Here is a 92,526-nt window from a genome sequence, read left to right as displayed (position 1 = left end):
CGAAAACCCGCGTATATCAGGCTGATCAACCGTCGTTTCGCCGCCCGTTCTGCTGTAAGCGCATTGGATAATGCACCGGCACTCAAACATGTAAGACGTCTACAGGCGCGGCTCATCGGACCGATTGAGCATGACCGGGCAGCCGCGCCGGACGCTAACTTGGAGTCCACGGATACTGCGGTTTAGCATGGGCCTTGCAGCCCATACCCCGCCAATTTGCGGTGCCTTTGGGCTGCCGCCTGACGGGTCACGTCCCAAACGAGCGAAAAGCAGGAAAAAGAACGAAACGCTTGACGGGTCAATACATATCAGGGTACCAGCACCAGCACCGGCGCGGTAATCTTCGGCAGGCCGGGGCGCAGGTCGGCCGCCAGCAGTTCGGCCATGTAGCTGCCCACGGCGTTGCGGTCGCTGCGCAGGGCCAGCGCGGCCAGGTCGTCGGCCTTGGCCATGTCGACCAGGCCCTGGCTGCGCATGTACTGGCGTTGCTGGTCGGCGTAGGCATCGGGCGGCGCGGCGTCCATGCGGCGGCGCATGCCGGCCGCCATCATGGGACGCTGTTCGGGCGCCAGCGCTTCGGTGCCGGGGAACACCGGCAGGCCGTCGAGCGAGATGACGCCGCCCACCAGCGCCGGCACGTCCTGCGCCACGGCGAAGGCCAGTGCCCCGCCCAGGCTGTGGCCGATCAGCACCGGTTTGTCGAGCCGGCGCGCGGTGATGAGTTCCTTCAGGGCGCTGCGCGCCGCGTCGAGCGCCGGCCCGGTGGGGGCGGGGCGGCCGTCGAAGCCCGGCAGCGTCACCACGTAGACCGCGCGCTCGCTGCTCAAGCGCCGCACCAGGTCCTGCCAGACCCACGGGCCGCTGGACAGGCCGGGAACCAGCACCAGCGGGCGGCCGCCCTGGCCATGGCGCTCGACCAGCATGCCCTGGATGTCGAAGCTTTCGGCCGGCGCGATGCGCATGGCGAAGCGGTTGGCCGCGGGCGCCGGGTCGGCTGCCTGTAGCGGGGTGGCGACGCCGAGCGCCAGGGCAAAGAGGACTGCTGCTTTCATGGTGTCTCCGGTTCAGGGTTGAAAATCGATTCGATGGGCTGGCCGAACAGCCGGGCAATGGCGAAGGCGAGCGGCAGGCTGGGATCGTAGCGGCCGGTCTCGATCGCGTTCACGCTTTGGCGCGAGACCTGAAGCATGTCGGCCAGCTCGGCCTGGCTCCAGCCGCGCTCGGCCCGCAGGGCACGTATGTGGTTGTTCATCGGCGCGCCAGCTTGCGCAGCGCGCAGCCGATCATGGTGGCCCCGCACATCACCATCCAGACCGAGAACATCGACAGGCGCGGAAAGCCGGCGTTCTCGAGGAAGCCGTAGGTGAAGGTCAGGCCGGCCGTGATGCCGGCGCCGATGCCGACCGATTCCAGCAGCAGCTGGCGGATGTATTCGTCGACGCGCCCGATGTGGCGCGCAATCGCCCACAGCATCAGCCCGAAGCCGATCATGGGCGAGACCAGCACCAGGGTGCGCAGCACGCCTTCTTGCATCGGGCGGCCGAACAGGATGGCGCACACCAGCAGTGCGCAATACAGGGCCAGCGCGCCGAGCATCTCGCGCAGATAGGTGTTATTGATGCGCTTCTGGTACATGGCGTCCTCAAGTAGATGAAAGTAAAGTATGCTTTACATCGTAGGCGCGAAATGCCGTGATGTCAAGCTTGCTTTACATTTTTACGCAGGCTGCATTTCGACTACAATTCCGCTCCTCCCAACCGAAGCCGCGCCATGACCCAGCCCCCCTCGCATCCGCCACGCGTCGCCATCATCGGTGGCGGCCCCGCCGGCCTGATGGCGGCCGAAGTGCTGGCTTCAAGCGGTGTGCAGGTCGACGTGTATGACGCCATGGCGTCCGTAGGCCGCAAGTTCCTGCTGGCCGGGAAGGGCGGCATGAACATCACGCATTCCGAGCCCTTGCCCGATTTTCGCCGCCGCTACGGCGCGCGCGCGCCGGACGTGGCGCGTTGGCTCGAGAGCTTCGACCCGCAGGCCGTGCGCGAGTGGATCCATGCTTTGGGGATCGACACCTTTGTCGGTAGCTCCGGGCGCGTGTTCCCAACCGATATGAAGGCCGCGCCGCTGCTGCGCGCCTGGCTGCACCGCCTGCGCGAGGCGGGCGTGCGCTTCCACATGCGGCATCGCTGGCTGGGCTGGCAGGACGGCCGCCTGCGCTTCGACACGCCCGAGGGCGAAACCTTGCTGGACGCCGACGCCACCGTGCTGGCCCTGGGCGGCGGCAGCTGGGCGCGGCTCGGCTCCGATGGCGCCTGGGTGCCGTGGCTGGTCGAGCGCGGGGTGGACGTCGCACCTCTGGAGCCCTCGAACTGCGGTTTCGACGTCGACTGGAGCGCGCATATCAAGGAGAAGTACGCGGGCGCGCCCTTGACCACGGTCGCCATCGCGTGGCACGGCCGCGACGGCGCGCTGGAGTGCCGCCAGGGCCAGTTCGTGGTGACCGAAAACGGCGTCGAGGGTAGCCTGGTCTACGCGATCTCGGCGCCCCTGCGCGACCAGATTACGGAGCACGGCAGCACCACGATCTGGCTCGACCTCCTGCCCGACCTCGACGCCGCGCGCGTGGCGCAGGAAGTGGCGCATCCGCGCGGCTCGCGCTCGATGGCCAGCCACCTGCAGGGCAGGCTCGGCATCAAGGGCGTGAAAGCGGGCCTGCTGCACGAATGCCTGTCGAAGCAGGACTATGCCGACCCTGCGACACTGGCTGCCGCGTTAAAAGCGCTGCCGGTGGTATTGCGCCGTCCACGCCCGATTGACGAAGCCATCAGCAGCGCCGGTGGGGTATGTTTCGAGGCCCTGGAGGGCGGCAGCGCGATGCTGCGCGCGCTGCCCGGGGTGTTCGTGGCGGGGGAGATGATGGACTGGGAAGCGCCGACCGGCGGCTACCTGCTGACCGCCTGCTTCGGCAGCGGCCGCGCCGCCGGGCGCGACGTTCTAGCCTGGCTCGGGCCTATTCCGAAAACGTGACGCTGCCGGTGCCGGTGCGGCTGATGCTGCGCTCGGCCGGGTTGCCGAATACCTCGATGTCGCCGCTGCCGGAAATCGAGGCGGCCACGTTCTCGCGGGCTTGCACGGTGCTGCGTCCCGAGCCGGTCTGGCCCACCTTGACGGTGGCGGCGCGCAGATGGCGCGCATCGAGTTCGCCGGAGCCGCTGGCGGTGGCTTCGAGTTCGCGGGTGGCGCCGACGATCGTCATTTCGCCCGAACCGCTCAGGGCCGCCTCGAAGCGCTCGATGCCGGCGCCGCCGTTCAGGTCCAGTTCGCCGCTGCCGCTGAGCGACGCTTCGACCTGGCGGAAGCGGCCATTGAAGCGCAGGCTGCCGGGACCTTCCATGCGCACCTCGATGCGCTCGCCGGAGAAGCCGTTGACGGTGCTCTCGCCGCTGCCGTCCACGGTCACGCTGGACAGGCTGGGCAGGACCAGCTCGACCTGCAGCGGGCGGCGGTGGCGCAGCACCATGCCACGGATGCCGATGTGCAGGATATCGCCTTCCTTGGTGACGTCCACATTGCCCAGCAGGCGCGATTCGCCGCGCACCTTGAGCGAAGGCGAGGAGCCATAGCGCAGGGTCAAGTCGATCGGGCCGTTCAGGTCGATCGCGGTGACGCCGGCCGGCACTTCGCGCGTTTCGCTGGCCACCTGGCGGCCTTCCGCAGCGGCGGCGACGCCGTTGGCGCGCAGCATGCCGTAGCTCAGGCCGATGAGGACCAGCGCCAGCAGCAGCAGGCTGAAACCGACTTTGAACAGGCCGCGCATCTCAGGCCCCCTTCAGCAGCGACAGGTTCATCTTGAGGTAGCGCTTCACGCCGATGACCGTGTACTTGGTGATGACGAGCGAGAGCAGGAACAGCAGGATCCCGCCGAACACCATCCCTAGTCCGAACAGGGTCTGCGTGGTGCGCGACTCGCCGTCCATGTCGGTGGTGATCTGGATGCCGGTGTCGGCGACTTTTTCGGCGCGGCGGATCACCACCGAGGAACTGGCGACATCGTCCGGGTTGTCCAGCGTGGCGTCCTGCGGCCCCTTTTCCTCGGTCACATGGATACCCTGTTCGCCGATCGAGACGCGGGTGCGCCCGGGTTCGGTGGTTTCGGTGCGCACGCCCGAATCGGAAATCTCGACCCGGTGCAGCGGGTTGTTGAGCACCAGTTCATTGGCGCCGGCCAGGCCGCTGGCCGTAATGGCGATGCCGGACACGTAGAAGCCGAGCGCGCAGGCGTAGACCACGACCAGCAGCGCCGCATACACCGCGGCCGGTATGGCCATGAAGAGGTTGAACACCAGCAGGCCGGCGCCGGCGACGATCATGCGCGCCGCATTGGCCGGGCTTTTCTTTTCGTTGAAGGCGTTCATGTGGGCGCTGGCGCGCAGGGTCACCGCCACCTTGCGCGGATCGTCGAGTTCCTCGGCGATGCTCGCTTCGCTGCGGCCGGCGGCGACGCCGTCGACAAAGCGCTGCTCGTACCACGCCAGGGTCTTGGCCTGGGTTTCCGGCGGCAGGCCCGTCATGGCGCGCTTGAGCGCGTCGAGATATTCCAGTTTGCCCATGCTGCTGCCCTGATTCAGTGGTGGCCGACGACGGGAATCGACCCGATCGCCAGTGCGGTCGACCCGGTCGAGCCGCCGATGAGTTCCGGATTGACCAGCACGGCGGTGCTGAAGACCACCAGGGCGATCAGGCCCAGGGTACGCAAACCGAGTTGGATGTTGTTCATGTTGTGCAATCCGCAAGACCTGTTTCGATGCTGCTACCTTACGGAAGTCGGGCCCGCCGTGCCAGCTGCGTGCGACAGGCTGCGCTTTTCGCGGGGCAGGGTGCCATAGGCGCGGATAATCGTCGCCGCGCACACGCCGCTGCGCACCGCGGTTTCCAGCGTGGCCGGGTAGTCGCTGGCCGTATAGTCGCCCGCCAGCACCAGGCCGGGCAGGGCGGTGTCGTTGCCGGGGCGGTCCAGTCCAGGGGTGCAGGAGAAGGTCGCGCGCTTCTCGGTAATCACCCGGGTCCACTGGGGCGTGGCCAGCGCGGGCAGCCGCAGGTCCTGCGCCAGCTGGACGGCAATGCCGGCCGCCAGCGCGTGCTGGTCCAGTTCGGCGGCGGCGCCGGCGGCGCTGACCACGACCGCCAGCAGCCCTGCCTGGGCTGCGTCGAGCTGGCCGCGGTCGAAGGCGAACTGGCCCCACCGCCCGCTGGCCGGGTCGTCCAGCAAGGCGTAGAACGGCAGGTCCAGGCGCACCGAAGGGTCGTATTGCAGGTAGCAGGTGGCGATCGGCTCGTGCTCGAAGGCGTGCAGCCGGCTGGCCAGGGCGGGGTCGTGCGGGGCCAGCAGCGCCGCCGTCTGCGGGGCGGGCGTGGCCAGCACCACCGCATCGAACAGCGCGTCCTGGCCGGACAGCGTCAACTGCCACCCTTCATCCACGCGTGCCAGGGCGTCGAGCCGCACGCCGGTGCGCACCGCGCCGCCGTGTCGTTCGACAAGGCGCGCGGCGGCCTGCGGGAACAGGGCGCCCATGTCCAGGCGCGGCAGCAGCATGTCCGAGGCGGCGCGGCGCTTGGCGCCCAGGCTGTCGCGCAGCACGGCCAGGAACACCTTGGCCGACGCGCGCGACGGCGGGGTATTGAGCGCGGCGATGCACAGCGGATGCCACAGCAGGCGGTTCAGGCGCGGGGTCTGGTCGAAGCGCGCCAGCAGTTCGTCCACCGTGCAGTCCTGGTAGAGCACCCAGCCCATCCAGCGCGCGGCGCTGTTGAAGCGGGCCAGGGCGAGCTTGTCGGCGCGTCCCAATCCCTTCGCGCGCAGCAGCGCGCCCAACAGGTGCAGCGGCGCCGGCCAGCGCGGCGCGACGAACTCCATGCCGCCGCTGCCCTCGGGGTAGCGCATCTGCACGGGCAGGCGCAGGAGGGCCGCGTCCGGGTCGATGCCGACGTCGACCAGCAGGCGCAGGGTGGCGGCGTAGGCGCCCAGCAGGATGTGCTGGCCGTTGTCGACCTGCGCGCCGTGCACCTCGACGCCGCGCGCCCGCCCGCCCAGCGTGCGCGCGCTCTCGACCAGCGTGACCTGGGCGCCCGCGCGCGCCAGCTCGACGGCCGCGGCGCAGCCGGCCCAGCCGCCGCCGGCGACGGCGACCCGCAAGCCGCCCTCAGGTGCGGACATAGGTCTTCCAGGCCAGCCACAGCTTGCGCAGCGGCGTGAGCGAGATGCGCTGGTTCAGCACGTGGAAACCGTCGCGCTGGATCTCGCCCAGCAGGGTGCGATAAATGGCCGACATCATCAGGCCGGGACGCTGGGCGCGCCGGTCTTCCTTCGGCAGCAGCGCCATGGCCTCGTCGTACACGCCCTGGGCGCGCTCGGCCTGGAACTGCATCAGCGCTTCGAATTTCTCGCTGTGGCGGAAATTCAGGATGTCGGCGGCGGTGACGCCGAACTGCTGCAATTCGTTGACCGGCAGGTAGATGCGGCCCTTGCGCGCGTCGTCGCCGACGTCGCGGATGATGTTGGTGAGCTGGAAGGCCAGGCCGAGCTTCTCGGCATAGGCCAGGGTCTGCGGGTTGGAATGGCCGAAGATGCTGGCCGACAGGATGCCGACCACGCCCGCGACCCGCCAGCAATAGCGTTGCAGGCCGGGGTAGTCGAGGTAGCGGCTCTGGTCGAGGTCCATCTCCATGCCGTCGATGATCGCCTGCAGGTGCTGCTCTTCGAGCCCATAGGGTGCGATGTGCGGCGCCAGCGCCTTGGTCACCGGGTGCGTGGGCGCGCCCTTATACATGTTCGCGATCTCGGTGCGCCACCAGGCCAGCTTGATGCGCGCCACCGAGCTGTCGGAGGTCTCGTCGACGGTGTCGTCGACTTCGCGGCAGAAGGCGTACAGCGCGGTGATCGCGCGGCGGCGCTCCGCGGGCAGGAACAGGAAGCTGTAGTAGAAGCTGGAGCCGCTCTGGACGGTCTTTTGCTGGCAGTATTCGTCGGGAGACATGGGTCTGATTGCTGTTGGTGTGATGGAGCGAACCCGCTATCTTAGCCGATCCGGGGCAGGGGGCGCGAGGGCAGGCGCCGCTACATGCGCAGCGCGCGCCAGCCGACCACGATCCAGTCGGCCGGCGCCAGCGTCGGGCGGCGTCCGAACACGTCGAAATCGGCGCGCTCGATGGCTTCCAGGATGCGCAGGCCTCCCTGCACCATCAGCCGCAATTCCCAGCCGATGCGTCCTGGCAGCCGGCGCACCAGCGGCGCGCCGCCCAACATCAGGGCGCGGGCGCGCTCGACCTCGAAGCGCATCAGCGAACGCCAGGCCGGGCTGGACGGCGTGGCGGCCAGCTCCGCTTCGGTCACGCCATGGCGCTCCAGGTCTTCCTGCGGCAGGTAGATGCGGCCCTTGGCCAGGTCGATCGCCACGTCCTGCCAGAAGTTAATCAGCTGCAGGGCGGTGCAGATCGCGTCGGAATCCTGCAGGTTGCGCTCGTCCACGGCCTGGTACAGTTCCAGCATCAGGCGCCCGACCGGGTTGGCCGAGCGGCGGCAGTAGTCGAGCAGGGCGGTGTAGTCGGCGTAGCGGGTGGTGAGCACGTCCTGGCGGAAGGCGGACAGCAGGTCGTGCATCGGCGCGAGCGGCAGGCCGTATGCGGTGACGACGGCGGCCAGGCGGGAAAACAGCGGGTCGGCCGGGACCTGGCCGCGTTCGATGGCCTGGAGTTCATTGCCGTAGCGTTCCAGCTCGGCCAGGCGTTCGGGCGGCGTGGCGCCGCCCTCGTCGGCGATGTCGTCGGCGCTGCGGGCGAAGGCGTAGATCGCTTCGACGGCCGGCACCAGGCGGCGCGGCAGCAGGAAGGAGGCGACGGGAAAATTCTCGTAGTGCTCGACGGGCATGGTGGGGATGACGCTGGCGCCAGGTTCTTCTATGTTTGGAGAATTATAATTGCTCAATAACAAATACCCTAACTCGACAGGTGGCGCTTCCGAATTCGCCTTCCTTATCCGCCACCCCACCCTCACCAACGTCGTCCCGGCGCAGGCCGGGACCCAATTTCATATAATGTGCCGCGACCGCTTGCGTGCACCGGCTAACGTGACGCGACGAAATTGGGTTCCGGCCTGCGCCGGAACGACGATGCTAGGGGTAACAATTGAGGCATATGCATGTAGTCATGCAAGCATTGCGTCTATATAGATGAGCTCCCTGCACCCGCACACCCAGCAAAAAACCGCCCAATAGTGACAGAAAATCCAGTAAAATAATCGATTGAAGTTGTAGCCCCTAAACAGAGGAGTGCAGGGCGGCCGGTTTCACTGTCGGGCGCCCTTTGTTTTTGTGGCAGAAAATGCAATCCTGCGCGAGGATGGCGAAATTGGTAGACGCACCAGGTTTAGGTCCTGACGCCAGCAATGGTGTGGGGGTTCGAGTCCCCCTCCTCGCACCACGAATAATTATTTTTTTGGACGATTTTTATAATGGCAACTGCAGTCGAAACCCTGGGTAAACTCGAACGTCGCCTGACGATCTCTTTTCCGGTAGCTGACGTCCGTAACGAGGTCGAGAAGCGCCTCAAGAAGCAGGCCAAGACGGCTAAGGCTCCGGGCTTCCGCCCAGGCAAAGTGCCGCTCAAAATGGTCGCGGCGCAATATGGCTACCAGATCGAATCGGACGTGCTGAACGACAAAGTCGGCCGCGCGTTCAACGAAGCCGCCAACGAGAACCAGCTGCGCGTTGCCGGCTTCCCGAAAATCGAACCGAAGCAGGACGCCCCTGAAGGCGTGCTCGAATTCGACGCGACCTTCGAAGTCTATCCGGACGTCGTGATCGGCGACCTGGCCACCGTCGAAGTCGAAACCGTCGCTGCCGACGTCACCGACGCCGAAATCGACAAGACCATCGACATCCTGCGCAAGCAGCGCGTGCACTACCACACCAAGGGTGAGGCAGGCGAGCACGGCGACGGCGGCGAGCCGGTCGCAGCCGAAGGCGACCGCGTCACTGTCGACTTCGTCGGCAAGATCGACGGCGAAGAATTCCCGGGCGGCAAAGCCGAAGCCTATACCTTCGTGCTGGGCGAAGGCCGCATGCTGCCGGAATTCGAAGCAGCGACCGTCGGCCTGAAAGTCGGCGAGAGCAAGACCTTCCCGCTGGCCTTCCCAGAGGATTACCACGGTAAAGACGTCGCCGGCAAAACCGCCGACTTCACCATCACCCTGCAAAAGCTCGAGTGGGCCCACATGCCGGAAGTCGACGCCGAGTTCGCGCGTTCGCTGGGCATCGAAGATGGCGCCATCGACAAGATGCGCGAAGACATCAAGACCAACCTCGAGCGTGAAGTCACCGCCCGCGTCAAGGCCCGCAACAAGGAAGCCGTGATGGACGCGCTGGTCAAGTCGACCGAGCTGGAAGTGCCGAAAGCCATGATCCAGCAGGATTCGGAGCGCCTGGCCGACATGACCCGCCAGGACATGATGCAGCGTGGCATGGATGTCAAGTCGATGCCGTTCCCGGCCGAGATGTTCGCCGACAAGGCCGAGCGCCGCGTGCGCCTGGGCCTGATCCTGTCGCAGCTGGTTGAGGACAACAAACTGCAAGCAACCCAGGAACAGGTCAAAGCCCAGATCGAAGACTTCTCGCAAAGCTACGAAGACCCGAAAGAAGTCCTGAAGTACTATTACAGCGACCGCCGCCGTCTGGCCGAAGTCGAAGCACTTGTTTTGGAAGAAAACGTCGTCAACTATGTCCTCGGCAAGGCGAAGGTCGGTTCCAAGACCATCGCTTTCGATGAACTGATGGGTAGCAACCCACAGGGCTAAGACCAAAACACCGGCCCGCAAGGGCCGGCTTTTTCTCTAGCCTCTTTTTACAAGGAACGAGACAGGTATGATTCATAATCCGGCATTGGATACCCAAGCCCTCGGCCTCGTGCCGATGGTCGTCGAGCAAAGCGGTCGCGGCGAGCGCGCCTATGACATCTATTCGCGCCTCCTCAAGGAACGCGTGATCTTCCTGGTCGGCCCTGTCAACGACCAGATGGCCAACCTGATCGTGGCCCAGATGCTGTTCCTGGAAAGCGAAAATCCGGACAAGGATATTTCGCTCTACATCAACTCGCCTGGTGGTTCGGTTTCGGCCGGCCTGGCGATCTTCGACACGATGAACTTCATCAAGCCGGACGTCTCCACGCTGTGCACCGGCCTGGCGGCCTCGATGGGCGCCTTCCTGCTGGCCGCCGGCGCCAAGGGCAAGCGCTTCTCGCTGCCGAACTCGCGCGTCATGATCCACCAGCCTTCCGGTGGTTCGCAGGGCATGGCTTCGGACATCGAAATCCAGGCCAAGGAAATCCTGTACCTGCGCGAGCGCCTGGCCCGCATCATGGCCGACAACACCGGCCAGACGATCGAACAGATCCACAAAGACACTGACCGCGACCGTTTCATGTCGGCCGAAGAGTCGGTGGAATATGGCCTGATCGACAGGGTCCTCACCAACCGCGCTTGAAGCAACCCACAAGATGTTGCCAAAAAACGCCCGGGCGAAACGACGTTCGGGCGTTTCGTTTTTATTTCGGGTAGCATGTTCGTGTGCGCACTTGTTGCGCCTTCGTATTAGCGTTATATTCAAGCAACTTTATAGATAACCTGCCCCATGTCTGACAAAAAATCCTCCAGCGGCGAAAAACTTCTGTACTGCTCGTTCTGCGGAAAGAGCCAGCACGAAGTCAAGAAGCTGATCGCGGGACCGTCGGTGTTCATCTGCGATGAATGCATCGACCTGTGCAACGACATCATCCGCGACGAGACATCCAACGTCGAATCGGTGGCGGGCGCCAAGTCCGACCTGCCGACTCCGCACGAAATCACCGAACTGCTCGACCAGTACGTGATCGGCCAGCAAACGGCCAAGCGCATCCTGTCGGTGGCGGTGTACAACCACTACAAGCGCCTCAAGCACCTGGGCAAGAAGGACGACATCGAACTGGCCAAGAGCAACATCCTGCTCGTCGGCCCGACCGGTTCCGGCAAGACCCTGCTGGCCCAGACCCTGGCGCGCATGCTCAACGTCCCGTTCGTGATCGCCGATGCGACCACGCTGACCGAAGCCGGCTATGTCGGCGAAGACGTCGAGAACATCATCCAGAAGCTGCTGCAGAGCTGCAACTACGAAGTGGAAAAGGCCCAGCGCGGCATCGTCTACATCGACGAGATCGACAAGATTTCGCGCAAGTCCGACAATCCGTCGATCACGCGCGACGTCTCGGGCGAGGGCGTGCAGCAGGCGCTGCTCAAGCTCATCGAGGGCACCATGGCCTCGGTGCCGCCGCAGGGCGGGCGCAAGCACCCCAACCAGGACTTCGTCCAGATCGACACGACCAACATCATGTTCATCTGCGGCGGCGCCTTCGACGGCCTGGCCAAGATCATCCAGAACCGCTCCGAAAAGAGCGGCATCGGTTTCGCGGCCACGGTCAAGAGCCAGACCGAGCGCGCGGCCAGCGAAATCATGATGGACGCCGAGCCGGAAGACCTGATCAAGTTCGGCCTCATCCCCGAACTGGTCGGCCGCCTGCCGGTGGTCGCCACGCTGAACGAGCTGACTGAAGAAGCCTTGATCCAGATCCTGATCGAGCCAAAGAACGCGCTGATCAAACAGTACTCGAAGCTGCTTGAAATGGAAGGCGCCGAGCTCGAAATACGTCCTGCGGCCCTGCACGCGATCGCCCGCAAGGCGCTGGCGCGCAAGACCGGCGCACGTGGCCTGCGTTCGATCCTGGAACACGCACTGCTCGACGTCATGTACGAATTGCCGAGCCAGCAAAACGTGGTGAAAGTCGTTATCGATGAAAATTCGATCACGAATGCCGCCAAACCTTTGCTGATTTACAGTGAAACTCCAAAGGCATCTGGGGAAAATTAAAAAAACCCCTGCACGCTTGCAACAAAAGTCTTGCCGTACGGATTCTTGAAGGTACACTACTTCATATAAAAGAACGGCTTCAATCGAAAAGCCACTCGCGGGTGCTCCCGTGATGTGGCTTTTTCATTTGAAAAGCAGTCTTTTATTGGAACGGCTATATTTTCAATAAATTGATATTCATTTACTTGTAGAAAATATTTTCGCAAGCGGCCTTGAGATTGCGCTGCGAGAGCCCAAGTTCAGCAACACGCTTTTATAAGGTATGCCATGACAACTTCGAAATTAACCGAACAAACAACGCTGCCACTGTTGCCGCTGCGCGACGTGGTCGTGTTCCCTCATATGGTGATACCTCTGTTCGTCGGCCGTCCAAAGTCCATCAAGGCGCTCGAAGCCGCGATGGAGCAGGGCAAGAGCATCATGCTGGCCGCCCAAAAGGCTGCCGCCAAGGACGAACCATCGGCCTCGGATATCTACGAGATCGGCTGCGTGGCCAATATCCTGCAGATGCTGAAGCTGCCTGACGGTACCGTGAAGGTCCTGGTCGAAGGCGCCCAGCGCGCGCGCATCGATCAGATCACCGATGGCGCCACCCATTTCACCGCCGAACTGACCCCGGTCGAATCGGAAATCGGCGACGATTCCGAAGTCGAGGCCATGCGCCGCGCCATCGTCCAGCAGTTCGACCAGTACGTCAAACTGAACAAGAAAATCCCGCCCGAGATCCTCGCTTCGCTGGCCGGCATCGACGACGCCGGCCGCCTGGCCGACACCGTCGCCGCCCACCTGCCGCTCAAGCTCGAGCAGAAGCAGGTCATCCTGGAGATCTTCAACGTCACCAAGCGCCTTGAGCACCTGCTCGGCCAGCTGGAAGGCGAACTGGACATCCTGCAGGTCGAGAAGCGCATCCGTGGCCGCGTCAAGCGCCAGATGGAAAAGTCGCAGCGCGAGTACTACCTGAACGAGCAGGTCAAGGCCATCCAGAAGGAACTCGGTGAAGGTGAAGATGGCGCCGACATCGAAGAGCTCGAGAAGAAGGTGATCGCCGCCAAGATGCCGAAAGAGGCGATGGAAAAGGCGCAGGCCGAGATCAAGAAACTCAAGATGATGTCGCCGATGTCGGCCGAAGCCACCGTGGTGCGCAACTACATCGACACCCTGGTGTCGCTGCCATGGAAGAAGAAGTCGAAAGTCACCATCGACCTCGAGAAGGCCCAGCAAGTGCTCGAGTCCGACCACTATGGCCTGGACAAGATTAAAGAGCGCATCCTGGAATATCTCGCGGTGCAACAGCGCGTCGACAAGCTCAAGGCCCCGATCCTGTGCTTCGTCGGCCCTCCGGGCGTGGGTAAAACGTCCCTGGGCGAGTCGATCGCCCGCGCCACCAACCGCAAGTACGTGCGCATGGCGCTCGGCGGCGTGCGCGACGAGGCCGAGATCCGCGGCCACCGCCGCACCTACATCGGCTCGATGCCGGGCAAGGTGCTGCAGTCGCTGGCGAAAGTTGGCGTGCGCAACCCGCTGTTCCTGCTGGACGAGATCGACAAGATGGGCGCGGACTTCCGCGGCGATCCGTCGTCGGCCCTGCTGGAAGTGCTGGACCCGGCGCAGAACCACACCTTCAGCGACCACTACGTGGAAGTGGACTTCGACTTGTCGGACGTGATGTTCGTGGCGACCTCGAACTCGTACAACATCCCGCCGGCGCTGCTGGACCGCATGGAAGTGATCCGCCTGTCGGGTTACACCGAGGACGAAAAGACCAGCATCGCGCAGCGCTACCTGCTGCCGAAGCAGATCAAGAACAACGGCCTGCGCGAGGAAGAGATCAAGATCGAGGAATCCGCGATCCGCGACATCATCCGCTACTTCACCCGTGAAGCCGGTGTGCGTTCGCTCGAGCGTGAAATCTCGAAGATCTGCCGCAAGGTCGTCAAGATGCTGCTGCTGAAGAAATCCGAGAAGCGCGTGATCGTCAACGGCAAGAACCTGGACAAGTTCCTGGGCGTGCGCCGCTACGATTTCGGCGTGGCCGAGAAGGAAAACCAGGTTGGCCAGGTGGTGGGTCTTGCCTGGACCGAAGTGGGCGGCGACCTGCTGACCATCGAAGCGGTCAACGTGCCGGGCAAGGGCGCGATCATCCGCACCGGCACCCTGGGCGACGTGATGAAGGAATCGATCGAAGCGGCGCGCACGGTGGTTCGTTCGCGTGCCCAGCGCTTCGGCATCAAGGCCGAGGCCTTCGAGAAGACCGACATCCACATCCACGTGCCGGAAGGCGCGACGCCAAAGGATGGTCCGTCGGCAGGTATTGGCATGACCACCGCGCTGGTGTCGGCATTCACCGGCATCCCGGTGCGCGCGGACGTGGCGATGACGGGCGAGATCACCTTGCGCGGCGAAGTACTGCCGATTGGCGGCCTGAAGGAAAAGCTGCTGGCGGCGCACCGCGGCGGCATCAAGACGGTCCTGATCCCCGAGCAGAACGTGAAGGACCTGGCCGAGATCCCGGACAACGTCAAGAACAAGCTCGAGATCGTGCCGGTGCGCTGGATCGAGAAGGTGCTGGAAGTGGCGCTTGAACGCCAGCCGGAACCGATCGTCGACGTCCCGGCGCCGGCGGTGGCGGTGACGCCGGCGGTGGCGGAAGGGCAGCAGGAAGTGGTGAAGCACTGATCGTTGCTTGATCGATGGAACAGGCGCCCTCGTGGCGCCTGTTTTTTTGGGCTGGTGGTTTGCGTGCAAAATTGGGTCCCGGCCTTCGCCGGGACGACGGTTTTCAGTGCGACGGCAGGGTCGAAGCCGGTAACGTGCGGACCATCGAGGCACATAAGCGACGTCGTTCCGGTGAAGGCCGGAACCCAATTCCGTCGCATCCCGATAACGCATCCCAAAAAAACCCGTGCGATATGCATACAAACCTCCACCCATACCGCATGTTGCTTGACAGACCAATGTTGCCCTTGTTTAATACGCGCTTGCACTTTTGCATGCAGGCGCGCGAAGCGCCCGATGAATAAACGAGGGTTAGAGTGAACAAGACAGAACTGATCGAAGAAATCGCGAAGTCCGCGGACATTACCAAGGCCTCGGCGACGCGTGCACTCGACGCGATGATCATCGCCGTGACCGAGAGCCTGAAGAAGAACGACAGCGTCACGCTGGTCGGCTTCGGCACCTTCACCGTGGGCGATCGCGCCGCACGCACCGGCCGCGATCCGCGCACCAAGGAACCCATCAAGATCAAGGCTGCGAAGGTTCCGAAATTTAAGGCTGGTAAAGCTCTGAAAGATGCTGTAAACTAATGCCTTCTCTGCAGTGACATGCAGATGAAGTGAAGTAAGTCTTGTTGGAGCGGTAGTTCAGTTGGTTAGAATACCGGCCTGTCACGCCGGGGGTCGCGGGTTCGAGCCCCGTCCGCTCCGCCAACATTTGCAACATTATTCTGGAGCGGTAGTTCAGTTGGTTAGAATACCGGCCTGTCACGCCGGGGGTCGCGGGTTCGAGTCCCGTCCGCTCCGCCAGAATTCAAGTCGTACCCGGCAGTTTGAAAAAAGCTGGATGGGAAACAAGAAGGGGCGAACGCGAGTTCGCCTTTTTTTTTAACATGTGCTGTTAAAGCATTATCAACCTTGAATGGCTGACCATGTTTGAATTTGTTCGTAACAACAAACGCGTGATGCAGGGCCTGCTGCTCGTGATCATCGTGCCGTCGTTCGTGTTGGTCGGGCTCGAAAGCTACCAGGACCGCGGCGATGCCGCATCAAGCGTCGCCACCGTCGCCGGCCAGAAGGTCACCCAGCAGGAATGGGAAGAGGCCCAGCGCCGCCAGATCGACCAGGCGCGCCAGATGATGGGTCCGCAGTTCGACCAGAAGATGTTCGAGACGCCGGAAGCCAAGCAGGCCATCCTGAACAACCTGGTGGCCGAACGCGCCATCAACGCCGAGATCGCCGCCAGCCACATGAGCGTGAGCGATGCGACCCTGGCCAAGACGATCGCCGACATCCAGGCCTTCCGTAAACCAGACGGCAGCTTCGACATGGAGCAGTACAAGTCGGCCTTGGCCGCCCAGGGCATGACCCCGGCCATGTTCGACCAGCGCCTGCGCCGCGACCTCACCACGCAGCAGCTCTCCGGCTCGATCCAGTCGACCGCCTTCGCACCACGCTCGGTGACCGCGCGCCTGTCGGACATCAACGACCAGGAGCGCGAAGTCCAGGAACTGGTGTTCCCGGTCGCCACCTACCTGCCGCAAGTGAAAGTCACCGATGCGATGGTCAAGGCCTTCTACGACAAGAACGCCCAGCTGTTCACGGTGCCCGAGCAGGTCAAGGCCGAATACGTCGTGTTCGACGCCGAGGCCGTGGCCAGCGCGGTCGCGGTGACCGACGCCGAAGTCGCCGACTTCTACAACAAGAACGTCAAGAACTACACGACGCCGGAACAGCGCACCGCCAGCCACATCCTGATCACGGTGGCGCGCGACGCCAAGCCGGCCGACCAAGCAGCGGCCAAGGCCAAGGCGGAAAGCGTGCTGGCCGAGGTGCGCAAGAACCCGGCGAACTTCGCCGAGATCGCCAAGGCGCAATCGCAGGACCCGGGCTCGGCCCCGGCTGGCGGCGACCTCGGTGCGATCGAGAAGGGCGCCCTGGTCAAGCCGGTGGAAGATGCGATCTTCGCGCTGAAGGAAGGCGACACGAGTGGCCTGGTGCAGTCGGAATTCGGCTACCACATCATCAAGCTCACCAAGCTCACGCCAGCCGCGCAAAAGCCGCTGGACGCGGCCAGGGAAGACATCGCTGCCGACCTGAAGAAGCAGAAGATGTCGAAGAAGTATTCGGAAATGGCCGAGGTCTTCACCAATATGGTGTACGAGCAGTCGGAGAGCCTCAAGCCCGTCGCCGACAAGCTGGGCCTGAAGATCCAGACCGTCGACGCGCTGACCCGCACCCCGAACCCGCAGCTGGCGCAGGCGCCGTTCAATAACCCGAAATTCCTCAGCGCGATCTTCGCCACGGATTCGGTCAAGAACAAGCGCAACACCGAAGCGGTCGAAGTGTCGCCGAGCGTGCTGATCTCGGGCCGCGTGCTCGAGTTCAAGCCCGCCAGCAAGCGTCCGCTGGCTGAAGTCGACGCCCTGATCCGCCAGCGCGTGACGCTGGAAGAAGCGGCCCGCCTGGCGCGTGTCGCGGGCGAGCAGAAGCTGGCTGCCGCGAAGGGCGGCGACGTCGCCGGCTTCGGCGAAGCGAAAGCCATCTCGCGCACCAGGGAACCGGGCATCAACACCACCGCCGCCATCGCGGTGCTGAAGGCTGATGTGAGCAAGCTGCCGGCGTATGTTGGCGTGGAACTGCCGGGCCAGGGCTATGGCGTGTACCGCATTGGCAAGGTATCGCAGCCCGCCCAGCCAGACGCCGCCCGCCGCAAGCAGGAAGCGCAGCAGATCTCGAGCCTGGTGGGCCAGGCGGAGATGTACAACTACGTCGAAGCGCTCAAGACCAAGGCCAAGGCCAAGGTGACGGTGCAGGCATCGCAGCTCGGGGCCAAGACCGAGTAAGCGGGAAGTGGATGAAAAAAGCCCGGCTGCGTGAGTAGCCGGGCTTTTTGCTTTTTTGGTATTCGGACGATGAGTCGCCATCGTTCCCACCAGTATCGTTACTCCAACCCCGTCGTCCCGGCGAAGGCCGGGACCCAAGTTGCGCGCGTAGCGCTAAAAGGTGATATTGGTGGCGTGCGGGGGAAATTGGGTCCCGGCCTGCGCCGGGAGTCGTAGGCGCCAGTGGCGCGTACGACGGTGCGGAGGGGAGTGGAAGGAAGCGCGTTACTGCTCTTCATGCAGCGTGCAGCCGCCGAGCCGCATCCACGAAATCGCCTTCCGCGATGTCGTTCAACTCCACCACCTCCGCCTTCGGAAACTGCACGAAATTCCGGTCGATCGACCGCAGATACGCCGGATCGTAATGCTCCTGCAGCAGCTGGTCGACCAGCTTCGGCATGGCCCCGCTATTGGCCAGGTCGCGCCAGGCGTCGATCTTCTCGCGTCCGTGCAGCTGCACCAGGTGGGCCAGCTGGGCGGTGAGGGCGTCGGGATTGGCGCAGAAGTGTTCGTAGTCCTCCATCAGCAGGCGCACGCGGTTCTCGCGCGACAGCGACAGCGAAATGCAGGTGGAGGCGCGCATGCGTTCCATCACGGCTTCGGGCACCCGCAGGTTGCCGACCTTCTTGCTTTCCGATTCCACGAACACCGGTTTGGACGGATCGAAATGGCGCAGGGTGTTCCAGACCTGGGTCTCGAACATTTTCTGGGTCGGCTGCGGCTCGTCGGGCAGGTGGCCCAGCACCGAGCCGCGGTGGGCGGCCAGGCGTTCCAGGTCCAGGACCTGGGCGCCGATGCCGTGCAGCGTCTCGAGCAGGCGGCTCTTGCCGCTGCCGGTGGTGCCGCACACCACGCGGAAGTCCAGTGCGGGAGGGTTTTCCAGCGACGCGGCCACGTGCGCGCGGTAGGCCTTGTAGCCGCCATCGAGCTGTACCACCGGCCAGCCGATCTTGGCCAGGATCAGCGCCATCGAGCCGCTGCGGTTGCCGCCGCGCCAGCAGTACACCAGCGGCTTCCAGTCCTTCGGCTTGTCCGCCCACAGGGTTTCGATATGGCGGGCGATGTTGGCGGCCACCAGCGGCGCGCCCAGCTTCTTGGCCTCGAACGCGCCTACCTGCTTGTACAGGGTGCCCACCTGGACGCGCTGCGCGTCGTCCAGCACCGGCGCGTTGATCGCACCGGGAATCCGGTCGAGTGCGAATTCGGACTCGCTGCGGGCGTCGATGATGGTGTCGAAGCTGTCGAGCTCGGGAAGGATGTCGGCGAAACTCAGGACGGCAGGGTATTTCATTGTTTTTTCACGAGGGGCGCGAACTGCGGCCAGATATTGTTCAGGATAATCGGATGGGCGGCGGCGGTCGGATGCAGGCGGTCTTGCTGGAACAGGGCCGGCTTGTCGGCCACGCCTTCCAGCATGAAGGGCACCAGCGCCGAACGGGTATCGCTGGAAAGCTTCTTGAACATGTTGAAGAAACTGTCGGTATAGGCGCGGCCGTAGTTGGGCGGCATGCGCATCCCTACCAGCATCACCTTGGCGTTCTTCTGCTGGGCCATGGCGACCATGGCGCGCAGGTTGCCTTCGGCCGAGGCCACCGGCAGGCCGCGCAGGCCGTCGTTGGCGCCCAGCTCGATCACCACGATGTCGGGACGGTGCTGGGCGAGCAGGGCGGGCAGGCGGGTGCGCCCGCCGATGGTGGTCTCGCCGCTGATGCTGGCGTTGACGACCGAGGCCGCGATCTTCTCGGCCTTGAGTTTTTGCTCGAGCAGCGAGACCCAGCCGGCGCCGCGCGTGATGCCGTATTCGGCCGACAGGCTGTCCCCCACCACGAGCACGGTTTTTGGTGCAGAATAGGCGCTCGCCGACGCGGCCAGCGTCAACACCGCGGCGACCGACAACTTTTTAAGAATAGCTAGCATGCGTGATAACCCCGAGGCTTCCAAAATTAGTGCGTCCGATACAGCAGCGCGCCCGCCGGCCATTGAGGTCAGCGGCCTGACAAAGCGGGTGGCGGACGCCAGCGGCGAACTCACCATCCTGCAAAACATCGATTTTACCGTGCAACCGGCCGAGACGCTCGCGCTGGTCGGCGCGTCCGGCTCGGGCAAGTCGACCCTGCTTGGCCTGCTGGCGGGCCTGGACACGCCTTCCGGCGGCAAGGTCCTGCTCGACGGTACCGACATCTTCGCACTCGACGAAGACGGCCGCGCCGCTTTCCGCAAGGCCAAGCTGGGCTTCGTGTTCCAGTCCTTCCAGCTGCTGGCCCACCTGAGCGCGGTGGAGAACGTGATGTTGCCGCTCGAACTGCGCGGCGACGGCGATGCGCGCGCCAAGGCCGAGGCGATGCTGGGCCGCGTGGGGCTGGCAAGCCGCCTGCGCCACTACCCGAAGTACCTGTCGGGCGGCGAGCAGCAGCGCGTGGCCCTGGCGCGTGCCTTCGTCACCGAACCGCCGCTGCTGTTCGCCGACGAGCCGACCGGCAGCCTGGACGCCGCCACCGGCGAATCGATTATCCAGCTGATGTTCGAACTGAACCGCGAACGCGGCTCGACCCTGGTGCTGGTGACGCACGACCCGGCGATGGCGGCGCGCTGCGGGCGCACCATCACCATCGCCGCCGGGCGCCTGGTTTAAACGCCGGTTTCGTTCACCAGCATGTTGAGCACTGCCCGCGCCGCCGCGGGCAGTTCGCCCGCCGTCATGCCGATCGGGCCGATCCCGTGCGCGACCAGCAGGTCGGCCGCGGCGCCATGGATCCAGGCCGCACCCAGCGCCGCTTCCCACGCCGGCCAGCCCTGCGCCAGCAGGGCGCCGCACATCCCCGCCAGCACGTCGCCGCTGCCTGCCGTGGCCAGTCCCGCATTGCCGGTCGGGTTGATGACCATGCTCCCATCCGGGTGTGCGATCACTGAGCCCGAACCCTTGAGGATCACGGTCGCACGGGTGCGCAGCGCCATCTCGCGCGCCGCTGCCAGGCGGTCGGCCTGGACCGCGGCCGCCGTGGTGCCCAGCAGGCGCGCGCCTTCCAGCGGGTGGGGCGTGAGCACCGCTGGGGCGCTGCGCTGCGCCAGGCGAGACAACAGGTCCGGGCTGGCGCCGACCAGGGTGATCGCATCGGCATCGAGCAGCAGCGGGCTGTCGCTGTCCAGCGCAGTGGCCAGCAGGCGCATGGCGGCGGCCGAGCCGCCCATGCCGGGGCCGACGACCAGCGTGCGCTTGCCGAATTCGAAGCCGTCGGCCGGGCGGAACATGATCTCCGGCTGCACGCTGTCGTAGCCGGGGCCCGGGTCGAGCAGCGCCGCGAATGTGCGCCCGGCGCCGAGGTACATGGCCCCGCGCGCCGCCAGCACCGGCGCGCCGGCCATGCCGTGGGCGCCGCCGATCACCACCACGTCGCCGAAGATGCCCTTGTGGGTGTTGTGGCGCCGTGGCCTTAGGCGCTGCGCGAACAGCTCGGCCGACCCGAGCCGCGCGGCCGGGGAGGGCAGCTGCGCCGGGTCGACCCCAAGCCAGTCCACCCGCACCTGGCCCGCATGGTCGCGTCCATCGGCGGTATGCAGGCCCGGCTTGTTGCCAAGGAAGCTGATGGTGTGGGTGGCGCGCACCGCGATGCCGTCCGGGCCAATGACGGCGCCGGTGTCGGCATCGAGCCCACTGGGCACGTCCAGCGCCAGGATCGGGCAGCGCAGCGCATCGAGCGCGGCGACCAGGTCGCGGTATTGGCCATCGAGTGCGCGCGTGAGGCCGATGCCGAACAGGCCATCCACCACCAGGCCCCAGTCGCCGCCCGGCGGCAGCATGTCGATGAAACCGACCGTGCCGTCGCGCGCGCGTTCGTGGGCGCTGGCGGTTTCGTCGGAGGCCTCGCGCTGGCCCGGCAGGTGCAGCACCAGGGCGTCGATGCCGGCATCGGCCAGGTTCGAGGCCAGCTCCAGCGCGTCGCCGCCATTGTTGCCGGGGCCGGCCAGCACCAGCACCGGCCGGTCGCGCCGGCCGCCCAGCAGTTCGAGTGCGAACCTGGCCGCCGCCTCGCCCGCGCGGCGCATCAGGGTCCCGGGTGGCAGCGCGGCATAGGCCGACTGCTCGATCGCGCGCAGCTGCGCGACGGTGTAGAGGTCATTGTCCATCGGTGCATTGTCATGCATTTTCGCCAAAACAGTCGCGCGGCCGGACTACAATAGGACTTCTCAAGCGCAGCAGGAGCACATGCATGGACTGGCAGTTCTGGATCGATCGCGGCGGGACCTTCACCGACATCGTGGCGCGCAGGCCGGACGGGCAGCTCGTCACGCACAAGCTCCTGTCCGAACATCCCGAACAGTACCGCGACGCGGCGGTGGCCGGCATCCGCCACCTGCTGGGGCTCGCACCCGGCCAGCCGGTGCCGGTAGACCAGGTCGAAGCGGTCAAGATGGGCACCACGGTCGCCACCAACGCCCTGCTCGAACGCAAGGGCGAGGCGACCCTGCTTGCGATCACCAAGGGCTTCGGCGACGCGCTGCGCATCGCCTACCAGAACCGGCCGCGCCTGTTCGACCGCCACATCGTGCTGCCGGAACTGCTGTACGCCAGCGTGATCGAAGTCGACGAACGCATGGGCGCGCATGGCGACGTGGTGCGGCCGCTGGACGAAACCGCCACCCGCGCCGCGCTGCAGGCGGCCTTCGATCGCGGCCTGCGCTCGCTCGCCATCGTCTTCATGCACGGCTACCGCTACACCGGCCACGAAGCCGCCACCGCCCGCATCGCGCGCGCGATCGGCTTTACCCAGGTGTCGGTGTCGCACGAGGTCAGTCCCCTGATGAAACTGGTGGCGCGGGGCGACACCACCGTGGTGGACGCCTACCTGTCGCCGATCCTGCGCCGCTACGTCGACCAGGTGGCCGCCGAGCTGCCCGGCGTACACCTGCAGTTCATGCAGTCCAACGGCGGCCTGACCGATGCGCGCGCCTTCCAGGGCAAGGACAGCATCCTGTCGGGACCTGCCGGCGGCATCGTCGGCATGGTGCGCGCCAGCCAGCTCGCCGGTTTCGAGCGCGTGATCGGTTTCGACATGGGCGGTACGTCCACCGACGTGTCGCACTTCTCGGGCGAGTTCGAACGCGTGTTCGAGACCCAGGTCGCCGGCGTGCGCATGCGCGCGCCGATGATGAGCATCCACACGGTGGCGGCGGGCGGCGGCTCGATCCTGCACTTCGACGGCGCCCGCTACCGCGTCGGCCCGGACAGCGCCGGCGCCAACCCTGGCCCGGCCAGCTACCGGCGCGGCGGGCCGCTGGCGGTCACCGACTGCAACGTCATGCTGGGCAAGATCCAGCCGCATCACTTCCCGCGCCTGTTTGGCGCAGGCGGCAACGATCCGCTCGATCTCGAGGCCGTGCGCGCCGGCTTCGCGGCCATGGCAGGCCGGATCGGGGAGGGCGCCGACAGCACGCCCGCCCCAGAAGAAGTGGCCGAAGGCTTCATCCGTATCGCGGTCGGCAACATGGCCAATGCGATCAAGCAGATCTCGGTGCAGCGCGGCCACGACGTGACCGAGTACGCGCTGACCAGCTTTGGCGGCGCCGGCGGGCAGCATGCCTGCCTGGTGGCCGACGCACTGGGCATGAAGACGGTATTCATCCATTCGCTGGCCGGGGTGCTGTCGGCCTACGGCATGGGCCTGGCCGACCAGGCGGCGATGCGCGAGCAGGCCGTGGAGCAGCGCCTGAACGATGCGGGCCTCGACGCCCTGGCCGCGCGCCTGGATGCGCTGGGCGAACAGGTGCGCGGGCAATTGCTGGCGCAAGGGGTGGCCAGCGAGCGCATCGCACTGGTGCGGCGCGTCCACCTGCGCTACGAAGGCACCGATTCGGCCATCGTCGTGCCGTTTGCCGGCATCGAGGCGATGCAGGCCGCCTTCGAGGGGGCCTACAAGCGCCGCTATTCCTTCCTGATGCCCTCGCGCGCGCTGGTGGTCGAAGCGGTGTCGGTGGAGGCCATCGGCCGGTCGGACGCGCCGCCGGAAGCCGCGGCGCAGGCCGTTTCCGCCGGCGCCCAGCCGGCGCCAGGGGAAACCGTGCGCATGTTCAGCGGCGGCGCCTGGCGCGACACCGGGCTGTTCCTGCGCGACGCCATCGGGCCCGGCGACATCGTGCGCGGCCCGGCGATCATCGCCGAAGCCAATGCCACCACGGTGGTCGAGCCAGGGTGGCAAGCCGAGGTGACACCACACAATCACCTGGTCCTGCAGCGCGTGGAGGCCCTGCCGGAGCGGCGCGCCATCGGCACCAGCGCCGACCCGGTGATGCTGGAGATCTTCAACAGCCTGTTCATGTCCATCGCCGAGCAGATGGGCCTGCGCCTGCAGAACACCGCCTACTCGGTCAACATCAAGGAACGGCTCGACTTCAGCTGCGCGATCTTCGACGCCGACGGCAAGCTGGTGGCCAACGCGCCGCACATGCCGGTGCACCTGGGTTCCATGGGCGAGAGCATCAAGACCGTCATGCGCGAGAACGCCGGCCGCATGCGTGCGGGCGACGTCTACATGCTCAACGACCCGTATAACGGCGGCACCCACCTGCCCGATGTCACGGTGATCTCACCGGTATTCGACGAAGCGGGAAGCGAGATCCTGTTCTACGTGGGTTCGCGCGGCCATCACGCCGACATCGGCGGCACCACGCCAGGCTCGATGCCGCCCGATTCGCAGCACATCGAGCAGGAGGGCGTCCTGATCGACAATTTCAAGCTGGTCGATGGCCTCGATGGCGTGCTGCGCGAGCGCGAAGCCCGGGCGCTGCTGACCGGCGCGCGCTACCCGGCCCGCAACCCCGACCAGAATATGGCCGACCTGCGTGCGCAAGTGGCCGCCAACCAGAAGGGCGTGGAAGAGCTGCACAAGATGGTGGCCTACTATGGACTGGACGTGGTGCGCGCCTACATGGGCCACGTGCAGGACAACGCCGAGGAAGCCGTGCGCCGCGTGATCTCGGCGCTCAAGGATGGCCAGTACAGCTACGATCTCGACAACGGCGCCCGCATCGAGGTGGCGATCCGCGTCGACCGCGACGGCCGCAGCGCCGAAGTCGATTTCACTGGCACCTCTCGCCAGCTGGCGAACAACTTCAACGCGCCGTCGGCCGTGTGCATGGCCGCGGTGCTGTACGTGTTTCGCACGCTGGTCGACGACGAGATCCCGCTCAACGCCGGCTGCCTCAAGCCCATCAAGGTGATCATCCCGCCCGGCTCGATGCTCAACCCGCATTACCCGGCCTCGGTGGTGTCCGGAAACGTCGAGACCTCGACCTGCATCACCAACGCCTTGTACGGGGCGCTGGGTGCGATGGCGGCCAGCCAGGGCACGATGAACAACTTCACCTTCGGGAACGCGCGCTACCAGTACTACGAAACCATCTCCGGCGGCGCCGGCGCGGGCGAGGGCTTCGACGGCACCGACGTGGTCCAGACCAACATGACCAACTCGCGCCTGACCGACCCCGAGATCCTCGAATTCCGCTTCCCGGTGCGGCTGGAAAGCTACGCCATCCGCCATGGCTCCGGCGGCGCGGGCCGCTGGCACGGCGGCAGCGGCGGCACGCGCCAGGTGCGCTTCCTCGAACCGATGACCGCCGCCATCCTGTCGAACAACCGCATCCACGCGCCCTTCGGCATGGCCGGCGGCGAACCGGGCGAGCGTGGCCGCAACACCGTGCTGCGCGCCGACGGCAGCGTCGAGGCACTCGGCCACATCGGCAAGGTGGAGATGGGGGCCGGCGACGTGTTTGTCATCGACACCCCCGGCGGCGGCGGCTACGGCCCGCCCTAAACCAACTTCGCAACTTCGGGGTCAGGTCTGACATTTGGACACGAGCCCATCCGTACCGGCCAACGACGGACGAGGCCGTGTCCGATTGTCAGACCTGACCCCGAAGTGGGTTGTTGCGGGGTTATCGTTGCAGGAAAAAGCGGAGCATTTCCTTGCTGGCGTCGGGGCCACGGGTGTCGGTGTAGCTGCCGTGGTGGTTGCCGCCGGACCAGGCGTGGCCGGTGCCGTGGATGGTCCAGTGTTCCGCCACGACGTCGCCGCTTTCTCCGCGATGGGTGTGGCGTGTGAAGCTGCGCCCGCTGGTCTCGCCGGTCTGTTCGCACATGGCCGTTTCGCGCGATTCGCCCGGGACCTGGGAGGTGTAGCAGGCCAGCGCCTGCTGCACCACGTCGGCGCTGTTTTGTTGATGCACCGTCTGGTCCACATCGCCGTGGAAGACGATGGTGGGCGTCGGCAGCGGCGTGGCCTGCGATAGCGAGGCGAAGTCGGCGCCGGTGCGCATCGCCAGCATGGCGCTCACGCCATCCCTGGCGCTGCCGTGGGGCAGGCCCGAATGGCAGCCGACCGCCTTGAACACGTCCGGATAGGTGCGCCCGAGGATGACGGCCATGGCGCCGCCCGCCGAGAGGCCGGCCACGGAAACGCGCGCGCGGTCGATCGGGTACTCAAGCATCAGGTGCTCGGTCAGCGCCGCGATCAGGCCGGGCTCGCCCTCGCCGCGGGCGTGGTGGGCTTCGTCGTACCAGTTCCAGCAGCGGTTCCAGTTCGCTCCTTGCGATTGTTCCGGATACAGGACCATGCACGGGGCTTGCTCGGCCAGTGCGTTCATGCCGGTGCCGAGGGCGAAATCGTCGGCGCTTTGGCCGCAGCCGTGCAGCATGACGATCAGCGGGATGGACTCGCCGCGGTGGCTGCCGGGGATATACAGCTTGTACTGCAGGCAGTCGGGGCCGTGCTGGAAGCTCCCGGCGAGGAATGTACCCTGGTCGGGCCGGGGAGCGCAGGATCCGCTCCCGCTGTCTTCGACGAAGGACCACGGGTTCCAGCCATAGAACGGCCAGCCGGTTGTTGCGAAATGACTCATGTCGACCTCTCTGAAGATGGAAGTCTCCGCTGTTTTTTCGCTAGTGTACGCAAATGCTGCAACGCAGCATGTCAGTAGATGGCGTGGTCGTGCGTAGGATCACGCCCCGCAGCCCGCCGTTCGTTGCGCGTCTGTCACCGACCCCGACAAGGGTAGGGAAGGCCCGCGCTAGCTAGAAATACCGAACTTGCGCTTGGCCTGCTGGAACTCCTCGCCCAGTGCCGCCAGGCGCGGATGGCCCGGGTCGAGCGCGCGCAGCCGCTCGATCTGCCCGGCGGCCACCACACTCAAGCTATGGTCCCAGCCGAGCTCGGACACCTGGCGCAGGATGCCGCCGGCGACCGCCACCATCACGGCCTGGTTCCCCGGCGCCATGTGCAGCGCTTCCATCAGGGTTTGCACGGCGCCGCGCACGTCGCCCATGTTGCGCTTCTCGTCGGCCACGCCGAGCAGGATCTGCGCCTGCGCACGCAACTGCTGGCCCATGCCGTCGGCCAGGTCGGGCCGGCCGGCGCGCACGAACACGCCCATCGCCTCGTCCACCGTCACCGGGCTGGAGGCGTCGTGCATCACGGTCATCATGACGCTCGAGGCCTGCTCGTCCATCTGGTGTTCCAGGCAGGCCTGGGCCAGGCCGATCTTCAGGTGCGAGGACAGGCCGCTGCTGGTGCGGGTGGCGCTCACCGCCATCTGCAGCTCGGCCACGGCGGCGCTCACGTTGCCCATCTTTTCGTGCAGCAGGGCGTTGGAGAAGGACTTGCAGGCGTCCGCATTGGCGCTGCCGCGCATCGAGCGCTCCAGGTCGCGGATCACGCCGCTGGCCCCCTGCACGTCGCCGCGCGTGACCAGCGCCTTGACCAGGTTGACGTGGTCTTCGGGGTTGCGGAATTCGGAATAGCGCGCCTTGTTCACCACCTGCTTGAACGATTTCTCGGCCGCTTCGGCGTCGCCGTTTTCCATCGCGACTTCACCCAGCTTGCGCAGACGGCGCACCATGTGCGGCGAGATCGAGACGGCTTCTTCGAGCACCTTCTGCGCGTCGTTGCTGGCGCCCAGCTGTTCGTGGCAGCGCGCCAGCAAGTCGTAGGCTGCCATCAGGCGCGGGTTTGCCTGCACCAGCTGCGCCAGGGTGTCGCGGGCTTCTTCCACCTGTCCCTGCGCGACCATGGTGCGCGCCAGCCCGAGGCCGGCCCAGCCCAGCGGGCGCTCGGCCAGCACGTCGCGGTACAGCGCGCCGGCTTCGCGCTGTTCGCCCACCGAGACGTGCAGCTCGGCGCGCAGGCGCAGGAAGTCGAGCGCGTAGCGCGGGCTGGTAAGGGCGGCGGTGGCGCAGGCGCGGATGGCGTCGAGCGGCTTGCCTTGCGCGGCCAGTTGCCAGACCGGGAGCAGGGCGGTGCGGCGCTCGAGCGCGCGCTTGATGCGGGTGCTGAGCATGTCGACCGTGAAGGGTTTGAGCACGTAGTCGGTCGGCGTGAGTTCGGCCGCGCTGACCACCTTGTCGTACACGCCTTCGGAGGTGAGCATGATGAAGATGGTCGACGCAGTGATGAGGCGGTGCTGGCGCAGGTCTTCCAGCAGCTGCTGGCCGTCCTGGCCGTCGCCCTGCGGGCCGCCCAGGTCGTATTCGCACAGGATGATGTCGTAGGCGCGCTTGGCCAGCTGCTTGATGGCGGTGCTGGCATTGACCGCCGATTCGACCTTGTTGATGCCGGCCTGGTTCAGCATGTTCTGCAGGCTGGCGCGCATGCCCGGGTTCGGGTCCACCACCAGCACCGACAGGTTTGCATTGTCTTGCATCATCGTTCCCGTTCCAATCCCCGTTTGCGTACGTGCCGGCAGGCTGGCCGCGCGCGCCTCTTGTAATGATGTAGCCCTTACAATACCGATAAGTTCCTCCCGGATCAAGAAATGTCCGTTCTACAAGTACCGCGTAGCCGGGAATGCAACGCTGCATTGCAACACTGTATAATGGCGGGCTATCTTCCACCCAAGCAGCGACGCTGCATCAACCGACTTCTCAGCCATGTTGATTCTGCCGGGTTCCAATGCCCTGTCCGCCTTCCGTAGCCAACGCCTCCTGTCGCAACTCCAAGCAGTCGCCCCATCGATTGTGGCAGTCCAGGCCCGCTTCCATCACTTCATCGACACGAGCGCAGCACTCACTCCTGACGATACCGAGCGCCTGACCGCCATGCTCACTTACGGCGAGCCTGCGGCGCAGGCGCTGTACGAGGGCGTGACGGAGGAGTTCTTTGTCATCCCGCGCCTGGGCACCATCTCGCCGTGGGCCTCGAAGGCCACCGACATCGCGCACAACTGCGGCATGGGTCACGTGCACCGCATCGAGCGCGGCGTCGGCTACACGGTGGTGCTCAAGGGCGGCATCCTCGGCACCGGCATCGGCGCGCCGAAGAAGCTGCAGGACGCCGAACTGCAGGCCGTGGCGGCGCTGCTGCACGACCGCATGACCGAGACCGTGCTGCGCAGCGCCGACCAGGCCGCGCGCCTGTTCGACGAACTCGAAGGCCGGCCCCTGGAAACGGTGGATGTCCTCCAGGAGGGCCGTGAAGCCCTGCTGCGCGCCAACACCGAGCTGGGCCTGGCGATGTCGATCGACGAGATCGACTACCTGCACGAGGCCTTCACGAAGGCCGGACGCAACCCGACCGACGTCGAGCTGATGATGTTCGCGCAGGCTAACAGCGAGCATTGCCGCCACAAGATCTTCAACGCCGACTGGGTCATCGACGGCGTGCAGCAGGACAAGTCGCTGTTCGGCATGATCAAGAACACGCACCAGCTGAACCCGCGCGGCACCGTGGTCGCCTACAGCGACAACTCGTCGATCATCGAAGGCGCCACCGTCACCCGCTTCTACCCGCGCGGCAGCAGCCAGGAATACGCGCCATCGACCGAGCTGACGCACATCCTCATGAAGGTCGAGACCCACAACCACCCGACCGCGATCTCCCCGTTCCCGGGCGCCTCCACCGGCGCCGGCGGCGAGATCCGCGACGAAGGTGCGACCGGCCGCGGCGCCAAGCCGAAGGCTGGCCTGACCGGCTTCACGGTGTCGAACCTGAACCTGCCGGACGCCCAGCGTCCGTGGGAAAACGCGTCGGACGTCACGGGCGGCGACGCCGGCCGCAGCGAGGCCGTGTACGGCAAGCCGGAACGCATCGCCTCGCCCCTGCAGATCATGATCGACGGCCCGATCGGCGGCGCCGCCTTCAGCAACGAATTCGGCCGCCCGGTCCTGGGCGGCTACTTCCGCAGCTATGAGCAGCACGTCGGCGCGGCCGGCAGCCAGGGTACCGTCTATGGTTACCACAAGCCGATCATGATCGCCGGCGGCATCGGCAGCATCTCGGCCCGCCACACGCACAAGGACGAGATCCCGGTCGGCAGCCTCTTGATCCAGCTGGGCGGCCCGGGCATGCGCATCGGCATGGGCGGCTCGGCCGCCTCCTCGATGGCCACCGGCACCAACACCGCCGACCTCGATTTCGACTCGGTCCAGCGCGGCAACCCGGAGATGGAACGCCGGGCCCAGGAAGTCATCAACGGATGCTGGCAGATGGGCGAGGACAATCCGATCATCTCGATCCACGACGTGGGCGCGGGCGGCCTGTCGAATGCATTCCCCGAGATCGTCAACGACGCCAAGCGCGGCGCGCTGTTCGACCTGCGCAAGGTGCCGCTCGAAGAGAGTGGCATGGCGCCGAAGGAAATTTGGTCAAATGAGTCTCAAGAGAGATATGTGTTGGCGATATCGCCAATGGACCTTGATGAATTTGCATCGCTGTGCCAGCGCGAGCGCTGCCCCTACGCGGTCGTCGGCACCGCCACCGAAGAGCGCCAGCTGCGCGTGATCGACCCGCAAGCCGGCCTTGATGCGACTCCGGTCGACATGCCGATGGACGTCCTGCTCGGCAAGCCGCCGAAGATGCTGCGCGACGTCGAACACGTCAAGAACAGCTTCCCGCCAATCGACCTGACCGGCATCGAGCTGGGCGAAGCGGCGCGCCGCGTGCTGCTCCTGCCGACCGTGGCCGACAAGTCCTTCCTGATCACGATCGGCGACCGCACCGTTGGCGGATTGACCGTGCGCGACCAGATGGTCGGCCCATGGCAGGTGCCGGTGGGCGACTGCGCCGTCACCGCCATGTCCTTCGAAGGCTATGCCGGCGAAGCGATGGCGATGGGCGAGCGCACCCCGCTGGCCGTGATCGACGCCGCCGCTTCCGGCCGCATGGCCGTGGGCGAGGCGATCACCAATATCGCCGCCGCACCGATCGACGACATCGGCGACATCAAGCTGTCGGCCAACTGGATGGCGGCCTGCGGCCAGCCGGGCCAGGACGCCGCGCTGTTCGATACCGTGAAAGCGGTGGGCATGGAGCTGTGCCCGGCGCTGGGGATCTCGATCCCGGTCGGCAAGGATTCGCTGTCGATGCGCACCACCTGGAACGACGACGGCGCCAATAAAGCCGTGATCTCGCCGGTGTCGCTGATCGTCTCCGGATTCGCCTCGGTGCCGGACGTGCGCCGCTCGCTCACCCCGCAACTGCGCACCGACCTGGGCGACACCGCCCTGATCCTGGTCGACCTGGGACGCGGCAAGAACCGCATGGGTGCATCAAGCCTTGCCCAGGTCATGCAGCAACTGGGCGACAGCGTGCCGGACGTCGATTCGGCCGAGGACCTGAAAGCCTTCTTCAACGCCATCCAGCGCCTGAACAAGGCAGGCAAGCTGCTGGCCTACCACGACCGTTCGGATGGCGGCCTGTTCGCCACCCTGTGCGAGATGGCCTTCGCCGGCCGCGCCGGCGTGACCGTCAACCTCGACATCCTGGCGATGGAAGGCGAGCACGCGGCCGACTGGGGCGACGCCAAGAACTGGACCGGCCAGGTGGGCGAGCGCCGCAACGAACTGACCCTGCGCGCGCTGTTCAACGAAGAGCTGGGCGCCGTGGTGCAGGTGCGCGCGGAGGACAAGCAGGCTGTCATGGCTACCCTGCGCGAGCTGGGCCTGGGCGCCTGCAGCCACATCATCGGCAAGCCCAACGACCGCGGCGCGATCGAATTCACGCGCGACGCCAAGGTGATCTACAACGAGAAGCGCAGCAGCCTGCACCGCCTGTGGAGCGACACCAGCTGGCGCATCGCGCGCCTGCGCGACAACCCGGACTGCGCCGACCAGGAGTATGCGCGCCTGCAGGACGAGACCGATCCTGGCATGTCGCCGATCCTCACGTTCGACCCGAGCGTGAACGTCGCCGCACCCTTCGTCGCGACCGGCGTGCGTCCGCGCGTGGCGATCCTGCGCGAGCAGGGCGTCAACTCGCATATCGAAACCGCCTGGTCGATGCACCAGGCCGGCTTTACGGCCATCGACGTGCACATGAGCGACCTGATCGCCGGCCGCGCCAAGCTGGCTGACTTCCACGGCATCATTGCCGTGGGCGGCTTCTCGTACGGCGACGTGCTGGGGGCGGGCGAGGGCTGGGCCAAGACCATCCTGTTCAACCCGCAGCTGGCCGACCAGTTCGCGCAATTCTTCGCGCGTCCCGACACCTTCGGCCTGGGCGTGTGCAACGGCTGCCAGATGCTGAGCAACCTGAAGTCGATCATCCCGGGCGCGCAGGCCTGGCCCAAGTTCACCCGCAACAAGTCGGAGCAGTTCGAAGCGCGCTTCGGCATGGTGGAAGTGCTGGACTCGCCATCGATCTTCTTCGGCGGCATGGCCGGCACGCAGGCGCCGATCGCCATCGCCCACGGCGAAGGCTTTGCCGACTTCTCGCTTACCGGCGACGTCGATGCCGCGATCAAGACCCTGCGTTACGTCGACAACCGTGGCCAGGCGACCGAGAGCTACCCGTTCAACCCGAACGGCTCGCCCGGCGGCCTGACGGCGGTGACGACTGAAGACGGCCGCTTCACCGCCATGATGCCGCACGCCGAACGCGTGTTCCGCACCGTCGTGCACTCGTGGGCGCCGGATGCGTGGGGCGACGAGGCGCCGTGGATCCGCATGTTCCAGAACGCGCGCAAGTGGGTTGGCTGAGCGTTTGTTCGTTGAATTGACAAGCGCCTCCGAGGAGGCGCTTTTTTTCGCTTCGCACTTCGGGGTCAGGTCTGACATTTGGACACGGCCTGAGCCGTACCGATGCCGGGCCACTGCTTGTTGCCGGTATTTCTCCAGTCGCAAGGCATCGATTGACGTCCTACCGCAGAGTTCGTGTCCGAATGTCAGACCTGACCCCGAAGTTGCGAAGTTGGGGTGCTGATGCTCCGGACATAAAAAAAGCGCCCCCTCGGGAGCGCTTCTCGATCGGCAAGAACCGACTTACTGCACTTTGGCCTTCTTGACCAGGCTCTCGCGGAACTGCGCCAGCTGGCGCTGCTGCAGTTGTTCCGCGACCTGCTGCTTGACTTCGTCCAGCGCAGGGATCTTGGCCGCGCGGGTGTCTTCCAGCTTGATCACGTGGAAGCCGTACTGGGTCTTGACCGGGGTCTCGGTGATGGCGCCTTTTTGCAGGGCGATCATGGCTTTCGAGAACTCAGGCACGTAGTTGGCCGGGCTTGCCCAGTCCAGGTCGCCGCCGTTGGCCGCCGAACCGTCTTTCGACTGCTTGGCCAGCTCTTCGAACTTGGAACCGGCCTTCAGCTTGGCGATGATGGCCTTGGCTTCGTCTTCGGTACCCACCAGGATGTGGCGTGCGTGGTACTCCTTGTCCCCCATCGTGGACTTGTACTTGTCGTACTCGGCCTTGATGTCGGCATCCTTGATCGGATTTTTCTTGACGTAGTCGGCGAGCATCGCGTTGATGATGATGCTCTGGCGGGCGTTGTCGATCGCTGCCTTGACGTCGGCACGGCCGCCGACGCCTTGCTTGTCGGCTTCCTGGATCAGCACTTCACGGCCGATCAGGTCTTTCTTGATCGCTTCGCGCAGCTGCGGCGAATCGGTACCGCGGCCCTGGGCGACGACTTGCTTGACCAGCTGGTCAACCTTGGCCGCCGGGATGGGCTTGCCATTGACGGTCGCAATGTTCTGCGCGAATGCTGGCGCGGCAACGAGGGCGATCATGGCTAACAACAGGCGGGCTGGCTTCAAAATCATTGTTGAGGTCCTATCTAAACACGAGAAAGTTCGCCGCGGGCGGCAATAACCGGCTGCCGTAAGGAAGGGCAGCACCGGCGGTGAGACATATTACTGCACCTTTGCCTTTTTGACCATTTGCTCTTTGAACTGCTCCAGCTTCTGCTGGGTAAGGGCTTCGGCGATCTGCGGCTTGACTTCTTCCAGGGTCGGCAGCTTGGCGGCACGGGTGTCGTCGAGCTTGATGACGTGGAAGCCATTGGCGGTCTTGACTGGATTTTCGGTCACGGCGCCTTTTTGCAGGCCGGTGAAGCCGGCCGCGAATTCAGGCGGGAAGGACGATGGGCTTGCCCAGTCCAGGTCGCCGCCATTGTTGGCGGTGCCGGTGTCCTTCGATTGCTTGGCGAGTTCTTCGAACTTGCTGCCGGCCTTGATCTTGGCGATCACGGCTTTGGCGTCGGCTTCGTTTTCCAGCAGGATGTGGCGCACGTGGTATTCCTTGTCGCCGGTCTGCTTGGTGAAGCGGTCGTATTCCGCCTTGATCTCGGCGTCCGAGACCGGGTTCTTGCCCATGTAGTCGCGCGCCAGCTGGTTGACGACGATGGCCTGGCGGGCCTGGTCGAGGGCTGCCTTGACTTCCGGCTTCTTGTCGTAGCCCTGCTTGACGGCTTCCTGCATCAGCACTTCACGCGCGATCATTTCTTCCTTGATCGCCATGCGCATCTGCGGCGAATCCTGGCCACGGCCTGCGGCCACCAGCTGCTTGACGGCTTCTTCCACGCGCGAAGTCGGGATCGGCTTGCCGTTGACCACGGCGAGGTTTTGCGCGAAGGCAGGTGCCGCGGCAACGGCGATCAGGGCGAACAGCAGGCGTGCTGGCTTAAAAGTCATTTCTGGAATTCCTGTGGGGAGATGTGCTTGGACGAGATTGGATATGTTCTTGTACTTCTGGTTCAACGATTCGCGATAAAGATTGTCGGCCACTATTCTTAAAGCTGACTGAAGGCGGCCACAGGGTGGCCAGTCTTCAGGCTGCTTCGGACGGTGCGATGGCCGTGATGGCCAGCGCGTGAATTTCCGCCTTGTTAATCATTTCGTGCACGGCATCATACACAAGACGATGTCGCATGACCAGCGTGAGGCCCTGGAACTTCTCGGAGACCACTTTGACGCTGTAATGGCTGCCGCCGGAAGCGGCGCCGGCATGGCCGGCGTGCAGGTGGGAATCATCGCTGATCTCGAGCAGGCTCGGGGCCAGCTCGGCCTGCAGGCGCTCGCGCAGGCGTTCGGTACGGCTCTGGTCGTTACTCATGCATCCTCCTGAATATGTTTGGAAAGGAACAGCGACTGGATCACGATGAAGGCAAACAGGATGCCCGTGATGCCAAACAATTTAAAGCTGACCCAGGCGCCGGTATCGTTACTGAAGACCACGAAGGCCATCAGCAAGTTCAGCAGGCCCAGCGCCACGAAGAAGGCGATCCACGCGTACAGCACGCGGGTCCACACCGCCTCGGGCAGGTTCATGGCGGCCCCCAGGGCCGAGCGCATCAGGTTCTTGCGGTAGATCAGGTGGGCCAGCAGCAGGGCGGCGCCGAAGGCCCAGTACAGGATCGTCGGTTTCCACTTGATGAAGGTGTCGTCATGGAAGTAGATGGTGGCGCCGCCGGCGACCACCACCACGCCCAGCGACAGCCACAGCATCCCGTCCACCTTGCGCCGGCGCGCGAGCAGGTAAGCGATCTGCAGCACGGTCGCCAGGATCGTGACCACGGTCGCCAGCAGGATCGGCGACTGCGAGGCCGGCACGGCGCCCGAGATCAGGAAGCCAAGCTGGTTGGTGACGATGCCGTGGGCCCATTCCTGGTTGCTTTCGCCATACTTGTACATGCCGAAGAACAGGATCACCGGCAGCATGTCGAATAAAAACTTGATCATGTAGGGTTTCCTCAGACCGGTTCGAAGCGCATCGACGCCGAATTGATGCAGTAGCGCAGGCCGGTCGGCGGCGGGCCATCCGGGAACACGTGGCCCAGGTGGGCGTCGCACACGGCGCAGATGATCTCGGTGCGCAACATGCCGTGGGTGCGGTCGGTCTTCTCGATCACGTTGGCCGGGTCGAGCGCGCGGAAATAGCTGGGCCAGCCGCAGCCGGAATCGAACTTGGCGTCCGACTCGAACAGCGGGGTATCGCAGCACACGCAGTGGTAGATGCCGTGTTCATGGTGGTCCCAGAACTTGCCGGTGAAGGCGCGCTCGGTGGCGGCGTGGCGGGTTACCTGGTATTCCATCGGGTCGAGCTGGGCGCGCCATTCGGCGTCGGTCTTGGTCACTTTGTCGTTCATGGTGGTCTCGTAGGGGGTTCAGGAAGAGCAGCTCACTTCGAGGTGGGCTGCCCAGTCGGGCGGCAGGGCCGCGTAGGCATCGTTTTCCGGCTGCTCGTCGAACGGGCGCTCGAGGATGGCCAGCAGCTTGTGCACGCCGCTGTAGTCGCCATTCTGGGCCTGCTCGATGGCGGCCTGGGCCAGGTAGTTGCGCAGCACGTATTTCGGGTTGGTGCGATGCATGGCGGCGCGCCGCTGCTCATCGACACTGTGTTCGGCGCGCAGGCGGGCGCGGTATTGCAGGGCCCAGGCGTCGAAGGCTGCGCGGTCGAGGAACAGGTCGCGCAGGGGCGCGTCCGCTTCAAGGCTGCCGCCAAGCTCCAGCTCGCCGAGGCGGCGGAAGAACAGGGTGAAGTCGGCGTGATTGTCCTGCAGCAGCTGGAACATGCTGTCGAACAGGGCTTCGTCGCCGCCGCGCGCGTCCAGCAGGCCGAGCTTGGCGTGCAGCAGCTCGTCCAGTTTCGCGCCAAAGACCGGGCGGTACTGGTCAAGCGCTTCCTCGGCATCTTCCGGCGTGCCGATCAGCGGCAGCAGCGCATTGCCCAGCGCGTAGCAGTTCCAGTGGCCCACCGGCACCTGGTTGGCGTACGAATAGCGGCCGCCCTGGTCGGTGTGGTTGCAGATGTGGTTGGCGTCGAAGGCTTCCATGAAGCCGAAGGGTCCGTAGTCCAGCGTCAGGCCCAGGATCGACATATTGTCGGTGTTCATGACGCCGTGCATGAAGCCGACCGACTGCCAGAGCGCGATCATGCGCGCGGTACGGCGCGTGACTTCGGCCAGCAGTTCCTTGTAGGGGTTGGCGGCGCCCGCGCATTCCGGGTACCAGTGCTTGATGACGTAGTCGGCCAGGATGCGCAACTCATCCTGCTTGTTCTTGTAGTGCCAGTGCTCGAAGGAGCCGAAGCGGATAAAAGTCGGCGCCATGCGCGTGACCACGGCCGCCGTTTCGACCGATTCGCGCATCACGCGCTGGTGCGAACCGGTGAGCGCCAGGGCGCGCGTGGTCGGGATGCCGAGCGCCGCCATCGCTTCCGAGCACAGGAATTCGCGGATCGACGAGCGCAGCACGGCGCGGCCGTCGCCCATGCGCGAATAGGGCGTCAGGCCCGCGCCCTTGAGCTGGATTTCCATCTGGCCCTGCGCCCCGGGCAAGTCGCCCAGCACGATCGCGCGGCCGTCGCCCAGCTGGCCGGCCCAGACCCCGAACTGGTGGCCGGAATACACCGCGGACAAGGGCTGCGAGCGCACCGCCACCTTGTTGCCCGTAAACACCTCGACGAAATCCTCCTGCGCCAAGGCCTGCGGGTCGAGCCCGACCAGCGCCGCCGCGGGTGCGCTGGCAGCGATGAAATAGGGCGCCGGCAAGGGCGTCGGCATCAGCCGGGTATACAAGGCCGGCGGCAACTCGGCGAACGAGTTGGTGAAGGGAAGTTCGTCAGCAGTAATGGCAGCTCCAGGCAAGTCGGGAATCGATAGCAACAAGACATGCGATCGGCATGATTCTACCGTACCGTGCACATTCGCATCACGCACGAGTGCGTCCCGCCGCATGCTGCGCCGCATCATCGAATTGCGTTGACGCAGCACAACGAGCAGGTTGACACTCTTGCCAATCTGTTCATGGAGCATCGATGACCGCGTATCCGACCAGCCCCCTGATGGGCCAGATGATGGACCAGCCGCTGCTGGTATCGAGCGTGATCGCATTCGCCGCGCGCCACTACGGCGGCAACGAGATCGTGTCGCGCCGGGTGGAAGGGGATATCCACCGCTATACCTACCGCGACTGCGAGCTGCGCGCGCGCCGCATGGCGCAGGCGCTTACCGGCCTGGGGGTGCAGATGGGCGACCGGGTGGCCACCCTGGCCTGGAACGGCTACCGCCACATGGAGCTGTATTACGCCGTCTCCGGCTCCGGCGCCGTGCTGCACACGATTAACCCGCGCCTGCATCCGGAGCAGATCGCCTACATCATCAACCATGCCGAAGGCCAGTACCTGTTCTTCGACATGACGTTCCTGCCGGCGATCGAAGCGATGGCGCGCCACTGCAAGACCATCAAGGGCTACGTGGCGATGTGCGAGCGCGCCCACATGCCGCTCGAAACGTCGATCCCGACCTTGCTGTGCTACGAGGACCTGATTGCCACTTCTTCCGGCCAGTACGCCTGGCCGCAGTTCGACGAACGATCGGCAGCGAGCCTGTGCTACACCTCGGGCACGACCGGGAATCCCAAGGGCGCGCTGTATTCGCACCGTTCCACCGTGCTGCACGCGTATGCCTCGGCGATGCCGAACGCGCTGAATGTGTCGGCGGCCGACACCGTGCTGCCGGTGGTGCCGATGTTCCATGTGAACGCCTGGGGCCTGCCGTATTCGGTGCCGCTGTCGGGCGCCAAGATGGTGTTCCCCGGCCCGGCGCTCGATGGCAAGTCGCTCTACGAACTGTTCGAAAGCGAAGGCGTGACCTTCTCGGCCGGGGTGCCTACCGTGTGGCTTGGCCTGGTCAACCATGTGCTGCAGAACGACCTGCGCTTCTCGAGCTTCCGCCGCACCGTCATCGGCGGCTCGGCCTGTCCACCGGCGATGATGGACACGCTGATCGACCAGCTGGGCGTGGAGGTGGTGCACGCCTGGGGCATGACCGAGATGTCGCCGCTGGGCACCGCCTGCACCCTGATGGGCCGCCACAAGACGCTGCCGGCAGCCGAGCAGCGCGCCGTGCTGCGCAAGCAGGGCCACGCCATCTATGGCGTCGACATGAAGATCGTCGACGACGACGGCAGCGAGCTGCCGTGGGACGGCAGCACCTATGGCCACCTGCTGGTGAAGGGGCCGTGGGTGGTGTCGGGCTACTTCCGCGGCGAGGGTGGGGACGTGCTGCAGGATGGCTGGTTCCCGACCGGCGACGTGGCCACCATCGATGCCGACGGCTACCTGCAGATCACGGACCGCAGCAAGGACGTGATCAAGTCGGGCGGCGAGTGGATCGGTTCGATCGATTTGGAGAACGTCGCCATGTCGCACCCGGCCGTGCTGCAGGCGGCCTGCATCGGCGTGCAGCATCCGAAATGGTCCGAGCGCCCGCTGCTGGTGGTGGTCAAGCGTCCCGGCGCGGACGTCACGCGCGAAGAACTGCTGGCCTGGTTCGACGACAAGGTCGCCAAGTGGTGGATCCCGGACGACGTGGTGTTTACCGAGGCGCTGCCGATGGGCGGCACCGGCAAGATCCAGAAGAACAAGCTGCGCGACATCTATCACGAGCACCGCCTGCCAACCGCCTAGGACCCACCCTTGAAAAAACTCCTTCCCTTGCTGGTGGCCGCCGCGCTCCTGCCCTGCGCCGCCGCCGCCGCCGACCGTCCCGCCAGCGCGCTGTCCGGGGCCGTCGCGCGCGACTACGACGCCCACCTGGCGCCGCTGCTCGACTACTTCCACCGCAACCCCGAACTGTCTTTCCTCGAGGTGAAGACCGCCGCGCGCATGGCGCAGGAATTGCGCGCCGCCGGTTTCGAGGTGACCGAGAAGGTGGGCGGCACCGGCGTGGTCGGCATCCTCAAGAACGGCCCCGGCCCGCTGGTCATGATGCGGGCCGACATGGACGGCTTGCCGATGCTGGAGAAATCCGGCCTGCCGAATGCCTCGACGGTGACGCAGAAGGATACGGAAGGCAACCTGGTGCCGGTGGCCCACGCCTGCGGCCACGACATCCACATGACCAGCCTGGTGGGCACGGCGCGGCGCATGGCGCTCGACCGCGCCAGCTGGTCCGGCACCCTGATGCTGGTCGGCCAGCCGGCCGAGGAGCGCATCGGTGGCGCCATCGCCATGATGAAGGACGGCTTGTACAAGCGCTTCGGCAAGCCGGACTTCGCGCTGGGCTTCCACGTAAAGGCCGATATGCCGGTCGGGAAGGTACACGCGTCGGAAGTGTCGCCATACTCCGGCGCCGACACGGTGGAGATCGCGATCAAGGGCGTCGGCGCCCACGGCGCCCAGCCGCACCGCGGCAAGGACCCGATCGTGCTGGGTGCGATGATCGTCATGGGCCTGCAGACGGTGGTCAGCCGCGAACTGGGCCCGCGCGAACCGGGCCTGATCACGGTCGGCTCCTTCCATGGCGGCACCAAGGCAAACATCATCGGCGACAACGCCAGGCTGCAGCTTACCGTGCGCTACGAAAACCCGAAGACCCGCGAGCTGCTGCTGAACGGGATCAGGCGCATGGCCGAGAACACCGCGCGCGCGGTCGGCATGGCGGACAATGAGCTGCCCGAAGTGAAACTGGTTGACACGCCGGCGCCGCCGGTGATGAACACCGTGGAATTGGTGCGCCGCCTGCGCGCGGCCTGGACCGGCAAGCTGGGGGCTCACGCGATCGGCGAAGAGGAGTTCCGCGAGGGGATGGGGTCGGAGGATTTTCCGCAATTCGTGACCGACCCGTATATCCCGAGCGTGTACTTCACGGTCGGCGGCACGGCGGTGGCGGATATCGCCGCGGCCAAGGCCGGCAAGCTGCGCCTGCCGAGCCATCACAGCCCGCTGTTCAAGGTGGAGCATGGGCCGGCGGTGCGGATGGGGGTGGAGTCGACGGTGGTGGCCTTGCAGGAGTTGATGCCGAAGCGGTGAAGAGCATCGGCGCACACCCTGCATTCGATCCCACCCTACCTCAAAGACCGTCGTACGCGCCACTGGCGCCTACGACTTCCGGCGAAGGCCGGAACCCAATTTTGCGTGCGTACCCACTGTTCAACAAAATTGGGCACCGGCCTTCGCCGGTGCGACGGTTCTGGGGTGTGTGGTGCAAATGTGTGAGCGTGCATGCGTACTGAATAATTTCACGCCAGGCTCGCCTAAGCCGCAAGCCCTTGTTAAAGTACTCCGATCACCCACCCACGCACCCCGGGAGAACCCTCTTTGAAATCGACGCCCCTCAGCCTTGCCGCCCTCGCGCTGTTCCTGTCCAACCCCATCGCCGGCCTGGCGCAGGATTATTCGAAGTACAGCCAGGAAGCCCTGGACAAGGAGCTGGCGCGCATCGCCACCGCGCGCGCCTCCGTGATGGTGCGCATGCGCGATGGCGTGGCGCTGTCCACCGACATCTACATGCCCAAGACTGGCGCCGGGCCGCATCCGACCATCCTGTGGAAGACGCCCTACAACGAGGGCAAGCTGAAAGGCTCCACCCAGCGCTACCTGCTCGAATCGGTCAAGCGCGGCTACACCTTCATCGTCCAGAACGAGCGTGGCCGCTACTTCTCGCAGGGGAACTGGGAACTGCTGGGCAAACCGCAAACCGATGGCTACGACACCCTGTCCTGGATCGCGCAGCAGCAGTGGTCCAACGGGAAGGTGGGCACGCTCGGGTGTTCGTCGTCGGCCGAATGGCAGCTGGCGCTGGCAGGCCTGAACCACCCGGCCCATGCGGCGATGGTGCCGATGGCCTCGGGCGCGGGCATCGGCAAGGTCGGGCGTTTCCAGGAGCAGGGCAACTGGTACACCGGCGGCGTGCCGCGCAACCTGTTCTTCGTGTGGCTCTACGGCGTCGACAATCCGCTGCGCGCCCAGCTGCCGGCTTCCATCACCGACGACAAGCTGCGCGCGCGCATCGAAGCCTACAACGACCTCGATCCGGCCAAGCCGAAGGTCGACTGGAACAAGCAGATCAAGCACCTGCCGGTCGACCAGCTGCTGTCGTCCTTGGGCGAACCGGCCGGCACCTTCGAGCAGCTGATCAAGCGCAGCCCGGCCGATCCGGCCTGGCGCCAGGGTGGCCTGTACCACGAAGGCATGGGCTGGGGCGTGCCGGCGCTGTGGTTCAACAGCTGGTATGACGTGTCGACCGGGCCGAACCTGGAGCTGTTCAACCATGCGCGCGCGGCCAATACCGACAAGGAGGCCAGCGCCAACCAGTACGCCGTGGTGGCGCCGGTGCCGCACTGCCAGTATGCCCGCCTGGGGCCCGACACGACGGTGGGCGAGCGCTCGATGGGCGACACCAGCTTCGACGTCGACGGCGCCATCTACGGCTGGTTCGACCGCTGGCTCAAGGGCGACACCAAGGCCTTCCCATCGACCACGCCGCATGTGCGCTACTTCGAAATGGGCGCCAACCGCTGGCAGAGTGCCGCCCAGTGGCCGCCCGAGACCGCGAAGCCGATGCGCCTGTACTTACGCTCTGGCGGCAAGGCCAATTCGCTGTATGGCGACGGCCGCCTGTCGGCGGAAGCACCGAAATCCGAAGCCGCCGACCGCTACCGCTACGACCCCATGAATCCGGTGCAGACCATCGGTGGGGGCGACTGCTGCAATGGCGGCATCGTGGTGCCGGGCGCGTTCGACCAGCGCCCGATCGAGGCCAGGAGCGACGTGCTGGTGTACACCAGCGATCCGCTGCCCAAGCCGGTGAGCGTGGCCGGCTTCGTCGACGCGGTCCTGAAAGTCTCGTCCAGCGCCAAGGACACGGATTTCTCGGTCAAGCTGGTCGACGTCGCGCCGGACGGCACCGCCTGGATCATCGGCGACACCATCTTCCGGGCCCGCTACCGCAACGGCTTCGACAAGCCGGCCATGCTCAATCCCGGCGAAGTCGTGACGATCCGCCCGACACCGATCGCCACCGCGATCCAGTTCGGCGCGGGGCACCGGATCCGGGTCGAGGTGAGTTCGTCGAACTTCCCGAAATTCGTCCGCAACCTCAATACCGGCGGGCAGAACGAAAGCGAGAAGCTGGGCGTGGTCGCGGACAACGCAGTGCACCATGACGCCGACAACCAGAGCTACATCGAGCTGCCGGTCGTGCGGTAGCGCTTATCCGACAATCAGAGGAGGGAAAACATGTTCAAGAGACTGGCAGCGGAAGCACTGGGCATCAGCGATATCGGCGTCATTATCGGGCCGGCCGACTATGCCAAGGTCGATGCCGACGACTACCTGTTCAGCGAGGACGGCGAGCAGATCTTCTTCCTCATCAAGAGCAAGAAGGATGAATACTGCTTTACCAACCTGGCGCTGATCCACGTGGACGGCGACTCGGCCGTCTCGTCCAAGCGCAGCATCAAGCGCTACGACTATGCGTCGCACGCCGTCACGGGCGTGAGCATCGAAACCGCCGGCACGCTGGACATGGATATCGAGCTCAAGTTCAGGCTGGACGACACCGTGTTCTCGATCGACATCAAGAAGACCTTCATCGAACAGCTCAAGGACATCTACAAGGCCTTGATCTCGATCGGCAAGCAGCAGCGCCGCGACGCCGTCTGCCGCGACAACGCACTGCGCACCCTGGATGCAACGGCGTCGGTACATAAACTCAATATCGCGCCAGGTGCGGGCGGGCTCGTGAGTACCTACGGCGAGCTGCTGGAAGCGGTCAACACCGCGATGCTCGATACCTACACCAAGCGCGACTTCAGCGACGTCTTCACGAAATACATCCACAACTAACCATCACCCGCACCATTTTTTTTCAGCCCAACTTCGGGGTCAGGTCTGACAATTAGACACGGGCTCAGCCCTAGGGCCGCTCTAGTGCCGAGGCCGTGTCCGAATGTCAGACCTGACCCCGAAGTGCTGGGTTAGCGGGCGGCGGGCAGCAGGTGGCGGAAGGTCGGCTCGATGTTGATGGCGTGCAGGTGGCGCACGATGTCTTCGAGCGTGGCGTCTTGCAACAGGAGCCCTGCATTGGACGGCGGCTCGACGGCGGGGGGCGCTTGGATTGGCACGTCGCTCTGCTTCATCGCCACCAGCGCGTCGAAGAACTCGGCCTTGCCGATGCTTTCCAGGCCCTCCAGGAAGGCCACCTGTGCCGCGACCGGTGGCGCCATTTCCAGCCCGGCTTCCTCGGCGAAGGACGCCCCCATGCCGGGGTGGATGAAGGCGGCCCATTTGCCTGAAGCGGGATTCAGGCTGGGCGGCAGGTCGACCCTGTCCTGCGCCTGCAGGTCCAGTTCCGGAAAGTGCGCTTCGCGCAGCATGGCCAGGAAGCGGCGCGCGTCGCCGACCGGGACCGGCTCGGCCAGCGACATCCAGAGCTGGAAGCTGCTGGCGCCCGTGATGCTGACGGCCGGCGCCGGGAAGCCGTAGGCTTCCTGCAGGGTGTTGGCGACCTCGCACAAGTTGGTCCAGTGCTGGTCCGGGGCGCCGCCGCGCGTCTTGGGAAAGTCGATGACGATGGCGCGCGTCAGGTCCTCGCTCGAAGCCAGCGGTACCGACAGGGCCTGGATGCCCTGGAAATGCTGGGCCAGGTCTTCGGACGAAGCGAGGGCCGGCATCAGGTACAGGCGAAGCAGTTGCGCGATCAGTTTTTCCATTTTTCCGTAGGGCGGGTGTCGTCGTGAGGCGCTATTCTGGCACAGGCCGGGGGCGCCAGAAAATAATACGAACGTACTTTTATTTGATGTATAGTGAAGCGGATATCGAGCACCAACAACAAAGGAGAAGGAAGAGACATGAGCGCCGACTACACCGTCCAAGGCAGCGTTGCCGTAGTGACCCTGAACAATCCGCCGGTGAACGGCCTTGGCCTGGAGACGCGCAGCGCCGCAGTCGCCGCGATCCGCCAGGCCGAGAGTGACGACGCCGTAAAAGCCATCGTCATCACGGGCGCCGGCAAGGCCTTTTCGGGCGGCGCCGATATCCGCGAATTCAACTCGCCCAAGGCGCTCACCGAGCCCACCCTGCACACCCTGATCCGCGCGGTGGAGAACAGCAGCAAGCCGGTGGTGGCGGCGATCCACGCGGTCGCCATGGGCGGCGGCCTGGAACTGGCGCTGGGCTGCAACTACCGCGTCGCGCTGCCGGGCGCCCAGATCGCGCTGCCGGAAGTCAAACTCGGCCTGCTGCCGGGCGCCGGCGGCACCCAGCGCATGCCGCGCCTGGTGGGCCTGGAGATGGCGCTGAACATGGTCGTCTCCGGGACCCCGGTGCCCTCCGAAAAACTGGCCGCGACGGCGCTGTTCGACGAGGTGTTCCCGGCCGGGACCGAGCTGCTGCCCGCCGCGATCGCCTTCGCCAACAAGGTGGCGGACGTTCGGCCCCTGCCCAAGGTGCGCGACCGCAAGGTCGACTACCCGAACCACGAAGCCTTCGTGCAGTTTTCGCGCAATACCGTCAAGGCCATGTCCGGCCCGTTCCCGGCGCCGCTGGAGTGCATCGAGACGGTCGCCGCCTCCATCACCATGCCCTTCGAGGATGGCTTGAAATTCGAGCGCGAGCGCTTCCTGCACCTGATGCAGACGGCCGAATCGAAAGCGCTGCGCCACGCCTTCATGGCCGAGCGCGCGGCCAGCAAGGTGCCGGACGTGCCGTCGGATACGCCTACCCGCAAGATCGAGAGCGCCGCCGTGATCGGCGCCGGCACCATGGGCGGCGGCATCGCCATGAACTTCGCCAACGCCGGCATCCCGGTGACCATCCTGGAAACGAAGCAGGAAGCGCTGGACAAAGGCTTGGCCACGATCCGCAAGAACTACGCGAACACCCTCAAGAAGGGCAAGCTGACGCAGGAGAAGTTCGAGCAGCGCGTCGCCCTCATCACCGGCACGCTGGCCTACGAAGACATCGCGCAGGCCGACATCGTCATCGAAGCGGTGTTCGAGGACATGGGCGTGAAGGAGGCCGTGTTCAAGCAGCTCGACGCCGTCATGAAGCCGGGCGCGATCCTGGCCTCGAATACCTCCACGCTCGACCTGGACCGGATCGCCGCCTTTACCGGCCGCCCGCAGGACGTGATCGGCCTGCATTTCTTCAGCCCGGCCAACGTGATGAAGCTGCTGGAAATCGTGCGCGGCAAGCAGACCGGCAAGGACGTGCTGGCCACCGCCCTGGCGCTGTCGAAGAAGATCAAGAAGACCGGCGTGGTGTCCGGCGTGTGCGATGGCTTCATCGGCAACCGCATGCTGGAGCAGTACCTGCGCCAGGCCTTCTTCCTGCTCGACGAAGGCGCGCTGCCGGAACAGGTGGATGCGGCGATCGAAAAATTCGGCTTCGCCATGGGCCCGTTCCGCATGAGCGACCTGGCCGGCAACGACATCGGCTGGTACATCCGCAAGCGCCGCGCCATCGAGACGCCGGATATCGCCTACTCGAAGACCGCCGACCTGCTGTGCGAGCAGGGCCGCTTCGGCCAGAAGACCGGCGCCGGATGGTATGACTACAAGGCGGGCGACCGTAAGGCGTATCCGTCGCAGCTGGTCAACGACATGATCGTCCAGTACTCGCAGGACATCGGCGTGGAGCGCCGTGCGATTGCCGACGCCGAAATCGTCGAGCGCCTGGTGTACGCGCTGGCCAACGAAGGAGCGAAGATCCTCGAAGAGGGCATCGCCCTGCGCGCCTCGGACATCGACATGGTCTACCTCACCGGCTACGGCTTCCCGCTGCACCGCGGCGGCCCGATGTTCTACGCCGATTCGGTCGGCCTGCCGAACGTGCTGGACGCGGTGCGCAAGTATGCGCGCGGCCGCCATGGCGAGGCGTGGACGCCGGCGCCGCTGCTGGAAAGCCGCGCGGCCGAAGGCAAGGGCTTCAACGCCTGACCCGTCCCCCACGAGGGTACGAACGCCGCCCCCGGGCGGCGTTTTCGCATGGCGCGTGCGTGCGGCCCGCGGCATGCCTATACTGGCGCCTGAGCCAACTACGCCAGCACCACCATGAAGAACAAGAAGGCAGTCATCGCCGCCGCCGTCGCCGCCACCGTGTTCGCCGCGGCCACCTGGGCCAGTCCGCACATCCAGTTGTACCGCATGCGCGCCGCCGTCGAAGCGCGCGATACGCGGGCGCTGGTGCCCTACATCGACTTTTCCGCCTTGCAGGGCAGCGTCACGACCCTGGTGATGCACCGCCTCGGCGTCGACCGCATGCAGGACGAGGCGTCGTCGAATCCGCTGGCCAGGTTCGGCCAGTCGATGGCGCTGGCCGTGATCGAACCGGTGGTGGAGGCGGTCGTGTCGCCGGAGGGAGTGAGGGCGATGCTGGAAACGGGCGACATCAGCCTGCAGCCTGGCCAGGCGCCGGCCGCCCCGGCGCCGGGCGCGCGGCCGCGCGAGAAAGTCCGTTACGCGCTGGCCTACCGCAGCTTGAACCAGGTCGTGGTGCAGAAGGAAGAGGAAGGCGGCATCGCGTTCGTGCTGGACCGCGACGGGCTGTGGAGCTGGAAACTGGTGGGGATCGAACAGCGGGAGGAATAAGACGCGTGGGCGGGCTGGGCCGCCCACGCGGTACTAGCTTAAGGGCTTAGTCGTTGGCGTAGATCTGGTTGTCCTTCGTCTCGCGCACGAACAGGCCACCGATGACCACCGTCGCCAGCGCGATGATGATCGGGTACCACAGGCCGTAGTAGATATCGCCCTTGAAGGCCACCAGGGCGAAGGTGACGGTCGGCAGCATGCCGCCGAACCAGCCGTTGCCGATGTGGTAGGGCAGGGACATCGAGGTGTAGCGGATCCGGGTCGGGAACATCTCCACCAGCATGGCCGCGATCGGGCCGTACACCATGGTCACGTAGAGCACCAGGATGAACAGGAACAGCACCACCATCGGCTTGTTCACCGCCGACATATCTGCCTTGTCCGGGTAGCCCGCGGCCTTCAGTGCGCCCGTCACTTCGCCCTTGAACGCGGTTTCCTGGGCCTTGGACGCGGCGTCGAAGTTCAGGTTATCCGGCGTCATGACGGCATTGAAGGACTGGAAGGTCGTTTCGCCTACCTTCACCGATGCCAGCGTACCGGCCGGCGCATCCTGGATCGTGTAGCTCACCGAGGCGCCGGTCAGCAGGCGGGTCGCGATATCGCAGGACGACGGGAATTTCTTGGTGCCGGTCGGGTCGACCTGGAAGTGGCAGGTGTTCGGATCGGCCACCACCACCACGGGCGAGGTCTGGATCGCGCGTTCCAGGGCCGGGTTGCCGTAGTGGGTGATCGCCTTGAAGATGGGGAAGTAGGTCGCCGCGGCGATGAGGCAGCCACCGAGGATGATCCACTTGCGGCCGATCTTGTCCGACAGCGCGCCGAAGAAGATGAAGAACGGGGTGGCCAGGGCCAGCGCGATCGCGACCAGGATGTTCGAGGTCGGCTCGTCCATCTTGAGGGTCTTGGTCAGGAAGAACAGCGCGTAGAACTGGCCGGTGTACCACACCACCGCCTGGCCCATGGTCAGGCCGGCCAGCGCCAGGAAGGCGATCTTGGCGTTCTTTGGCTTCAGGAAGGCTTCCGACAGCGGCGCCTTCGAGGTTTTGCCTTCGGCTTTCATCTTGGCGAAGGCCGGCGATTCGGCCATCGACATCCGGATCCATACCGAGATACCCAGCAGGATCACCGAGACCAGGAAGGGGATGCGCCAGCCCCAGGCCTGGAACGCGTCTTCGCCCATGGCGGTACGGGTGCCCAGGATCACCATCAGCGACAGGAACAGGCCGATGGTGGCGGTGGTCTGGATGTAGGAGGTGAACAGCCCGCGCTTGCCTTCCGGCGCGTGCTCGGCCACGTAGGTGGCTGCGCCGCCGTATTCGCCGCCCAGGGCCAGGCCCTGAAGGATGCGCAGCGTCACCAGGATGATCGGCGCCGCGACGCCGATCGACGCGTGGCTTGGCAGCAGGCCCACCAGGAAGGTCGAGGCGCCCATGATCAGGATGGTGATCAGGAAGGTGTATTTGCGGCCGATCATGTCTCCCAGGCGGCCGAACACCAGCGCGCCGAAGGGGCGCACGATGAAGCCGGCCGCGAAGGCCATCAGGGCGAAGATGAAGGTGGTGGTCGGGTCGCCGATGAAGAACTGCTTGGCGATGATGGATGCGAGCGAGCCGTACAGGTAGAAGTCGTACCACTCGAATACGGTGCCGAGCGAGGAAGCGAAAATGACTTTCCGTTCTTCCTTGGTGATGCCGGTGGAGGAAGGTGCCGCTTTCCCTCCAGCGGTCATGCCGGGTGTGATTGCCATGTGTGTCTCCGTCTTAGGTTTTTGTATCGCCGGAATTGCTGATTGTTCGTCAGCTGTCGCGGAGTGTGTTCCGGTTTCCTTACACGGTGCTTTCTCCAGGCTTACGCGAAACTTACAGATGAGCTGTGCAAAAGAGGCAACAATCCGCGTCAATACGCGTTCCCGCTCTGGGACGAGGTATGGTGCAAAGCACAATATGTCGCCCCGATTATTTTGCGAACGACCGTACTTTATTATGCTATTCTCGATTGGCAAATATCCCCCATCACCGGAGACAAACACATGATCGACGCCGTCATCGTATCGACCGCCCGCACCGCCCTTGCCAAGTCCTGGAAAGGCGCCTTCAACATGACCCACGGCGCGACCCTTGGCGGCCACGCGCTGCAGGCGGCGATCGCCCGCGCGGGGATCGAGGCGGGCGAGATCGAGGACGTGCTGATGGGCTGCGCCAACCCCGAGGGCGCCACCGGCGTCAACATCGCGCGCCAGGTCGCGCTGCGCGCCGGCTGCCCGGTGACGGTGCCGGGCATGACCATCAACCGCTTCTGCTCGTCCGGCCTGCAGACCATTGCCACCGCCGCCCAACGCATCATCGCGGGCGAGGGCGAGGTGTTCGCGGCCGGCGGCGTCGAATCGATTTCGTGCGTGCAGCAGGAAATGAACCGCCACATGCTGGTTGACACCTGGCTCAAGCAGCACAAGCCGGAAATCTACTGGCCGATGCTGCAGACCGCCGAGACGGTGGCGCGCCGCTATTCGATCAGCCGCGAGCGCCAGGACGCCTACGGCGTGCAGAGCCAGCAGCGCGCTGCCGCGGCCCAGGCCGCCGGCCTGTTCGATGCCGAGATCGCGCCGATGACGGTGGTGATGGGCGTGGCCGACAAGGCGTCCGGCATGCTGGCCACGCGCGAAGTGACTATTCAAGCAGACGAAGGCATCCGCGCCGACACGACCATCGAGGCCGTCTCGAAGATCCGCAGCGCGGTGCCGGGCGGCGTCATCACCGCCGGCAACGCCAGCCAGTTCTCGGACGGCGCGGCGGCGACCATCGTGATGAGCAGCCGCATGGCCGAGGCCAGGGGCCTGCAGCCGCTGGGCATCTTCCGCGGCTACGCCGTGGCCGGCTGCGAGCCGGACGAGATGGGCATCGGCCCGGTGTTCGCGATCCCCAAACTGCTGCAGCGCGCCGGATTGACGGTCGACGATATCGGCCTGTGGGAGCTCAACGAAGCCTTCGCCGTGCAGGTGCTGTATTGCGCCGACAAGCTCGGCATCCCGATGGAACGCCTGAACGTGAACGGCGGGGCGATCGCGGTCGGCCACCCGTATGGCGTGTCCGGCGCGCGCCTGGTCGGGCACGCGCTCATCGAAGGCAAACGCCGTGGGGTAAAGTATGTGCTTGCCACCATGTGCGTCGGCGGAGGCCAGGGCGCCGCGGGGCTGTTCGAAGTCATTTAACGGGGATAAGCATGATCAAGCACATCGTGATGTGGAAACTGAAGGACGAAGCCGAAGGCGCCGACCGCGCCACCAACGCACGCGAAATGAAGCGCCGGCTGGACGAGTGCGCGAATATCGTGCCGGGACAGCTGAAGTTCGAAGTGGTGCTGGCGCAGCCGGGGCTGGAAGCGACGTATGACGTCGTGCTGTATTCCGAGTTTGCGGACAAGGCCGCGCTGGAGGCGTATGCGGTGCACCCGACGCACAAGGCGGTGGTGCCGTTTATTGGGGCGATTCGGGAGGGGAGGCAGTGTATGGATTATGAGGTGTAATAGGGGCTAGCGCGATGCATGCAAACTTGGCGGTACGACGTGCTTGCTTACGTGGCCTAAAGACCGTCGTACCGGCGCAGGCCGGTACCCAATCTCGTCACCGAAGTACGCGACAATAACTTCACCACAAAAAAATAACGGAGACAACACCAATGCGCACCACCCAACAACTCTTCTCCCTGCAAGGCAAAACCGCCATCGTCACCGGCGGCTCGCGCGGCCTGGGCCTGCAGATGGCCGAAGCCCTTGGCGAGCAGGGCGCGCGGGTCGTCATCTCGTCGCGCAAGCAGGAAGAGCTCGACGAAGCCGTCGCCCACCTGGCCGCGCGCGGCATCGACGCCTCCAGCATCGCCGCCGACCTCGCCGACGAAACGCAGGTACAAGCCTTCGTCCAGGAAGCGATGCAGCGCCTCGGCCACATCGACATCCTCGTCAACAACGCCGGCGCCAGCTGGGGCGCCCCGGCCGAGGATTACCCGCTGGACGCCTGGGACAAGGTGATGGACCTGAACGTGCGCAGCATTTTCCTGGTCACGCAGGCGGTCGGCAAACTGTCCATGATCCCGCGCGGCTACGGGCGTATCATCAGTATCTCGTCGATCGCCGGCCTGGCCGGCAACCCGCCGGGCACGATGCAGACCATCGCTTACAACACCTCCAAGGGCGCGGTGGTCAACTTCACGCGCGCGCTGGCCGGCGAATGGGGCCGCTTTGGCATCACGGTCAATTCGATCGCCCCCGGCTTCTTCCCGTCGAAGATGACCAAGGGCGTGCTGGCCGCGTTCGGCGCCGAGAACCTGGCCAAGGATGCGCCGCTGAACCGGCTGGGCGACGACGAGGACCTGAAGGGGGCGGTGGTGCTGTTCGCCTCCGACGCCGGCAAGCACATCACCGGGCAGACCCTGGCCGTCGATGGCGGCGTGTCTGCCGTTTGATTCGACGTTGTTGTCATCGAGGGAGAAGAGCATGAAGGATTTTCGCGGCAAGGTCGCCGTCATCACGGGCGCCGCCAGCGGCCTGGGACGTGAATTCGCCAACACGGCCGCCGCCCTGGGCATGAAGCTGGTGCTGGCCGACGTCCAGGCCAAGGCACTCGAGCACGCCGCCGAGGAACTGCTGGCCCAGGGGGCCGAGGTGCTGGCCATGGTGTGCGACGTCAGCAAGGGCTCGCACGTGCAGGAACTGGCCGATTCGGCCGTCGCCCGCTTCGGCGGCGTGCACCTGGTCTTCAATAACGCCGGCGTCGGCTCCGGTGGCCTGATCTGGGAGAACTCGGAACAGGACTGGGAATGGGTGCTCGGCGTGAACCTGTGGGGCGTGATTCACGGGGTGCGCGTGTTCACGCGGGTGATGCTGGAATGCGCCGAACGCGATGCCGATTTCGAAGGCCACATCGTCAACACGGCGTCGATGGCGGGCCTGCTCACGCCGCCGGCGATGGGCGTGTACAACGTGTCGAAGCACGCCGTGGTCGCGCTGTCCGAGACGCTATACCACGACCTGAAGCTGGTCGACGCGCCGATCCGGGCATCGGTGCTGTGCCCGTATTTCGTGCCGACCGGGATCGCCCATTCCGAGCGCAACCGGCCGGACGATTTATCGAGCCACGAACGCACCACGCCCAGCCAGGTGGCGTCGCAGATGCTGACCGAAAAGGCGGTCGAGTCGGGCAAGGTGACGGCCGCGGACGTGGCGCGGATCACGTTCGACGCGATCCGCGAAGGACGCTTCTTCGTGTACTCGCACCCGCAGGCGCTGGGCGCGGCGCAGGAGCGCTTCGACGCGATCGTGCAGGGCAAGCCACCGGCGGATCCGTATGGCGCGACGCCGCAGGTGACGGAGATGCTCAAGGCGGGGATCAAGCGCAAGCCCAAGCATTGAGCCGGCGCCTGTTCCAGGCGTGACCCCCACCCTGTCGGTCCCGCCGTTCGTGGGTCAAGCAGTGATGGCGAAGAATTCCGCACCGGGAAACGCCGCCCGGGCCTTGGCGCCGATGACTTTCTGCACCGCGGAATAGGTCGAGCCGCACACCACCAGCGGTGCTGCGCCATTGGCGTGCGCTGCGGCGCCAGGCTCGCGCGCCACCGGGATGCCCAGGAATTCGGGGTGCGGGTAGCGGGTGTCGAAAATGCCGGCAACCTGCTGGCGTTCGTCCCCGAGTTCGTCGAGGGCCTGGGCCATGAAGGCCGACAGTCCCCATACCCACACCCGGGTCCTGGGGCCGGCCTGGGCGATCTTGTCTTTCAGGCGCGAGACGACCTCGGAAAAGTGCCCCTGGTAGTCAAGCACGGCATTGTGGTGGCGCCGGGCCGGCACGCACAGGGCGCGGATGGCCGGCATGCTCGGGGCCGATTGCGTTTCGAAGGCGACGATGTCGAATCCAGCCTTGTCCAGCAAGGCCAGGAGCGAGCGCGCCGTAAAGTAGTGCAGGTGCTCGAGGCAGTTGAGCGAAAACTTCAGGGTCGACAGCGCATGCCGGCTGCCGAAGTCCGGCACCTCGATATACACGACGCTGTCCGGGAATGTGGCCAGCTCGCCCAGCAGGATCGCCGGGTCGTACAGGTGCTCGACCACGTGCGAGAGCAGGAACAGGTTCCTGGCGCCGGCCGAGTCCGCGAAGATGCGCGGGATCTGCGCGGCCTCGGAATTGAAGTCCAGCGGGATGAAATCGAGGGTGTCGGCGGCCACGCGGTTGACGAAATCGACTACCGCCGCACGCGGGTGGCCGGTCGCTTTCCTCGCCTGCTCGGCCAGCTCGCCGGGGCCGCCGCCGAATTCCACCACTTTGCCGCTGATCGTCGACAAGTCCACGTGCGCCTCGATGAACGCAAAGCGCCGGTCGCCATTGACATAGTCGGTGGGCAGCGCAACATTCGAGTTGTACAGCAAGTCGAGCGGGACCCCGTGCTGCAGCCAGCCATGGCTGCAACCGGTACAGACATACTGGCGGACTTCGGCATCCGGATAGAGCAGCTGGCCCTGGACCTCGCAGAAGGGATTGGCGGTGCGTTCCATGGAGGAACCGCAGATGAGGCAAGTCGCGTGTGTAGATGACATGGTCTGGGGCTCAGGACGTTGCCTTGGTATCGGACGCGGCCCGTTCCTTTTCGTATTTAATTAACTTCAAGATCCGGGAGTTCGTGAACAGGCGGATGTGATTCTGGGTGGAATAGAAGATGTCGGTCTGCCATTCACCGCAGACCAGCTCCTTTCCGGTCGGATCGTCGGCCGGCTGGAAGATGGTATCGGCCAGGATGCGGTGCACACCCGATGTGTTCGGGCCCGACTCGTGCCATAGCGAACTGTTCATGATGACCAGGTCACCAGGGTTGAGCTCCGGCGTGATTTTCGGCCAGCTGAAGTCGAAGGCAGCCGGATTGATCTCACCGGCGTCGCCCAGCACGCCCAGCTTGTGCGAACCGACATGGAAGCTCATCGCGCCATTGGCGGCATCGACGACGCTCAGCGGGGTGAAGATGCTGCATTTGTTCAGGTTGCCCAAGTGGTAGCAGCTGTCCTGGTGCAGGAACACCTTGCCCGGACTAAACTGATCCTTGATGACGAAGCGGTGGTTGTACACGGCCACGTGGGGGCCGAACACTTGCGTGAGGATGCGGGCGAAAGCAGGCTCGTGGACCATGGCGGCCAGCTTCTCCGGCAGCGACTCGGTCAGCGACACCGGATTGGCCCGGTTGACGTCGCGGCCTTCGCGCAGCGACGATGCGTAAAACGCCGCCCACTCGTCCTGCCACGCGCGCATCACCTCAAGGCTGACAGCATTGCGCACGACGAAAACGCCGGCTGCCCGGAATACGTCCGGATCGAAGGTGTCGGAATCGAGTCGGTCGACAAGTTCCTGGTGCATGATGGTCATGGCGTTAGGCGTAAAGTGCGGCGCAGGGCGCTGCGGGTGCTGGTTGGCGATCGTCGCTACGCGCGCCGCCAGGCGGCGCGCCCATCACTTTAACATTGCCACAGGACAATTTATAGTCGTTGCGCACAAACGTTGCGCCGACACTGCACCTTAGCCAAGCGGCTGCACGAAACGCTCATGCAGCTCCGGCTCGCCTTCGCGGTAGAGCTTGACCACGGTCGAGGTGCGGGTGCCGTAGCCTTCCATCTCGATGCACACCGGAGACAGTTGGCGTTCGAGTTCGATCGGCACGCCGGTTTCCGGCAGGCGCAGGTCGGGCGCGCGGGTGGTGTCGGCCAGCATCTCGAAATAGGCGTCTTCCGGCGCGCCCTGGCACAGCAGGCTGGCAAATTGCGCCTTGGTGCGCAGCACCTTGGGCCAGGGAGCGTCCAGCAGGCCGTTCGAAATGCCGTAGATGCGGCCCGGTTCCAGCGGCAGGCCGTTGCGCGGGTCGTCGCCGCCGCGGTTCGAGTACCAGTACAGCTGGTCGCGGTCGCCCAGCACCAGGTTGAAGCCGTTGTACACGTCGCCGCGGGCGACGACCTGTTGCAGGTAGTCGGCGGCCGGCAGCGTGCCTTTCAGGAAGTCGGCCACCAGGTCGCCGCGCGAGGGCGCGTTCTCGCGCCGCTCGGCCGGGCCACGGATATTGGTCAGGGCCGCGAACTTCGGGCCGTTGGTTCCCGTCGTCGTGATCCCCATCCAGCTGCCGCCGTGCAGCAAATCGCGGCCGGCGATAATGTGCGGGTGTTCCGGCCACGGGCGGGCGGGCGTCGCGGGGCGGTCGTAGAATTCGTCGCGGTTGGCCGCGGCGATGACGGGTACGCCGGGCAGCACCTGCCATGCGAAGACGATCAGGCACATGGCGTCAGGTCCGTAAAGATTTCGAGCCGGCGCGGCCCCTGGATGAAAGCGGCCAGGCCGGCATTGAGCGCGGCCTGTTCGAGGCGGGCATCGAAACCGCCGGGGACGGATGGATAGACTTCCATCCAGGTGAGCAGGCCGTCGCGCGCCTCCGGACGCTGCTTGAGCTGGCACGCCGCGCCCAGCTGCGCCTGCATCGCACGCACCCGCGGGGCGAGGGCGGCCGCATCGCCGCTGCGCAGCTTGTAATAGACGTACAGGTCGGTCATCTCAGACGTCGATCGCGTCGAGGTGGTAGGGCATGTGCTGGAACACCAGCGCCGGCCCGCCGGCCGCGCCATGGCGCACGTCTTCGCCGAGGGCGCCCAGCTTCATCTCCACCAGCAGGTCGGCGCCGCCCAGGCCATTGGCCGCCGCATTGACGACCATGCCGCAGGGCTGGCCAGGGTCGGCCATGGAAAACACTTCGTCGCCGGCGCGGGCATCGGCCTGGTCGACCGTCGCCAGCGCGGTGCGGCGCTTGAGCTTGCCGAGATACTGGCTGCGCGCGACGATTTCCTGGCCCGGGTAGCAGCCTTTCTTGAAATTGACGCCGCCCAGCAGTTCGAGGTTGATCATTTGCGGGACGAACTGCTCTTGCGTCGCGCTGGTTACCTGCGGTACGCCGGCGTGGATGGCGGCCAGGTTCCAGGCCTGGTTGCCGCCCAGCGCCAGTTCGGCGGCCAGTGCCGGCAGGGCGGCGCTGGCCGCCTCGATGGAGGCCAGCCACAGGTAGCGCGGCGCGCCGAACACGTCGGACAGGCGCAGCACGGTGCCGAAGTCGCCCTCGGCCTTGCCGTAGGGCACGTCCGGCAGCATAGCGACATGGCGGGCGAGCATGGCCTGGGCCCTGGCGCCGCCCAGCCCGAGCATGGCCGCGAACGGCGCTTCCTGGGTGGCGTCGCGCAGCTTGGCTTTGTCGCGCAGCACGAACATCGACAGGCGCTTTTGCAGCGGCGCCTGGATCGCGCGCGGCAGCTGCAAATAGACCGTATCGGCACCACGCCAGTACAGGAAAGTTGCCTGCAGCCGGCCCTTGGGCGTGCAGAAGCCGGCCAGCCGGGCCTCCTGCAGGCCGAGGTGCTCGACGTCGTTGGTCAGCTGCTTGTGGAGGAAACTGGCGGCGTCGTCGCCCTGGACGGCGATCAGCCCCAGGTCGGTGACGGCGGCGACGAAACCGTCGGCCAGCTCGGCGGCGGCGAGGGGACGGCCGAAATCTTCCACCTGCGACGCGTCAGCGGGGTGGAATCGGGCGCCGAGCGCGGAAAGCGTATCTGTCCAGTTAGGCATAAATCCAGTTAGTATTAGCAATTAGGCTTTATCATTACGGGCTCATTATAAAGATGTCGGCAAATTCGCGCCCGAAGGGGCGAAAACCAAGGCGCAACCCCAAGAAAAAACCAATGGCATTTATCAAAAAACTCCTGGTCACCGGCGCCATCGTGTCGGTGGCCGCGATCGCCGGATTCTCGTACTGGGCCAAAAGCCCGCTGACCACCGGCGCACCAGTCATCGAGTTCTCCATCAACCCGGGCAGCGGCGTCGGCGCGGCGGCGCAGCAGATGGCCGCGGCCGGGGTGCCGGTCAACAAGCACTTGTTCAACATCCTGGCGCGCGTCACCGGCCAGGCCGGCAAGATCAAGGCCGGCAGTTACGAGCTCAAGCCGAATACCTCACCCCGGCGCCTGTTGACCCAGCTGGTGCGCGGCGAGTTCGCGCAGGAAACCGTCACCATCATCGAAGGCTGGACTTTCCGCCAGATGCGTGCCGCGCTGGCCGGCCACGACCGCCTGCGCCACGACACCGTCAAGCTCACCGACCAGGAGCTGATGGCGAAGATCTCCAAGGAATACACGTCGCCGGAAGGCCTGTTCTTCCCGGATACGTATTTGTTCGCCAAGGGCTCATCCGAACTGGACATCTACCGCAAGGCCCACCAGGCCATGCTGGCCCACCTGAAGGCGGCCTGGGACGGGCGCGACACCAGCCTGCCGTACAAGAATCCGTACGAGGCGCTGATCATGGCCTCGATCATCGAGAAGGAAACCGGGCAGAAGAGCGAGCGCACCATGATCGCCGGCGTGTTCGTGAACCGCCTGCGCACCGGCATGCTGCTGCAGACCGACCCGACCGTCATCTACGGCATGGGCGAGCGCTTCGTGGGCCAGATCCGCAAGAAGGATCTGGAGACCGACACGCCGTACAATACCTATACCCGCGCCGGCCTGCCGCCGACGCCGATTTCGCTGCCGGGCGTGCAGTCGCTGGCCGCCGCGCTGGCGCCGGCCACCACCCAGGCGCTGTATTTCGTCTCGCGCGGCGACGGCACCAGCCAGTTTTCGGACAACCTGAACGACCACAACCGGGCAGTGAACCAGTACCAGCGACGGATCAATCAATGACACATAGCAGTACCGTAACAGGCAAGTTCATGACGTTCGAGGGGATCGACGGCGCCGGCAAGTCGACCCACATTGGTTTTGTCACCGATTTCCTCGCCGCGCGCGGCAAGGACGTCGTGTCGTCGCGCGAGCCGGGCGGCACGCCGCTGGGCGAGAAGCTGCGCGAGTTGCTGCTGCACGAGAAGATGCACCTGGAAACCGAGGCCTTGCTGATGTTCGCCAGCCGCCGCGAGCATATCGCCCAAGTCATCGCGCCCAACCTCGCCGCCGGCAAGTGGGTGCTGTCGGACCGGTTTACCGACGCCAGCTTCGCCTACCAGAGCGGCGGGCGGGGCCTGGACCGTGCAAAGATGGAAGCGCTGGAACAGTGGGTGCATCCGGCGCTGCAGCCGGACCTGACCCTCCTGTTCGACGTGCCCCTGGAAGTGGCCAGGCAGCGGTTGGACGCCACCCGCACGCTCGACAAGTTCGAGCGCGAGCAGGCGGATTTCTTTGAAAAATGCCGCCATGAATACCTGCGCCGCGCCGCGCAATTCCCCGAGCGCATCGTGGTGATCGATTCGACCCAGAGCATCGAGGCGATCCGGGTGCGGCTGGCACAAGTGTTGGAGAAATTGTTGTGACGATGTACCCCTGGCAGCAGGCCGCCTGGTCCCAGCTGCAGTTGATGCGCGAGCGCATGCCGCACGCGATCCTGTTCCACGGTCCGCAAGGCGTGGGCAAGGCCGATTTCATCGAGGCCTTTGCGCAGGCGCTGCTGTGCGAAAACGTGCGGCCGGACGGCCACGCCTGCGAAGCCTGCGCGTCCTGCGGCTGGTTCGCCCAGCACAACCATCCGGACTACCGCCGCGTGCGCCCGGAAGCGCTCGAGGACGAACCCGCGGGCGACGGCGAAGAAGGCGCCGACACCGGCGGCAAATCGAAATCGACCAAGGCGCCGTCGAAAGAGATCAAGATCGAGCAGATCCGCGCGCTGTCCGACTTCATGAATATTTCCACCCATCGGCAAGGGCTGCGGGTGGTGGTGCTGTATCCGGCCGAGGCGCTCAATATGCCGGCCTCGAACGCGCTGCTGAAAACCCTGGAGGAACCGCCGCCGGGCACCGTGTTCCTGCTGTCCTCCAACAGCCTGGACCGCCTGCTGCCGACCATCCTGTCGCGCTGCCGCAAGTTCGCGCTGCCGATGCCATCGCACGCGGAAGCGCTGGCGTGGCTGCAGGCCCAGGGCGTGCTTGACGCCGACAGCTGGCTGCGCGAGCAGGGCGGGGCGCCGCTGGCGGCACTCAGGGAAGCGGAAAGCGGCAGCCGCGACGACCTGGACGCGCTGCTGCATTTCCTCGCCAACCCGGCCGTCGACAGCGCGCTGCGCACCGCCGACAAGCTGTCCAAGTCGGCGTTGCCGGCGCTGGTGTCCTGGCAGCAGCGCTGGCTGTACGACCTGTTTTCGGTGAAATTGTCGGGCAAGATACGCTACTATCCGCGCTACCAGAAGGAGCTTGCGGCGCTGGCTGCGCGGGTCCACACTGCCAGCTTGAACCGGGCGATCAAGGGCGCCAGCGATCGGCGCGCCGTGGCGGACCACCCGTTGTCGGCAAAATTGTTTGTCGAAGACATGTTGCTTGAGTACACTTCGTGCTGCACATAAAAGGAGCCCGATGAACGCCACCCCGCTAGAGCCGAACGCACCGCAAGCCCCGCGGCCGTCCGTGCTGTCGCTGGCGATCAAGGAAAAGGCTGCGCTGTACGCGGCCTACATGCCTTTCCTGAAAAATGGCGGCATGTTCGTGCCGACCAACAAGCCCTACAAGATCGGCGACGAGATCTACCTGATCCTCTCGCTGATGGACGACCCGAATAAATTCCCGATCGCCGGCAAGGTGGCCTGGATCACTCCCGCGGGCGCACAAAACAACAAGGCGCAGGGCATCGGCGTGCACTTCCCGGCCGACGAAGCCGGGCAGCGCGCCAAGCTGCGCATCGAAGAGATCCTCGGCGCCGCGCTGCGTTCGGCGCGCGCGACCCATACCCTGTAATCTTAATTTCGCTAATCTATTGCTGAGTTAGATTAGCTGCGCTTAACTATTTCCCTCCCTATGCCGTCCTACGTCCACCGCCTTGCCACCCGCGCCGACCTGCCGGTCATCGTCGACATCTACAACTCCACCGTCGCTTCGCGCGAAGTCACTGCCGATACGGCGCCGATCACGGTCGCATCGCGCGAACAGTGGTTTGCCGACCATACGCCGGAGCGGCGCCCGCTGTGGGTGATCCATGCGGCGGACGATGCGAGTGCGCAGCCGGAAGTGCTGGGGTGGCTGTCGTATTCGAATTTCTACGGGCGTCCGGCGTATTCGGGGACGGCCGAGGTGTCGATCTATATCGCTGAAAGCGCGCGCGGCAAGGGGCTGGGGCGCTACTGCCTGGAACTGGCGATGGCGTATGCGCCGAATGTGCAGGTGCATACCCTGCTGGGCTTCATCTTCGGCCACAACGCAGCGAGCCTGGCGCTGTTCGGGAAGTATGGGTTCGAGAAGTGGGCGCATTTTCCGAAAGTGGCGAACCTGGATGGGATCGAGCGGGATTTGATTATTCTCGGCAAGCGGGTGGCTTAAACTTTCGGCCCGCTGCCCCAGAGTCGTCGTACCGGCGCAGGCGGGGACAATGCCACTGGCATTGTCCCCCCCAAGTTCGTAGCGCATCAACTGCGGTTGCGCTAGTGGAGCGCCAAAAAAACTGGGTACCGGCCTTCGCCGGTACGACGGTTTTTGATCTGGTGGTGCAAGGACGCGCCGCTGTAAGGCGTGCATCCCAAGTCCACAAGATCCCTCGGTTACAATACCGCCATGTTTATCGACTCCCATTGCCACATCAATTTCCCGGAGCTGGCTGTCCGGATGCCCGAGATCCTGGCCAAGATGGCCGAGAACGGGGTGACCCACGCCCTGTGCGTCTCGGTCGACCTGCCGGACTTCCCGCAGGTGCTGGCCCTGGCCGAGCAGTACCCGCACATTTTCGCCTCGGTCGGCGTGCACCCCGACTATGAAGACACTCCCGAACCGACCGTGCAGCAGCTGGTCGAGCTGTCGAAGCACCCGAAGATCGTCGCCATCGGCGAAACGGGCCTGGACTACTACCGCCTCGAGGGCGACCTGGAGTGGCAGCGCGAGCGCTTCCGTACCCATATCCGGGCTTCGCGCGAAACCCGCAAGCCCCTGATCATCCACACCCGCGCCGCCAGCGACGACACCATCCGCATCATGAAGGAAGAGGGCGCCGGGACCGAGGCGGGCGGGGTTGCCGGAGTGATGCACTGCTTCACCGAATCCCTGGCGGTGGCCCAGGCCGCGATGGAGCAGGGCTTTTATATTTCCTTTTCCGGCATCGTGACCTTCAAGAGCGCCAAGGAACTGCAGGAAGTGGCCAGGGCAGTGCCGCTCGAGCGCATGCTGATCGAGACCGATTCGCCCTACCTGGCGCCGGTGCCCTTCCGCGGCCGCATGAACGAGCCGGGCTACGTGGCCCACGTGGGCGAATACATCGCCACCCTCAAGGGCGTGTCGCTGCGCGAGGTCGCGGCCCGGACCAGCGAGAATTTCTTCAACCTGTTCCAGAGCGCCAGGGCCTAGCCGATGCCAGTGTCCCGCCGCGCCATTGTCCGCAGCTGCCTGCTGGCAGCCGCCCTGCATGCTGGCTTCGCCGCGGCGGCCACGCCCGCCCAGCTGGCGGAATTCTTCCGGGCCGTGCAGCTCGATAATGCCGGCGCGGTACAGGAGCTGGTCGGCAAGACGGTCAATGCCAACGAAGTCAACCCGATCGGCGGCGAGCCGGCCCTGGTGATCGCCGTGCGCGAGGGGTCGATGCGGGTGTTCGACGCACTGCTGGCCCATCCCGGCACCGACCTCGAGGCCAGCGCCATGAACGGCAACACGGCGCTGATGATGGCCGCCTATAAGCGCAACAAGCGCGCCGCCGTCGCGCTGCTGGACAAGGGCGCGAAGGTAAACCGCGCCGGCTGGACGCCGCTGCACTACGCCGCCGCCAGTGGCGACGCGGACATCGCCGCGCTGCTGATCGCGCGCCAGGCCCGGCTGGACGCGGCGTCGCCGCGCGAGAGCGGCGCCTATACGCCCTTGATGATGGCGGCGCGCGAAGGCCAGCTGGCCGTCGTGCGGCTGCTGCTGGAGAAGGGCGCCAGGGCGGGGCTGACGAATACCGAAGGCCTCACGGCCGCCCGGATCGCCGAAAGGGGCGGCCACACCGCGATCGCTGAGGCAATTTCCGCAGTCAGCCAGTGAACGATGTGACATTGCCGCCCGGAACTGGACGGTAAACACCCCGCAGCTCGGCGCATGGGCAGCATGTGTCCTTGGCCATAATGTCCTCACGGTACACATGTACGACGAGGATAACCATGCTGAACGAACGCGAAATCGAAAGCTGCTACCTGGGGCAGTTCATTCCAGTCCACTACCATCACAATATGCTGATGGACCAGAACCGGATGCACAGCTTCAAGTCTGCCATCCACTATGCTGTCCGCCCCGGCGCCAAGGTGCTGGAACTGGGCGGCGGCACCGGCGTGCTGTCTTTCTTTGCCGCGCAGGCGGCCGACAAGGTCTACTGCGTCGAGTTCAATCCCGACATGGTGCGCGAGGCGCGCAAGTTCCTCGCCATTAATCCGAACGGCCACAAGGTCGAGGTGATCCACGCCGACGCCTTCGACTACCTGCCGCCGGAGCCGGTGGACGTCGTCATCTGCGAGATGATCCACGTGGCCATGCTGCGTGAAAAGCAGGTCGAAGTGATCGAATCGTTCAAGCGCCGCTACCTGGCCAAGTTCGGCGGCCCGCTGCCGGTCTTCCTCCCGGAAGCCGTGATCATGGCGGCCCAGCCGGTGTCGCAGGAATACGATTTCGAAGGCTTCCACGCCCCGATCGTGCAGTTCCAGGAAACCAATGTGATCTACCCGGGCACGGTCGAGCTGGCCCAACCGGCCGTGTACAGCCTGATCGACTTCAGCCAGCCGGTGGACAGCGTGTTCGCCTGGGAAGGCGGGATCGCGGTCGAGAAGAGCGGCACCATGAACGCGATGCGCTTCATCACCAAGAACGTGCTGGCCATCGTGCAGGAAGAAGCGAACACGATCGACTGGCTGAACCACTACATGACCTTGCCGCTGGCCCAGCCGGTGAAGGTCGAAGCCGGTGACTTGCTGCATGTCGCGTTCCAGTACCGCGCGGGCGGCTCGATTCCGTCGCTGCAGGCGTCGATTCGGGCGCAGGTGGTGAATCAACGGGTGACGGAGCAGGTGGCGGCGTTCGCGTAAGCTGCGGGGTTGCTTGCTAAATTGGGTCCCGGCCTTCGCCGGGACGACGTGCCAGGGTAGGTGGCCGAGTGGGATTGCAGCGTTTTTCCCCTACCCTCAAACCGTCGCTCCCGCGCAGGCGGGAGCCTAATTTATGTTGCGCACCCGCTAACGGCTCACCCGCCAATATCCCCCATCCACCCCGCCTTTCCCCCCGTCTGTCGCACACCGTTTGCCCCCATCCACCCCGCGCCTTAACCTGCTCTTGCCCCAACAATTCAAAGGAGCGAGAACAATGTTAGGTTTCCTGCTATGGTTGCTGCTGCTGTTCCTGTGCTGGCCCATTGCCCTGGTGGCACTGGTGCTGTATCCGCTGGTCTGGCTGCTCCTGCTGCCGTTCCGGCTGCTCGGCATCGGTGTCGAGGCGGTCTTCGAGCTGCTGCGCGCGATCGTGATGTTGCCGGCCCGGATACTCGGGGCGTCGCCGAATCGCTGAGCTCGACTGAGTGTGGGTCAATTAACAGACGACAGCGCTTGAATCTTCTACTGTGGAACTGCCCGCTTTCATTGTGAAAGTGGGCTTTGACTTTGAGGAAACGACTATGCGCCTGGATATTTACCGCCGATCAGAGAGCGACGGCAAGCTGTCCTACCTGGCAGTGCCTGAAGCACGCAACATCCCTGAAGAAGCTACCAACACCGACTGGGAAATCGAAGTCCGTGCCATCGAGGTAGAGGACGACGCCCAACAGTTGCCCGATTACGACATCAGCAACGTCACCGGGCAGATCGACGAAAAGGGGTATGCGATCACCTCGGTCCAGCACTGAGTTTCCGACCGCCCGGCGCCATGCCGGGCACGCGCGCCGGTGGCGCCATCACCGCGTTTCCGGCGCAACATAGTTACTTGGAATAACGACCCGGCCTCCGACGGCTGTCCGGTCGATGTGGTATCCTGCGTCCCTTATCAGGCAAGCCAGCCATGCTGGGATGGAGGACGCGATGAAATGGATTGTGGTCGGTTTTTACTTCTTGTCGATCCTGCACATCCACTTCCGCGGCCGCGTGCGCCTGCCTTTCCGGCGCCAGCTGTTCGACCACTCGTCGTTCATGGCTCCAATCAATATCTTCATGCACAAGTTGTCGCGGGTCCCGAGCACGCCTTTCATCCCGGTGAGCGAGTTCCCGGAGCTGGCGCGCCTGCAGGAAAACTGGCCGATCATCCGCGCCGAAGCCGAGAGCATGCTCGCGCTCAAGAAAATCAAGGCTGCCGAGCAAAATGACGACGCCGGTTTCAATTCCTTCTTCAAGAATGGCTGGAAGCGTTTCTACCTGAAGTGGTACGACGCCAGCCACCCCTCGGCCGAGCGCCTGTGCCCGCAAACCTATGCGCTGCTGCAGTCGATTCCCTCGGTGAAGGCGGCGATGTTCGCCGAGCTGCCGCCGGGCGGCAAGCTCAATCCGCACCGCGACCCGTTCGCCGGCTCGATGCGCTACCACCTGGGCCTGGCCACGCCGAACGACGACCGCTGCTTCATCGACGTCGACGGCGAGCGCCACAGCTGGCGCGACGGCCAGGGCGTCGTGTTTGACGAAACCTATATTCACTGGGCGATCAATGGCAGCGAGAGCGACCGCATCATCCTGTTCTGCGATGTCGAGCGCCCGATGCGCTACCGCTGGGCCGGCGCCTTCAACCGCTGGTTCGGCCGCACCGTGATGACGGCCGCCGCCTCGCCCAACGAAACCGGCGACCAGGTCGGCCTGGTCAGCAAGCTGTTCCGCATCTCCTTCTACATGGGCCAGTACCGCCGCCGCCTCAAGGCCTGGAACAAGACCGCCTATAACGTCGTGCGCGTGTTGCTGGTGGTGGCCCTGGGCGCCTTCATCTACTGGATCTGAGCTCCTTGCACCAACCCTGACTTCTGGCGAGTGCCGCAAAAATCCCGATTGCAGCATACTGGGATTTTTGACAATCACGACAGGAGGAAGGCATGGCGAAAGTCCTGGTGCTGTACTACTCGACGTACGGCCACATCGAAACCATGGCCAAGGCGGTAGCCGAAGGCGCACGCGCCGCCGGCGCTACCGTGGACCTGAAGCGGGTACCGGAAACGGTGCCTGAAGAGGTTGCCAAGGGCGCCCACTTCAAGCGGCAGCAGGATGCGCCCGTCGCCACCCCAAATGAGCTGGCCGACTACGACGCCATCATCATCGGCGCGCCCACGCGCTACGGCCGCATGCCGGGCCAGATGGCTGCTTTCCTCGACCAGACCGGCGGCCTGTGGGCGCGCGGCGCCCTCAACGGCAAGGTGGGCGGCGCATTCACGTCCACCGCGACCCAGCACGGCGGCCAGGAAACCACGCAGTTCTCGATCATCACCAACCTGCTGCACTTTGGCATGATCGTGGTCGGCCTGCCGTACAGCTATGCGCCGCAGATGTCGCTCGACGAGATCGTGGGCGGTAGTCCCTACGGCGCCTCGACCATCGCGGGCGGGCAAGGGCAGCGCCAGCCGAGCGAGATCGAACTGGGCGGCGCCCGCCACCAGGGCGAATTGATCGCCCGCACGGCGAACAAGCTGTTCGGCTAGGCAAGCGGGGCGGGCCGCCGCCGGCAGGATGCGTGGAAGTTTGCTATCGTTGCTGGTCCTTCAACCGAACAGTTGACCAACAGGACCATCATGACCGATCTCTCCGCTTTCGACATCACCGCCAAGTGGCCCGCCCGGCATCCCGATCGCCTCCAGCTGTATTCGCTGCCCACGCCCAATGGCGTCAAGGCCTCGATCATGCTGGAGGAAACCGGGCTGCCCTACGAAGTGCACAAGGTCAGTTTCGAGACCAATGACCAGCTGTCGCCGGCCTTCCTGTCGCTCAACCCGAACAACAAGATCCCGGCCATCATCGATCCCGACGGCCCGGGCGGCAAGCCGCTGGCCCTGTTCGAATCGGGCGCCATCCTGCTCTATTTGGCCGAGAAAACCGGCAAGTTCCTGCCCGCCGATCCGGCCCAGCGCTACCAGGTGATCCAGTGGGTGATGTTCCAGATGGGCGGCATCGGCCCGATGTTCGGCCAGCTCGGCTTCTTCCACAAGTTCGCCGGCAAGGACTACGAGGACAAGCGCCCGCGCGACCGCTACGTGAGCGAAGCGAAGCGCCTGCTCGGCGTGCTCGAGCACCAGCTGTCGCAACATGCGTGGATCGCGGGCGAGGACTACTCGATCGCCGACATCGCCACCTTCCCCTGGGTGAACGGCCTGCTCGGTTTCTACGACGCGGGGGAGCTGGTCGGGATCGACGGGTTTCCCCACGTGACGGCCGCGCTGGAACGCTTCCGCCAGCGTCCGGCCGTTGCGGCAGGCCTGAAGATCCCGGCCTGAGCGCTGTGACTAGCGGCGGCGGCGCGCCAGGATGGCGAGCAGGCCGGCGCCGGCCAGCCACAGCGAGCCCGGTTCCGGGATCGGCGTCGGCGCGGTCGGGTCGTCGGCCGGCGTAGCCGGTAGTTCGGGTGGCTTCACCACTGGATCGGGAATTGGCAGCTCGCCTGGTGCGCCGTCCTTGGACGGGGTAGTCCCGCCCGCCGGCGGCTGCGTCGCGGGCGGCTGTGTTGCCGGCGGCTGCGTGACAGGGAAATGCTCCGAATTTCCGCCGCCGCCAGCCTGGTTGCCCGGAAGCGACACAGGATCGCGGCCCGGCAGTGGCAGCGGCAGCGGAAGCGGCAGCGGCAGCTGCACGGGTGTCGGCAGCGGCGCCGATGACGGCGGGATGCCCGGCATCGGGGCGGCTGGCGTTGCTACCGGCGGCGATCCTGGCGATGGGGCGTCCGGCGTCGTTCCCGGCGACGGCAAACCCGGGCTGGTATCCGGCAAGCCGGCGCCAGGCGCAGGCGGAGTAGCGCTGGCCGGAGGCTGGCTTGTGGATGGCAGGCCGTTGCCAGGCTGCGCTACAGGGACGGTAGCGCCTGGCGCCGCGGGAGCAGGGCCGGCGGGCGTCCCGGGCAAGGCGGGGTCGCCGCTACTGCTGTTGCCGGAGTTGCCGGCCTGGTTCGGCAGCGGGGCCGGGGTGGCGCCAACCGGTGCGGTCGCGCCGGGAACGGGACGGGTGCCGGTCGTACTCGACGACTTGCCCGACACCGAGCCGCCGTTCGCGACACGACCCATGCCTGCTGCCGTGCCGGACGCGGATCCAAACGCGTGTCCGCCGCCGCCACTGCCGACTGCCGCGCTGCCGCCGGAGGCGCCACCGGCGCCGCCGCTGCCTGCGGCGTGCAGGAAGCCACCGGCGCGCCCACCGTCGGCGTCGCCAGGCATGCCAAGGGAGACATTTTCCATGCCGCCGTCCGCATCCGCACCGGCCACTTCCTGCAGCTCCGATGAATCGAGTTCCTCGGTACTGGGGGCGTGCGCTTCCACCGGCAGCTGCGGGGTGTCCGAAATCCGGTTGGCGCAGCGCGCCCGCACTTCGTGGCTGCCGTCGCTCAGCAGGGTCTCGCCCTGGGCCAGCATGACTTTCTTGGCGGTCCAGTAGACCTTGTCGCCCTTGCGGTAGGACACGTGGACGGCGCGCGGCGTGGTGACGGTCGCTTCACGCGCCTTGTCGACATTGAATTCGGCATAGTGCGCAGCGACAACCTTGTCGGTGCGGATCACGCGGGCCAGCTCGGATGCGCCGGACACGCCGCCCGGCACGATCGAATACGGATAGACGCGGCGCAGGGACGATGCTTGCGCGGGCGCGGCGGGCGTAGCGGACGCCGGCGTGGCCGGGAGGGCGCTGAGCAAGGAATCGGCGTCCGGCGAGAGCGTGATGCTGCCATACAGGACCACGCAAGCCGCCACCGACGCGGCGAGTGCAAGGGCCACCCGCCGTTGCAGGCGTGTGCGCTGGTTGAGGCGCCGCGTATAGGGGTAAGTGCGGTCCATGGTGAGGGCCCAAGTAGGAGAGTTCCTACAGGTTAGGCCATTTCCAGTGGTAAATCTACATTTCTTTGCGAAAATTGACGATTCTGTTGTGAATACCCCAATATTTTGTGCACCCCAAGTATTGTCGCGCTGTCCATTACTGTCCAACCGGCGCTGTGACGCGCTGCACAGAGTGTGTTGATGCGCGCCGAATAGGATAAACTGTCGGCTCAATGCCAATTCATCAACAGAAGGATGGGGACTATGCGATTACTTTTCGGAACCGGTAAAAACCTTGCGTGCGCAGTCGCGGCATCGGTGATTTCGTTCAGCGCGTTTGCGCAAGCCTGGCCGAGTTCCACGGTGACAGTGGTCGTGCCGTGGCCACCGGGCGGACCCTCGGACATCGCGGCGCGCCCGATGGCCAAGGGCCTGACCCAGGCCCTCGGCCAGACGTTCGTGATCGACAACCGCGCCGGCGGCGGCGGCAACATCGGTTCGGCCGCGGTCACGCGCGCCAAGCCGGACGGCAACACGCTCCTGATCACGTCCAGCGCACCGATCGTGATCAACCCGAGCCTGTACAAGAACATGAACTTCGACCCGCTCACCGATCTCGCGCCGGTCACCAACCTGCTGCGCGTGCCGCTGGTGCTGGTGGCTCACCCGTCGGTGCCGGCCAAGAACCTCAAGGAGCTGATGGCCTATATCCAGACCAAGAAGGGCTCGTTCTCCTACGGCTCCTCGGGCAACGGCACCCCGCAGCATCTGACCAGCGAACTGTTCGCCAGCGTCACCAAGCTCGAGATGACCCACGTGCCATATAAAGGGTCGGCGCCGGCGATTTCCGATCTGCTGGGCGGCCACATCCCGATCATGTTCGACAGCACCATCGCGATCATGCCGCATATTAAGAGCGGCAAGGTCAAGCCTATCGCCATCTCCAGCGCCAAGCGCTCGCCGCTGCTGCCGGACGTGCCGACCTTCGCCGAAGCGGGCCTGCCGGCGATCGAATCCTACGCCTGGTACGGTTTCTTCGCCCCCGCCAAGACCCCGAAAGACGTGCTGGCCAAGATCAACGCGGAAGCGATCAAGGTCATGAAGGGTCCGGAGTTCCAGAAGGTGCTGCACGACACCGGCTCGGATTTCGTGGGCGACACGCCTGAGAACTTCGGCAAGTTCGTGAAGTCGGAATCGGAGCGCTGGTCCAAGGTCGTCAAGCAAAGCGGCGCGACGGTCGACTGAGTGCGCTGCCTGCTCCAATGAAAAACGCTGCCGGGAGACGATCCCGGCAGCGTTTTTTTATGGTGGTGACGAAGGTTCAGGCCCGCGGACGCTGGCGATGGAACACCAGCGGGCTGTAGGGCACGGCCGAGGGCGGCGGCGCATTCAGGATATTGGTCTTCATCGCGCCCACCACGTGCATCTCGCAGGGCTTGCAATCGAAGCGCAGGGTATAGGTTTCCTTGCCGCTGACCAGGGTCATCGGCTCGGCCTTGACCTGGCCCTGCACACCCTGCACGCCCTTGGCCTGTTTCGGGCACAGGTTGAACGAGAAGCGCAGGCAGTGCTTGGTGATCATCAGCGACACTTCGCCCGCTTCTTCGTGCGACTCGTAGGCCGCGTCGATCAGCTGCACGCCATGCTTGTGGTAGAACGCGCGCGCCTTCTCGTTGTAGACATTGGCCAGGTAGCTCAGCTGCGGGTCGGGGTAGATGGCGGGCGGCTCGGCCTTTGGCTTGCGCGTCGGACGGTCGTAGCTCGCCAGGCGCGCGGCCTCGTGCGCGGCAATAGCATCGCGGCGCAGCGCGTTGATGGCGGCGGACGGGACGAACCACGGCTGCGACAAGTTCAGTTCAGTCGAGCCGGCTTCGAACATCGTGTTGCCGAGCTTGGCGATGCTGGTGCGCAGGGCCGCGTCGGCCTGGGCGGCCTGCTGGGCAGGCTGCAGGGTAATGGCGGCGTCGGTCACGCTCTCGACGCCGTCTTCGTCGCGCAGCGCCAGGCGCAGGCCGCCGGGCTGTTCGCTCAGCAGCAGGTCGACGCGCACGCGGCGCTCGGCTGACTTCTTGTTCAGCGCCGATTCCCACTGGTGGTCGCGGTTGCGGTGCATGATGGTGCCCACGCGCAGGCCAGGCAGGGCGCCGAGGATCTCGTTCGGGTACACGCGCCAGCGCTGGCCATCCTCGTTCTCGCCCAGCTTCTCGGCCTTGTTGGCCTGCACGCCGACGGTCTCGCGCTTGTTCATGTAGTTCAGGCCGTCGCCATTGGCCATGGCGGCGTTGGTGGCCAGGTCGATGAAATCCGGGCCGATGCGGGTGACCGTGCCCAGCTCCACGCCGATGTACTTGGGCGAATCGAAGGCGCCGATATCGTCCTGGCGGCCGAGCGCGAAGTAATCGGTATGGCCGCGGTGGAAGTTCTTGTCCACATCCGGCGTGAACAGCACGCGGGTGCTGCCGCTGGCGGCGCGCGCAAATTCCGGGCGGCGCTCCAGCAGCTCGTCGAGCAGCAGGCGGTAGTGGCCCGTGATGTTCTTCACGTAGCCCATGTCCTTGTAGCGGCCCTCGATCTTGAACGAGCGGATACCGGCGTCGACCAGCGCTTCCAGGTTGCGGCTCTGGTCGTTGTCCTTCATCGACAGCAGGTGCTTTTCGTAGGCGACCACGCGCCCCTGGCCGTCGCTCAGGGTATAGGGCAGGCGGCAGGCCTGCGAGCAGTCGCCGCGGTTGGCGCTGCGGCCGGTGTCGGCGTGCGAAATGTAGCACTGGCCCGAGAAGGCCACGCACAGCGCGCCGTGCACGAAGTATTCGAGCGGCGTATCGACTTCGGCGCGGATCTTGCGGATCTGCTCGACGGTGAGCTCGCGCGCCAGCACCAGCTGCGAAAAGCCGACGTCGCCCAGGAACTTCGCCTTGTCCACGCCGCGGATGTCGCACTGGGTGCTGGCGTGCAGCTGGATCGGCGGCAGGTCCAGTTCGAGCAAGCCCATGTCCTGGATGATCAGCGCGTCGACCCCGGCTTCATACAGCTGCCAGATCTGCTTGCGCGCCAGGTCCAGTTCGCTGTCGTGCATGATCGTGTTCATGGTCACGAAGATGCGCGAGCGGTAGCGATGGGCGAACTCGACCAGGGACGCGATGTCTTCCAGCGGATTGCTGGCATTGTGGCGCGCACCGAAGGCCGGGCCGCCGATGTAGACGGCGTCGGCCCCGTGAAGGATCGCCTCGCGGCCGATCTCGGCAGTTTTGGCAGGCGACAACAGTTCAAGCTGGTGATCGAGCAGAGACATGGCGGAATCCTTGGTGCGAAGGCCGGAATTATAGCCACATCGCGCCCCCAAGTCACTTCGGAGCCAACCAAGCCACTTCACACTTCGGGGTCAGGTCTGACATTTGGACACGACCTGAACTGTAGCGAAGCAGCTCAGGCAATCAACGCGCAAATTAACACGAGATTGCCATGAAATAATAAATCGCTCAGAGGAATGGTTTACGGCTGAGATCGTGTCCAAATGTCAGACCTGACCCCGAAGTTGGTTTTAGTCCAGGTTTTCGTGGTGGTCGGCGACGCCTTGCTTCCAGTAGGCGGAGACGCGCATGGCGTCTTTGCCGAGGCCTTTTTCGTCGCCGAGCAGGGCGCGGAGCTGTTTCGCCGTCGCGGCTTCGCCGCCGAACCAGGCGAAGCCGTCGCCGGCGGGCAGGGGGAGCGCGCGCAGGGCGGCGACCAGGGCGGCGTCGGTATCGACCCAGGTGATGTCGAGCTGGGCGATTGATTCCAGCGGGAGGCGGTCGGCGCCGGTGGCGGCCACGATGGCGGTGACCTTTGCCGTGGCGGGCAGTTCGGCCAGGCGGCGGCGGATGGCGGGGAGGGCGCTGCGGTCGCCGGCCAGCAAGTACCAGTCGTAGTCGCCGGCGATGATCATCGAACCGCGCGGACCTGCGATAATGGCGGATTGCCCGACCACGGCGGTTTTCGCCCAGTCGGAGGCGGCGCCGCTGTCGTGCAGGGCGAACTCGAGCGTGAGCTCGCGCGTGGCGGCGTCGTACCACAGCGGCGTATAGTCGCGCCGTACCTGCTGGCCGTCGGCGTCGATGATGAACTTGACGTGGTCGTCGAACGAGGCCGAGACAAAGCCCTCCAGCGCGTCGCCCTGGAAGGTGATGCCGACGAAGCGGTCGCCGAGCGGCGTGATGCGCGACACGGTAACGTCACGAATGCGCAGTTCATGGCGGACGCGCTGGATGCCTTTGCGATGTTGCCGTTCCATATAGAATCCAATTAGTTGATAATGTCACCCATTATGGAAAAAGAAGTTGATGATGTCAACCAGTTTTCGGCGCGTGAACCGGATGTGTTCGAAGCGATCCACGAAATCATGCACCTGTTCCGCGCACAGCATTACCGCTCGCTGCGCGCCACCACGCATGAGCTCACCCACATGGAAAACAAGGCGCTGGGCTACATCGCCCGACACCCCGGCGCTACCCAGCGCGACCTGGTGCAGCGCTCGGGGCGCGACAAGGCGCAGGTGACGCGCCTGGTGCAGGGTTTGCGCGAAAAGGGCCTGGTCGACGCCAGGGCCGATCAGGCCGACCGCCGCAGCACGCGCCTGTTCCTGACCGAGGCCGGCGCCGCGGTGCATGCCGAGCTGCACCAGGCCGGCCAGCAGCTCGCCACCCAGGCCCTGGCCGGCCTGGACGAGAACGAACGCCGCCAGCTCGGCGCATTGCTCGTGCGCGTCGGCGAGCAACTACGTGGCGCCGGCTAGGTCCAGGCGCGTAAACAGGCCGGGGTAGTGCAGCACCAGGGCGTCCGCATCGAGCGTGAGCTCGGCCTGGAATTCGCCGATCGGCCCTTCGTACCGCATGCGGCCATCGGGCAATGGCGTGTAGGCCTGGTCGGCGCGCCGCGCCTGCAGCGAGGGCACGGGGATGTAGACCACGGCAATCTCCGTGCGCCCACGCAGGGCAGCGCCGAGGCGCCGGACGGGCAGGGTGTTGGTGAAGGGCGTGGCGGCAATGTCGACGTCGGTGCAATCCGCCAGCTGCGGCTGGGCCACGCCGTCGCCGTCGCGCCAGTGGCCCTTGCCGTCGCTGGTGAGCACCAGCGAGGCGCCGCCAGCCGCATGCACCTCGACCGAGCGCACCTGCCAGCCATGGTCGCAGCAGATGCGGTAATGGCAGCCGAAGGGCCCGTCGCCGCAATCGCCGATGACCATGCCCTCGGCGACGATCACGTCGTCGCGGTAGTCCAGGCTCAGGTGTTCCAGCCCGGCAGCCTCCAGCGACTGCCAGCGGTAGATGCGCGCCATCGACCTCCCTCCATCGAACGGCTACGCTAGCACGCCGCGCAGGCGGGCGCAACGCGATTCAACGGAAGGAAAATTCAGTCGTTGCGCGGATAGCTGCGCCGCTCGTGGCGGCGGCGCTTCTCTGGCGCATCGACTGCGCGCAGGAGGATGTCGCGCGGGATGTGGCAATTGTCGAGGTAATCGAGGGCGAAGCGCAGGCCCCGGGTTTCCGCCAGGAAGAAGGCGTACTCGGCTGTTACTGCGGTGTCGTCGTCTCGTCGTCGTTGCGGCATGGTCAGCTTTGTGCCTGGTGCGCGGCGCGCACCATCGTGTCCGGGTCGGCAGAGGTCGCGCCTCCGCCTGGCCGGCACCCCCGATCTTGTACCGGCTTGTTGCCAATGTTACATGCATCGATGCTCCGCACAATGAAGATTGTGTGAGCGTTTGTTACAGCACAACGGCCGGCAAAGGCCGGCCGTTGACACACTTCGACCGCAATCTGCGGCTTTACTGGCGCAGGACGCGGCGCAGCGTGGTGGCCAGGTCTTCGGCCGAGAACTTGGCGACGTAGGCGTCGGCCTGGACGTTCTTGACGTGCTCTTCGTTGGTGGTGCCCGACAGCGACGAATGGATGATCACCGGCATGCTCGAGAAGCGGCCGGTCTTCTTGATGTTGCGGGTCAGGGTGAAGCCATCCATTTCCGGCATCTCGAGGTCGGTCAGCACCAGCGCAACCTTGTCGTGGACGGTCTTGCCCTCGGCTTCGGCGGTGTTGGCGATGCTGTTGAGCTGGTCCCAGCATTCCTTGCCGCTCTTGGTCATGATGAACGGCAGGCCCATCGCGTCGAGGCCTTGCTCGATCAGCGCGCGCGCGACCACCGAATCGTCGGCCGCGAGGATGACCGAACCGGGCTTGATGTGGATCTTCGCACCCACCGTCTGCTGGTTGATCTCCGGCGCCGAATCCGGGTTCATGTCGCGCAGGATGGTCTCGACGTCGAGCACCTGCGCCAGGCGGCCTTCCTCGCCATTCTCCACCGGCAAGCGGGCGATGCTGGTGACCATGCCGCCGCTGCCCGCGGCGCGCTCGGCCGACATCACCTGGCTCCAGTCGAGGCGCACGATTTCTTCCACGCTCTCCACGGCGAACGCCTGCGTGGTGCGGGCGAATTCGGTCACCAGCATGATGTTCAGGCCGGTCTTTGGCTTGACGCCGGCGATTGCCGGCAGGTCCAGCACCTGGATGATCTGGCCACGCAGGTTGACCACGCCGAGCACGTGCGGCATCGAGCCGGCCACGGCGGTGATCGTCGGCATGGCGACGATCTCGCGGATCTTGAAGACATTGATCCCGAACAGCTCGCTGCGCTCGCCGTTTTCATCGCCGCCAAGGCGGAACAGGAGCAGTTCGAACTTGTTGGTGCCCGTGAGGTTGCTGCGCTCGTCGACTTCTTGTTGAACCGATTTCATATTCCGCCGTTATAAAAAGTAATGCCGATAGGAAAGCATTTTACGTGCGAAAGACCGGCCAGCGTCAAGACAGCCGCACGTTCCGCGTAATTTTCCACGCCGGTACGGCGGGAAAACAACAAATCCGGCAATTCGATGCCTTATTGAACAGGCGCGGCGGCCGATACGCCGGGCTTGGCCGGGGCGCCGCGGTCCGGCGCGACGAAGGCCAGGCCTTCCTCGAACGAGCGCAGGATCATGTCCACGTAGGCCTCGACCATGGCGCGCTTGGGCAGCAGCTCGTCATAGGGCAGCAGCACGGTCACCATCAGCGCTTCCGGCAGGTCGGCGCGCAGCTGGGCCACGGCGGCGCGCCATTGCTCGAAGTTGTCCTGGCGCGGGTAGGTGATGAAGATGGTCGATACCAGTTCCGGGGCGCCGGACTCGGGGCGTTCCTGCTCGCCATCGATGACGATGCTGCGGGCGTCGACATCGCCCTCGCGCAGGGCGCGCACCAGCAGCTCGGTCAGGAATTCGTCGCGCTCCGAGGCCAGGCCCGCGCACAGCACGATCGAGCCCATCGGTACGTCGAGCGAACCCTGCCAGCGGCCGAAGCGCGACTCGCGCATCTGGCGCAGGTGGGCGCCGATGTTCGCGTCCAGCAGCGGCACCGGTTTGCGCCGGTTGCGCGGGCTGTTGCCGGAGGCGGAAGCCACGGTCTCCGCGATATTCGCGATCACGGTGCGCATGCGCACCTCCTGCGCCTTGTCGATGGTGCCGGCGCCCAGGTCCGACACCGCCATGCGCAGCCCCGGCAGCAGCACGTGGTCGCAGTAGCGCGCGAAGCTGTAACGGCGCACATAGGCGCGCGCATCCTTGGTCAGCTCGTCGGCCTCGCCGGCCAGCACGCGCTGGTGGAAGCGCTCGGCGTCCGACATGTTCGGTGCGTCGCCCAGCAGGATGGTGATCGGCGCCAGGCCGCGCACGTGGCGGCCGGCCACCACCAGGCACAGGGTCAGCGGGGTCGACAGCAGCAGGCCGACCGGGCCCCACAGCGCGCCCCAGAACAGCGCCGAGACGATCACCGCCAGCGGCGACAGCCCGGAACTGTGGCCATACACCTTGGGTTCGATGAAATTGGCCAGCACCAGCTCGAAGGCCAGGAAGATCGCCATGCAGGTCACCGCCAGCGACCAGCCTGGGTCGATCGCGGCCACGAACACGGCGATGATCGCGCCGGCCAGCAGCACGCCCAGGTAGGGCACGAAGCGCAGCACGCCGCTCAGCACGCCCCACAGCACCGCGTGCGGCACGCCCGCCAGCCACAGCGACAGGCCCACCACCACGCCGAAGGTGGCGTTGACGATGAACTGGGAAAAGAAGAAGCGCGAGACGCCCTGTGCGGCGTCGCCCAGGGTGCGGATGGTGCGGCTCACTTCGGCCTGGCCCGCCAGGCGCACCAGGCGGTCGCGCAGCGAGCCCTGTTCCAGCAGGATGAACACCAGCAGGATCAGCACCACGCCGGCTTCGCCGATCGGTCCCCACACCAGCGCGATCGCGCGTCCCAGCGTGTCCTTCATGGTGCGCGGGGTGCGCACCTCGACCGGCAGCGGCTGGTTCGGCGTCGCCACCAGGGCGCTGCCGCGCCGTGGCCGGACCGGCTCGACGGCGCTGCTCGGGGCGACGGCGCTCAGTTCGGCTTCGATGCGGGTGATCGGACGCTCCACCACTTCGCGCACCTTGGCCACCTTGGTGCGGATCGCGGCGCGGTACTGCGGCAGGTCGCGCGTGATCGTCACCAGCTGGTCGAAAAGCACGGCGCCGACCCCGCCCACGCAGGTGGCGACCAGGGTGACCGACAGCAGCACGGCCGGCATGCGCGCCAGCCCGACCCGGGTCATGCTGCGCACCAGCGGCGCCAGTACCAGGCTGAGGATCAGCGCCAGCGCCAGCGGCTCGAGCACTTCACGGCCAAAATACAGCAGGGCGACGACACAGGTGGCGCTGACGACGGTGCCCGCAGTCAGGCGCAGGGAGGGGGGCAGGGCATTCATGCAGGTGGTCGGCCGCTCGTGAAAAGATAACCGGATATGTATAAAGGAAAATGGCGCTTTCGCCAAGTGATCCGGGCTTGACCCGCCATATAAAGGCGCTCGCCGCGCGAATACGGGCAAATTCGCGCCATGGGCAAGGCATCCTGTCTTATGATGTTCGCAACATCAGCCCAGGGAGTGCCCGATGATCGATGGCGCCACGCATGATCGCAGTTGACGGTTTCGACTATGAAGCGGCGCTGGCCGCCTGCGCACGCGGCGAGCATGCGGCGCTGCGCCGCATCTACGACCAGGACAGCCGCCGCCTGCTTGGCGTTGCCTTGCGCATCGTGCGCCGGCGCCAGGTTGCCGAAGAAGTCTTGCATGACGCCTTCCTGAACATCTGGACCAAGGCCGGCAGCTTCGATCCGGCGCGCGGGGCCGGGCGTGGATGGATCTACAGCGTGGTGCGCAACCAGGCGCTGAGCCTGGTGCGCAGCAGCGAGCGCGAACTGCCGGCCGATGAGGCGATGCTCGACGAGTTCGAGGCGCACGCCTCGGGCGGCGCCGGGCTGGACGACGCCATCGCGCTGCGCCAGGACATGGGGCGCCTGCACGACTGCCTGGTCGGCCTCGATGCGGGCAAGCGCGACAGCATCCTGTTCGCCTACGTGGACGGCTGCTCGCACAGCGAAATCGCCGAGCGCCTGCAGTCGCCGCTGGGCACCGTGAAGGCCTGGATCCGGCGCGGCCTGAGCGCCTTGCGGGAGTGCATGGGATGACGGTGGACGAACTGGCAGGCGAATATGTACTCGGCACCCTGGCGGCGTCCGGGCGCCGCGAGGTCGAAGCGGCCATGGCGCAGGACCCGGAGCTGTGCGCCGCGGTGGCGTCGTGGGAAGCGCGGCTGCTGCCGCTGACCCAGGTCGCCGAGCCGGTGGACCCGACGCCGCAACTGTGGCAGCGCATCGCGCGCTCGATCGGGGCCGAACGGCCGCTCGCTGCGCCCTCGAGCTCCCGCTGGTGGAACCGGCTGGACCTGTGGCGGGGACTGGCCGGGGCCGGCTTCGCGGCGGCGGCCATCATGGCGGCGGTACTGGTGCAGGCGCCCTCGGCGCCGGCCGCGCGCTACATGGTGGTACTGGCCCAGCCCGACAACCTGTCGCCCGGCTGGGTGCTGCAATCCGCTCCTGGCGACCGGCTGCGCCTGCAGCCGCTGCGCGCCACTGCGGTACCGGCGACCCGCGCACTGCAGCTGTGGACCAAGGCCGATGGCTGGAGCAAACCCGTGTCGCTCGGCCTGGTGCAGCCCGGCCAGGCGGTCGAGGTGCCGCTGGCTGGGCTGCCGCCACTGCAGCCGAACCAGCTGTTCGAGATCACGCTCGAGCCGCCGGCCGGTTCCCCGACCGGCCGCCCGACCGGCCCGATCCTGTTCATCGGACGGGCCGTCAGGCTGGGCTGACCGGCCCACTGCTGCTTACCGCAGCGAGATCGCGATGTCGCGCAGGCCAAGGTTGCTGCCTGCCACCGACAGCGCCGGGGTGGCGGCGCCACCGGCCAGCGTGGCCGCGCCGGTGGCCAGGTCGACCCGGTACAGCGACGACGGGCCGCCGGCCGTGGTGCGCAGCGCCGCCAGCGCGATCCCGTTGGCGCCGCCGGCGATGTCGAAGCCGGCGTCGCCCACCACCGCCACGCCCAGCAGGCCGATGTTGACCAGCGTGCCGTCGTTCGGCGGATTCTGCAGCGCCAGGTTGTCGCTCTCGGTATCGATGTCGAACAGCTGGGTCGTGGTCGCGCCCGGGACGCTGTTGGTATACGCGGCGGCCGTGACCATCGGCGCGGCGCCAGCGCGGTTGATGGCGCCGTCGGTGGTGGTGGCGCCCGTATCGACATTGATGCGCAGGCTCTGGCCACGGTCGCTGATCACGCGCAGGCGGTCCGCCACCGGGTTGAAGTCGACGGCGAACATCGTGCCCACCATGCCGGTATAGGGGAGCGTGGTGTCGGCCGCGTCGGCGGCCAGGCTTGCCTTGACGGTCGTCATGCCGGTGGCGGCGTCGATGGTGACGATGCGCGCGGCCGAGGTGATCCCGTACAGCAGCCCGTCTTTCGGGCGGAAGTCGATCCCGACCACGGTTTCATTGGCGTTCAGGCCGGCCAGCGCGACGTCGGCGGTGAGCACGTTCGGCGTGGCCGGGCGGAAGGCCACGATGCGGCCGGCGTCGGTCAGCCCGAGCACCACCGGCGCAGGGGTGGCGCGCACCGCCAGGCCACGGATGTCTTCGCTCACGCCCAGGGCGCCGATCGCGGTGGCGGCTGCGGCGGTGGCGGACAGGTTGATCGAATACAGGGTGCGGGCGCCGCCCACGGTCAGCACGGCGTAGCCCATGTTGGTGCGGCCGTCGATGTCGAAGCCGTTCGCCGCGCCGCCATCCACGCCCAGCGCCACCGGCGTGGCCAGGGTGCCGTTGTTGGGCGGGTTCTGGACGTACAGGGTGTCGGTCGCGCTGTCGAGCGCGTACAGGGTGGTGGCCGAGGTGCCGGCGAAGGAATTGGTGTAGGCCGACGCTGTGACGGCGGTGTTGGCGGCGCCGCCGTTGATGGCGCCGTCGGTCGTGGTGGCGCCGGTATCGACGTTGATGCGCAGGCTCTGGCCGGTATTGCTCACCACCCGCAGGCGGTCTGCGGCCGGGTTGAAGTCGACCCCGAAGTCGGTGCCGGACAGGGCGGTGTACGGCGCCGTGGTGTCGGTCGCGTCGACGCTAAGGGTCGACTTCACGGTGGCGGCGCCGGTTTCCGGGTTGATCGTATAGATGCGGCCACTGCTGCCGACGCCATACAGCAGGCCGTCCGCCGGGCGGTAGTCGATCCCGAGCAGGTTCTCGCCCGCCTGCAGGCCGCTCACCGCCATCGTGCTGCGGATGGTGGCGGGGGTGGCGCGGTCGAAGGAAACGATCCGGTTGCTGGCAGTCAGGGCCAGCATGTCGCCGATGGACACCGCGGGCGGGGTGGGCGTCGGGGCCGGCGCGGGCGTTGCATTGTCGTTGTCGCTGCTGCCGCAGCCGGCGAGCGCCGCCGCGACGGCGGAAACAAGAAAGAGCCTGCTGAAAGTATGGTCGTTCATGGTCGGTGTCCTGTCGTAGGGTGGGTGGGTAATACCTGCTCTACGATCGGCGCGGCGTTTTGGATGCACTCCTGACAAAATTAATTGTTATGGAACGAAAAAAAGCCAGCCCCGCGGGACTGGCTTTTCATTATTCGGCGCCCGGCTGGCGGGCTGGCCGGGATTACTGCAGGAGCGACATGACCATCGACGACATGCTGTTCGACTGCTTCAGCATGGCGGTGCCGGCTTGCAGCAGCATCTGGTTCGAGGTCATGTTGGCGCTTTCGCTGGCGAAGTCCACGTCCATGATCAGGCCGGTTGCTGCCTTGCTGTTGGTGCTGATGTTCGACAGGTTGTTGTACACGTGCTCGAGGCGGTTGGCGGCAGCGCCCAGGCCCGAACGGACCTTGTTGACCGATGCCAGCGCGGTGTCGAGCTTGCCGATGGTGGCGTTGGCGGATGCGGTCAGTTCGGTACCGGTCGTGGTGGTCGTGTAGTTGGCGGTCGCGTTGCTCACGTCGGTCGCCATCGAGGTCATGTCGGTGCCCAGGTTGACGGCCATGGTTTCGCTCGACGATGCGCCGATCTGGAAGGTCATCGACGAAGCGACGGTACCGCCGACCAGCAGCTTGGTGCCGCCGAAGGTGGTGTTCTGCAGCACGTTTTTCAGTTCCAGGCCCAGTGCGTCGAATTCCGACTGCATGGCTTTCTTGTCATCGGTGGTCGACGACGCATCGGCCGACTGGGTGGCCAGGTCTTTCATGCGGACCAGCATGTTGCCGACTTCGTCCAGCGCGCCTTCGGCGGTCTGCAGCATCGAGGTCGAGTTCTGGGTGTTGCGCATGGCGACGCTCATACCCGAGGTCTGGGCTTTCAGGCGCGATGCGATCTGCAGGCCGGCAGCGTCGTCCATTGCCGAATTGATGCGGTAGCCGGTCGACAGGCGGGTCATCGAGGTCGACAGCGAGCTCTGGGTGCGGCTGATCGAGTTTTGTGCGGACAGTGCGGCGTTGTTGGTGTGAAGGCTCAGCATGATTTTGAATTCCTGTCAGTGTTCTGTTCGGTGGTGCGAGGCTTTCCCCGCTCTCACAGGTACAAGGCGACAGGTTTCATCATGTCATTAAGTGCCATACGGAAATTTTTTAAAAAAAGTTTTTCGATAACTAAAAGACAAGCATGTCAGATTGGTGTGGAGGCACCCTTTGCCTTGCCCAGCCACACCTGCAGCTGCGCCAGCAGCTGGCCGGTATCGACCGGCTTGGTCGCGTAGTCCGAGGCGCCGGCGGCCAGGCATCTGGAGCGGTCTTCCAGCATTGCCTTGGCGGTCAGGGCAATCACCGGGAGGTCGGCAAAGCGCGGGTCGGCGCGGATCCGGCGCGTGGCTTCATAGCCGTCGATGTCCGGCATCATGATGTCCATCAGCACCAGGTCGACATCCGGGTGGGCGTCCAGGTGCTGCAGCGCCGCTTCGCCCGACTCGACCGCGTCGACCTGCATGCCATTGTTTTCCAGCAGGCCGGTCAGCGCGAACAGGTTGCGGGCGTCGTCGTCGACGATCATTACGCGCTTGCCCGCCAGAAGGCCGGCGCGCCGGAAGCGCCGTTGCCGGGCGCCGGCGCCGCTTCGCCCGCGCTTGTGGCCGCCACCCGGGGCTGCGGCAGGTAGAAGGTAAAGGTGCTGCCGCGCCGCTCTTCGCTTTGCACCGTCAGTTCGCCGTCGAGCAGGCGCGCGATCTCGCGGCTGGTCGCCAGGCCCAGGCCGGTGCCGCCATAGCGGCGCGAGGTGCTGGCGTCGGCCTGCTGGAAGGCTTCGAAGATCAGCTTGCGCTTGTCCGGCGCGATGCCGATGCCGGTGTCGTGCACGCTGAAGGCCACCACGACGGCGGCCCCGGCCAGGCCGTGGTGGCCCGGGGACCAGCCCGAGCGGGCGACCCGGGCCGACAGCGAAATGCTGCCCTTGCTGGTGAATTTCAGCGGGTTCGACAACAGGTTGGTGAGCAGCTGCTTGACGCGCTGGGCGTCGGTATGCAGCACCGGCGGCAGGCCGGGGTCGAAGTCCATCGACCAGGCCAAGCCCTTGGCCTCGACCTGGTAGCGGAAGCTCTTGTCCAGCTCGTCGCCCAGGGTGGCGGTGGCCACCTCGCCGATTTCGACGGTGGCGCTGCCGGCCTCGATCTTGGACAAGTCGAGGATGTCGTTGATCAGGTGCAGCAGGTCGCGCCCGGAGGCGTCCATGACCTTGACCATTTCCAGCTGGCGCCCGGTGAGGTTCTGTTCCGGTTCTGGCACAGCTGCTCGGCGAGCAGCAAGAGGCTGTTGAGCGGCGAACGCAGCTCGTGCGACATATTGGCCAGGAAGTCGGACTTGTACTTGGACGTCAGGGCCAGCTGCTCGGCCTTTTCCTGCAGGCTGGCCCGCGCCTCTTCGATTTCGCGGTTCTTGCGCTCGACCTCGGCATTCTGCTCGGCCAGCTGGCCGGCCTTGCGTTCGAGTTCGGCATTGGTCTTTTGCAGCTCGGCCTATTGGGAGCGGAATTCGCCTTCCAGCGTCTCGGCCTGCTGGCGCAGCAGGGTTTCCGAGCCGGACGCGGTCTCGATGGAATTGAACACGATGCCCAGGCCCTCGGCCAGCTGGTCATGGCAAACGCGGCATGGCGTCCGCGTTCGCGAGCAAGGGGACGCCAGCCACAGTATTGTAGTCCCGATATGCCTTCATGGCACGTGGCGCGCGGCATCCGGCGCCGCGCAAGCGCTCAGTCGTGCAGGAACATCACGAAGCTGCGGAACTGTTCGCCGAGCCACCAGTCAGGGCCACTGCTGCCATAGCGGTGGTTGCGGCTGCCGGCCTGGGTTTGCAGCGGCTGGCGCACCGTGCCGTCGGCCTCGCGTACCGCCGCGTGGCCGGCTACCTCGGGCACGACCACCGTGATGTGCCCGGGCCGCCCCTCGGCTTCGCGGTCGGCGCAGATGACGGCGACGCCGCCGGCGTTGACCGCAGCCTGCAGGACGTCCAGGTCGGCCGTCCGGCGCCAACCGAACTGGGCGCCGAAATCGAGCAGCCATGCGTGCAGGTGGTCGGCGCGCATTTCCATCAGCGTGCGGCCATAGATCGGGGCCGGGCGCTCGCCGCGCGCGAATGCGGCCAGGGCTTTGGCGTTCCACCACACCCGGGGCAGGTAAACCTGGGCCAGGAAGCAATAGTCGGCCGCATAGATGTTGCAATAGGTAAGCGCGGTGGGGCGGTAGCGCGCGCTGCGCTCGACATCCATCCAGTCGGCCAGCCGGGTCAGCGCGGCGGCCTTGGCAGGACCGGATGCGGCGGGATCGCGCAGGGGCAGCCTGGGTTCGCCCAGCGGATAGGCATGCATGCCTGCGTTGGCCCGGGACGAGTTGCGATTGTCGCGCGCCAGGTGCACCTCGGGCACTTGCGGCAAGCTCAGCGCGTCGAGGCGCTCATGTGCGCGGGTGCGCCTGGCCAGCCCGTCGACCTCGACGTAGCCGATCACCGCGCCCTCGTCGAGCGCGACGCTGACCCGCAGCCAGCCGTGCCCGGCCTCGCCGAGCACCTCTACCGGGGTGCCGTACGGCAGCGGCGGGAAGGCCGCCGGCGCCCCTGCATTGGGCATCGCCAGCAGCGGCAATGGCAGGCTGGTGCTGACCACGCGGCCGGCCATGCGTGCACGCGCCCGCACGCTGCCGATCGGGCGGAACTGGCCGAAGTCGGCCCTGGCCTCGCAGCGCTGCCAGTCCGGTCCCAACGCGCACAGGTTCGCATGGTTGACGAACTGCTTCATGTCCCAGGCCGCATAGGTGCGCGATTCGCGCCAGCCGGTGGCTTCGGCCAGCCAGGCGTAGTCGACCAGGCCCGGCGCCTCCTTCAGGAGGCGGCAGGTGAGGCCGGAACCATACACGCCGATCTTGTAGCGCCCGCCCGCCTGGCTGAAGATGCGCCGCACGGCCTGGAAGTAGGGCAGTACGACGCGGGTGATTTGGGCCCGGCTGAAATCGGTGTCGACCGCAAAATAGATGGCCGAACCCGGAGGCTGCCCGACGGCAGCCGCCTGCTGCAGCGCCGTGTTTGCATCCAGCTCGCCGCGCGGGCCGCCGAAATCGACTTCCTGGCGCCCGCGGTCCTGGTACACCACCGCCAGGTCGATGCCGGCCGCTGCGATTTGCCGCGCTTCATCGGGGCGCAGCAGTTTTTCCCGCATCGTTGTCGTGCGCGAGTAATAGCGCACGACAAACGCGATCCCGGCAGCGGCCAGGCAGGAGGCCGATGGATGGCACCACCGGTTGGTTGAAATGCCGTTCGGCATGACGACTCCTTGCAAGGGACGGCAATCGGCTCGGCAGGATCAGGGAGTTGGGGCGTGTGGCAATTCTATGTGGCGGCAGCGGCTGCCGAACGGCTTGCGCCAGCTTTATTTTCGGCGTTGCGAAGATGCTACGGCAGAGTTGGGCGGGCCGGAATGAAGTTAACTAACTATCAAATTTTCTGTAGTATCGATCTGTTGTGCGCACCTGTTTCCAATTCGAATATACGGAGGATCTACGGTCACAAGACGGGCAGGGCAGGACGACATGTCGCCGAATGACTCGTTCAACCAGCTGATGGCCACACCGTCGGCGAACCTGGAGCAACGCGCCGCCGGCAACGGCTTGCCGTTCTTTTTCCGCGGCGGGATCACGGCGATCGACTACGAGGTCAATGTGGCCGAGGGCGGCGTCAAATTCAAGATTTCCGGTCCGGATGGGAAGCTGGCGGATTCGGTCGGGCTTGGCCTGCTGGGTGTCGGTCCAGGCTGCATCGCCATCGAGGAAGGCGACAAGGAATTCATCGCCGGGATCGTCTTTGGCGAAACCTCTGTCGTGCGGGCGCCTGACAACGAGGCGGTGATGGCGCAGGCGCGCCAGTGGATCGCCGAAATCGCCTGCCGGCGCGACGCCTACGCCTACCAGAAGTTCCCGAGCGGCCTGGCGACCTCGCAAAAGCCCGATTCCACCATTACCGCCCCCAACATCAAGGCGCGCTGGCAGGCCTGCCTCACGGCCCAGAAGAACGGAAAGACAGCGTTCGACAAGAAGGAATCGGCGGGAACCGACACGGACGCGCTCCACTATTTCATGTGGGCGTCGGACAACGGCAAGCGGCCGCGCGCTCGCAACCCGGGCGACCCGGCGGCCGACAAATGGCCTTATGACCACGCTGACAAGATCGAGCATGTCAACGGCCCCTTCATCGTCGACAACGTGGGCAGCACGCCCAAGGGGAAGGACATCCATATCTTCGTTTATAAGGGCGTTCCCTGAGAACTGGCCCAGCACGCGCCGCCTCCGTCCATGGGGGGCGCCTTGCCGCAGTGCGATTGATACGGCCGGGCTGTGCGCCTATGCCGCAGGGCGCAAACAACGGATAATGACGCCCAGATCAATTTTGAGCACTATTTGGAATTCCCCCATGGAAATTAAGGTTAACTTCCTCGACAAGCTTCGCCTCGAAGCCAAGTTCGATGACTTCACGGTCATTGCCGACCAGCCGATCCGCTACAAGGGCGACGGCTCGGCCCCCGGCCCCTTCGATTACTTCCTGGCCTCGTCGGCCCTGTGCGCGGCCTATTTCGTCAAGTTGTACTGCAATACCCGCGACATCCCGACCGAGAATATCCGCCTGTCGCAGAATAATATCGTCGACCCGGACAACCGCTACCAGCAGATCTTCAAGATCCAGGTCGAGCTGCCGCCGGATATTTCGGAAAAGGACAGGCTGGGAATCCTGCGTTCGATCGAGCGCTGCACGGTGAAGAAAGTGGTGCAGGCCGGCCCCGAATTCGTGATCGAGGAAGTCGCGAACCTGGATGCCGACGCCCAGGCCCTGCTGACCCTGCAGCCGGGTTCGGATTCACTCACGTATATCGTTGGTAAGGACCTGCCGCTGGAGCACACCATCGCCAATATGTCCGGCATGCTGGCCAGCTGGGGAATCAAGATCGAAATCGCATCGTGGCGCAACATCGTGCCCAACGTCTGGTCGCTGCATATCCGCGACGCTCATTCGCCGATGTGCTTCACCAATGGCAAAGGTGCGACCAAGGAAAGCGCCCTGGCCTCGGCCCTGGGCGAATACATCGAGCGTCTGAACAATAACCACTTCTATGCCGGCGCCTTCTGGGGCGAAGACATCGCCAATGCGCCCTTCGTGCATTACCCGAACGAGCGCTGGTTCAAGCCGGGCCGCAAGGATGCACTGCCGCCGGGCATTCTGGATGACTACTGCCTGGAGATCTACGACCCCGACGGCGAGCTGCGCGGCTCGCACCTGGTCGACACCAACTCGGGCAACGCCGAGCGCGGTATCTGTTCGCTGCCGTTCGTGCGCCAGTCTGACGGCGAAGTCGTTTATTTCCCGTCCAACCTGGTCGAAAACCTGTACGCCAGCAATGGCATGAGCGCCGGTAACACCTTGGTCGAAGCCCAGGTGCAGTGCCTGTCCGAGATTTTCGAAAGGGCGGTCAAGCGCGAGATCCTGGAAGGGGAGATCGCCTTGCCCGATGTGCCGCAGGAGGTGCTGGCGAAGTACCCCGCCATCCTGGCCGGTATCCAGGGGCTGGAAGAGCAGGGCTTCCCGGTGCTGGTAAAGGACGCCTCCTTGGGCGGCGTGTACCCGGTCATGTGCGTGACCCTCATGAACCCGAAGACCGGCGGCGTATTCGCCTCGTTCGGCGCCCATCCGAGCCTGGAAGTGGCGCTGGAACGCAGCCTGACCGAATTGCTGCAGGGCCGCAGTTTCGAGGGCCTGAACGATTTGCCGAAGCCGACGTTTGTCAGCAACGCTGTCACCGAGCCGTATAACTTCGTCGAGCACTTCATCGATTCCAGCGGCGTGGTGTCGTGGCGCTTCTTCAGCAGCAAGGCCGATCACGCATTCGTTGAGTGGGATTTTTCGGGGCAGGGTGAAAACTCGAATGCCGAGGAGGCGGCGACCTTGTTTGGCATCCTGAAAGAGATGGGCAAGGAAGCCTATGTGGCCGTGTACGACGACCTGGGTGCGAATGCCTGCCGCATCCTGGTGCCGGGTTATTCGGAGATCTATCCCGTGGAAGACCTGGTTTGGGATAACACGAATAAATCGCTGCTGTTCCGCGAGGATGTGCTGAACCTGCATCGCCTGGACGACGACGCATTGGGCGAACTGCTGGATCGCCTGGAGAATAGCGAGCTGGATGATTATGGCGATATCGCGACCTTGATCGGGGTCGAATTCGACGAGAACACGCCGTGGGGCCAGTTGACGGTGCTCGAACTGAAGCTCTTGATCAAGCTCGCGCTGAAAGACTTCGACGGCGCGCACGAATTGGTGGGCGCCTTCCTGCAGTACAACGACAACACGCTCGAGCGCGGCCTGTTTTACCAGGCGTTGAACGTGGTGCTGGAAGTGGTGCTGGACGACGAGATGGAACTGGACGATTACGTCGTCAATTTCCGCCGCATGTTTGGCAATGAGCGGATGGATGCGGTGCTGGGGTCGGTAGAAGGCAGCGTGCGCTTCTACGGACTGACGCCGACCAGCATGAAGCTGGAAGGGCTCGACAGGCACGCGCGCCTGATCGACAGCTACAAGAAGCTGCATGCGGCGCGGGCGAAGGCGGCTGATCGGGCGTAGTGAAAATGGCTTGATTGAAGAAAAAACTGGTCAGGACAAGGTAGGGAAGCCGGCTTCGCCGGCCGCGCGTTCAATTCACCAATGCACAGCGGCAGATCGCACCCTGGCTGGACGCGCGGCCGGGAAACCCGGCCACCCTACGTTTTACCCGCGCGCAGGCAGCGCGCCCAATCCCATGTGACGGTGGCGCAGCTCGGCTTCCAGATGTTGGAGTCTGAGAAGCTCGGGAACCCACCAAGGAACCCGCGATCGACACCATAGCCAATCCCGCACGGTACGCTCATCACGGCGCAGCCGGCGCGCCAGGACGGGCAGCGGCACGCCCAGGGCGTAGAAAGTGAATTCAGCTGGGTTGCCATAACGCAGGTTCGGGTATCGCATCAAACCTCCGGCATCGTTTCTGATTGAAAGTCAGGCAGCTAACGTTCATGTTCGTAATTGCGTATTCTTGGTAGTTTTGGGACAGTGTTGCATGCATTTACACCCTTAAAACTCGAGTTTCTCATTAATTCTTGTTGCGTTCGCAAAGTACCTTTGAGTGTTGCGCATGCGCTGGCGGGGAACGCAACACCTGTCGACCTTAATCCGGTGATTTCTGGCTCAGCTGTTGCGTGAAGGCGTCTGAGTGGTCGAGTCTGTTCAACAAGATCCCCTTAGCAGAGTATGACTTGGCGCGACATGGCCGCAATCTCCATTCTCTGTGGCGGTAGAAGGTTTTCCCAAAGCACCGCAAGTATCGCCACCCGCTTTTCCGAGACCTGCGGCATTCAAGCCGTGCTATGCTGGAAAAAGAGTCTACCCCCGACTCCCTCTGAATCCGTTTCCGATCAATCCTGTTCAGAGGTTCACATGGCCCAAGCCACCTCGCTCCAGCCGGGGCAAATCCGTCATCTTCTCCGCGTCACCGCGGCTACCAGCAGGCATCCAGAGCGAGACACCCTTGTTTTGCTGCTGGGCTTAACTGCCGGTATGCGCGTAACCGAAATCGCACAGATCGAAGTGCAAGACGTACTTTTCCCGTCTGGTTCGCTTCGCGAAGAAATTAGTCTGCGCGCCGCGATTACTAAAGGATGCCGGCAACGTTGTATCTACCTCAGCCATGCAAAGGCCATTGACGCAATCGATCAATACCTGAGCTACCGGGCTGTGCGGCGCCTGCGAACGACCAGCGAGCCGAGCCGCTACCGAGGCCTTGAGCCGGCGAGCAAGCTGATCCTGACACACAAGGGTTACAAGTTCCATCTCAACACGAAGCGCAGGGTGAGCTGGGCCGGCGAGCCAGTCGATTACTTGGCATGTGACAGCTTGCAATCACACGTCACAAAGCTGTACAGAGACGCCGGCATACGAGGCGGATCCTCGCACAGCGGTAGGCGCACGATGGCGTCAAGGCTGATCCAGCAAGGAGCGGATGTGGAAACCGTCTAGCTGCTACTAGGACACGCTGAGCTAAACCACGTTCGCCCATATCTCCAGGTGTCGCAACACCGCCTGGCAGAGATGTTCAGAGACGTCCTTTGACGGCAGAGTCGCATCACACGCCAGTATTGCGACCAGTAGCCATACGGTTGCGGTCGCCAAGTGAAATCTCGTCAACTTTTCATGGACCAGACATGTACGCACCTATAAAATTGCATAAATGAAATCTGCAGTGAAGAATATCAGCCCTGATCCAATGAATATTGACGTCACACTCGACACACATCAGTCTGTCTACCGCGAGCGCCTCCTTGAGCATCTGCTTGTAGGAGATCTGCTGAAATATTCCTGGCTGCACGCTGGGGCGAAGCTTGAGGTTTCGCAGCCTTCGATCGATCGATCGGGTCACGACGTAGTGTTGGAAGCAAACGGTGTGACGCGTCACGTTCAGCTGAAATCCTCATCGCACGCAGCAACGACCCCAGCTCAGAAGGTGCACCTTGGCCTCGCTACTAAGCCTTCTGGATGCGTGATATGGACACGCTTTGACAGAGTCACCATGGATCTCGGTCCGTTTCTCTTCTTTGGAGGCGAACCAGGACTACCGCTACCGCCGCTGGATGCCTTCAAAATAGCGAAGCATACGAAAGGGGACAAGAACGGGGTAAAGAAGGAGCGACCGAACCTGCGCATCGTCCAGAAATCGCAGTTCCGCGCAATCACCGACATTTCCATGCTCTACAGGGCCTTGTTCGGGGGCGCAGTTGTTATCAACTCATGAACCAGGAAAAAGGCCGAGCAGCACCTGGTGCCCCGCTCGACGGGGCTACGGCGCTGAAAAGCCGACGAGGTGTCGGACAGCGAGGAAAATGATGAGCCAGGACAGCGAAAATAGTAATGAGAAATCGTGGGACGAGTTAACCCGTCGTCCATTGAAGACGGTCACTCCTCAACAGATAGAGGCAGCCTTTGCGAAAGCCCTGCAAGAGCTGACTGAACAAGTCTATGACGTCGAACTGCTACGCATGGACTTGAGCAACGGGTCGGACGGCTGGTTCAGTGACAAGACTCTCATCGACTTTAAGGTGTTAAAAAAAACGCCAAAGGTAGACGGCGACCTGTTCGGTACCTAACAGGTTGAGGAAACGAAGCAGCGTGACAAGAGTGCGTAAGCATCCCATCCGGCCAATGCCGGCAACACAGCAGGAGAACCAATGAGTGAGTCGTTCAACAAAGACGAATATCTTACGGACTTGAAACGTCGGCAGAATCTGGTTACTGCCGATGAAGGTTGGATAACGATTCATGGCCCGTTTGAGTATGAAATTGCGTTGGCACGCTGCGCAAATGCGGTGGCCATCCTACAGTGGGTGCGACACCTGTCGGAGAAGACATGGGTTACCACCGAAATGATCGAACGGTTCGTTGCGGTAGCAAGCAGCAAGATCGACCTTGATATCGATTCGGTTCCCGCCTAACTCGTGGCGAAAACCCCGCACATCGTTTGTGCCCGACTGCTGGCCGGCGGCCAGCGATATGAGGACTAAAATGGCAAAGATGGAAGAGGGTTATTTTGATGAGAAGCGTGGTCTCGCCTTAGAACACGTTGACGGTGCTGCAAACGACCTCGCCGAAGCTAAGGCCTCGATCGCAGCCCTCGGCTACAACAGTCCAGCGCTGGTAGAAGCTGCTAAGGTCCACGATGCTTTTCGCGGAGTTACGAGTGCGGTGCGCTCAGCGCGGCGCGACTATGAAAAGGCGCGATGGGCGGCTGCTGATCTCAATCCACCGATCAGCTTCGAGGAATGGTTGACTAAACACGGCTACGATGATTTGCTCAATTGAGCAGGGAAGAGAGCGATGACGAAAAATCTGGAGCCCTCGGTCTCGGTCGATGTCGTGGTTGCAGGTCAAAGTTACTTGGGTAGTTACACCGTGGACGGTGATGTTCTGACTGCACGCCGGAATGGATGGACTGACAGTACGCAAGTCGGTGCAGCAGGTGCTGAGATAACAGCGAAGTCGCTTGTGCGTGGGCTTGTCAGACAATACAAAGACGCTGACTGAAAGCCAAGGAAAAGAGTCAAGCGGTATGAACTCAGTCGAAACCCTGTTATCAAATGCTGAACGCGCGTTCCTTGCTCGCCATCAGATAGCCGTGTCCCAAGTCGTCGACGCACGTGGACTGGGCAAGCAGGCCAGGAGCGACTTAATGCGTAGTCGTGCAGCCGTACTTGCGATCGGTGCCCCATGTGAGAAGCAGGGACATAGGCTGCGTATTAGCCCAGGTCACTGCGCGGTATGCGATCCAAAAAAGATTGCGTTTGCGCGGCGACACCGCGCGCCGGGCCAAGTTTACGTAGCACGCTCATCGGCAATGACGCTGACAAAAATCGGTAGCTCGGTCGACGCGAATGGCCGTGTTGCCCAACTTAACTCGGAGCGCTATGGGGGCGCTGTGGACTGGCGCCTGATCGGTGTGTGCGATTGCAACGAGGCGGGAAGGGTCGAGTATGAAGCGCATGCTGCTCTCGCGCAGTGTCGGGCTGAGGCAAGATATCGAAAAGCCGGGCTTCTGACCAATTGTTATGAGCTTTTCGCTTGCCCACCGGAGGTTGCGATGACCGTTGTACAGGCGCTTGTCGGACAAAGCACTTCTCGGCCAGTGGACCACGACCATTCTACGTCACCGAGGACCGCGAATGCTGACATAGCGCACTGGCGGAAAGGTGACAAGGTTTCCCATCCCAGTAGACCAGAATGGGGTATAGGGACTGTCTTGGCAAATGGCGATAGGGAGCGGTTGGAAGTTCGTTTCGCGAACGGAGGCGACCGAGTTCTGTGCCCATCGCTTTCGAATTTACAGCTCGTCGAGCAATGCGTACCTTAGCCCGACAATAGCAAGGAAAGCAAATGTCGAAGAATAAACAGCTTCTTGATGATCTTAACTATCTCGAATCGGCGGGGATGACCGTCGACCAGCTGCGCTCACTCCATCACTGGGCCGAGCGACCTGGATCCGAAGAGCGCGTCACCTTCAATTCAGCGCGAGACTATTTCGCTCGCGATCACGAAATGGGGAAGAACAATTCCGTGTTTGCGGAGCGGCTGCACTTCGTTGCCGAAGCACATAAACGCGATATGTCGAAGCTGGTCGAGCTGGCGGCTCGTACCTTCCCAGGCAGTGACATCGACTCAGCTTAAGATCCAGGAAAAGACCTAGCGTCGAATACGCGGGATTGACAAGATCGACACCATCCCAACCGCAGCGTGCTGCTCAAGAATGGAGTGCGAGCTCAAGAAGACATTCAGGAACAATAGAAACTCGTTGCCTGATGTCACTGCAATTCAGGAAGGACATACACCAGTTTTGACATTAGCGTGGTACGCGTTGCAAGACGGCTCAGGCGACGTGTGAGGTGTACTGTCAATAGCGGACACTCTTGTTTCAAGCTGCCTGCTGTTGCCTGCTGAATTGTTCAGCAAATAAAGCCGGCGGAATATAGCCG

86 protein-coding genes and 3 tRNA genes are annotated in these 92,526 nt (G+C 64.9%); 50 read left to right on the top strand and 39 right to left on the bottom strand.

The features are described 5' to 3' along the window. Positions 1-186: hypothetical protein (locus BM031_RS25795; protein ID WP_218147623.1), on the top strand; the 186-nt coding region annotated here is incomplete at its 5' end. Between the two features lie 122 nt (positions 187-308). Here the strand turns inward: BM031_RS25795 and BM031_RS18265 are convergent. The 3 genes from BM031_RS18265 to BM031_RS18255 are packed head-to-tail and all read right to left on the bottom strand — an operon-like array spanning position 309 to position 1,635. Further along, entirely contained in the window at positions 309-1,052 is a 744-nt protein-coding gene (locus BM031_RS18265; protein WP_091875996.1) for an alpha/beta fold hydrolase, read from the bottom strand. Next, the gene (locus BM031_RS18260; RefSeq protein WP_091875995.1) at positions 1,049-1,252 is read right to left on the bottom strand and encodes a helix-turn-helix transcriptional regulator; all 204 of its coding nucleotides are present in this window, start codon (positions 1,250-1,252) and stop codon (positions 1,049-1,051) included. The genes BM031_RS18265 and BM031_RS18260 overlap by 4 nt, the downstream gene beginning before the upstream one ends. After that, entirely contained in the window at positions 1,249-1,635 is a 387-nt protein-coding gene (locus tag BM031_RS18255) for a hypothetical protein (RefSeq protein ID WP_091875994.1), read from the bottom strand. The genes BM031_RS18260 and BM031_RS18255 overlap by 4 nt, the downstream gene beginning before the upstream one ends. A 135-nt stretch (positions 1,636-1,770) precedes the next feature. On the opposite strand from BM031_RS18255, the gene BM031_RS18250 reads away from it, so the two are divergent. Then, the gene (locus BM031_RS18250) at positions 1,771-3,024 is read left to right on the top strand and encodes a TIGR03862 family flavoprotein (protein WP_091875993.1); all 1,254 of its coding nucleotides are present in this window, start codon (positions 1,771-1,773) and stop codon (positions 3,022-3,024) included. Here BM031_RS18250 and BM031_RS18245 read toward each other — a convergent pair. From BM031_RS18245 to hpnC, 6 genes are all read right to left on the bottom strand, one after another. Continuing rightward, complete coding sequence (locus BM031_RS18245) at positions 3,008-3,814, bottom strand: GIN domain-containing protein (protein ID WP_091875992.1); 807 nt, start codon at positions 3,812-3,814, stop codon at positions 3,008-3,010. The two genes, BM031_RS18250 and BM031_RS18245, sit on opposite strands and share 17 nt — an antisense overlap. A gap of 1 nt (position 3,815) precedes the next feature. Then, on the bottom strand, positions 3,816-4,607 hold the full coding sequence (locus BM031_RS18240; protein WP_091875991.1) for a DUF1700 domain-containing protein: 792 nt from the start codon (positions 4,605-4,607) through the stop codon (positions 3,816-3,818). Positions 4,608-4,621: 14 nt separating this feature from the next. After that, positions 4,622-4,774 (bottom strand): hypothetical protein, encoded by a 153-nt coding sequence (locus tag BM031_RS25610; protein WP_177207810.1) that lies wholly within the window; start codon positions 4,772-4,774, stop codon positions 4,622-4,624. Positions 4,775-4,807: 33 nt separating this feature from the next. Further along, positions 4,808-6,211, bottom strand: a complete 1,404-nt coding sequence (gene hpnE / locus BM031_RS18235; RefSeq protein WP_091875990.1) for a hydroxysqualene dehydroxylase HpnE — start codon at positions 6,209-6,211, stop codon at positions 4,808-4,810. Next, positions 6,198-7,031: a presqualene diphosphate synthase HpnD gene (gene hpnD / locus BM031_RS18230; protein WP_091875989.1), complete on the bottom strand. Its 834-nt coding sequence runs from the start codon at positions 7,029-7,031 to the stop codon at positions 6,198-6,200. The genes hpnE and hpnD overlap by 14 nt, the downstream gene beginning before the upstream one ends. An 80-nt stretch (positions 7,032-7,111) precedes the next feature. Continuing rightward, positions 7,112-7,921 carry a squalene synthase HpnC gene (hpnC, locus tag BM031_RS18225; protein ID WP_091875988.1) on the bottom strand — a complete coding sequence of 270 codons (810 nt, stop codon included), beginning with the start codon at positions 7,919-7,921 and terminating at the stop codon, positions 7,112-7,114. Between the two features lie 464 nt (positions 7,922-8,385). Between hpnC and BM031_RS18220 the strand changes: the two genes are divergently transcribed. From BM031_RS18220 to BM031_RS18180, 9 genes are all read left to right on the top strand, one after another. After that, positions 8,386-8,472: transfer RNA gene (locus tag BM031_RS18220), tRNA-Leu, on the top strand. Between the two features lie 31 nt (positions 8,473-8,503). After that, complete coding sequence (gene tig / locus BM031_RS18215) at positions 8,504-9,844, top strand: trigger factor (RefSeq protein ID WP_091875987.1); 1,341 nt, start codon at positions 8,504-8,506, stop codon at positions 9,842-9,844. A gap of 67 nt (positions 9,845-9,911) precedes the next feature. Continuing rightward, positions 9,912-10,529 carry an ATP-dependent Clp endopeptidase proteolytic subunit ClpP gene (clpP, locus tag BM031_RS18210; protein WP_091875986.1) on the top strand — a complete coding sequence of 206 codons (618 nt, stop codon included), beginning with the start codon at positions 9,912-9,914 and terminating at the stop codon, positions 10,527-10,529. 147 nt (positions 10,530-10,676) lie between these two features. Continuing rightward, positions 10,677-11,945, top strand: coding sequence for an ATP-dependent Clp protease ATP-binding subunit ClpX (clpX, locus tag BM031_RS18205; RefSeq protein ID WP_091875985.1), 1,269 nt, complete (start codon positions 10,677-10,679; stop codon positions 11,943-11,945). Positions 11,946-12,212: 267 nt separating this feature from the next. Beyond that, positions 12,213-14,621, top strand: coding sequence for an endopeptidase La (gene lon / locus BM031_RS18200; RefSeq protein WP_091875984.1), 2,409 nt, complete (start codon positions 12,213-12,215; stop codon positions 14,619-14,621). A gap of 356 nt (positions 14,622-14,977) precedes the next feature. Beyond that, on the top strand, positions 14,978-15,250 hold the full coding sequence (locus BM031_RS18195; protein ID WP_091875983.1) for an HU family DNA-binding protein: 273 nt from the start codon (positions 14,978-14,980) through the stop codon (positions 15,248-15,250). 46 nt (positions 15,251-15,296) lie between these two features. Further along, positions 15,297-15,373, top strand: a tRNA-Asp gene (locus tag BM031_RS18190). A 19-nt stretch (positions 15,374-15,392) separates the two neighbouring features. Continuing rightward, positions 15,393-15,469, top strand: a tRNA-Asp gene (locus BM031_RS18185). A gap of 122 nt (positions 15,470-15,591) precedes the next feature. Then, positions 15,592-17,505, top strand: a complete 1,914-nt coding sequence (locus BM031_RS18180; protein WP_091875982.1) for a SurA N-terminal domain-containing protein — start codon at positions 15,592-15,594, stop codon at positions 17,503-17,505. A 274-nt stretch (positions 17,506-17,779) separates the two neighbouring features. Here BM031_RS18180 and mnmH read toward each other — a convergent pair whose 3' ends face one another. Then, positions 17,780-18,835: a tRNA 2-selenouridine(34) synthase MnmH gene (gene mnmH / locus BM031_RS18175; RefSeq protein WP_091875981.1), complete on the bottom strand. Its 1,056-nt coding sequence runs from the start codon at positions 18,833-18,835 to the stop codon at positions 17,780-17,782. Continuing rightward, positions 18,832-19,461 (bottom strand): arylesterase, encoded by a 630-nt coding sequence (locus BM031_RS18170; RefSeq protein WP_091875980.1) that lies wholly within the window; start codon positions 19,459-19,461, stop codon positions 18,832-18,834. The genes mnmH and BM031_RS18170 overlap by 4 nt, the downstream gene beginning before the upstream one ends. Between BM031_RS18170 and BM031_RS18165 the strand changes: the two genes are divergently transcribed. Beyond that, on the top strand, positions 19,460-20,176 hold the full coding sequence (locus BM031_RS18165; protein WP_091875979.1) for an ABC transporter ATP-binding protein: 717 nt from the start codon (positions 19,460-19,462) through the stop codon (positions 20,174-20,176). The two genes, BM031_RS18170 and BM031_RS18165, sit on opposite strands and share 2 nt — an antisense overlap. Here the strand turns inward: BM031_RS18165 and BM031_RS18160 are convergent. Then, positions 20,173-21,687: an NAD(P)H-hydrate dehydratase gene (locus BM031_RS18160; RefSeq protein ID WP_229409017.1), complete on the bottom strand. Its 1,515-nt coding sequence runs from the start codon at positions 21,685-21,687 to the stop codon at positions 20,173-20,175. The genes BM031_RS18165 and BM031_RS18160 overlap by 4 nt on opposite strands. A gap of 65 nt (positions 21,688-21,752) precedes the next feature. Between BM031_RS18160 and BM031_RS18155 the strand changes: the two genes are divergently transcribed. Continuing rightward, positions 21,753-25,352: a hydantoinase B/oxoprolinase family protein gene (locus tag BM031_RS18155; RefSeq protein WP_091875977.1), complete on the top strand. Its 3,600-nt coding sequence runs from the start codon at positions 21,753-21,755 to the stop codon at positions 25,350-25,352. Between the two features lie 121 nt (positions 25,353-25,473). Here BM031_RS18155 and BM031_RS18150 read toward each other — a convergent pair whose 3' ends face one another. Both BM031_RS18150 and BM031_RS18145 read right to left on the bottom strand, forming a co-directional pair. Beyond that, a complete protein-coding gene (locus tag BM031_RS18150) occupies positions 25,474-26,436 on the bottom strand; it encodes an extracellular catalytic domain type 1 short-chain-length polyhydroxyalkanoate depolymerase (protein ID WP_091875976.1) in 963 nt (320 codons plus the stop codon). Between the two features lie 168 nt (positions 26,437-26,604). Continuing rightward, positions 26,605-28,233 carry a response regulator gene (locus tag BM031_RS18145; RefSeq protein ID WP_091876002.1) on the bottom strand — a complete coding sequence of 543 codons (1,629 nt, stop codon included), beginning with the start codon at positions 28,231-28,233 and terminating at the stop codon, positions 26,605-26,607. 226 nt (positions 28,234-28,459) lie between these two features. On the opposite strand from BM031_RS18145, the gene purL reads away from it, so the two are divergent. Further along, positions 28,460-32,503, top strand: coding sequence for a phosphoribosylformylglycinamidine synthase (purL, locus tag BM031_RS18140; protein WP_091875975.1), 4,044 nt, complete (start codon positions 28,460-28,462; stop codon positions 32,501-32,503). Between the two features lie 282 nt (positions 32,504-32,785). On the opposite strand, the gene BM031_RS18135 is transcribed toward purL, so the two are convergent. The 6 genes from BM031_RS18135 to BM031_RS18110 all read right to left on the bottom strand — a co-directional run bounded on the left by BM031_RS18135 (position 32,786) and on the right by BM031_RS18110 (position 37,386). Beyond that, complete coding sequence (locus BM031_RS18135; protein ID WP_091875974.1) at positions 32,786-33,562, bottom strand: peptidylprolyl isomerase; 777 nt, start codon at positions 33,560-33,562, stop codon at positions 32,786-32,788. Between the two features lie 90 nt (positions 33,563-33,652). Next, positions 33,653-34,432, bottom strand: coding sequence for a peptidylprolyl isomerase (locus BM031_RS18130; RefSeq protein ID WP_091875973.1), 780 nt, complete (start codon positions 34,430-34,432; stop codon positions 33,653-33,655). A 136-nt stretch (positions 34,433-34,568) separates the two neighbouring features. Beyond that, entirely contained in the window at positions 34,569-34,853 is a 285-nt protein-coding gene (locus BM031_RS18125; RefSeq protein WP_091875972.1) for a BolA family protein, read from the bottom strand. Beyond that, on the bottom strand, positions 34,850-35,476 hold the full coding sequence (locus BM031_RS18120; RefSeq protein WP_091876001.1) for a septation protein A: 627 nt from the start codon (positions 35,474-35,476) through the stop codon (positions 34,850-34,852). The genes BM031_RS18125 and BM031_RS18120 overlap by 4 nt, the downstream gene beginning before the upstream one ends. Before the next feature lie 14 nt (positions 35,477-35,490). Further along, positions 35,491-35,886, bottom strand: coding sequence for a peptide-methionine (R)-S-oxide reductase MsrB (gene msrB / locus BM031_RS18115; RefSeq protein ID WP_091875971.1), 396 nt, complete (start codon positions 35,884-35,886; stop codon positions 35,491-35,493). An 18-nt stretch (positions 35,887-35,904) separates the two neighbouring features. Further along, a complete protein-coding gene (locus tag BM031_RS18110) occupies positions 35,905-37,386 on the bottom strand; it encodes a protein adenylyltransferase SelO (RefSeq protein WP_229409015.1) in 1,482 nt (493 codons plus the stop codon). A gap of 170 nt (positions 37,387-37,556) precedes the next feature. Between BM031_RS18110 and BM031_RS18105 the strand changes: the two genes are divergently transcribed. The 4 genes from BM031_RS18105 to BM031_RS18090 all read left to right on the top strand — a co-directional run bounded on the left by BM031_RS18105 (position 37,557) and on the right by BM031_RS18090 (position 43,370). Further along, positions 37,557-39,209, top strand: a complete 1,653-nt coding sequence (locus BM031_RS18105; protein WP_091875970.1) for a 3-(methylthio)propionyl-CoA ligase — start codon at positions 37,557-37,559, stop codon at positions 39,207-39,209. A 9-nt stretch (positions 39,210-39,218) separates the two neighbouring features. Further along, positions 39,219-40,553 carry an amidohydrolase gene (locus BM031_RS18100; protein WP_229409012.1) on the top strand — a complete coding sequence of 445 codons (1,335 nt, stop codon included), beginning with the start codon at positions 39,219-39,221 and terminating at the stop codon, positions 40,551-40,553. Between the two features lie 288 nt (positions 40,554-40,841). Next, positions 40,842-42,731, top strand: coding sequence for a CocE/NonD family hydrolase (locus tag BM031_RS18095; protein WP_091875969.1), 1,890 nt, complete (start codon positions 40,842-40,844; stop codon positions 42,729-42,731). A gap of 30 nt (positions 42,732-42,761) precedes the next feature. Next, positions 42,762-43,370, top strand: coding sequence for a PH domain-containing protein (locus BM031_RS18090; protein ID WP_091875968.1), 609 nt, complete (start codon positions 42,762-42,764; stop codon positions 43,368-43,370). A gap of 131 nt (positions 43,371-43,501) precedes the next feature. On the opposite strand, the gene BM031_RS18085 is transcribed toward BM031_RS18090, so the two are convergent. Continuing rightward, the gene (locus BM031_RS18085; RefSeq protein WP_091875967.1) at positions 43,502-44,236 is read right to left on the bottom strand and encodes a hypothetical protein; all 735 of its coding nucleotides are present in this window, start codon (positions 44,234-44,236) and stop codon (positions 43,502-43,504) included. Positions 44,237-44,374: 138 nt separating this feature from the next. Here BM031_RS18085 and BM031_RS18080 point away from each other — a divergent pair, with 138 nt between their 5' ends. Both BM031_RS18080 and BM031_RS18075 read left to right on the top strand, forming a co-directional pair. Beyond that, on the top strand, positions 44,375-46,462 hold the full coding sequence (locus tag BM031_RS18080; protein ID WP_091875966.1) for a 3-hydroxyacyl-CoA dehydrogenase NAD-binding domain-containing protein: 2,088 nt from the start codon (positions 44,375-44,377) through the stop codon (positions 46,460-46,462). A 114-nt stretch (positions 46,463-46,576) separates the two neighbouring features. Next, the gene (locus BM031_RS18075) at positions 46,577-47,113 is read left to right on the top strand and encodes a DUF2939 domain-containing protein (protein ID WP_091875965.1); all 537 of its coding nucleotides are present in this window, start codon (positions 46,577-46,579) and stop codon (positions 47,111-47,113) included. 46 nt (positions 47,114-47,159) lie between these two features. Here the strand turns inward: BM031_RS18075 and BM031_RS18070 are convergent, their stop codons facing one another. Next, positions 47,160-48,860 carry an MFS transporter gene (locus BM031_RS18070; protein WP_229409011.1) on the bottom strand — a complete coding sequence of 567 codons (1,701 nt, stop codon included), beginning with the start codon at positions 48,858-48,860 and terminating at the stop codon, positions 47,160-47,162. Positions 48,861-49,142: 282 nt separating this feature from the next. Between BM031_RS18070 and BM031_RS18065 the strand changes: the two genes are divergently transcribed. From BM031_RS18065 to BM031_RS18050, 4 genes are all read left to right on the top strand, one after another. Continuing rightward, positions 49,143-50,321 carry an acetyl-CoA C-acyltransferase gene (locus BM031_RS18065; protein ID WP_091875963.1) on the top strand — a complete coding sequence of 393 codons (1,179 nt, stop codon included), beginning with the start codon at positions 49,143-49,145 and terminating at the stop codon, positions 50,319-50,321. Positions 50,322-50,332: 11 nt separating this feature from the next. Further along, positions 50,333-50,635, top strand: coding sequence for a Dabb family protein (locus BM031_RS18060; protein ID WP_091875962.1), 303 nt, complete (start codon positions 50,333-50,335; stop codon positions 50,633-50,635). Between the two features lie 152 nt (positions 50,636-50,787). Beyond that, on the top strand, positions 50,788-51,570 hold the full coding sequence (locus BM031_RS18055) for an SDR family oxidoreductase (RefSeq protein ID WP_091875961.1): 783 nt from the start codon (positions 50,788-50,790) through the stop codon (positions 51,568-51,570). 31 nt (positions 51,571-51,601) lie between these two features. After that, on the top strand, positions 51,602-52,516 hold the full coding sequence (locus tag BM031_RS18050; RefSeq protein WP_091875960.1) for an SDR family oxidoreductase: 915 nt from the start codon (positions 51,602-51,604) through the stop codon (positions 52,514-52,516). Positions 52,517-52,570: 54 nt separating this feature from the next. Here the strand turns inward: BM031_RS18050 and BM031_RS18045 are convergent, their stop codons facing one another. The 5 genes from BM031_RS18045 to ygfZ all read right to left on the bottom strand — a co-directional run bounded on the left by BM031_RS18045 (position 52,571) and on the right by ygfZ (position 56,738). Next, positions 52,571-53,650: a class I SAM-dependent methyltransferase gene (locus BM031_RS18045; RefSeq protein ID WP_177207812.1), complete on the bottom strand. Its 1,080-nt coding sequence runs from the start codon at positions 53,648-53,650 to the stop codon at positions 52,571-52,573. 52 nt (positions 53,651-53,702) lie between these two features. Continuing rightward, positions 53,703-54,509 (bottom strand): phytanoyl-CoA dioxygenase family protein, encoded by an 807-nt coding sequence (locus BM031_RS18040; protein ID WP_091875958.1) that lies wholly within the window; start codon positions 54,507-54,509, stop codon positions 53,703-53,705. A 150-nt stretch (positions 54,510-54,659) separates the two neighbouring features. Beyond that, positions 54,660-55,409, bottom strand: coding sequence for an NRDE family protein (locus tag BM031_RS18035; RefSeq protein ID WP_091875957.1), 750 nt, complete (start codon positions 55,407-55,409; stop codon positions 54,660-54,662). Then, positions 55,400-55,678 carry a DUF4936 family protein gene (locus tag BM031_RS18030; protein WP_091875956.1) on the bottom strand — a complete coding sequence of 93 codons (279 nt, stop codon included), beginning with the start codon at positions 55,676-55,678 and terminating at the stop codon, positions 55,400-55,402. The genes BM031_RS18035 and BM031_RS18030 overlap by 10 nt, the downstream gene beginning before the upstream one ends. Position 55,679: 1 nt before the next feature. Next, positions 55,680-56,738 (bottom strand): CAF17-like 4Fe-4S cluster assembly/insertion protein YgfZ, encoded by a 1,059-nt coding sequence (ygfZ, locus tag BM031_RS18025; RefSeq protein WP_091875955.1) that lies wholly within the window; start codon positions 56,736-56,738, stop codon positions 55,680-55,682. 113 nt (positions 56,739-56,851) lie between these two features. On the opposite strand from ygfZ, the gene mltG reads away from it, so the two are divergent. The 13 genes from mltG to BM031_RS17960 all read left to right on the top strand — a co-directional run bounded on the left by mltG (position 56,852) and on the right by BM031_RS17960 (position 66,538). Continuing rightward, positions 56,852-57,850, top strand: a complete 999-nt coding sequence (gene mltG / locus BM031_RS18020) for an endolytic transglycosylase MltG (protein ID WP_091875954.1) — start codon at positions 56,852-56,854, stop codon at positions 57,848-57,850. Continuing rightward, the gene (gene tmk / locus BM031_RS18015; protein WP_091875953.1) at positions 57,847-58,473 is read left to right on the top strand and encodes a dTMP kinase; all 627 of its coding nucleotides are present in this window, start codon (positions 57,847-57,849) and stop codon (positions 58,471-58,473) included. The genes mltG and tmk overlap by 4 nt, the downstream gene beginning before the upstream one ends. Before the next feature lie 2 nt (positions 58,474-58,475). Further along, positions 58,476-59,495, top strand: coding sequence for a DNA polymerase III subunit delta' (locus tag BM031_RS18010; RefSeq protein ID WP_091875952.1), 1,020 nt, complete (start codon positions 58,476-58,478; stop codon positions 59,493-59,495). A 10-nt stretch (positions 59,496-59,505) separates the two neighbouring features. Then, a complete protein-coding gene (locus BM031_RS18005) occupies positions 59,506-59,883 on the top strand; it encodes a PilZ domain-containing protein (RefSeq protein ID WP_091875951.1) in 378 nt (125 codons plus the stop codon). A 60-nt stretch (positions 59,884-59,943) separates the two neighbouring features. Then, positions 59,944-60,462, top strand: coding sequence for a GNAT family N-acetyltransferase (locus tag BM031_RS18000; RefSeq protein WP_091875950.1), 519 nt, complete (start codon positions 59,944-59,946; stop codon positions 60,460-60,462). Positions 60,463-60,693: 231 nt separating this feature from the next. Continuing rightward, positions 60,694-61,476 (top strand): TatD family hydrolase, encoded by a 783-nt coding sequence (locus tag BM031_RS17995; RefSeq protein ID WP_091875949.1) that lies wholly within the window; start codon positions 60,694-60,696, stop codon positions 61,474-61,476. 3 nt (positions 61,477-61,479) lie between these two features. Further along, positions 61,480-62,145 carry an ankyrin repeat domain-containing protein gene (locus tag BM031_RS17990; RefSeq protein WP_091875948.1) on the top strand — a complete coding sequence of 222 codons (666 nt, stop codon included), beginning with the start codon at positions 61,480-61,482 and terminating at the stop codon, positions 62,143-62,145. 116 nt (positions 62,146-62,261) lie between these two features. Continuing rightward, on the top strand, positions 62,262-63,176 hold the full coding sequence (locus tag BM031_RS17985; protein WP_091875947.1) for a class I SAM-dependent methyltransferase: 915 nt from the start codon (positions 62,262-62,264) through the stop codon (positions 63,174-63,176). Positions 63,177-63,450: 274 nt separating this feature from the next. Then, complete coding sequence (locus tag BM031_RS17980; protein WP_091875946.1) at positions 63,451-63,651, top strand: hypothetical protein; 201 nt, start codon at positions 63,451-63,453, stop codon at positions 63,649-63,651. Between the two features lie 106 nt (positions 63,652-63,757). Then, on the top strand, positions 63,758-63,985 hold the full coding sequence (locus BM031_RS17975) for a DUF6139 family protein (protein WP_091875998.1): 228 nt from the start codon (positions 63,758-63,760) through the stop codon (positions 63,983-63,985). 172 nt (positions 63,986-64,157) lie between these two features. Further along, the gene (lpxO, locus tag BM031_RS17970; RefSeq protein WP_091875997.1) at positions 64,158-65,057 is read left to right on the top strand and encodes a lipid A hydroxylase LpxO; all 900 of its coding nucleotides are present in this window, start codon (positions 64,158-64,160) and stop codon (positions 65,055-65,057) included. Positions 65,058-65,149: 92 nt separating this feature from the next. Continuing rightward, positions 65,150-65,749, top strand: a complete 600-nt coding sequence (gene wrbA, locus BM031_RS17965) for an NAD(P)H:quinone oxidoreductase (protein WP_091875945.1) — start codon at positions 65,150-65,152, stop codon at positions 65,747-65,749. A gap of 90 nt (positions 65,750-65,839) precedes the next feature. Next, a complete protein-coding gene (locus BM031_RS17960; RefSeq protein WP_091875944.1) occupies positions 65,840-66,538 on the top strand; it encodes a glutathione S-transferase N-terminal domain-containing protein in 699 nt (232 codons plus the stop codon). 9 nt (positions 66,539-66,547) lie between these two features. On the opposite strand, the gene BM031_RS17955 is transcribed toward BM031_RS17960, so the two are convergent. Next, the gene (locus BM031_RS17955; RefSeq protein ID WP_091875943.1) at positions 66,548-68,080 is read right to left on the bottom strand and encodes a PEP-CTERM sorting domain-containing protein; all 1,533 of its coding nucleotides are present in this window, start codon (positions 68,078-68,080) and stop codon (positions 66,548-66,550) included. 297 nt (positions 68,081-68,377) lie between these two features. Here BM031_RS17955 and BM031_RS17950 point away from each other — a divergent pair, with 297 nt between their 5' ends. Then, positions 68,378-69,304 (top strand): Bug family tripartite tricarboxylate transporter substrate binding protein, encoded by a 927-nt coding sequence (locus tag BM031_RS17950; RefSeq protein WP_229409009.1) that lies wholly within the window; start codon positions 68,378-68,380, stop codon positions 69,302-69,304. Positions 69,305-69,380: 76 nt separating this feature from the next. Here the strand turns inward: BM031_RS17950 and BM031_RS17945 are convergent, their stop codons facing one another. Together BM031_RS17945 and BM031_RS17940 are read right to left on the bottom strand one after the other, a co-directional pair. Next, entirely contained in the window at positions 69,381-71,351 is a 1,971-nt protein-coding gene (locus BM031_RS17945) for a peptidase U32 family protein (RefSeq protein ID WP_091875941.1), read from the bottom strand. A 249-nt stretch (positions 71,352-71,600) separates the two neighbouring features. Beyond that, positions 71,601-72,329, bottom strand: coding sequence for a siderophore-interacting protein (locus BM031_RS17940; RefSeq protein ID WP_091875940.1), 729 nt, complete (start codon positions 72,327-72,329; stop codon positions 71,601-71,603). Positions 72,330-72,362: 33 nt separating this feature from the next. On the opposite strand from BM031_RS17940, the gene BM031_RS17935 reads away from it, so the two are divergent. Then, positions 72,363-72,830, top strand: a complete 468-nt coding sequence (locus BM031_RS17935; RefSeq protein WP_091875939.1) for a MarR family winged helix-turn-helix transcriptional regulator — start codon at positions 72,363-72,365, stop codon at positions 72,828-72,830. Here BM031_RS17935 and BM031_RS17930 read toward each other — a convergent pair. The 4 genes from BM031_RS17930 to BM031_RS17915 all read right to left on the bottom strand — a co-directional run bounded on the left by BM031_RS17930 (position 72,813) and on the right by BM031_RS17915 (position 76,855). After that, positions 72,813-73,373: a putative glycolipid-binding domain-containing protein gene (locus tag BM031_RS17930; protein WP_091875938.1), complete on the bottom strand. Its 561-nt coding sequence runs from the start codon at positions 73,371-73,373 to the stop codon at positions 72,813-72,815. The two genes, BM031_RS17935 and BM031_RS17930, sit on opposite strands and share 18 nt — an antisense overlap. Before the next feature lie 74 nt (positions 73,374-73,447). Next, complete coding sequence (locus BM031_RS17925) at positions 73,448-73,645, bottom strand: hypothetical protein (protein ID WP_091875937.1); 198 nt, start codon at positions 73,643-73,645, stop codon at positions 73,448-73,450. 214 nt (positions 73,646-73,859) lie between these two features. Then, the gene (locus BM031_RS17920; RefSeq protein WP_091875936.1) at positions 73,860-74,822 is read right to left on the bottom strand and encodes a chemotaxis protein; all 963 of its coding nucleotides are present in this window, start codon (positions 74,820-74,822) and stop codon (positions 73,860-73,862) included. 140 nt (positions 74,823-74,962) lie between these two features. Beyond that, positions 74,963-76,855: an AI-2E family transporter gene (locus tag BM031_RS17915; RefSeq protein ID WP_091875935.1), complete on the bottom strand. Its 1,893-nt coding sequence runs from the start codon at positions 76,853-76,855 to the stop codon at positions 74,963-74,965. Positions 76,856-77,058: 203 nt separating this feature from the next. Here BM031_RS17915 and BM031_RS17910 point away from each other — a divergent pair, with 203 nt between their 5' ends. After that, on the top strand, positions 77,059-77,616 hold the full coding sequence (locus BM031_RS17910; RefSeq protein ID WP_091875934.1) for a sigma-70 family RNA polymerase sigma factor: 558 nt from the start codon (positions 77,059-77,061) through the stop codon (positions 77,614-77,616). Beyond that, entirely contained in the window at positions 77,613-78,296 is a 684-nt protein-coding gene (locus BM031_RS17905; RefSeq protein WP_091875933.1) for an anti-sigma factor, read from the top strand. The genes BM031_RS17910 and BM031_RS17905 overlap by 4 nt, the downstream gene beginning before the upstream one ends. A gap of 15 nt (positions 78,297-78,311) precedes the next feature. On the opposite strand, the gene BM031_RS17900 is transcribed toward BM031_RS17905, so the two are convergent. From BM031_RS17900 to BM031_RS17885, 5 genes are all read right to left on the bottom strand, one after another. Next, on the bottom strand, positions 78,312-79,958 hold the full coding sequence (locus BM031_RS17900) for a DUF4394 domain-containing protein (protein ID WP_091875932.1): 1,647 nt from the start codon (positions 79,956-79,958) through the stop codon (positions 78,312-78,314). Between the two features lie 163 nt (positions 79,959-80,121). Then, positions 80,122-80,973, bottom strand: coding sequence for a flagellin N-terminal helical domain-containing protein (locus BM031_RS17895; RefSeq protein WP_091875931.1), 852 nt, complete (start codon positions 80,971-80,973; stop codon positions 80,122-80,124). Between the two features lie 146 nt (positions 80,974-81,119). After that, complete coding sequence (locus BM031_RS26060) at positions 81,120-81,500, bottom strand: response regulator (protein WP_229409007.1); 381 nt, start codon at positions 81,498-81,500, stop codon at positions 81,120-81,122. Next, positions 81,500-82,228, bottom strand: a complete 729-nt coding sequence (locus BM031_RS26055; protein WP_229409006.1) for a sensor histidine kinase — start codon at positions 82,226-82,228, stop codon at positions 81,500-81,502. The genes BM031_RS26060 and BM031_RS26055 overlap by 1 nt, the downstream gene beginning before the upstream one ends. Positions 82,229-82,691: 463 nt before the next feature. Next, entirely contained in the window at positions 82,692-84,254 is a 1,563-nt protein-coding gene (locus tag BM031_RS17885) for a glycoside hydrolase domain-containing protein (RefSeq protein WP_091875930.1), read from the bottom strand. 265 nt (positions 84,255-84,519) lie between these two features. On the opposite strand from BM031_RS17885, the gene BM031_RS17880 reads away from it, so the two are divergent. The 9 genes from BM031_RS17880 (at position 84,520) to BM031_RS17845 (ending at position 92,221) form a co-directional block, all read left to right on the top strand. Continuing rightward, a complete protein-coding gene (locus tag BM031_RS17880) occupies positions 84,520-85,248 on the top strand; it encodes a hypothetical protein (RefSeq protein ID WP_091875929.1) in 729 nt (242 codons plus the stop codon). Between the two features lie 148 nt (positions 85,249-85,396). Then, a complete protein-coding gene (locus BM031_RS17875) occupies positions 85,397-87,598 on the top strand; it encodes an OsmC domain/YcaO domain-containing protein (protein WP_091875928.1) in 2,202 nt (733 codons plus the stop codon). Between the two features lie 849 nt (positions 87,599-88,447). Next, complete coding sequence (locus BM031_RS17870) at positions 88,448-89,026, top strand: tyrosine-type recombinase/integrase (protein WP_229409003.1); 579 nt, start codon at positions 88,448-88,450, stop codon at positions 89,024-89,026. 223 nt (positions 89,027-89,249) lie between these two features. Continuing rightward, positions 89,250-89,798 (top strand): hypothetical protein, encoded by a 549-nt coding sequence (locus BM031_RS17865; protein ID WP_218147622.1) that lies wholly within the window; start codon positions 89,250-89,252, stop codon positions 89,796-89,798. A gap of 91 nt (positions 89,799-89,889) precedes the next feature. Further along, on the top strand, positions 89,890-90,150 hold the full coding sequence (locus BM031_RS17860) for a hypothetical protein (RefSeq protein ID WP_143084636.1): 261 nt from the start codon (positions 89,890-89,892) through the stop codon (positions 90,148-90,150). A gap of 81 nt (positions 90,151-90,231) precedes the next feature. Then, positions 90,232-90,495 carry a hypothetical protein gene (locus BM031_RS17855; protein ID WP_091875925.1) on the top strand — a complete coding sequence of 88 codons (264 nt, stop codon included), beginning with the start codon at positions 90,232-90,234 and terminating at the stop codon, positions 90,493-90,495. A 70-nt stretch (positions 90,496-90,565) separates the two neighbouring features. Next, positions 90,566-90,862, top strand: a complete 297-nt coding sequence (locus tag BM031_RS25195) for a hypothetical protein (RefSeq protein WP_143084635.1) — start codon at positions 90,566-90,568, stop codon at positions 90,860-90,862. 247 nt (positions 90,863-91,109) lie between these two features. Further along, positions 91,110-91,907, top strand: coding sequence for a DUF3553 domain-containing protein (locus tag BM031_RS26395; RefSeq protein WP_091875924.1), 798 nt, complete (start codon positions 91,110-91,112; stop codon positions 91,905-91,907). A 23-nt stretch (positions 91,908-91,930) separates the two neighbouring features. Next, the gene (locus BM031_RS17845; RefSeq protein ID WP_091875923.1) at positions 91,931-92,221 is read left to right on the top strand and encodes a hypothetical protein; all 291 of its coding nucleotides are present in this window, start codon (positions 91,931-91,933) and stop codon (positions 92,219-92,221) included. Positions 92,222-92,526 lie beyond the last annotated feature (305 nt).

It is taken from the genome of Massilia yuzhufengensis, assembly GCF_900112225.1.
GTDB lineage: Bacteria > Pseudomonadota > Gammaproteobacteria > Burkholderiales > Burkholderiaceae_D > Telluria > Telluria yuzhufengensis.
This window is presented reverse-complemented; position numbering and strand designations above follow the sequence as displayed.

Coding starts and splice junctions, on each gene's coding strand:
- BM031_RS18265 (WP_091875996.1), bottom strand. CDS start 1,052: ATGAAAGCAGCAGTCCTCTTTGCCCTGGCGCTCGGCGTCGCCACCCCG.
- BM031_RS18260 (WP_091875995.1), bottom strand. CDS start 1,252: ATGAACAACCACATACGTGCCCTGCGGGCCGAGCGCGGCTGGAGCCAG.
- BM031_RS18255 (WP_091875994.1), bottom strand. CDS start 1,635: ATGTACCAGAAGCGCATCAATAACACCTATCTGCGCGAGATGCTCGGC.
- BM031_RS18250 (WP_091875993.1), top strand. CDS start 1,771: ATGACCCAGCCCCCCTCGCATCCGCCACGCGTCGCCATCATCGGTGGC.
- BM031_RS18245 (WP_091875992.1), bottom strand. CDS start 3,814: ATGCGCGGCCTGTTCAAAGTCGGTTTCAGCCTGCTGCTGCTGGCGCTG.
- BM031_RS18240 (WP_091875991.1), bottom strand. CDS start 4,607: ATGGGCAAACTGGAATATCTCGACGCGCTCAAGCGCGCCATGACGGGC.
- BM031_RS25610 (WP_177207810.1), bottom strand. CDS start 4,774: ATGAACAACATCCAACTCGGTTTGCGTACCCTGGGCCTGATCGCCCTG.
- hpnE (WP_091875990.1), bottom strand. CDS start 6,211: ATGTCCGCACCTGAGGGCGGCTTGCGGGTCGCCGTCGCCGGCGGCGGC.
- hpnD (WP_091875989.1), bottom strand. CDS start 7,031: ATGTCTCCCGACGAATACTGCCAGCAAAAGACCGTCCAGAGCGGCTCC.
- hpnC (WP_091875988.1), bottom strand. CDS start 7,921: ATGCCCGTCGAGCACTACGAGAATTTTCCCGTCGCCTCCTTCCTGCTG.
- tig (WP_091875987.1), top strand. CDS start 8,504: ATGGCAACTGCAGTCGAAACCCTGGGTAAACTCGAACGTCGCCTGACG.
- clpP (WP_091875986.1), top strand. CDS start 9,912: ATGATTCATAATCCGGCATTGGATACCCAAGCCCTCGGCCTCGTGCCG.
- clpX (WP_091875985.1), top strand. CDS start 10,677: ATGTCTGACAAAAAATCCTCCAGCGGCGAAAAACTTCTGTACTGCTCG.
- lon (WP_091875984.1), top strand. CDS start 12,213: ATGACAACTTCGAAATTAACCGAACAAACAACGCTGCCACTGTTGCCG.
- BM031_RS18180 (WP_091875982.1), top strand. CDS start 15,592: ATGTTTGAATTTGTTCGTAACAACAAACGCGTGATGCAGGGCCTGCTG.
- mnmH (WP_091875981.1), bottom strand. CDS start 18,835: ATGAAATACCCTGCCGTCCTGAGTTTCGCCGACATCCTTCCCGAGCTC.
- BM031_RS18165 (WP_091875979.1), top strand. CDS start 19,460: ATGCGTGATAACCCCGAGGCTTCCAAAATTAGTGCGTCCGATACAGCA.
- BM031_RS18170 (WP_091875980.1), bottom strand. CDS start 19,461: ATGCTAGCTATTCTTAAAAAGTTGTCGGTCGCCGCGGTGTTGACGCTG.
- BM031_RS18160 (WP_229409017.1), bottom strand. CDS start 21,687: ATGCATGACAATGCACCGATGGACAATGACCTCTACACCGTCGCGCAG.
- BM031_RS18155 (WP_091875977.1), top strand. CDS start 21,753: ATGGACTGGCAGTTCTGGATCGATCGCGGCGGGACCTTCACCGACATC.
- BM031_RS18150 (WP_091875976.1), bottom strand. CDS start 26,436: ATGAGTCATTTCGCAACAACCGGCTGGCCGTTCTATGGCTGGAACCCG.
- BM031_RS18145 (WP_091876002.1), bottom strand. CDS start 28,233: ATGCAAGACAATGCAAACCTGTCGGTGCTGGTGGTGGACCCGAACCCG.
- purL (WP_091875975.1), top strand. CDS start 28,460: ATGTTGATTCTGCCGGGTTCCAATGCCCTGTCCGCCTTCCGTAGCCAA.
- BM031_RS18135 (WP_091875974.1), bottom strand. CDS start 33,562: ATGATTTTGAAGCCAGCCCGCCTGTTGTTAGCCATGATCGCCCTCGTT.
- BM031_RS18130 (WP_091875973.1), bottom strand. CDS start 34,432: ATGACTTTTAAGCCAGCACGCCTGCTGTTCGCCCTGATCGCCGTTGCC.
- BM031_RS18125 (WP_091875972.1), bottom strand. CDS start 34,853: ATGAGTAACGACCAGAGCCGTACCGAACGCCTGCGCGAGCGCCTGCAG.
- msrB (WP_091875971.1), bottom strand. CDS start 35,886: ATGAACGACAAAGTGACCAAGACCGACGCCGAATGGCGCGCCCAGCTC.
- BM031_RS18105 (WP_091875970.1), top strand. CDS start 37,557: ATGACCGCGTATCCGACCAGCCCCCTGATGGGCCAGATGATGGACCAG.
- BM031_RS18090 (WP_091875968.1), top strand. CDS start 42,762: ATGTTCAAGAGACTGGCAGCGGAAGCACTGGGCATCAGCGATATCGGC.
- BM031_RS18085 (WP_091875967.1), bottom strand. CDS start 44,236: ATGGAAAAACTGATCGCGCAACTGCTTCGCCTGTACCTGATGCCGGCC.
- BM031_RS18080 (WP_091875966.1), top strand. CDS start 44,375: ATGAGCGCCGACTACACCGTCCAAGGCAGCGTTGCCGTAGTGACCCTG.
- BM031_RS18075 (WP_091875965.1), top strand. CDS start 46,577: ATGAAGAACAAGAAGGCAGTCATCGCCGCCGCCGTCGCCGCCACCGTG.
- BM031_RS18070 (WP_229409011.1), bottom strand. CDS start 48,860: ATGGCAATCACACCCGGCATGACCGCTGGAGGGAAAGCGGCACCTTCC.
- BM031_RS18065 (WP_091875963.1), top strand. CDS start 49,143: ATGATCGACGCCGTCATCGTATCGACCGCCCGCACCGCCCTTGCCAAG.
- BM031_RS18060 (WP_091875962.1), top strand. CDS start 50,333: ATGATCAAGCACATCGTGATGTGGAAACTGAAGGACGAAGCCGAAGGC.
- BM031_RS18055 (WP_091875961.1), top strand. CDS start 50,788: ATGCGCACCACCCAACAACTCTTCTCCCTGCAAGGCAAAACCGCCATC.
- BM031_RS18050 (WP_091875960.1), top strand. CDS start 51,602: ATGAAGGATTTTCGCGGCAAGGTCGCCGTCATCACGGGCGCCGCCAGC.
- BM031_RS18045 (WP_177207812.1), bottom strand. CDS start 53,650: ATGGAACGCACCGCCAATCCCTTCTGCGAGGTCCAGGGCCAGCTGCTC.
- BM031_RS18040 (WP_091875958.1), bottom strand. CDS start 54,509: ATGACCATCATGCACCAGGAACTTGTCGACCGACTCGATTCCGACACC.
- BM031_RS18035 (WP_091875957.1), bottom strand. CDS start 55,409: ATGTGCCTGATCGTCTTCGCATGGCAGGTGCTGCCCGGCGTACCCGTC.
- BM031_RS18030 (WP_091875956.1), bottom strand. CDS start 55,678: ATGACCGACCTGTACGTCTATTACAAGCTGCGCAGCGGCGATGCGGCC.
- ygfZ (WP_091875955.1), bottom strand. CDS start 56,738: ATGCCTAACTGGACAGATACGCTTTCCGCGCTCGGCGCCCGATTCCAC.
- mltG (WP_091875954.1), top strand. CDS start 56,852: ATGGCATTTATCAAAAAACTCCTGGTCACCGGCGCCATCGTGTCGGTG.
- tmk (WP_091875953.1), top strand. CDS start 57,847: ATGACACATAGCAGTACCGTAACAGGCAAGTTCATGACGTTCGAGGGG.
- BM031_RS18010 (WP_091875952.1), top strand. CDS start 58,476: ATGTACCCCTGGCAGCAGGCCGCCTGGTCCCAGCTGCAGTTGATGCGC.
- BM031_RS18005 (WP_091875951.1), top strand. CDS start 59,506: ATGAACGCCACCCCGCTAGAGCCGAACGCACCGCAAGCCCCGCGGCCG.
- BM031_RS18000 (WP_091875950.1), top strand. CDS start 59,944: ATGCCGTCCTACGTCCACCGCCTTGCCACCCGCGCCGACCTGCCGGTC.
- BM031_RS17995 (WP_091875949.1), top strand. CDS start 60,694: ATGTTTATCGACTCCCATTGCCACATCAATTTCCCGGAGCTGGCTGTC.
- BM031_RS17990 (WP_091875948.1), top strand. CDS start 61,480: ATGCCAGTGTCCCGCCGCGCCATTGTCCGCAGCTGCCTGCTGGCAGCC.
- BM031_RS17985 (WP_091875947.1), top strand. CDS start 62,262: ATGCTGAACGAACGCGAAATCGAAAGCTGCTACCTGGGGCAGTTCATT.
- BM031_RS17980 (WP_091875946.1), top strand. CDS start 63,451: ATGTTAGGTTTCCTGCTATGGTTGCTGCTGCTGTTCCTGTGCTGGCCC.
- BM031_RS17975 (WP_091875998.1), top strand. CDS start 63,758: ATGCGCCTGGATATTTACCGCCGATCAGAGAGCGACGGCAAGCTGTCC.
- lpxO (WP_091875997.1), top strand. CDS start 64,158: ATGAAATGGATTGTGGTCGGTTTTTACTTCTTGTCGATCCTGCACATC.
- wrbA (WP_091875945.1), top strand. CDS start 65,150: ATGGCGAAAGTCCTGGTGCTGTACTACTCGACGTACGGCCACATCGAA.
- BM031_RS17960 (WP_091875944.1), top strand. CDS start 65,840: ATGACCGATCTCTCCGCTTTCGACATCACCGCCAAGTGGCCCGCCCGG.
- BM031_RS17955 (WP_091875943.1), bottom strand. CDS start 68,080: ATGGACCGCACTTACCCCTATACGCGGCGCCTCAACCAGCGCACACGC.
- BM031_RS17945 (WP_091875941.1), bottom strand. CDS start 71,351: ATGTCTCTGCTCGATCACCAGCTTGAACTGTTGTCGCCTGCCAAAACT.
- BM031_RS17940 (WP_091875940.1), bottom strand. CDS start 72,329: ATGGAACGGCAACATCGCAAAGGCATCCAGCGCGTCCGCCATGAACTG.
- BM031_RS17935 (WP_091875939.1), top strand. CDS start 72,363: ATGGAAAAAGAAGTTGATGATGTCAACCAGTTTTCGGCGCGTGAACCG.
- BM031_RS17930 (WP_091875938.1), bottom strand. CDS start 73,373: ATGGCGCGCATCTACCGCTGGCAGTCGCTGGAGGCTGCCGGGCTGGAA.
- BM031_RS17925 (WP_091875937.1), bottom strand. CDS start 73,645: ATGCCGCAACGACGACGAGACGACGACACCGCAGTAACAGCCGAGTAC.
- BM031_RS17920 (WP_091875936.1), bottom strand. CDS start 74,822: ATGAAATCGGTTCAACAAGAAGTCGACGAGCGCAGCAACCTCACGGGC.
- BM031_RS17915 (WP_091875935.1), bottom strand. CDS start 76,855: ATGAATGCCCTGCCCCCCTCCCTGCGCCTGACTGCGGGCACCGTCGTC.
- BM031_RS17910 (WP_091875934.1), top strand. CDS start 77,059: ATGATCGCAGTTGACGGTTTCGACTATGAAGCGGCGCTGGCCGCCTGC.
- BM031_RS17905 (WP_091875933.1), top strand. CDS start 77,613: ATGACGGTGGACGAACTGGCAGGCGAATATGTACTCGGCACCCTGGCG.
- BM031_RS17900 (WP_091875932.1), bottom strand. CDS start 79,958: ATGAACGACCATACTTTCAGCAGGCTCTTTCTTGTTTCCGCCGTCGCG.
- BM031_RS17895 (WP_091875931.1), bottom strand. CDS start 80,973: ATGCTGAGCCTTCACACCAACAACGCCGCACTGTCCGCACAAAACTCG.
- BM031_RS26060 (WP_229409007.1), bottom strand. CDS start 81,500: ATGATCGTCGACGACGACGCCCGCAACCTGTTCGCGCTGACCGGCCTG.
- BM031_RS17885 (WP_091875930.1), bottom strand. CDS start 84,254: ATGCCGAACGGCATTTCAACCAACCGGTGGTGCCATCCATCGGCCTCC.
- BM031_RS17880 (WP_091875929.1), top strand. CDS start 84,520: ATGTCGCCGAATGACTCGTTCAACCAGCTGATGGCCACACCGTCGGCG.
- BM031_RS17875 (WP_091875928.1), top strand. CDS start 85,397: ATGGAAATTAAGGTTAACTTCCTCGACAAGCTTCGCCTCGAAGCCAAG.
- BM031_RS17870 (WP_229409003.1), top strand. CDS start 88,448: ATGGCCCAAGCCACCTCGCTCCAGCCGGGGCAAATCCGTCATCTTCTC.
- BM031_RS17860 (WP_143084636.1), top strand. CDS start 89,890: ATGAGCCAGGACAGCGAAAATAGTAATGAGAAATCGTGGGACGAGTTA.
- BM031_RS17855 (WP_091875925.1), top strand. CDS start 90,232: ATGAGTGAGTCGTTCAACAAAGACGAATATCTTACGGACTTGAAACGT.
- BM031_RS25195 (WP_143084635.1), top strand. CDS start 90,566: ATGGCAAAGATGGAAGAGGGTTATTTTGATGAGAAGCGTGGTCTCGCC.
- BM031_RS26395 (WP_091875924.1), top strand. CDS start 91,110: ATGAACTCAGTCGAAACCCTGTTATCAAATGCTGAACGCGCGTTCCTT.
- BM031_RS17845 (WP_091875923.1), top strand. CDS start 91,931: ATGTCGAAGAATAAACAGCTTCTTGATGATCTTAACTATCTCGAATCG.